This is a genomic window from Bradyrhizobium genosp. SA-4 str. CB756, from assembly GCF_000473125.1.
In the GTDB taxonomy this organism is placed as follows: Bacteria; Pseudomonadota; Alphaproteobacteria; order Rhizobiales; family Xanthobacteraceae; genus Bradyrhizobium; species Bradyrhizobium arachidis.
In genome coordinates this window covers 398,317-508,097 of record NZ_KI421499.1, presented here as the reverse complement: position 1 = coordinate 508,097, position 109,781 = coordinate 398,317, and the positions used below count along the sequence as shown (strand labels likewise).

112 protein-coding genes, 1 other RNA gene, 2 pseudogenes and 1 riboswitch (2 of these 116 only partly in view) are annotated in these 109,781 nt (G+C 65.5%); of the genes and pseudogenes, 55 read left to right on the top strand and 60 right to left on the bottom strand.

The window, feature by feature from the left end:
• The 16 genes from lpxC to rsmH all read right to left on the bottom strand — a co-directional run.
• Window positions 1-325, bottom strand: partial view of a UDP-3-O-acyl-N-acetylglucosamine deacetylase gene (gene lpxC / locus BRAGE_RS0102465; protein ID WP_027560622.1) — the beginning only. The gene continues 638 nt to the left of window position 1, outside the view; 325 of the gene's 963 nt are visible here — the first part of the coding sequence; the start codon lies at window positions 323-325; its stop codon lies beyond the left edge, outside the window.
• 364 nt (window positions 326-689) lie between these two features.
• A complete protein-coding gene (ftsZ, locus tag BRAGE_RS0102460) occupies window positions 690-2,480 on the bottom strand; it encodes a cell division protein FtsZ (protein ID WP_027560623.1) in 1,791 nt (596 codons plus the stop codon).
• Window positions 2,481-2,567: 87 nt separating this feature from the next.
• Window positions 2,568-3,890, bottom strand: a complete 1,323-nt coding sequence (gene ftsA / locus BRAGE_RS0102455; RefSeq protein WP_027560624.1) for a cell division protein FtsA — start codon at window positions 3,888-3,890, stop codon at window positions 2,568-2,570.
• A complete protein-coding gene (locus BRAGE_RS0102450; protein ID WP_027560625.1) occupies window positions 3,887-4,915 on the bottom strand; it encodes a cell division protein FtsQ/DivIB in 1,029 nt (342 codons plus the stop codon). The genes ftsA and BRAGE_RS0102450 overlap by 4 nt, the downstream gene beginning before the upstream one ends.
• Window positions 4,916-5,263: 348 nt before the next feature.
• Window positions 5,264-6,250 carry a D-alanine--D-alanine ligase family protein gene (locus BRAGE_RS0102445; RefSeq protein ID WP_027560626.1) on the bottom strand — a complete coding sequence of 329 codons (987 nt, stop codon included), beginning with the start codon at window positions 6,248-6,250 and terminating at the stop codon, window positions 5,264-5,266.
• Between the two features lie 125 nt (window positions 6,251-6,375).
• On the bottom strand, window positions 6,376-7,293 hold the full coding sequence (gene murB / locus BRAGE_RS0102440; RefSeq protein ID WP_027560627.1) for a UDP-N-acetylmuramate dehydrogenase: 918 nt from the start codon (window positions 7,291-7,293) through the stop codon (window positions 6,376-6,378).
• Between the two features lie 263 nt (window positions 7,294-7,556).
• Window positions 7,557-8,960, bottom strand: coding sequence for a UDP-N-acetylmuramate--L-alanine ligase (murC, locus tag BRAGE_RS0102435; protein WP_027560628.1), 1,404 nt, complete (start codon window positions 8,958-8,960; stop codon window positions 7,557-7,559).
• 150 nt (window positions 8,961-9,110) lie between these two features.
• Complete coding sequence (gene murG, locus BRAGE_RS0102430; protein WP_027560629.1) at window positions 9,111-10,211, bottom strand: undecaprenyldiphospho-muramoylpentapeptide beta-N-acetylglucosaminyltransferase; 1,101 nt, start codon at window positions 10,209-10,211, stop codon at window positions 9,111-9,113.
• Window positions 10,212-10,394: 183 nt separating this feature from the next.
• A complete protein-coding gene (gene ftsW, locus BRAGE_RS0102425; protein WP_027560630.1) occupies window positions 10,395-11,546 on the bottom strand; it encodes a putative lipid II flippase FtsW in 1,152 nt (383 codons plus the stop codon).
• 166 nt (window positions 11,547-11,712) lie between these two features.
• Window positions 11,713-13,110: a UDP-N-acetylmuramoyl-L-alanine--D-glutamate ligase gene (gene murD / locus BRAGE_RS0102420; RefSeq protein WP_027560631.1), complete on the bottom strand. Its 1,398-nt coding sequence runs from the start codon at window positions 13,108-13,110 to the stop codon at window positions 11,713-11,715.
• A gap of 10 nt (window positions 13,111-13,120) precedes the next feature.
• Window positions 13,121-14,224, bottom strand: coding sequence for a phospho-N-acetylmuramoyl-pentapeptide-transferase (gene mraY, locus BRAGE_RS0102415; protein ID WP_027560632.1), 1,104 nt, complete (start codon window positions 14,222-14,224; stop codon window positions 13,121-13,123).
• A gap of 171 nt (window positions 14,225-14,395) precedes the next feature.
• Window positions 14,396-15,775 carry a UDP-N-acetylmuramoyl-tripeptide--D-alanyl-D-alanine ligase gene (locus BRAGE_RS0102410; RefSeq protein ID WP_027560633.1) on the bottom strand — a complete coding sequence of 460 codons (1,380 nt, stop codon included), beginning with the start codon at window positions 15,773-15,775 and terminating at the stop codon, window positions 14,396-14,398.
• Complete coding sequence (locus tag BRAGE_RS0102405; protein ID WP_027560634.1) at window positions 15,772-17,226, bottom strand: UDP-N-acetylmuramoyl-L-alanyl-D-glutamate--2,6-diaminopimelate ligase; 1,455 nt, start codon at window positions 17,224-17,226, stop codon at window positions 15,772-15,774. Before BRAGE_RS0102405 ends, BRAGE_RS0102410 begins: the two co-directional genes overlap by 4 nt.
• Before the next feature lie 83 nt (window positions 17,227-17,309).
• Window positions 17,310-19,061 (bottom strand): peptidoglycan D,D-transpeptidase FtsI family protein, encoded by a 1,752-nt coding sequence (locus BRAGE_RS0102400; RefSeq protein ID WP_027560635.1) that lies wholly within the window; start codon window positions 19,059-19,061, stop codon window positions 17,310-17,312.
• Window positions 19,058-19,450 carry a cell division protein FtsL gene (ftsL, locus tag BRAGE_RS0102395; protein ID WP_027560636.1) on the bottom strand — a complete coding sequence of 131 codons (393 nt, stop codon included), beginning with the start codon at window positions 19,448-19,450 and terminating at the stop codon, window positions 19,058-19,060. Before ftsL ends, BRAGE_RS0102400 begins: the two co-directional genes overlap by 4 nt.
• A gap of 3 nt (window positions 19,451-19,453) precedes the next feature.
• Entirely contained in the window at window positions 19,454-20,443 is a 990-nt protein-coding gene (gene rsmH / locus BRAGE_RS0102390) for a 16S rRNA (cytosine(1402)-N(4))-methyltransferase RsmH (protein WP_027560637.1), read from the bottom strand.
• Window positions 20,444-20,891: 448 nt separating this feature from the next.
• Here rsmH and BRAGE_RS0102385 point away from each other — a divergent pair, with 448 nt between their 5' ends.
• The gene (locus BRAGE_RS0102385; protein ID WP_181411701.1) at window positions 20,892-21,752 is read left to right on the top strand and encodes an N-acetylmuramoyl-L-alanine amidase; all 861 of its coding nucleotides are present in this window, start codon (window positions 20,892-20,894) and stop codon (window positions 21,750-21,752) included.
• A 129-nt stretch (window positions 21,753-21,881) separates the two neighbouring features.
• Complete coding sequence (locus BRAGE_RS0102380; protein ID WP_027560639.1) at window positions 21,882-22,904, top strand: D-cysteine desulfhydrase family protein; 1,023 nt, start codon at window positions 21,882-21,884, stop codon at window positions 22,902-22,904.
• On the opposite strand, the gene BRAGE_RS0102375 is transcribed toward BRAGE_RS0102380, so the two are convergent.
• Window positions 22,901-24,136: an RNA polymerase sigma factor gene (locus BRAGE_RS0102375; protein WP_108914477.1), complete on the bottom strand. Its 1,236-nt coding sequence runs from the start codon at window positions 24,134-24,136 to the stop codon at window positions 22,901-22,903. The genes BRAGE_RS0102380 and BRAGE_RS0102375 overlap by 4 nt on opposite strands.
• Window positions 24,133-24,486, bottom strand: a complete 354-nt coding sequence (locus BRAGE_RS0102370; protein ID WP_027560641.1) for a YciI family protein — start codon at window positions 24,484-24,486, stop codon at window positions 24,133-24,135. The genes BRAGE_RS0102375 and BRAGE_RS0102370 overlap by 4 nt, the downstream gene beginning before the upstream one ends.
• Window positions 24,487-24,634: 148 nt before the next feature.
• Between BRAGE_RS0102370 and rnpB the strand changes: the two genes are divergently transcribed.
• Window positions 24,635-25,065, top strand: an RNA gene (gene rnpB, locus BRAGE_RS52070) — RNase P RNA component class A.
• Between the two features lie 185 nt (window positions 25,066-25,250).
• Here rnpB and BRAGE_RS0102365 read toward each other — a convergent pair.
• Window positions 25,251-25,964, bottom strand: coding sequence for an alpha/beta fold hydrolase (locus BRAGE_RS0102365; protein WP_027560642.1), 714 nt, complete (start codon window positions 25,962-25,964; stop codon window positions 25,251-25,253).
• Window positions 25,965-26,037: 73 nt separating this feature from the next.
• Window positions 26,038-26,499 carry a DUF983 domain-containing protein gene (locus BRAGE_RS0102360; protein WP_084334503.1) on the bottom strand — a complete coding sequence of 154 codons (462 nt, stop codon included), beginning with the start codon at window positions 26,497-26,499 and terminating at the stop codon, window positions 26,038-26,040.
• Between the two features lie 49 nt (window positions 26,500-26,548).
• Between BRAGE_RS0102360 and BRAGE_RS0102355 the strand changes: the two genes are divergently transcribed.
• The gene (locus BRAGE_RS0102355) at window positions 26,549-27,919 is read left to right on the top strand and encodes a PLP-dependent aminotransferase family protein (protein ID WP_027560644.1); all 1,371 of its coding nucleotides are present in this window, start codon (window positions 26,549-26,551) and stop codon (window positions 27,917-27,919) included.
• 4 nt (window positions 27,920-27,923) lie between these two features.
• Here the strand turns inward: BRAGE_RS0102355 and BRAGE_RS0102350 are convergent, their stop codons facing one another.
• Entirely contained in the window at window positions 27,924-28,187 is a 264-nt protein-coding gene (locus BRAGE_RS0102350; protein ID WP_035730890.1) for a hypothetical protein, read from the bottom strand.
• 227 nt (window positions 28,188-28,414) lie between these two features.
• On the opposite strand from BRAGE_RS0102350, the gene BRAGE_RS0102345 reads away from it, so the two are divergent.
• The gene (locus BRAGE_RS0102345) at window positions 28,415-29,158 is read left to right on the top strand and encodes a sulfite exporter TauE/SafE family protein (protein WP_027560646.1); all 744 of its coding nucleotides are present in this window, start codon (window positions 28,415-28,417) and stop codon (window positions 29,156-29,158) included.
• A gap of 80 nt (window positions 29,159-29,238) precedes the next feature.
• Here BRAGE_RS0102345 and BRAGE_RS0102340 read toward each other — a convergent pair whose 3' ends face one another.
• From BRAGE_RS0102340 to BRAGE_RS0102325, 4 genes are all read right to left on the bottom strand, one after another.
• On the bottom strand, window positions 29,239-30,645 hold the full coding sequence (locus BRAGE_RS0102340; protein WP_027560647.1) for an MATE family efflux transporter: 1,407 nt from the start codon (window positions 30,643-30,645) through the stop codon (window positions 29,239-29,241).
• A 64-nt stretch (window positions 30,646-30,709) separates the two neighbouring features.
• Window positions 30,710-32,509, bottom strand: a complete 1,800-nt coding sequence (locus BRAGE_RS0102335; RefSeq protein ID WP_027560648.1) for an ABC transporter ATP-binding protein — start codon at window positions 32,507-32,509, stop codon at window positions 30,710-30,712.
• A 506-nt stretch (window positions 32,510-33,015) separates the two neighbouring features.
• Window positions 33,016-34,599, bottom strand: a complete 1,584-nt coding sequence (locus tag BRAGE_RS0102330; RefSeq protein ID WP_027560649.1) for a DHA2 family efflux MFS transporter permease subunit — start codon at window positions 34,597-34,599, stop codon at window positions 33,016-33,018.
• Between the two features lie 28 nt (window positions 34,600-34,627).
• Window positions 34,628-35,938, bottom strand: coding sequence for an HlyD family secretion protein (locus BRAGE_RS0102325; RefSeq protein ID WP_027560650.1), 1,311 nt, complete (start codon window positions 35,936-35,938; stop codon window positions 34,628-34,630).
• 196 nt (window positions 35,939-36,134) lie between these two features.
• Between BRAGE_RS0102325 and BRAGE_RS0102320 the strand changes: the two genes are divergently transcribed.
• Window positions 36,135-36,770, top strand: a complete 636-nt coding sequence (locus BRAGE_RS0102320; protein ID WP_027560651.1) for a TetR/AcrR family transcriptional regulator — start codon at window positions 36,135-36,137, stop codon at window positions 36,768-36,770.
• A 53-nt stretch (window positions 36,771-36,823) separates the two neighbouring features.
• Complete coding sequence (locus tag BRAGE_RS0102315) at window positions 36,824-37,162, top strand: DUF6665 family protein (protein ID WP_027560652.1); 339 nt, start codon at window positions 36,824-36,826, stop codon at window positions 37,160-37,162.
• An 18-nt stretch (window positions 37,163-37,180) separates the two neighbouring features.
• On the opposite strand, the gene BRAGE_RS0102310 is transcribed toward BRAGE_RS0102315, so the two are convergent.
• From BRAGE_RS0102310 to BRAGE_RS0102290, 4 genes are all read right to left on the bottom strand, one after another.
• Window positions 37,181-37,762 (bottom strand): histidine phosphatase family protein, encoded by a 582-nt coding sequence (locus tag BRAGE_RS0102310; RefSeq protein ID WP_027560653.1) that lies wholly within the window; start codon window positions 37,760-37,762, stop codon window positions 37,181-37,183.
• An 8-nt stretch (window positions 37,763-37,770) separates the two neighbouring features.
• Complete coding sequence (locus BRAGE_RS0102305; protein ID WP_027560654.1) at window positions 37,771-38,976, bottom strand: extensin family protein; 1,206 nt, start codon at window positions 38,974-38,976, stop codon at window positions 37,771-37,773.
• Between the two features lie 346 nt (window positions 38,977-39,322).
• On the bottom strand, window positions 39,323-39,655 hold the full coding sequence (locus tag BRAGE_RS0102295; protein ID WP_027560655.1) for a hypothetical protein: 333 nt from the start codon (window positions 39,653-39,655) through the stop codon (window positions 39,323-39,325).
• A 271-nt stretch (window positions 39,656-39,926) separates the two neighbouring features.
• A complete protein-coding gene (locus BRAGE_RS0102290; protein ID WP_027560656.1) occupies window positions 39,927-40,793 on the bottom strand; it encodes a DUF2147 domain-containing protein in 867 nt (288 codons plus the stop codon).
• Between the two features lie 194 nt (window positions 40,794-40,987).
• Between BRAGE_RS0102290 and BRAGE_RS0102285 the strand changes: the two genes are divergently transcribed.
• Both BRAGE_RS0102285 and BRAGE_RS57855 read left to right on the top strand, forming a co-directional pair.
• The gene (locus tag BRAGE_RS0102285; RefSeq protein ID WP_027560657.1) at window positions 40,988-41,767 is read left to right on the top strand and encodes a DUF2147 domain-containing protein; all 780 of its coding nucleotides are present in this window, start codon (window positions 40,988-40,990) and stop codon (window positions 41,765-41,767) included.
• Between the two features lie 37 nt (window positions 41,768-41,804).
• Window positions 41,805-42,599 (top strand): annotated as a pseudogene (locus BRAGE_RS57855) (FecR family protein); the annotation flags it as partial.
• A gap of 340 nt (window positions 42,600-42,939) precedes the next feature.
• Here the strand turns inward: BRAGE_RS57855 and BRAGE_RS57850 are convergent.
• From BRAGE_RS57850 to asd, 3 genes are all read right to left on the bottom strand, one after another.
• Window positions 42,940-43,542, bottom strand: a complete 603-nt coding sequence (locus tag BRAGE_RS57850; protein ID WP_416207761.1) for a DUF3071 domain-containing protein — start codon at window positions 43,540-43,542, stop codon at window positions 42,940-42,942.
• A gap of 254 nt (window positions 43,543-43,796) precedes the next feature.
• A complete protein-coding gene (locus BRAGE_RS0102275) occupies window positions 43,797-44,366 on the bottom strand; it encodes an NUDIX hydrolase (RefSeq protein WP_027560659.1) in 570 nt (189 codons plus the stop codon).
• Between the two features lie 68 nt (window positions 44,367-44,434).
• Entirely contained in the window at window positions 44,435-45,298 is an 864-nt protein-coding gene (gene asd, locus BRAGE_RS0102270; protein ID WP_027560660.1) for an archaetidylserine decarboxylase, read from the bottom strand.
• A gap of 35 nt (window positions 45,299-45,333) precedes the next feature.
• Here asd and BRAGE_RS0102265 point away from each other — a divergent pair, with 35 nt between their 5' ends.
• A complete protein-coding gene (locus BRAGE_RS0102265) occupies window positions 45,334-46,998 on the top strand; it encodes an aminotransferase class III-fold pyridoxal phosphate-dependent enzyme (protein ID WP_027560661.1) in 1,665 nt (554 codons plus the stop codon).
• Window positions 46,999-47,335: 337 nt separating this feature from the next.
• On the opposite strand, the gene BRAGE_RS0102260 is transcribed toward BRAGE_RS0102265, so the two are convergent.
• The 3 genes from BRAGE_RS0102260 to BRAGE_RS0102250 all read right to left on the bottom strand — a co-directional run bounded on the left by BRAGE_RS0102260 (window position 47,336) and on the right by BRAGE_RS0102250 (window position 49,925).
• Window positions 47,336-47,995, bottom strand: a complete 660-nt coding sequence (locus BRAGE_RS0102260; RefSeq protein WP_027560662.1) for a hypothetical protein — start codon at window positions 47,993-47,995, stop codon at window positions 47,336-47,338.
• Window positions 47,996-48,149: 154 nt separating this feature from the next.
• Window positions 48,150-48,839 (bottom strand): class I SAM-dependent methyltransferase, encoded by a 690-nt coding sequence (locus BRAGE_RS0102255; protein WP_027560663.1) that lies wholly within the window; start codon window positions 48,837-48,839, stop codon window positions 48,150-48,152.
• Window positions 48,840-48,872: 33 nt separating this feature from the next.
• Window positions 48,873-49,925, bottom strand: coding sequence for a glycosyltransferase family 4 protein (locus BRAGE_RS0102250; RefSeq protein ID WP_027560664.1), 1,053 nt, complete (start codon window positions 49,923-49,925; stop codon window positions 48,873-48,875).
• Between the two features lie 271 nt (window positions 49,926-50,196).
• Between BRAGE_RS0102250 and BRAGE_RS0102245 the strand changes: the two genes are divergently transcribed.
• The 4 genes from BRAGE_RS0102245 to BRAGE_RS0102230 all read left to right on the top strand — a co-directional run bounded on the left by BRAGE_RS0102245 (window position 50,197) and on the right by BRAGE_RS0102230 (window position 52,813).
• Entirely contained in the window at window positions 50,197-50,913 is a 717-nt protein-coding gene (locus BRAGE_RS0102245) for a L,D-transpeptidase (RefSeq protein WP_027560665.1), read from the top strand.
• A gap of 110 nt (window positions 50,914-51,023) precedes the next feature.
• Window positions 51,024-51,446 carry a c-type cytochrome gene (locus BRAGE_RS0102240; RefSeq protein WP_035730888.1) on the top strand — a complete coding sequence of 141 codons (423 nt, stop codon included), beginning with the start codon at window positions 51,024-51,026 and terminating at the stop codon, window positions 51,444-51,446.
• Window positions 51,447-51,538: 92 nt separating this feature from the next.
• Window positions 51,539-52,267 (top strand): dienelactone hydrolase family protein, encoded by a 729-nt coding sequence (locus BRAGE_RS47635; RefSeq protein ID WP_027560667.1) that lies wholly within the window; start codon window positions 51,539-51,541, stop codon window positions 52,265-52,267.
• Window positions 52,268-52,291: 24 nt separating this feature from the next.
• Window positions 52,292-52,813, top strand: a complete 522-nt coding sequence (locus BRAGE_RS0102230) for a GNAT family N-acetyltransferase (RefSeq protein WP_027560668.1) — start codon at window positions 52,292-52,294, stop codon at window positions 52,811-52,813.
• A 35-nt stretch (window positions 52,814-52,848) separates the two neighbouring features.
• Here the strand turns inward: BRAGE_RS0102230 and BRAGE_RS0102225 are convergent, their stop codons facing one another.
• Both BRAGE_RS0102225 and BRAGE_RS0102220 read right to left on the bottom strand, forming a co-directional pair.
• The gene (locus BRAGE_RS0102225; RefSeq protein WP_027560669.1) at window positions 52,849-53,103 is read right to left on the bottom strand and encodes a hypothetical protein; all 255 of its coding nucleotides are present in this window, start codon (window positions 53,101-53,103) and stop codon (window positions 52,849-52,851) included.
• Complete coding sequence (locus BRAGE_RS0102220; protein ID WP_027560670.1) at window positions 53,096-53,875, bottom strand: DUF899 domain-containing protein; 780 nt, start codon at window positions 53,873-53,875, stop codon at window positions 53,096-53,098. Before BRAGE_RS0102220 ends, BRAGE_RS0102225 begins: the two co-directional genes overlap by 8 nt.
• Before the next feature lie 138 nt (window positions 53,876-54,013).
• Between BRAGE_RS0102220 and BRAGE_RS0102215 the strand changes: the two genes are divergently transcribed.
• Both BRAGE_RS0102215 and BRAGE_RS0102210 read left to right on the top strand, forming a co-directional pair.
• Entirely contained in the window at window positions 54,014-55,234 is a 1,221-nt protein-coding gene (locus BRAGE_RS0102215) for a hypothetical protein (protein WP_027560671.1), read from the top strand.
• Window positions 55,235-55,263: 29 nt separating this feature from the next.
• The gene (locus BRAGE_RS0102210) at window positions 55,264-55,908 is read left to right on the top strand and encodes a Vgb family protein (RefSeq protein WP_027560672.1); all 645 of its coding nucleotides are present in this window, start codon (window positions 55,264-55,266) and stop codon (window positions 55,906-55,908) included.
• Here the strand turns inward: BRAGE_RS0102210 and BRAGE_RS0102205 are convergent.
• Window positions 55,905-56,780 carry a LysR family transcriptional regulator gene (locus BRAGE_RS0102205; protein WP_027560673.1) on the bottom strand — a complete coding sequence of 292 codons (876 nt, stop codon included), beginning with the start codon at window positions 56,778-56,780 and terminating at the stop codon, window positions 55,905-55,907. The two genes, BRAGE_RS0102210 and BRAGE_RS0102205, sit on opposite strands and share 4 nt — an antisense overlap.
• 116 nt (window positions 56,781-56,896) lie before the next feature.
• On the opposite strand from BRAGE_RS0102205, the gene BRAGE_RS0102200 reads away from it, so the two are divergent.
• Both BRAGE_RS0102200 and BRAGE_RS0102195 read left to right on the top strand, forming a co-directional pair.
• A complete protein-coding gene (locus BRAGE_RS0102200) occupies window positions 56,897-57,511 on the top strand; it encodes a DUF1989 domain-containing protein (protein WP_051377663.1) in 615 nt (204 codons plus the stop codon).
• A 28-nt stretch (window positions 57,512-57,539) separates the two neighbouring features.
• Window positions 57,540-58,475 (top strand): LysR family transcriptional regulator, encoded by a 936-nt coding sequence (locus BRAGE_RS0102195; protein ID WP_027560675.1) that lies wholly within the window; start codon window positions 57,540-57,542, stop codon window positions 58,473-58,475.
• Here BRAGE_RS0102195 and BRAGE_RS0102190 read toward each other — a convergent pair.
• Window positions 58,453-59,340: a polysaccharide deacetylase family protein gene (locus tag BRAGE_RS0102190; protein ID WP_027560676.1), complete on the bottom strand. Its 888-nt coding sequence runs from the start codon at window positions 59,338-59,340 to the stop codon at window positions 58,453-58,455. The two genes, BRAGE_RS0102195 and BRAGE_RS0102190, sit on opposite strands and share 23 nt — an antisense overlap.
• A 21-nt stretch (window positions 59,341-59,361) precedes the next feature.
• The gene (locus tag BRAGE_RS0102185) at window positions 59,362-60,033 is read right to left on the bottom strand and encodes an FMN-dependent NADH-azoreductase (protein WP_027560677.1); all 672 of its coding nucleotides are present in this window, start codon (window positions 60,031-60,033) and stop codon (window positions 59,362-59,364) included.
• Window positions 60,034-60,298: 265 nt separating this feature from the next.
• Here BRAGE_RS0102185 and BRAGE_RS47630 point away from each other — a divergent pair, with 265 nt between their 5' ends.
• The 7 genes from BRAGE_RS47630 (at window position 60,299) to BRAGE_RS0102150 (ending at window position 69,263) form a co-directional block, all read left to right on the top strand.
• Window positions 60,299-61,765 carry a purine-cytosine permease family protein gene (locus BRAGE_RS47630; RefSeq protein WP_051377662.1) on the top strand — a complete coding sequence of 489 codons (1,467 nt, stop codon included), beginning with the start codon at window positions 60,299-60,301 and terminating at the stop codon, window positions 61,763-61,765.
• A 130-nt stretch (window positions 61,766-61,895) separates the two neighbouring features.
• Window positions 61,896-63,464: a DUF4403 family protein gene (locus BRAGE_RS0102175; RefSeq protein WP_027560678.1), complete on the top strand. Its 1,569-nt coding sequence runs from the start codon at window positions 61,896-61,898 to the stop codon at window positions 63,462-63,464.
• A gap of 98 nt (window positions 63,465-63,562) precedes the next feature.
• Window positions 63,563-64,672, top strand: coding sequence for an ABC transporter ATP-binding protein (locus BRAGE_RS0102170; RefSeq protein ID WP_027560679.1), 1,110 nt, complete (start codon window positions 63,563-63,565; stop codon window positions 64,670-64,672).
• 47 nt (window positions 64,673-64,719) lie between these two features.
• Window positions 64,720-65,778 (top strand): ABC transporter substrate-binding protein, encoded by a 1,059-nt coding sequence (locus BRAGE_RS0102165; protein ID WP_027560680.1) that lies wholly within the window; start codon window positions 64,720-64,722, stop codon window positions 65,776-65,778.
• A 22-nt stretch (window positions 65,779-65,800) separates the two neighbouring features.
• Window positions 65,801-67,063 carry an ABC transporter permease gene (locus BRAGE_RS0102160; protein ID WP_027560681.1) on the top strand — a complete coding sequence of 421 codons (1,263 nt, stop codon included), beginning with the start codon at window positions 65,801-65,803 and terminating at the stop codon, window positions 67,061-67,063.
• The gene (locus tag BRAGE_RS0102155) at window positions 67,060-67,887 is read left to right on the top strand and encodes an ABC transporter permease (RefSeq protein ID WP_027560682.1); all 828 of its coding nucleotides are present in this window, start codon (window positions 67,060-67,062) and stop codon (window positions 67,885-67,887) included. The genes BRAGE_RS0102160 and BRAGE_RS0102155 overlap by 4 nt, the downstream gene beginning before the upstream one ends.
• 164 nt (window positions 67,888-68,051) lie before the next feature.
• On the top strand, window positions 68,052-69,263 hold the full coding sequence (locus tag BRAGE_RS0102150) for an ABC transporter substrate-binding protein (RefSeq protein ID WP_027560683.1): 1,212 nt from the start codon (window positions 68,052-68,054) through the stop codon (window positions 69,261-69,263).
• Between the two features lie 227 nt (window positions 69,264-69,490).
• Here the strand turns inward: BRAGE_RS0102150 and BRAGE_RS0102140 are convergent, their stop codons facing one another.
• Together BRAGE_RS0102140 and BRAGE_RS0102135 are read right to left on the bottom strand one after the other, a co-directional pair.
• Window positions 69,491-70,024 (bottom strand): PRC-barrel domain-containing protein, encoded by a 534-nt coding sequence (locus BRAGE_RS0102140; RefSeq protein ID WP_027560684.1) that lies wholly within the window; start codon window positions 70,022-70,024, stop codon window positions 69,491-69,493.
• A gap of 225 nt (window positions 70,025-70,249) precedes the next feature.
• Window positions 70,250-70,816, bottom strand: a complete 567-nt coding sequence (locus BRAGE_RS0102135) for a hypothetical protein (protein WP_027560685.1) — start codon at window positions 70,814-70,816, stop codon at window positions 70,250-70,252.
• Between the two features lie 180 nt (window positions 70,817-70,996).
• On the opposite strand from BRAGE_RS0102135, the gene BRAGE_RS0102130 reads away from it, so the two are divergent.
• Window positions 70,997-71,752: a response regulator gene (locus BRAGE_RS0102130; RefSeq protein WP_027560686.1), complete on the top strand. Its 756-nt coding sequence runs from the start codon at window positions 70,997-70,999 to the stop codon at window positions 71,750-71,752.
• 14 nt (window positions 71,753-71,766) lie between these two features.
• Window positions 71,767-73,230 carry an ATP-binding protein gene (locus BRAGE_RS47625; RefSeq protein ID WP_084334509.1) on the top strand — a complete coding sequence of 488 codons (1,464 nt, stop codon included), beginning with the start codon at window positions 71,767-71,769 and terminating at the stop codon, window positions 73,228-73,230.
• Here BRAGE_RS47625 and BRAGE_RS52350 read toward each other — a convergent pair.
• Window positions 73,164-73,373 (bottom strand): hypothetical protein, encoded by a 210-nt coding sequence (locus tag BRAGE_RS52350; protein WP_084334516.1) that lies wholly within the window; start codon window positions 73,371-73,373, stop codon window positions 73,164-73,166. The two genes, BRAGE_RS47625 and BRAGE_RS52350, sit on opposite strands and share 67 nt — an antisense overlap.
• 240 nt (window positions 73,374-73,613) lie before the next feature.
• Between BRAGE_RS52350 and BRAGE_RS0102115 the strand changes: the two genes are divergently transcribed.
• From BRAGE_RS0102115 to BRAGE_RS0102080, 8 genes are all read left to right on the top strand, one after another.
• Window positions 73,614-74,159 carry a lytic transglycosylase domain-containing protein gene (locus tag BRAGE_RS0102115; RefSeq protein ID WP_027560687.1) on the top strand — a complete coding sequence of 182 codons (546 nt, stop codon included), beginning with the start codon at window positions 73,614-73,616 and terminating at the stop codon, window positions 74,157-74,159.
• Between the two features lie 142 nt (window positions 74,160-74,301).
• A riboswitch (TPP riboswitch) is annotated at window positions 74,302-74,446 on the top strand.
• Entirely contained in the window at window positions 74,434-75,459 is a 1,026-nt protein-coding gene (locus BRAGE_RS0102110; protein ID WP_027560688.1) for an FAD-dependent oxidoreductase, read from the top strand. It overlaps the preceding riboswitch by 13 nt.
• Window positions 75,450-75,647, top strand: a complete 198-nt coding sequence (gene thiS / locus BRAGE_RS0102105; protein WP_027560689.1) for a sulfur carrier protein ThiS — start codon at window positions 75,450-75,452, stop codon at window positions 75,645-75,647. Before BRAGE_RS0102110 ends, thiS begins: the two co-directional genes overlap by 10 nt.
• A 169-nt stretch (window positions 75,648-75,816) precedes the next feature.
• Window positions 75,817-76,599 carry a thiazole synthase gene (locus tag BRAGE_RS0102100; protein ID WP_027560690.1) on the top strand — a complete coding sequence of 261 codons (783 nt, stop codon included), beginning with the start codon at window positions 75,817-75,819 and terminating at the stop codon, window positions 76,597-76,599.
• The gene (locus BRAGE_RS0102095; protein ID WP_027560691.1) at window positions 76,586-77,194 is read left to right on the top strand and encodes a thiamine phosphate synthase; all 609 of its coding nucleotides are present in this window, start codon (window positions 76,586-76,588) and stop codon (window positions 77,192-77,194) included. The genes BRAGE_RS0102100 and BRAGE_RS0102095 overlap by 14 nt, the downstream gene beginning before the upstream one ends.
• 179 nt (window positions 77,195-77,373) lie before the next feature.
• Window positions 77,374-79,272: a phosphomethylpyrimidine synthase ThiC gene (gene thiC, locus BRAGE_RS0102090; protein ID WP_027560692.1), complete on the top strand. Its 1,899-nt coding sequence runs from the start codon at window positions 77,374-77,376 to the stop codon at window positions 79,270-79,272.
• A gap of 312 nt (window positions 79,273-79,584) precedes the next feature.
• Window positions 79,585-80,529 carry a hypothetical protein gene (locus BRAGE_RS0102085; RefSeq protein ID WP_027560693.1) on the top strand — a complete coding sequence of 315 codons (945 nt, stop codon included), beginning with the start codon at window positions 79,585-79,587 and terminating at the stop codon, window positions 80,527-80,529.
• A gap of 75 nt (window positions 80,530-80,604) precedes the next feature.
• A complete protein-coding gene (locus BRAGE_RS0102080) occupies window positions 80,605-81,105 on the top strand; it encodes a mismatch-specific DNA-glycosylase (protein WP_035730884.1) in 501 nt (166 codons plus the stop codon).
• A 303-nt stretch (window positions 81,106-81,408) separates the two neighbouring features.
• On the opposite strand, the gene BRAGE_RS0102075 is transcribed toward BRAGE_RS0102080, so the two are convergent.
• Window positions 81,409-82,137 carry an SDR family oxidoreductase gene (locus BRAGE_RS0102075; RefSeq protein WP_027560695.1) on the bottom strand — a complete coding sequence of 243 codons (729 nt, stop codon included), beginning with the start codon at window positions 82,135-82,137 and terminating at the stop codon, window positions 81,409-81,411.
• Window positions 82,138-82,272: 135 nt separating this feature from the next.
• Window positions 82,273-82,710 carry a VOC family protein gene (locus BRAGE_RS0102070; RefSeq protein WP_027560696.1) on the bottom strand — a complete coding sequence of 146 codons (438 nt, stop codon included), beginning with the start codon at window positions 82,708-82,710 and terminating at the stop codon, window positions 82,273-82,275.
• 272 nt (window positions 82,711-82,982) lie between these two features.
• Here BRAGE_RS0102070 and BRAGE_RS0102065 point away from each other — a divergent pair, with 272 nt between their 5' ends.
• Entirely contained in the window at window positions 82,983-83,633 is a 651-nt protein-coding gene (locus BRAGE_RS0102065; protein ID WP_027560697.1) for a glutathione S-transferase family protein, read from the top strand.
• 199 nt (window positions 83,634-83,832) lie between these two features.
• Window positions 83,833-84,528 carry a glutathione S-transferase family protein gene (locus BRAGE_RS0102060; RefSeq protein WP_027560698.1) on the top strand — a complete coding sequence of 232 codons (696 nt, stop codon included), beginning with the start codon at window positions 83,833-83,835 and terminating at the stop codon, window positions 84,526-84,528.
• Between the two features lie 129 nt (window positions 84,529-84,657).
• Here BRAGE_RS0102060 and BRAGE_RS0102055 read toward each other — a convergent pair whose 3' ends face one another.
• Window positions 84,658-85,092: a hypothetical protein gene (locus BRAGE_RS0102055; protein ID WP_027560699.1), complete on the bottom strand. Its 435-nt coding sequence runs from the start codon at window positions 85,090-85,092 to the stop codon at window positions 84,658-84,660.
• 470 nt (window positions 85,093-85,562) lie between these two features.
• Between BRAGE_RS0102055 and BRAGE_RS0102050 the strand changes: the two genes are divergently transcribed.
• The 4 genes from BRAGE_RS0102050 to BRAGE_RS0102035 all read left to right on the top strand — a co-directional run bounded on the left by BRAGE_RS0102050 (window position 85,563) and on the right by BRAGE_RS0102035 (window position 87,586).
• Window positions 85,563-85,946 (top strand): RidA family protein, encoded by a 384-nt coding sequence (locus BRAGE_RS0102050; RefSeq protein WP_027560700.1) that lies wholly within the window; start codon window positions 85,563-85,565, stop codon window positions 85,944-85,946.
• 156 nt (window positions 85,947-86,102) lie between these two features.
• Window positions 86,103-86,363 carry a hypothetical protein gene (locus BRAGE_RS0102045; RefSeq protein WP_027560701.1) on the top strand — a complete coding sequence of 87 codons (261 nt, stop codon included), beginning with the start codon at window positions 86,103-86,105 and terminating at the stop codon, window positions 86,361-86,363.
• Between the two features lie 241 nt (window positions 86,364-86,604).
• Window positions 86,605-86,856 carry a hypothetical protein gene (locus BRAGE_RS0102040; protein ID WP_027560702.1) on the top strand — a complete coding sequence of 84 codons (252 nt, stop codon included), beginning with the start codon at window positions 86,605-86,607 and terminating at the stop codon, window positions 86,854-86,856.
• 94 nt (window positions 86,857-86,950) lie between these two features.
• Window positions 86,951-87,586 carry a hypothetical protein gene (locus BRAGE_RS0102035; protein ID WP_027560703.1) on the top strand — a complete coding sequence of 212 codons (636 nt, stop codon included), beginning with the start codon at window positions 86,951-86,953 and terminating at the stop codon, window positions 87,584-87,586.
• Between the two features lie 132 nt (window positions 87,587-87,718).
• On the opposite strand, the gene BRAGE_RS0102030 is transcribed toward BRAGE_RS0102035, so the two are convergent.
• Window positions 87,719-88,204: a molecular chaperone DnaJ gene (locus BRAGE_RS0102030; protein WP_027560704.1), complete on the bottom strand. Its 486-nt coding sequence runs from the start codon at window positions 88,202-88,204 to the stop codon at window positions 87,719-87,721.
• Window positions 88,205-88,315: 111 nt separating this feature from the next.
• Between BRAGE_RS0102030 and BRAGE_RS0102025 the strand changes: the two genes are divergently transcribed.
• Together BRAGE_RS0102025 and BRAGE_RS0102020 are read left to right on the top strand one after the other, a co-directional pair.
• Window positions 88,316-89,083 carry an SDR family NAD(P)-dependent oxidoreductase gene (locus tag BRAGE_RS0102025; protein WP_027560705.1) on the top strand — a complete coding sequence of 256 codons (768 nt, stop codon included), beginning with the start codon at window positions 88,316-88,318 and terminating at the stop codon, window positions 89,081-89,083.
• Between the two features lie 330 nt (window positions 89,084-89,413).
• Window positions 89,414-89,659: a helix-turn-helix domain-containing protein gene (locus BRAGE_RS0102020; RefSeq protein ID WP_027560706.1), complete on the top strand. Its 246-nt coding sequence runs from the start codon at window positions 89,414-89,416 to the stop codon at window positions 89,657-89,659.
• Here the strand turns inward: BRAGE_RS0102020 and BRAGE_RS47620 are convergent.
• Window positions 89,656-89,901: a hypothetical protein gene (locus BRAGE_RS47620; RefSeq protein ID WP_027560707.1), complete on the bottom strand. Its 246-nt coding sequence runs from the start codon at window positions 89,899-89,901 to the stop codon at window positions 89,656-89,658. The two genes, BRAGE_RS0102020 and BRAGE_RS47620, sit on opposite strands and share 4 nt — an antisense overlap.
• 158 nt (window positions 89,902-90,059) lie before the next feature.
• Here BRAGE_RS47620 and BRAGE_RS0102010 point away from each other — a divergent pair, with 158 nt between their 5' ends.
• Entirely contained in the window at window positions 90,060-90,572 is a 513-nt protein-coding gene (locus BRAGE_RS0102010) for a collagen-like protein (protein WP_027560708.1), read from the top strand.
• A 15-nt stretch (window positions 90,573-90,587) separates the two neighbouring features.
• Here BRAGE_RS0102010 and BRAGE_RS0102005 read toward each other — a convergent pair whose 3' ends face one another.
• Window positions 90,588-90,803 (bottom strand): hypothetical protein, encoded by a 216-nt coding sequence (locus tag BRAGE_RS0102005; protein ID WP_027560709.1) that lies wholly within the window; start codon window positions 90,801-90,803, stop codon window positions 90,588-90,590.
• Window positions 90,804-90,887: 84 nt separating this feature from the next.
• Window positions 90,888-91,154, bottom strand: a complete 267-nt coding sequence (locus BRAGE_RS0102000) for a DUF2277 domain-containing protein (protein WP_027560710.1) — start codon at window positions 91,152-91,154, stop codon at window positions 90,888-90,890.
• Between the two features lie 125 nt (window positions 91,155-91,279).
• On the opposite strand from BRAGE_RS0102000, the gene BRAGE_RS0101995 reads away from it, so the two are divergent.
• From BRAGE_RS0101995 to BRAGE_RS0101980, 4 genes are all read left to right on the top strand, one after another.
• Window positions 91,280-92,341 (top strand): alpha/beta fold hydrolase, encoded by a 1,062-nt coding sequence (locus tag BRAGE_RS0101995; protein ID WP_027560711.1) that lies wholly within the window; start codon window positions 91,280-91,282, stop codon window positions 92,339-92,341.
• A gap of 18 nt (window positions 92,342-92,359) precedes the next feature.
• Entirely contained in the window at window positions 92,360-92,701 is a 342-nt protein-coding gene (locus BRAGE_RS0101990) for an MmcQ/YjbR family DNA-binding protein (RefSeq protein WP_027560712.1), read from the top strand.
• A 127-nt stretch (window positions 92,702-92,828) separates the two neighbouring features.
• Window positions 92,829-93,173 (top strand): hypothetical protein, encoded by a 345-nt coding sequence (locus tag BRAGE_RS0101985; protein ID WP_027560713.1) that lies wholly within the window; start codon window positions 92,829-92,831, stop codon window positions 93,171-93,173.
• Between the two features lie 76 nt (window positions 93,174-93,249).
• On the top strand, window positions 93,250-93,852 hold the full coding sequence (locus BRAGE_RS0101980; protein ID WP_027560714.1) for a pyridoxamine 5'-phosphate oxidase family protein: 603 nt from the start codon (window positions 93,250-93,252) through the stop codon (window positions 93,850-93,852).
• A 177-nt stretch (window positions 93,853-94,029) separates the two neighbouring features.
• On the opposite strand, the gene bfr is transcribed toward BRAGE_RS0101980, so the two are convergent.
• The 3 genes from bfr to BRAGE_RS0101965 form a co-directional block, all read right to left on the bottom strand.
• Complete coding sequence (gene bfr, locus BRAGE_RS0101975) at window positions 94,030-94,518, bottom strand: bacterioferritin (protein WP_011089420.1); 489 nt, start codon at window positions 94,516-94,518, stop codon at window positions 94,030-94,032.
• Window positions 94,519-94,651: 133 nt separating this feature from the next.
• On the bottom strand, window positions 94,652-94,924 hold the full coding sequence (locus BRAGE_RS0101970; protein ID WP_027560715.1) for a (2Fe-2S)-binding protein: 273 nt from the start codon (window positions 94,922-94,924) through the stop codon (window positions 94,652-94,654).
• 150 nt (window positions 94,925-95,074) lie between these two features.
• On the bottom strand, window positions 95,075-95,383 hold the full coding sequence (locus tag BRAGE_RS0101965) for a hypothetical protein (protein ID WP_027560716.1): 309 nt from the start codon (window positions 95,381-95,383) through the stop codon (window positions 95,075-95,077).
• A 128-nt stretch (window positions 95,384-95,511) separates the two neighbouring features.
• On the opposite strand from BRAGE_RS0101965, the gene BRAGE_RS0101960 reads away from it, so the two are divergent.
• Together BRAGE_RS0101960 and BRAGE_RS0101950 are read left to right on the top strand one after the other, a co-directional pair.
• The gene (locus BRAGE_RS0101960) at window positions 95,512-95,835 is read left to right on the top strand and encodes a hypothetical protein (protein WP_027560717.1); all 324 of its coding nucleotides are present in this window, start codon (window positions 95,512-95,514) and stop codon (window positions 95,833-95,835) included.
• Between the two features lie 222 nt (window positions 95,836-96,057).
• Window positions 96,058-96,342: a hypothetical protein gene (locus tag BRAGE_RS0101950; RefSeq protein WP_027560718.1), complete on the top strand. Its 285-nt coding sequence runs from the start codon at window positions 96,058-96,060 to the stop codon at window positions 96,340-96,342.
• 81 nt (window positions 96,343-96,423) lie between these two features.
• Here BRAGE_RS0101950 and BRAGE_RS0101945 read toward each other — a convergent pair whose 3' ends face one another.
• Window positions 96,424-97,650, bottom strand: a complete 1,227-nt coding sequence (locus BRAGE_RS0101945) for a lytic murein transglycosylase (RefSeq protein WP_027560719.1) — start codon at window positions 97,648-97,650, stop codon at window positions 96,424-96,426.
• Window positions 97,651-97,657: 7 nt separating this feature from the next.
• Window positions 97,658-99,307 (bottom strand): energy-dependent translational throttle protein EttA, encoded by a 1,650-nt coding sequence (gene ettA / locus BRAGE_RS0101940; protein WP_027560720.1) that lies wholly within the window; start codon window positions 99,305-99,307, stop codon window positions 97,658-97,660.
• Window positions 99,308-99,542: 235 nt separating this feature from the next.
• Here ettA and BRAGE_RS0101935 point away from each other — a divergent pair, with 235 nt between their 5' ends.
• Window positions 99,543-99,758: a hypothetical protein gene (locus BRAGE_RS0101935; RefSeq protein ID WP_027560721.1), complete on the top strand. Its 216-nt coding sequence runs from the start codon at window positions 99,543-99,545 to the stop codon at window positions 99,756-99,758.
• Between the two features lie 132 nt (window positions 99,759-99,890).
• Window positions 99,891-100,853 (top strand): D-2-hydroxyacid dehydrogenase family protein, encoded by a 963-nt coding sequence (locus tag BRAGE_RS0101930; RefSeq protein ID WP_027560722.1) that lies wholly within the window; start codon window positions 99,891-99,893, stop codon window positions 100,851-100,853.
• A gap of 58 nt (window positions 100,854-100,911) precedes the next feature.
• Here the strand turns inward: BRAGE_RS0101930 and BRAGE_RS47615 are convergent.
• Window positions 100,912-102,104 (bottom strand): annotated as a pseudogene (locus BRAGE_RS47615) (L,D-transpeptidase family protein).
• Between the two features lie 367 nt (window positions 102,105-102,471).
• Between BRAGE_RS47615 and BRAGE_RS0101915 the strand changes: the two are divergent.
• On the top strand, window positions 102,472-103,248 hold the full coding sequence (locus BRAGE_RS0101915; RefSeq protein WP_027560724.1) for a hypothetical protein: 777 nt from the start codon (window positions 102,472-102,474) through the stop codon (window positions 103,246-103,248).
• Between the two features lie 163 nt (window positions 103,249-103,411).
• On the opposite strand, the gene sseA is transcribed toward BRAGE_RS0101915, so the two are convergent.
• The 3 genes from sseA to BRAGE_RS0101900 all read right to left on the bottom strand — a co-directional run bounded on the left by sseA (window position 103,412) and on the right by BRAGE_RS0101900 (window position 106,116).
• Entirely contained in the window at window positions 103,412-104,263 is an 852-nt protein-coding gene (sseA, locus tag BRAGE_RS0101910) for a 3-mercaptopyruvate sulfurtransferase (protein WP_027560725.1), read from the bottom strand.
• Window positions 104,264-104,398: 135 nt separating this feature from the next.
• Entirely contained in the window at window positions 104,399-104,812 is a 414-nt protein-coding gene (locus tag BRAGE_RS0101905; protein ID WP_027560726.1) for a rhodanese-like domain-containing protein, read from the bottom strand.
• A gap of 128 nt (window positions 104,813-104,940) precedes the next feature.
• Window positions 104,941-106,116, bottom strand: coding sequence for a vWA domain-containing protein (locus tag BRAGE_RS0101900; RefSeq protein WP_027560727.1), 1,176 nt, complete (start codon window positions 106,114-106,116; stop codon window positions 104,941-104,943).
• Between the two features lie 123 nt (window positions 106,117-106,239).
• Between BRAGE_RS0101900 and BRAGE_RS0101895 the strand changes: the two genes are divergently transcribed.
• On the top strand, window positions 106,240-106,485 hold the full coding sequence (locus BRAGE_RS0101895; RefSeq protein ID WP_027560728.1) for a GlsB/YeaQ/YmgE family stress response membrane protein: 246 nt from the start codon (window positions 106,240-106,242) through the stop codon (window positions 106,483-106,485).
• Between the two features lie 105 nt (window positions 106,486-106,590).
• On the top strand, window positions 106,591-107,433 hold the full coding sequence (locus tag BRAGE_RS0101890) for an AAA family ATPase (protein WP_027560729.1): 843 nt from the start codon (window positions 106,591-106,593) through the stop codon (window positions 107,431-107,433).
• 997 nt (window positions 107,434-108,430) lie between these two features.
• On the opposite strand, the gene BRAGE_RS0101885 is transcribed toward BRAGE_RS0101890, so the two are convergent.
• A protein-coding gene (locus BRAGE_RS0101885) for a GMC family oxidoreductase (protein ID WP_027560730.1) crosses the window boundary here: on the bottom strand, window positions 108,431-109,781 show its 3' portion. It continues 296 nt past the right edge of the window; 1,351 of the gene's 1,647 nt are visible here — the last part of the coding sequence; the start codon falls outside the window, past its right edge; it ends in the stop codon at window positions 108,431-108,433.

Here is a 109,781-nt window from a genome sequence, read left to right as displayed (position 1 = left end):
CGTCCATGATCGGCACTTCCGGTCCGTCGATCTCGATGGTGGCGTTGTCGACGCCCATGCCCCGCAGCGCAGCAAGCACATGCTCGGCGGTGGACACCAAAGGACCGCTGCGGTCGCCGAGGACGGTGGCGAAATCGGTTGCGATCACCTGCTCGGCGGTCGCCTGAACTTCGCGGTCACTTCCCTCAAGGCCGGTACGGACAAAAATAAAACCCGCGTCGACAGGCGCAGGCCCGAGCGTGAGAGTCACGGGAAGACCGGAGTGAACGCCTACGCCTGCCACGGTGGCTTGCGCGCGAAGCGTTGTTTGCCGGCTAAATTTCATCAGGAATCCGCCCCACTACGACCCACTGCGACTTATACTAGACCCACTTGGCCGGCCAGTGCCGACGGTTGCGAATCTCCGTATCCCCAAGTCACGGCAAACCATAGTTGCTGCCTCAAACAGCGCCAACTCACGCTTTTTTACCGATTGTTACCCCAAACCTGCCGTATTCGCGCCAAGGCTTAACCAAATTGCGCCGGAGTTTCGAGCCGATATCGGCAGTTTTACTGAACCACCGAATACGTAATTAATGATTTAAAATCAGTTGTTTGGCTGCGCAATCCGGGCATGCACGGGAGAAAAGGAAAGGTCCCGGCAAGCTTGCTGCCGGGACCTTTTTTCGTCTGCCCTATTGTAACAATCCTCAGGTCGCCTGCCGCCGCAGGAAGGCCGGGATATCAAGATGGTCGTCACCCTGTGGCGCCGGCGCAACAGGCGCCGGGCGGCCATGCATGTCCAGACCCTGCGGCGCGGGACGGCGCGCATACTCCGATACCGGCTCGCTGGCCGCGATCTGCTGCGCCACGCTCTTCTGCGAACGGCGATCGGGCAGCGGCGGCATCGCGGGACCGGCGGTGCGGGCGGCGACCGGCGGCTCGCTCTCCTCGTCGCGGCGGCCGAGGCCGACATTGGCGAGTCGCTGGAGCAGCGACAGGCGGCTCTTCTGCGGGGTCTCCTCCTCGACCTCGCCGCGGGCCTGGCGAAGCTCGGCCTGGGCCGGCATCGGCAGTTCCTCGAGGCGCGGCATCCGCGGCGCACGGACCGGCGGGCGCTCGGCCTGCGGCGGGATGAAGTTTTCCGGCGTCATCGGCTCCTGCATCGCCATCGGGGCCTGCTCAGGCTCCGGGAACAGGGTCGGCTTCTGCGCGATCGGGCGCACTGTGACGTCACCATAGGTCTGCGGCGCCTGCGGCACATCGGAGACGGCGGCGGCGATGGCGGCGAGCGCGGCGCGCTCGACATTCGCACGCGGCGCGGCCGGGGCGGCCGCAACCGGAGCGGCGGCCGGGATCTGCGCTTCCAGCTTCTGGGCGCGTTCGGCCAGGCGCTGGTTGTCGGCGCGGAGCCGCGCGGTGAGGTCGGCGAGACGGCTCTCGGCAGCGGCGGCCGGAGCGGCAGGAGCCTGCTGCACCTGCGGCGCGGCGTTCGCGACGGGAGCGGAGGTCGCCTGGCTGTTGCGGGCGATCGCGGCTTGCTCGATGCCGGTGGCGACGACCGAGACGCGGATCAGGCCGTCGAGCGCTTCGTCGAAGGTGGCGCCGACGATGATGTTGGCGTCCTGGTCGACTTCCTCGCGGATGCGGGTCGCGGCTTCGTCCACCTCGAACAGCGTGAGGTCCTTGCCGCCGGTGATGGAGATCAGGAGGCCCTTGGCGCCCTTCATCGATGAGTCGTCGATCAGCGGGTTGGCGATCGCGGCTTCCGCGGCGGTCAGCGCGCGCTTGTCGCCGGACGCTTCGCCCGTGCCCATCATCGCCTTGCCCATTTCCCTCATCACCGCCCTCACGTCGGCGAAGTCGAGGTTGATCAGGCCTTCCTTGACCATCAGGTCGGTGATGCAGGCAACGCCGGAGTAGAGCACCTGGTCGGCCATCGCGAAGGCGTCGGCGAAGGTGGTCTTCTCGTTGGCGACCCGGAACAGGTTCTGGTTCGGGATGATCAGGAGCGTGTCGACGACCTTGTGCAGCTCGTTGATGCCGGCTTCGGCGGTGCGCATGCGGCGGCCGCCTTCGAAGTGGAACGGCTTGGTCACGACGCCGACGGTGAGGATGCCCATGTCGCGCGCGGTCTTGGCGATCACCGGAGCAGCACCCGTGCCAGTGCCGCCGCCCATGCCGGCGGTGACGAACACCATGTTGGCGCCCGAGAGATGGTCGCGCAGCTCGTCGATCACCTCTTCCGCCGCCGCGGCGCCGACGTTCGGCTGCGAACCTGCGCCGAGGCCTTGGGTGACCGCAGTGCCCATCTGCACGATGCGCTGCGCCTTCGACATCGTCAGCGCCTGCGCGTCGGTGTTGGCGACCACGAAGTCGACGCCCTGCAGGCCCGCCGTGATCATGTTGTTGACGGCGTTGCCACCGGCGCCACCGACGCCGAACACGGTGATCCGGGGCTTCAGTTCGTGAATATCAGGAACATTGATGCTGATGGTCATGGTTGCCTCTCGATCACGCGCGCGTGGGTTCGCCCCGGCCGGTGGCCGCGGGAGTTGGTGAAAATCGGGAATTGCGGAAATGAGTCATCAAAAGCCCTCGCGTAGCCATCGTCCGACCTTTCCGAAATAACCGCCGGTCCCTGTCTTGACCTGCTGCCGCGTATGCCGCGGTTCGACATGTTCGAGGTGAACATATTGAGGGTAGACGAGAAGTCCGGCCGGCACCGCGAACGCGGCGTTCTTCGCCTCGTTGGGCAGCCGGCCGAAACCGAGCGGACGACCGACCCGCACGGGCCGGCCGAGAATCTGGGTGCCGAGTTCGACAAGACCGGTGAGCTGCGAGGCGCCGCCCGAGAGCACGACGCGACCGTTGGGCTCTGAGGCGAAGGGCGAATCCTTCAGCTTGTCCCGAACCATTTCGAAGACTTCCTCGGCACGGTGCTTGACGATGTTGGCGATGGTGGCGCGGGAGACGATCTGCGGCAGATCCTGCTCGTCACCGGCTGTCGGTACAGACATCAGCTCACGCGAGTCCGATCCGCCGGTGATGACGGTCCCGTATAACGTCTTGATTCGCTCGGCATCGGCAATGGTCGCGGAGAGTCCGCGCGCGAGATCCATCGTGATGTGTTGCCCGCCGACCGCAAAACCGGCCGCATGCACGAAACGTCCGCCGGAATAGACCGCGATGGTGGTGGTGCCCGCGCCCATCTCGACCACGGCGGCGCCGAGATCGGCCTCGTCGTCGGTCAGCACGGAAAGACCGGCCACATAGGAGCTCGCCGCCATGGCTTCGACGTTGATGTGGCAGCGCTCCACCGCCAGCATCAGGTTCCGCGCCACGGTGGCGTCGCAGGTGACGACGTTCATGTCGACGCCGAACTGATGCGCGACCATGCCGCGGGGATCACGGATGCCCTTGACGCCGTCGAGCGTGTAGCCGACCGGCAGCGCGTGCAGCACGGTGCGGCCTTCGCCGGTGGCGTGGCGCATGCCGGTGGAGGTGACGCGGCTGACATCGGCCGGCGTCACGGCGCCGCCGCGGATGTCGGCGGCGGCTTCGACCAGCTGGCCGGAGAGCCGGCCGCCGGAGACCGACAGCAGCACGGAGTCCACCCGCACCTTGGCCATTTTCTCGGCGAGCCCGACGGCCTGGCGCACCGCCTGCTCGCATTCGCCGAGATCGATCACCGCGCCGGCCTTCATGCCGCGCGACTGGATCTGGCTGTAGCCGATCAGCTCCACCGCATGGGTGCGGCCGCGCAGCGCGTCGCTCGGCGGCGACGGCTTCAGCCGCGCGATCATGCAGGCGATCTTGCTGGTGCCGATGTCGAGGCAGGCGACGAGGCCGCCGCGTTTGTGCGGCATCGGGCGCGTCTTCGGCGTCTGGTTGCGATCAAGACCGGTCATGCGGCGTCCCCGGCCTTTTTCTTCTTCTTGTCCTTGAACTGCTCCTCGCGCGCCTTGGCGGCGTCGTCGGACAGCTGCACTACCAGGCGATCGGGCAGGCGCATGTCGACGGCGACGATGTCGCGGGAGAACAGCCTGTCCTCCTTGTCGAGCCGGGACAGCATCGCCAGCGCGTTGCCGACGTCCTGCTCGGGCAGGCGGATGTCGAGGCCGTCCTTGAGCCTCAAATTCCAGCGCCGCTCGCCGACATAGATCGCGGCCTTGGTCACCGAATTGATCTGCGGATAGCGCGCCAGCAGCGCCAGGAAATCGCGCGCCTGGGTGTCGGCGCCCTTGCCGACCACGAGCGGCAGCGCCAGGAAGCGGCGCGAGACATAGGGTTCGAGCACGGCGCCGTCGTCGGCGATCACGGAGAGCCGGCCGGCCTCCTGCCACAGCGCGAACGCCTGGCGCTCGGTGATGTCGATCATCAGCCGGCCCGGATAGAGCTTCAGCACGGTCGCATCAGCGATCCAGGGATTGGCCTTGAGCTTGTCGCGCACCGCGTCGGCATCGAGGAACAGCAGCGAGGAACGGCCGCTGACGCCGCCGATCGCGAGGATCTCGTCCTGGGTGAGCTGCTTGCGGCCGTTGATCGCGACCGAGGTGATGCGGAAGCCGGCGGAATTGGCCAGCGCGTTGCGGGCATCGCTGACCGCGGTGATGAAATCCTGGAGATGGCCGCCCTTGACGATGCCGAAGCCGCAGCTTCCGAGCAACAGCACCACGGTCATGGTGAGCCCGACCCGGCGCGGCAGATAGCGCTCGACCAGCGCGACCACACGCGGCGGGGGCTCGCGCTCGACGACCGGCTTGGACTTGGCCTTGGTCCTGATCTTGTCCTGGGCGGCAGCGCGAGCTTCGGCCCGCTTGTCCTGCACCCACTCGCGCAGAAGCACGACCGCTCCGATAGCGGCCGCCTTCAGGTCAGCTTGGGGCCTCAGCGATCTGAAAAGCGACCGGGTGAGGCTTCCTGCACCATCCATTGCACGAGCTCGTCAACAGTTAGCCCGCGACATCGCGCGGGTCCTGGCGAACATGACGTCTCGGACTTGCCGGGCCGGGTGCTGGTCTTCAGCAGAAGAAACCTCTCCCGTTCAAAGCGTTCGCTGGAGGTGACATCACCAGGACAGCTCACGCGCCGGCAGCCAAAACGCCATATGCGCCGCCAGCGTTAACCTTCGGATGTCCTGGTAAACAAAAGGTAAACTTCGTTAACGCGGGATGCTTTTTGCCCCACGATATCTGGCATTTATGCCGCGATGTCCGGCATTTTACCGGATTTGGACCCCAAACCGGGCCATTTCGGCCGTTCGGCCGTTAACCAGTCCTAATTATTTTCGCGCACCCCGCTCCGCGAGCTCGACCAGGCCGCGCAGGAAGTCGACGAACGCGATGCCTTCGGCTTTCAGCGCCTTGGGGTAGAGCGAGGACTTGGTCAGCCCGGGCAGCGTGTTGGTTTCGAGATAGACGAGGCCCCTCTCCGAGACGATGAAGTCCGAGCGGGAGTAGCCGGTGCAGGACATCGCCCGGTGCGCCAGCATCGCCTGCTCCTTCAGCGCGGCGGTGATCTCGGGCGCGAATCGGCCGGGACAGATCTCCTGGGTCGACTTCAAAAGATATTTTGCCGCGTAGTCGAAATTGCCCTCGCCCGGAATGATCTCGATCGGCGGCAGCGAGATGATCGACCCATCGGGGCGCTCCAGCACGCCGCACGTCGCCTCGACGCCGGCGATGTAGGGCTCGATCACATATTCTTCGTGCTTGGCGGCGTTGCGGACGGCGACGAGGTCCTGTTTGGCGTTGACGAAGATCAGGCCGTAGCTCGAGCCATCTCGGGCGGGTTTTGCGATCAGCCGACCATATTCGGCGAAGGCTTCGTCGATGGTCTCGAGCGCAATGTTGGCCGGCGGCGTCACGCCGCCGAGCGCGGCGAAGTGCTTGGCCGCGATCTTGTCGAAGGCGAGATGCGAGGAGGCCGAGCCCGAGCCGGTGAACGGCACGCCGCGCGCCTCGCACATCACCTGCAATTCGCCGTTCTCCGCGCGCCCGCCATGCAGGCCGAGCACCAGCACGCGGCCTTCGGCCTTGGCCTGGTCGAGCGCCTGCGCCAGCGGGATGCCCCGCGTGCCGGGCTTGAACTCGTCCTCGAACGGACGGGCATGTTCGAGCAGCTGCTTGGACTGCACCACATGCACCTTGTCCTCGACGTCCCACCACCAGAGATCGGCCTCGGGCAGCGCCTGATGCAGCGCCTGGGCCGAGGCGACCGAAACCAGACGCTCGCGGTTGGAGCCGCCGAAGAGGATGGTGATGCGCATGTTCTCAGTTACCTATCTGCTTCGTCATTCCGGGATGCGCCGCAAGGCGCAGGCCCGGAATCCATAACCACGATCGTGAGTATGGATTCCGGGCTCTCGCTTCGCGAGCCCCGGAATGACGATGATCATGAAACCCCGATCCGCTTGATTTCCCAGTGTAGCTCAATTCCGGAATTCACCTTCACGCGTTCGCGCACGGTCTCGCCCAGCGTCTCGATGTCGTGCGCGGTGGCATCGCCGGTGTTGATCAGGAAATTGCAGTGCATCTCCGAGACTTGCGCGCCGCCGACGCGCAAGCCGCGGCAGCCGGCGGCGTCCACCAGCTTCCAGGCGGAATGGCCCGGCGGGTTCTTGAAGGTCGACCCACCAGTCTTCTCGCGGATCGGCTGCGCGGTCTCGCGGTGGGTCTGCACCTCCGCCATCCGCGCGCGGATCGCTTCGGCATCTTTGATCTCGCCGCGGAAGCGCGCGGAGGTGAAGATGATGGAGGGATCGACACCGCTGTTGCGGTAGACGAACTTCATCTCGGCGTTGGAGAAGGTGTGCTTGGTGCCGTCGCGCCCGACGCCGCGCGCCTCGATCAGCACGTCCTTGGTCTCGCCGCCATTGGCGCTCGCGTTCATGCGCAGCGCACCGCCGATCGTGCCGGGAATACCGAAGTAGAATTCGAGTCCGCCGATATTGGCGCTTGCTGCAACTTCCGCCACGCGCTTGTCGAGCGCGGCAGCGCCCGCGGTGACGATGTCGCCATCCGCAGTCGCCTCGCCAAAGGCACGCGGCGCGAGACGGATCACCACGCCGGCAATGCCGCCGTCGCGCACGATCAGGTTGGAGCCGACGCCGACGACATAGACGGGAATGTCGGACGGAAGATGCGCGAGGAAGTAAGCGAGATCGTCCTCGTCGGCGGGCGTGAACAGCACCTGCGCCGGACCGCCGACGCGAAACCAGGTCAGCTCGGCGAGCGACTGGTTGGCGAGCAGCCGACCGCGCAGGTCCGGCATCGCGGCTTTGAGCGAGGGGGTGATGTCGGGAAAGCTCATGGCGTGCTGACCGACGTGCGAGCTGCGATGAGACTGCGTCGGGCAACATTGTCCGTCAGCGCCCGCGACCTACCCCTCTCCCCAACGGGGGGAGGGAGCCCGACCAGCGTGCTCACCTCCCCTGGCGCCGCAGCTGCCCTCTGAGCCTTTGTGAGAGTCAGGGAGGCATCGGCGGATGGGTTCCCTCCCCCCTTGCGGGGGAGGGTTAGGGAGAGGGGTGGCCACACGGGCGGTGATCGATGATGGCTCGACATCCGCGCGCCCTACTCCAGCGCCTTCAACTGGTCCGGCAATGCATAGGCCCATTGCGTGATGTTGCCCGCGCCAAGGCACACGACGAGATCGCCGGACTTCGCGAGGCCCTTGACGATACCCGCGAGCTCCGGCGCTCCCGGCAGCGGCACCACCTCGCGATGCCCATGCGCACGCAGGCCCGCGACGAAATGATCGCGATCGACGCCTTCGATCGGCGCTTCGCCCGCGGCATAGACGTCGGCAACCACCACGGCGTCCGCATCATTGAAGCAGGTGCAGAATTCCTCGAACAACGATTGCAGGCGGGTGTAGCGATGCGGCTGCACCACGGCGATGACCTTGCCGTTGCTGGATTCCCGCGCCGCCTTCAGCACCGCTGCGATCTCGACCGGATGATGCCCGTAATCGTCGATCACGGTGACGCCATTCCACTCGCCGGTCTTGGTGAAGCGGCGCTTGACGCCGCCGAAGCCGGCGATCGCCTTGCGGATCTCCTCGTCCGACACGCCGAGCTCGCGTGCGACGGCAATGGCAGCGGTCGCATTTGAAGCATTGTGGCGGCCGGGCATCGGCAGCATGAGATCGGCTATCTCATGCACCGCCCCTGTCTTGCGATCACGAAACGCGACCTTGAACTTGGAGCCACCGCCCATCGGGGTCAGGTCGAGCAGCCGCGCATCGGCCTGCGGATTCTCGCCGTAAGTAATGATGCGGCGATCCTCGATCTTGCCGACGAGAGTCTGCACCACGGGATGATCGATGCACATCACGGCAAAGCCGTAGAACGGCAGGTTCTCGACGAAGTTTCGGAACGCGTCCTGCACGGCGTCGAAAGTTTTGAAGTGATCGAGATGCTCGGGGTCGACATTGGTGACGATGGCGACATCAGTCGGCAGCTTCAAGAACGTGCCGTCGCTCTCGTCGGCTTCCACCACCATCCAGTCGCCGGCGCCAAGCCGGGCGTTGGAGCCATACGCATTGATGATGCCGCCATTGATCACGGTGGGATCGAGCCCGCCGGCATCGAGCAGGGTTGCGACCATCGTGGTCGTCGTGGTCTTGCCGTGGGTGCCGGCAATCGCGACGCAGCTCTTCAGCCGCATCAGCTCGGCCAGCATCTCGGCGCGGCGCACCACCGGAATCCGCCGCTCGCGCGCCGCCATCAGTTCCGGATTGTCGCGCTTGATCGCGGTGGAGACCACGACGACCTCGGCACCATCGACATTCTCGGCCTTATGGCCGACCGAGACCTTCGCGCCCTTCTTGCGCAGACGGTCGAGATTGTAATTGTCGGCGGCGTCAGAGCCCTGCACGGTATAGCCGAGATTGACCAGCACCTCGGCGATGCCGCTCATGCCGATCCCGCCGATCCCGACGAAGTGGATGGGTCCGATCTCGCGCGGCAGTCTCATATGGTTTCCTTGGGGTCATCGTCCGCGAAGGCGGGCGATCCAGTATTCCGCGACGCCTGAGATTCAAATCAGCTGCGTCGTATACTGGATGCCCCGCTTTCGCGGGGCATGACAAGGGGCTTTTTTGGCCATTCCGGGGCGGAACGGGCGTCAGATTCCAGCGACTTTGACCACCAGATCGGCGAGCCGCTCGGCAGCATCGAGCCGGCCTGCCCCTTTCGCCGCGGCGGCCATGGCGGCAAGACGCGCGGGCTCGGCGGCGAAGGCGGAGATCTCGGACGCGAGACGGTCGGAGGTGAACTCGGTCTGCGGGATGCGGAGCGCGCCATCGACCTTGGCCAGCACGCCGGCATTGGCGAACTGGTCCTGGTCGATCGAGCCCGGCAGCGGTACGAGAATCGAGGGCCGGCCGATCGCGGCGAGCTCGGCCACCGTGCCGGCGCCGGAACGCGACACCACCAGATGGTTGGAGGCGAGCCGCGCCGGCAGATCGGTGAAGAACGGCGCAAGCTCCGCCTTGATCTTGAGCTTGTCGTAGACCGCGCGCACGCGGCTCATGTCCTCGTCGCGGACCTGCTGGGTTAGGATCAGCCGGCTCCACAACGACGATTCCAGCCGCTCGATCGCGCCGGGCACGATGTCGGCCATGATGCGTGCGCCCTGGCTGCCGCCGACGACGAGCAGCCGCAGCGGGCCGTTTGGCTCAGGCGCGACATACGGCACGGCGGCTGCGGCGAGGATCGCCGGCCGCATCGGCGTGCCGACCGTCGTGGTCTTGCCCGCCAGGGCCGGATCGCGATCGAGCACGCCGGGCAGCGACGTCGCGATGGCTTGGACGCGGCTCGACAGAAACCGGTTGGCGCGGCCGAGCACGGCGTTGGCGTCGTGGATGATGCCGGGCACGCCTGCGAGCTTTGCAGCGACCAACGGCGGCAGTGTCGGATAGCCGCCGAAACCGACGACGGCGACCGGCTTCAGGCGCTTGATCAGGCGATACGCAGACAGCGTGCCGGTGGCGAGGGTGAGGCCGGCATAAGCGAGCTGAAACGGATTGCGGCCGCGCGCGGTCTCGCTGGCCACGACGTCGATCATGTCCTTGCTGAACAGCCCGCTATAGCGCAGCGCGCGCTCGTCGGTGACGAGGCGGACGCGAAAGCCGCGCCGGATCAACTCGACGCCGAGCGCCTCGGCCGGAAACAGATGGCCGCCGGTGCCGCCCGCGGCGAGAAGAATCAGGGGGGAGGTGTCCATGGCAAATAGTCTTACAAGGACTTTTTCGTCATTGCGAGCCGGCTACACGGTGCGCGTGCCCCGGGCGCAGCGCAGCGCGCCGCATCTTGCGGCGTGGTGCGCTGCTGAACCGGGGCCCATGGCTGCCACATTTCTGGGTCCCGGCTCTGCGCTCCGCTGCGCTGGTCCGGGACACGAGACCTGTCACGCGTAGCTGCGCATCGCCTCGGCGCGGCCGCTGGCCTCGACCTCGGTGCGCGGGCGCAGCCGCGTCAACGCGAGCATCATGCCGACGCCATAGGCTAGCGACACGATCGAGGAACCGCCATACGAGATGAACGGCAGCGTCATGCCCTTGGCGGGGATGAGCTGCAGGTTCACCGACATGTTGATCGCCGCCTGCACGCCGAACAGGATCGCAAGGCCAGACGCCGCGAAGCGCGAGAACATGTCCTCATTGGCATAGGCGCGCGACAGCGTGCGGATGACGACGAAGGCGAACAGCGCCAGCATCGCAAGGCACAGGATGATGCCGAACTCTTCGGCGGCGACCGCGAACACGAAGTCGGTGTGGCTGTCCGGCAGGCTGCGCTTGGCAATGCCCTCGCCCGGCCCGAGGCCGAACCAGCCGCCGTTGTAGAAGGCTTCCATGGCGGTATCGACCTGGAAGGTGTCGCCGGAGGCCGGGTTCATGAAGCGCTTGATGCGCCCTGCCACGTGCGGAACGAACAGATAGGCACTGAACAAGCCGGCGGCGGCGGCACCGGCGAGGCCGAACACCCAGATCATGCGCATGCCCGCGATGAAGAACAGCGAGCCCCACACCATCAGGATCAGCATGGTTTGGCCGAAATCCGGCTCCATCACCAAGAGCGACACCAACATCAGCAGCAGCACCAGCGCCATCGAGGTCGCCGGCATCTCCGGCCGCTTGGTCGATTCCGCGAACAGCCAGGCGGCGATGACGACGAAGGACGGCTTGGCGATCTCGGAGGCCTGAATGTTGACGCCGAGCAGCGTGATCCAGCGCCGCGAGCCCTTGACCTCCGGGCCGATCGCCAGCGTCAGCACGATCAGGATGATGCTGGCCGCGAAGATGATCAGCGCACTGCGGCGGATCGACCGCGGCGACAGGAAGGACACCCCGAGCAGCACCAGGCAGGACGGGAGCAGGAACATCACATGGCGGCTGAAGAAATGGAACGGATCGAGCCCGATGCGGGTCGCAACCGGCGGGCTCGCCGCCAGCGACAGGATCACGCCGGTGAGCATCAAGGCCAGGATGGCGCCCATCAGCGGCTTGTCGACGGTCCACCACCACTCGGAGAAGGGGGTGCGTTCTTCACGGGAGAGCATGGGCGGCCGCTTTCGGACAGAGGTCCGCCCATTGGTCGCCGAGGTTGGTTACCGGGGGGTTAAGGAAACGCGGATGATTGGAATTGTAGGATGGGTAGAGCGAAGCGAAACCCATCAATTCCGCTGGAGCGATGGGTTTCGCTTCGCTCTACCCATCCTACGCGCCTCACACCACCGGCTTCACACCCGGCAGCGCCTGCACGAGCTCGCGGAACTTGGTGCCGCGGATCTCGAAGTTGCGGTACTGGTCGAAGGAGGCGCAAGCCGGCGACAGCAGCACGACTGCATCGTTAAGGCCCGATGCCTCCGCATCGCGCGCGGCGTGCTCGACGGCAACGTCAAGGGTCTGGCTGATCTCGTGCGCGACCGAGCCGAGCGTGCCGGAAAACTCCTGCGCGGCCTCGCCGATCAGATAGGCTTTTCGGATGCGCGGGAAATAGCCGGTCAAGCTGGTGATGCCGCCCGCCTTCGGCTTTCCGCCCGCGATCCAGAAGATATCGGCGAAGGACGACAGCGCATGCGCGGTGGCGTCAGCGTTGGTGCCCTTGGAATCGTTGACGAACAGCACATTGCCGCGGCGGCCGACCTGCTCCATGCGATGCGCAAGGCCCGGAAAGCTGCGCAGGCCCTTTTGCAGCACATCGAGGCTGATGCCCATTGCGAGCGCAGCAGCGGCCGCGCAAGCCGCGTTCTGCGCGTTGTGCTGGCCGCGCAGCGATCCGATGCCACCGAGCTTTGCGACTTCGCTGCGCGCGCCACCCGCGGTGCGCACGATGGTGCCGTGCTCGACATGGATGCCGCTCGCGAGCGGATTCCTGACGGAGATGCGCACGACGTTCTTGCCGGCACGGTCGAGCCGGTCGGCGATGTCGCGGCAATAGCCGTCGTCGACGCCGACGATCGACGTGCCACCGGACTGCACGCCCGCAACGAGACGCTCTTTCACCGCAGCGTAGTGCTCGATCGTGCCATGACGGTCGATATGATCCTCGCTGACATTCAGCAGAATGCCGACGGAGGGATCGAGCGAGGGCGTGAGGTCGATCTGGTAGGACGACATCTCGATGACGTGGACGCGGCCCATGCGCGGCGGTTCCAGCGACAGGATCGCGGTGCCGATGTTGCCGCCCATCTGGGTGTCGTAGCCCGCGACCTTGGTCAGATGCGCGATCAGCGCCGTCGTGGTCGACTTGCCGTTGGTGCCGGTGATGGCGACGAACGGCGCGTTCGGCGCATGGCGGCGGCGCTCGCGGCAGAACAGCTCGATGTCGCCGATCACCTCGCAGCCTGCCTCTCGCGCCTTCAGCACGCTCCAGTGCGGCACCGGATGGGTGAGCGGCACGCCGGGCGCGAGCACCAGCGCTGCGAAATTGGCCCAGGACACGTTGCGTAAGTCCGCGGTGATGAAGCCAGCCTGCGCCGCCTTGGCGACGTTCTCGGCATTGTCGTCGGCGGCGATCACCTCGGCGCCGCCCGCTTTCAGCGCATGGCAGGAGGCGAGCCCCGAGCCGCCGAGGCCGAACACCGCGACCGTCTTGCCGGCGAAGGATGTGGCGGGGATCATCGCGGTTCCATCACCGCAGCTTCAGCGTCGAGAGACCGGCGAGCGCCAGCATCACCGAGATGATCCAGAACCGGATCACGATCTGCGGCTCGGTCCAGCCGAGCTGCTCGAAATGGTGATGGATCGGCGCCATCCGGAAGATGCGCTTTCCGGTGAGCTTGAACGAGACCACCTGGACGATGACGGAGACCGCCTCCAGCACGAACAGGCCGCCGATCACCGCGAGCACGATCTCGTGCTTCACCGCGACCGCGATCGCGCCCAGCATGCCGCCGAGCGCGAGCGAGCCGGTGTCGCCCATGAAGATCGAAGCTGGTGGGGCATTGAACCAGAGGAAACCGAGACCGGCCCCTAACAGTGCACCGCACAGCACCGCGAGCTCGCCGGTGCCCGCGACATATTTGATCTGGAGATAGTCGGCGAACACGGCGTTGCCGGCGAGATAGGCGATCATCGCGAAGCTCGCGGTCGCGATCATCACGGGCACAATGGCGAGGCCGTCGAGGCCGTCGGTGAGGTTCACCGCATTGCCGGCGCCGACGATGACGAAGGCGCCGAACACGACGAAGAACCAGCCGAAATGCAGCACGGTGTCCTTCAGGAACGGAATCGTCAGCGCGGTCGAGGCGGGATCGCGGTTCAGCCGCACCAAGGCATAGCAGGCGACCAGCGCGATCGCCGCCTCGATCAGCAGGCGCAGCTTGCCGCCGAACCCGGTCGTGGTCTGCTTGGTCACCTTGAGGTAGTCGTCATAGAAGCCGACGAAGCCGAAGCCGAGCGTCACCGCCAGCACGATCCAGACATAGGGGTTGAGCGGATTGGCCCACAGCACGGTGCCGACCGTGAGGCCGGACAGGATCATCAGCCCGCCCATGGTGGGCGTGCCCTTCTTGCTGAGATGCGATTGCGGGCCGTCGGTGCGGATCGGCTGGCCCTTGCCCTGGCGGATGCGCAAATGATCGATGATCCACGGCCCGAACAGGAACACGAACAGCGCGCCGGTGACGATGGCGCCGCCGGTGCGGAAGGTGATGTAACGGAAGACGTTCAGGACGGTGCGCACCGCACCGAAACTCGGAAATGTGTTGGAGAGCTCGATCAGCCAGTAAAACATTCAGACGGTCCTATGGGGCCTTGCGCACGCGGTCTTGACCTTGTTCTCGGCCCTTCACCTCGACTCACCGTGCCTCACGCGTATTCGCTGGTCTTCATGGGTCGGGCGACCTCTGGGAAAACGATCCGCGCCGCAAAAGGTGGGATTCGGGAACAGCGCCTTCCAAGCAGTTTACGCCTTTGCCTGCAAGGCGGCCACTAGGCCCGGCACAAACTTGTTGACCCAGAACATCTTCTTGCTGCCCTTGACAACCACGACATCGCCTGCCTTCAGCAGGTTCGCGACCTCGGCCGGCTTCAGCGTGGCGGGATCGTCGTGCCAGCCCAGGTTTTTTCCTGCCGGCAGCAGCTCGTAGAGGTGGCGCATCAAGGGGCCGACGCAATAGACGCCGTCGATGCCTTCGAGATGCTCGGCAAGGCCGGTGTGATAGCAAGGCGCGTCATCGCCGAGCTCGAGCATGTCGCCGAGCACCGCAATGCGGCGGCCGCCGGTCATGCTGCGCGCCTGCAGGCTTTGCAGCGCAGCAGCGACGCTGGCCGGATTGCCGTTGAAGCTGTCGTCGATCACGGTGACGCCGCCGACCACCTGCTCGACGCCGCGGCCGGTCATGATGCCGACCCGGTCGAGCTTGATCGCAAGCGTCGCCGCATCGAGGTTTGCGGCGCGGATCGCAGCGAGCGCGGCGAGCGCATTGTGCACGCGGTGCGGCGCGCCCGGCGTCAGGCTGAAGGCGATCTCCTTCTTGCCGATCATGGCGACGATCTGCCAGCTCTCGCCATGCGGCGCGTGCGCGACCTCGTGCACCTCGGCATGCTCGCCGAAGCGCACCACCTTGCCCTTCCATTCGGACGCCTTGAGGCCGGCAGGCAGCACCAGCACGCCGTCCTCGGGCAGGCCGAGCGCGATCGACACCTTCTCGCGGCGGATGGCTTCGAGCGAGCCGAGCTTCTCCAGATGCACCGGCTGGACGTTGACGACGAGCGCGACGGTCGGCCGCGTCAGCTCGCTGAGCCGCGCGATCTCGCCGGTCTGGTTCATGCCCATCTCGACGACCCAGAGGCTGGCATCTGGCCGCGCGTTGCACAGCGTCAGCGGCACGCCCCAGAAATTGTTGAAGCTCGCCGGGCTCGCATAGGCATTCGGATAAGCTGCCAGAAATTCCTTGGTGCTGGTCTTGCCGGCGCTGCCAGTGAGGCCGATCACTGGGCCGTGGAAGCGCGCGCGGGCGGCGCGCGCGAGGCCCCAGAGGCCGTCGATCAGCGTGTCCTTCACGACGATCTGCGGAATGCGGATGCCCGCGATCTCGTGCGGCACGATCATCGCCACCGCGCCGGAAGCTTCCGCCTTGTCGGCGAACTCCCAGCCGTCGCGCCCGCTGGCGAAGGCCGAGACGAAGCCGCCGCTCGGCGTGCCGCTCAGCGCGACGAACAGGCTGCCCGGCTTCACCAGGCGGCTGTCCTGCGTGACGAAGCCGATCGGCGTGTCCGGAAATGATCCGGCAGCGCCCAGCGCGCGCGCGACCTCGGCCACCGTCCAGATTGGCGCGCTCATGCTGTCCTCGACGTCAATGCGGCGGCGACCGCCTCGTGATCACTGAAGGGCAGCACCTCGCCGCCGACGATCTGTCCGGTCTCGTGGCCCTTGCCGGCGATCAGCAGCGCATCGCCATCCTGCAGCTCCTCGATCGCGGCGCGGATCGCAGCGGCGCGGTCGCCGATCTCGCGGGCGCCCTTGGCAGCGGCGAGGATCTCGGCACGAATGGCTTCAGGCTTCTCGCTGCGCGGATTGTCGTCGGTGATGATGACCCCGTCGGCGTTCTCGGCCGCAATCTCGCCCATGATCGGCCGCTTGCCGGCGTCGCGATCGCCGCCGGCGCCGAACACCACGATCAACTTGCGTTTCGCATAGGGCCGCAGCGCCTGCAGCGCCTTCGCCAGCGCATCGGGCTTGTGGGCATAGTCGACGAAGATCGGCGCGCCATTGCGCTCGCCGACGCGCTCGAGCCGGCCCTTGGCGCCTTCGAGATGTTCGAGGCTCGCGAGCACATTGGACGCGTCGCTGCCGGTGCCTATGGCGAGACCGGCCGACACCAGTGCGTTCTCGATCTGGAATTCGCCGACCAGCGGCAGCCGGACCGCGTAGCGCTTGCCGCGATGCTCGAGCGCGAGCGTCTGTGAGAAACCCTCGACCTTCGCATCCACGAGACGAATGCCCTCACCACCGTCGCCGTTACGGCCGACCGCCATCACGCGCAGGCCGCGCGACTTCGCAGCATCGATCACCTCGGCCGAGCAATCATGATCCGCGGAGATCACCGCTGCGCCGTCAGGCTGAACCAGCTCGCGGAACAGGCGGAGTTTTGCGGCAAGATAGTGCGCGACGGTCGGATGGTAATCCATGTGGTCGCGCGAGAGATTGGTGAAGCCGCCGGCGGCGACGCGCACGCCGTCGAGGCGATACTGGTCGAGCCCGTGCGAGGAAGCCTCGAAGGCAAGATGCGTCACGCCCTCGCGCGCGATCTCGTCCAACTGCCGGTGAAGCGCGATCGGATCCGGCGTCGTCAGCGAGCCATAGACGGTGCGCTTCGGCGAGACAAGACCGATGGTTCCAATGCTGGCGGAGGCATGACCCAGCCGCTCCCAGATCTGGCGCGTGAAGGCGGCGACCGAAGTCTTGCCGCTGGTGCCGGTCACCGCGGCAATGGTCGCGGGCTGTGCAGGGAAGAATCTTGCCGCGGCCAGCGCCAGTGCGCGGCGCGGATTGGCGACCGCAATGAACGGCACCTTGCTGCCATCGGGTGCATGTTCCCCGACCACCGCCACCGCGCCCGCGGCAATCGCGGCATCGATGAAGCGCGCGCCGTCGGTCTTGCTGCCCGCGAGTGCAAAGAAGAGATCGCCGGGCCTGACCACGCGGCTGTCCAGCGCAACGCCGGTCACATCCAGCGCCGCGACGGCGGGCTCGATTGCGGCGTCATTGCCTAGAAGTTCACGCAGCTTCATGGTCGTCCAGTCGACATGCCGCGCCGGAGAGCCGAATCGTCAGGAAAAGCCGAATCAGCACCGGCGATGGCCACCCCAGTTGATTACTGGGTTGTCCTGGATGCTGCAAGAATAAGGCGGTCGGACGGCGGCAGGTCGAACCGCGGCTCGACGCCCAGAAGCGGGGCGATCCGCTCGATCACCTTGCCGCCGGTCGGCACCGCGTTCCAGCCCGAGGTGATGAAACCCTTCGTTTCAGGGATCGCCTGCGGCTCGTCCAGCATGATCAGGATCTGATATTTCGGATCGTCGCAGGGCATGATCGCGGTGAAGGAGTTCAGCACCCGCTTCTTGGCATAGCGGCCGTTGATGACCTTTTCGGACGTGCCGGTCTTGCCGCCGACATAGTAGCCCTTGACGTCGGCGGTCTTGGCGGTGCCGATTTCGGCGTTGAGCCGCATCAGGAACCGCATCTTGTCGCTGGTCTCCGGCTTGATGACGCGCTTGGCCATCGCCGCCGCTTCCTCTTCGGTGCGCTTCATGAAGGTCGGCGGAATCAAGTAGCCGCCGTTCACCAGCGCATTGATGCCCATCACCGCCTGCAGCGGCGCCACCGAGATGCCCTGGCCGAACGCGATGGTCACCGTGTTCAATTCACCCCAGCGCCGCGGCACTAGCGGCGCCGCGCTCTCCGGCAGCTCGGTGCGCAGCCGCGTCAACTGGCCCATCTTGGCGAGGAACGCCCTGTGCGCCTCGACGCCCTGGCCGAGCGCGATCCGCGCCGCTCCGATGTTGGACGAGTAGGTGAACACTTCCTTGGTGTTGATGAAACGGCCGAGCGGATGGCTGTCGTGGATGGTGAACTTGCCGTAGTGCAGATTGCCGCGCGCATCCCACGACGAGTTCAGATTGATCTTTCCGGAATCGAGCGCCATCGCCAGCGTGAACGCCTTGAAGGTCGAGCCCATCTCGTAGACGCCCGTGGTCAGGCGGTTGATACGGTCGGGGTCGTGCGCTTCCTTCGGGTTGTTGGGATCGAAATCCGGCAGCGAGACCATGGCCACGAGCTCGCCGGTCTTGACGTTGGAGACGATGCCGGACGCCGCCTTGGCGTGGTACTTCTCCTTGGCCTTCAACAGCTCGTCGCGCAGCGCGTGCTCGACGCGCAGATCGATCGAGAGCTCGATCGGCTTCTGCAGCCGATCGGTGGCAAAGCCGGCGCGGTGGAGATCGGCGAGGCCCTGGTTGTCGAGCCACTTCTCCATGCCGGCGATGCCCTGGTTGTCGATGTTGACGAGACCAATGAGGTGGGCGACCTCGTTGCCGGTCGGATAGACGCGCTTGTTCTCGCGCAGGAAGCCGATGCCGGGAATGCCGAGCTTGTGGATGTCCTGCTGCTGCTTCGCCGTGACCTCGCGCTTGAGCCAGACGAAGCCCTTTCGTCCCGACAGGCGCTCGCGCACCTCGGCGTCGTCGAGGTCGGGCACGGTGGCGGTCAGAAGCTCGATCGCCTCGTCCTTGTCGATGATGCGGCGCGGCTCGCCGAACAGGCTCGCGGCCTTGACGTCGGTCGCGAGGATCGCGCCGTTGCGGTCGACGATGTCGGGGCGTGCGGTCGCGACCACCTCCTGTGCGGCGGCCCGGCGCGCGCTGTGGGCGTCGGCGCCGATCGCGAACATCACGAGCCGGCCGCCGATCAGGAGATAGACCGAGGTAAAGGCGAGCATCGCAAGGCCGACGCGCGCGCGCGCTTTCGCGGCACGGTCGACATTGCGCCCGTAGAGCAGGCTGCGGATCAACCGCTGCCGCCAAGGCTCGGTCTTTTGCATTGGTTTTGCGGGCGTCGCCGGGCTCATTGCTTGTCCTCGCGGCGAGGCACGGAGCCCGTCACGGTATCGGGGTCGCTCGCGGCTTCGATGGTGTTGAGCATGGCGCCGATCGGATCCGGCTCGCCCGGCCTGAACATCCGCGGCGGACGCTCCGGCAGGTTCTTCAGGGAGTCATATTGCGTACCGTTGACGGGTTTGAGCGGCAGATGCCGCTCGGCGAGGCCCTGCAGGCGCAAGGGCGCATCGAGCTTGGCCCATTCGGAGCGGAGCGCTGCGATCGCGTCGCGCTGCTCGCGGATCTCAGCATGCAGCCGCAACACCCTCTCGGTGCGCGCCGTGGAGTCCATCTTGATCCGGTAGACATAGGCCGCCGCGAAGATCAGCGCGCCGATGACGAGGAGGTGGATGATGCGCATGCGCTAGCCGCCCCTCATCACGTCGGAGAGCTTTGGCCAGGACGACGGCTCGCTGTCGTGATGTGCCGGCGCCGAAGTGCGCTCGGCGGCGCGCAGCTTTGCCGAACGCGCGCGCGGATTATTCGCGACTTCTTCCTCGCCGGCGACCACGGGACGCCGCGTCAGCAGCTGGAAGCTCGGCGCGGTTTGCGCCACCTCCGGCAGATGCCGCGAGCCGCCGCCGGTCTTCGAACGTTCGGCGAGGAAATTCTTGACGATGCGGTCTTCGAGCGAATGGAACGAGACCACCACGAGTCGGCCGCCGGGCTTGAGAACGTGCTCAGCCGCGGCGAGCGCGGTCTGGAGCTCCTCGAGCTCCTCGTTGACGAAGATGCGCAGCGCCTGGAACGTCCGCGTCGCCGGATGAATGTCGCCGGGTTTTGAGCGCACCACCCTGCCGACGAGATCGGCGAGCGCGCGCGTGGTCGTGAACGGCGTCTCCTGCCTGTCAGCGACGATGGCGCGGGCGACGCGGCGCGAATGCCGCTCCTCGCCGAACAGATAGATGATGTCGGCGAGATCGCTTTCCGAGGCGCGCGCGACGACGTCGGCCGCGGTCGGGCCCGCCTGCCCCATCCGCATGTCGAGCGGTCCGTCGAGGCGGAACGAGAAGCCGCGGCCGGCCTGGTCGAGCTGCATCGACGACACGCCGACATCCATCACGACGCCGTCGACGGCCTCAATGCCGTGTGCCGCGCAGACCTCGGCGAGATTGGAGAAGCGATCTTCAACCAGCGTCAGCCTTCCAGCGAAGCGCTCGACCAGCTCGGCCCCACCCGCAATCGCGGTGCGGTCGCGATCGATCGCGATGAGGCGGGTTCCCGGCACGTCGAGGATCGCGCGGCTGTAGCCGCCGGCGCCGAAGGTGGCATCGACATAGATCCCGCCTGCGCGGGGCGCGAGATGATCGATCGCCTCGCGGCCGAGCACGGGAATGTGAGGAGCGGTGCTCATGCGCAACGCCTGCCGAACAACCATGCCAGATCGGGGGCGAACCAGCCCATCACGCCTCGAATAATTCCGGCTCGCGGCGGTTCCACGACAAAGCCCCAGTCCAACATGGTTACCGAGCCGCGTCGTCCCGGGCTGCAAACCCAGAGTTCCCAGTGGAATTTGTCGGGCAGCCATGGGATTTCGAGCCAAAATACGCTTTGGCCGCCTCCGGACGCGGGTCGGCTCTTCATCCCTCAGTAACGGCCCTCAGCGTTAAGAAAGCGTTGATCGACCCGTTACAAGTCGAAAAGGTGTCTGACGTAAGATAGGGCGACTGGGCGGTGATGCTGCATCCACACACCCAGCCAAAATGCATCCGTTAACCGCGCCATGCGATTGCGCACGGCCGAGGGTAAAGGAATAGTAAAGAGAAGGGCTTGGCCCACTCTCCGTTCGATCTGAGCTGCCCATGCCGTCCGGTTCGTCAACACCGTCTGATTCGAAGCGTCAACGCGTTCTCCCGGTTCCCAAGGCCGCGGCGAACATGCGGACGTTCGAGCCGGATTCCTCGATCGTCTCCGACATCATTCCCTCGCCGAACTATGGCGAGCGCAACAAGACCCGGCAGCCGGACATGATCCTGCTGCACTACACCGGCATGCCCGATGTCGAGGGCGCGCTGGCGCGGCTGTGCACGGCGGGCACCGAGGTGTCGGCGCATTACGTCGTGCTGGAGGACGGCCGCATCGTGCAATGCGTGCCCGAGACGAAGCGCGCCTGGCACGCCGGCGTCTCGTCATGGGCCGGCGAGGACGACGTCAATTCCTGCTCGATCGGCATCGAGATCGTCAATCGTGGCCATGACTGGGGCTATCCGGAGTTTCCGCTGCGCCAGATCGCGGCCGTGATCGCGCTGTGCCGCGGCATCATGCTGCGCCGAAAAGTGCCGTCGCACCGCGTGCTCGGCCATTCCGACGTCGCTCCGGCGCGCAAGAAGGATCCCGGCGAGAAGTTTCCGTGGCATTCGCTGGCCAATTCCGGCGTCGGTCACTGGGTCACGCCCGCTCCGGTCGTGCGCGGCGAGAGCCTGATGCTCGGCACCATCAGCGACGCGGTGCTGAGCATGCAGCAGGCCCTCGCGAAGTACGGCTACGGCGTGCCGTTGACCGGCAAATACGACGCCGCGACGATGGAAGTCATCACCGCGTTCCAGCGCCATTTCCGCCCGGCGCGGCTCGACGGCGTCGCCGATCATTCGACGCTGTCGACATTGCAGGCGCTGCTGGCGAGCCTGCCGGCGGACGGAGCGACCACGCTGGCTTCGAAGTAGCGCGCTTGCGCTCCGTCGCGAGAGGAATTCCTTCCGCAGTTCGCTTGAAAGTGATCGCGCGATCGTCGCTGCAACTCCGATCGCCGGGCTATTGTCCGACGACCGGCTCCGAGCGGGACGAACGACACGATGCAGATTGATCGCAAGCTGCTGATCGACCGCCTCGCCGCTTTTCCGCGCCTGGGCCTCGCCGATCTTCCGACTCCGCTCGAGCCGATGAAGCGGCTGACGGCCCATCTCGGCGGGCCGCGACTGTGGGTCAAACGCGACGATGCGACCGGGCTCGGATTCGGCGGCAACAAGTTGCGCAAGCTCGACTACGTTCTGCACGACGCGGTTTCAAACGGCGCCGATACGATCGTCTCGGGCGGCGTCGTGCAATCGAACAGCCAGCGGCAGGTTGCAGCAGTTGCCGCCAAGCTTGGCCTCCCCTGTCATCTCGCCGTTTATCACGGCCGGCTCGCGCCGCCGACGCCGGAATACGAGACCTCGGGCAACGCCTTTCTCAATCGGCTGTTCGGCGCGCAGCTGCACGACGTGCCGTGGACCGGCGATCGCAATGCCGCCATCCGCGCGCTCGTCGACGATCTCCGGGCGCAGGGACGCAGGCCGTATTTCGTGCCTTACGGCGTTTCGAATGCACTGGGTGCGGTCGCTTACGCCACGACGATCTGCGAAATCGAGCAGCAGGCGGCGCTGTCGGGCATCAAGCCGGCCGCAATCGTGCATTGCACCGGAAGCGCCGGTACGCAGGCTGGTCTTGTCGTCGGTGCGGCCGCAGCCATGCCCGACACGCGAATAGTCGGAATCGATATCGATGCCGAGCCCGCGCGGGTCCGCTCCGATGTGGTGGCTCTTGCGCGGCTGGCGGCGGATCTGCTCGGTACAGGCTTCGACGACGCCATGGTCGAAGTGGTCGCCGGCCATGCCGGACCAGCCTATGGCGTGCCGCACGAGGCCACGATCGAAGCCATCCGGCTGGCAGGACAATCCGAGGCGCTCGTGCTTGACCCCGTCTATTCGGGCAAGGGGCTCGCGGGCCTGATCGCGATGATCCGCCAAGGGCGTTGGCGCAACGACGAGGATGTCATTTTCCTTCACACCGGCGGCGCGCCCGCCCTGTTCGCCTACCAAAGCGCGCTTGGCATCTAATCCATCTCGCTGACCCTTCGCGCATAGAGCCGCCGCAGCGGCTCGAGCTGCGTCGCCTCCGTCGCGGCACGATAGGCCTCGCGCGCCTCGTCCTTCCGCTCCAGCCGACGCAGCAGATCCGCGCGCACCGCGGGCAGCAGCTCATAGCCGTTGAGCCCGCCGCGCGCGGTGATCGCGTCGACGAGATCGAGCGCGCGTGCCGGGCCGTCGACCATCGACACCGCCGCGGCATGGTTGAGCTCGATCACCGGCGACGGGCTTATGCGCAGCAGCACCTCGTAGAGCCCGGCGATCTGCGGCCAGTCGGTCTCCTCAAAACTCGGTGCGCGCGCATGCAGCGCGGCGATCGCTGCCTGCACAGCATAGGCCTGCGGGCGGCCGGGCAGGCGCAACGCGTCATCGACCAGGCGCAGGCCCTCCTCGATCTGCGCGCGGTCCCACAGCGAACGATCCTGCTCCTCGAGTAGCACGATGTCGCCGGCCGCCGTCTCGCGCCCGGCGCGGCGCGCATCGTGCAGCAGCATCAAGGCGAGCAGGCCCTTGACGCCGGCGCGCTCCGGCATCAGCCGGTCGAGCAGGCGGCCGAGCCGGATGGCTTCGACCACGAGATCGGGCCGCATCAGATCCGCGCCCGAGGTCGCGACATAGCCTTCGGTGAAGACCAGATAGATCACGGTGAGCACGCCATCGAGCCGCGGCACCAGGGTGTCGCGTTCGGGCACCTCATAGGGAATGCCAGCGAGCCTGATCTTCTGCTTGGCGCGGACGAGGCGCTGCGCCATCGCCTCCTCGCTGACGAGGAAGGCGCGCGCGACCTGCGCGGTCGAGAGCCCGCAGACGGTGCGCAGCGTCAGCGCGACCTGGACCTCGGGCGCGAACGCGGGATGGCAGCAGGTGAAGATCAGCCGCAGCATGTCGTCGTCGAGCATCGCCGGCGGCTCGTCGTCGCCTTGCGCGTTCAGCTCGAGCTCGTGCACCAGCGCCTGCTGCTTGCCGCGGAAGACGGCCCGGCGGCGGACGCGGTCGATCGCCTTGTTGCGCGCGACGTTCACCAGCCAGGCGCGTGGATTGTCCGGAATCTCGCACGCGCTCCAGCGCTCCAGCGCGACCGCAAAGGCGTCCTGGAGCGCGTCCTCGGCGAGATCGAAATCGCCGACGAGGCGGATCAGCGTGGCCAGCGCCCGCCCCGCCTCGTCGCGGAAGATCGTCTCGATGTCGCGAGAGGAGATCACTTGTTGTAGATCATGACCGGCCTGATCTCGATCGACCCGTCCCGCGCGTTGGGAATGCCCGCGGCAAGCGTGATCGCGGCGTCGAGATCCTTGGCTTCGACCAGATAATAGCCGCCGAGCTGCTCGCGCGTTTCCGCAAACGGGCCGTCGGTCGTGAGAGTCTTGCCCTCGCGCACGCGCACGGTCGTCGCCGTGGTCGTCGGCTGAAGGCCGTCGCCGGCCTTGAAATGGCCGCTCTGGACGATGGACTGCGTGTAGGTGCCGTACTCCGCCGAGATCTTCTGGCGGGCCTCGGGGCTCATCTTGCTCAGTTCCGCTTCGCTCCGGTAGATCAGCATCAGATATTGCATTGCTTAACTCCTGTTGTCGTGGGGATCACCGACATCCAGTCGAACGGGGCCGGCGCCAAACGACATCTTCAGGATAAATTATTTGGCCACGGCGCGCGCGGCGATATCGGCTTGACGGAACCGTCACAAATGCCCCATGCGTTACCAGTCAGTCGGCCGGACGGCCGCTCCGGCAGGTGCCGAAAGGCCGCCGGGGAGGAAAGTCCGGGCTCCCTTGACATGCGGTGCCGGATAACGTCCGGCGGGGGCAACCCCAGGGAAAGTGCCACAGAGAACGAACCGCCCGCCTTCGCCCCTTCGGGGCTTCGGCGAGGTAAGGGTGAAAAGGTGCGGTAAGAGCGCACCGCGGATCCGGCAACGGAGCCGGCATGGCAAACCCCACCGGGAGCAAAACCGAATAGGGACGGCGTAGCGGGCCGTTCGCGAAAGCGATAACGCCGCGGGGCGATGTCAGGCCCGCCGTCCGGGTAGGTTGCTCGAGGCCATGTGCAAACATGGTCCCAGAGGAATGGCCGTCACGTATCGTTTGCGCAAGCAGGCGGTGCCCTACAGAACCCGGCTTACAGGCCGGCTGATATCTTGCAACGAGGGGTTCGATGCTGACGCATCGGACCCCTCACCATTTTGGGTAGTGCACGCAGCCGTTCAAACGGTGTCATTCCGGGGCTCGCGAAGCGAGAGCCCGGAATCCATCGCGCGGCAGAGAATGCGGAGGAATGGATTCCGGGTTCGTGCTGCGCACGCCCCGGAATGACGGCTGCGAGTCAGGCCACGATCTCGTTCAAGACACCCATCAGTGCCTCCGGCGCCGTGACATTCGGCGCGTGGCTGGCGTCGAGCTCGAAATAGCGCCAGCCATCCTCGCTCTTCGCGCGCTTCGCGAATTGCCCGAACACATCGCCCGGCGGGATGCGTTTGCAGTAGATGTAGCTGCGCGGCATCGACGGCTCGCCACGCTCCAACTTCAGCTTCGTCTCGAAGCATTTGATCGACATGTCGACGCGGCGGTCATCGAGCCAGCGGAGATCGGCTTGCGGCGTATCCGCCGGCGGCGGGTTTGGCGGGACACGGTAGCCATCACCTGCGGCCGCCGCCTTGCGCATCGGCTCGCGGCCGGCGTCGTGCAGGTCGAACAGCGACTGACCGTCGCGCGGTACGAAGGCGTCGAGATAGATCAGCTGCGATACATATCCGCGCGCACGATCGGCGACACCGGTTGCGACCATGCCGCCATAGCTGTGCCCCAGCAGCACGACATCGCGAAAGTCCTCGAACTTGATGACGTTCAGAATGTCCTGGATATGCGTCTCGAGATCGATCGCGGGACTGGCGAGATGTTCACGCTCGCCGAGCCCGGTATAGGTCGGCGCCACCAGGCGGTGACCGGCCTGTGCCATCAGCGGATGCATCTTCTTCCAGGACCATCCGCCGGACCATGCGCCATGACAGAGCAGAAAAATCTTCGAGCGTCCGGCCATCTGCATTTCCATCGTTAGTGTCGGTACGATGGAGTGTAGTGGTGGGTCGCACCAAGTAAAATTCACGACCGCTTCAGGCGGCGCGCCGGTCCTTCACAAGTACCGGAGCGAACTCGGTGGCTTCGCGCCGCAGCTTGGCCGCCTCGAAGCCGTGCATCCCGAGCTGCCATTGCAGGCCGACGATGGCGCCCTTGGTCGGCTGCAAGAGCGCGAGCGAGGCGAACAGCGTCACGGGCAGCCACACCGCCAGTTGCAGCCAGACCGGCGGCGCATAGGCGGTCTCGATCGCAAGGATCGCCGGCACCACGAGATGGCCGACCACGACCATCACGAGATAGGCGGGGAAATCGTCGGCGCGCTGGTGGAACAGCTCCTCACCGCAATGATCGCAGCTATCGGCGACCTTCAGGAAGCGTCCGAACATATGTCCTTCGCCGCAGTTCGGGCACTTGCCGCGAAAACCGCGCCACATCGCCTTCGCCAGAGAAACTGAACCGGTCGTCATGACGACACCTCTTCCGTTTTGCTGATCCATACAATACTATCTTGCATCCATACATTCAAAGGATATGGGCCTAAATTGCATGGATTGGACCCCTACAATCTCGGAGCTGAGCGGGCCGCGCTACCAGCGCATCGTCGAGGCCATGGAAGCCGACATCGCCGCCGGCCGTCTCGTGCGCGGCCAGCAACTGCCGACGCAGCGCGCGCTGGCCAAAGCGCTCGGCATCGATCTCACCACGGTGACGCGCGCCTATACCGAGGCGCGGCGCCGCGGCATCATGGAAGCGCGCGTCGGACAAGGCTCGTTCGTGTCGGAGACCAGCGCGCGCCGCGCGGTCGACCTGCCGCATCCTGTCGCGATCGACCTCTCGATGAACGTGCCGCCGCATCCGCTGGAGGCACAGCTCGACGAGCGCATCATTGCGGGAATGGAAGCTCTCCGCGCGCAATCGGGCCTGACCGCGTTCCTGAACTACCAGCCGCCCGGCGGCAGCGCGCATGAGCGCGAGGTCGCTGCACGCTGGATGCGCGCACGCGTGCCGCACGCCCATGCCGACAGGCTGGTGATCTTTCCCGGCGCGCAGACCATCCTGTTCAACCTGCTGGCTCATCTGGCGCGGCCCGGCGATGTCGTGCTCACCGAGGCCCTCACCTTCCCCGGCATCAAAGCGGCCGCGGCTCGGCTTGGCGTCAAGCTCGTCAGTGTCGCCATGGATGACGGCGGCATCCTACCCGATGCGCTGGCAAGGGCTTGCCGCACGCACAGCCCGAAGGCCGCCTATCTCATCCCGACACTGCACAATCCGACCACCGCGACGCTTGCCCCCGAGCGCCGTGACGCCATCGCCAAGATCATCCGCGATGCCGATACGATTCTGATCGAGGATGACGCCTACGGCCTGCTCGACCGCTCGGCATCGCCGATCGCAAACCTCATTCCCGAGCGGACGTATCTCGCAACCACGCTGTCAAAATGCATCGCGCCGGCGCTCCGCGTCGCTTATCTCGTGACGCCCGACAGCGACGCGCAGCTTCAGATGCGCAGCTCTTTGCAGGCGACCGTGCAGATGCCGGCGCCGCTGATGGTCGCGCTGGTGACGCACTGGATCGAAGCCGGCATTGCCGACCGGATCATCACCGCGATCCGCAACGAAGCCATCGGACGCCAGCAGCTGGCGCAGCGGGCGCTGAAAGGTTTCCAATTCCTGGCCAAGCCCGCCGCCCATCATCTGTGGCTGCGGCTCCCGGACGGCCGCCCCGACATCGCGGCGCATCTGTTGCGCAACGGACTTGCGGTGGTCGCCGGCGATGCCTTCACCGTGGACGGTATGCCGCCGCATGCCGCGCGCGTCTCGCTGGGCGCGGCGCGCAACAGGGTGGAATTGACCGAGGCGTTGCGCATCCTGGTCGGCGCGCTGCACAAGCCCGCCGACACTAGGCAGATCGTCTAGGCGTTCATTGCTGATGGTGACGGCGATGACGCGGATGCACCACCGGCGCAACGGCTGACGGATAAGCCGCATAGGCATTGCTCGGCATTCCCTGCTGGCCAAGTGCCGCGCGTGCTGCGGGCGTGAGCTGGCCGCCATTGAGCACATCGCGGTCGGGATGTGCGGCCTGATAGGCCGCGGGCTCTGAAAACTGTGCCTGCGCCAAAGTCGGCATCAAGGCCATCGCCGACAGCAGCGCGGCCGAGACGGCCATCTTCGTGCCGGTCATGATCATGCTCCATCATCTAAACGGGGAACACGCCGATCGAAGCGCACCTAGCGTCGGGAGGCCCCAATTGAAGTACGACGATCATGTAGGCCGGTCTTTCGCGAGCGCCCGCGGTCGCGGATCACGCTTGCGTGCGGTTTTGAAATTGACCGCCCCGGCTGCGGCTGTGCTATGCGGGCAGTGGCGATCAACAATCCGGCATCGCCCATTGCAACAAGGACAATCCGTTGGAAACGCTCACCTACGTGCTGCTGCTGTTCGGCGCGCTGGCCGGAGGCTTCGTCTCGGGGCTGGCCGGATTCGGCACGGCGCTGATGGCGCTCGGCATCTGGCTCTACGTGCTGCCGCCCTCGCTCGCGGTGCCCCTGGTGCTGATCTGCTCGGTGATCGCGCAGACCTCGACGCTGCCGTCGATGTGGAAGAGTTTTGACCTGTCGCTGGTCTGGCCATTCCTGATCGGAGGATTGATCGGCGTGCCGCTCGGCACCATGATGGTCGCCTCCGCCGATCCCAAAGTGTTTAAGCTGAGCGTCGGCGTGCTGATCCTGATCTTTTCATCGGCGCTCTACCTGAACAAGAGACCGCTCGCCGTCAAATTCGGCGGCCGCATCGCCGACGGCGCGATCGGATTTGCCGGCGGCATTTTGGGCGGCCTCGCCGGACTGTCCGGGCCGCTGCCGATCCTGTGGGCCAATATCCGCGGCTGGAACAGGCATGAGCGGCGCGGCATCTTCCAGCTCTTCAATTTCACCGTGCTCGCAGCCGCGCTGGTGTTGCAGACCGCCTCGGGTCTCGTTGCATTCAAGGTGGTCTGGCTCGCAGCCGTCGCCTTTCCGGGCACGCTGATCGGCGCATGGGCCGGCGCCCGCGTCTATCACGCACTGAACGACAAGCACTTTGGCGACGTCGTGCTCGGCCTGCTGTTCCTGTCGGGCCTGACGCTCGTCTGGAACAGCATTGGCGCAATTTAGCTTGCGGCCTTGTTCGCGGCGAGCGCCATGCTCACGGCGCCGCAAATGAGCCGGAGCCGTGGGCAGGTCACAAGCCGCCGCTAAGCGGGCTCACGCACGGGAGGCGCGACCGGTCGAGCCTCCGCCTGCCCGGACGCCGCCTCCTTCAGCGGCAGGGCAAGGCGCTTCGTAAACTCGCGGCGCAACAGCCACACGTTCAAGGCCGCCTGCAGCGTGGTCGTCACGATCGACAAATACCAGACGTGCTCCATCCGGAAGCCCGGCCATGTCGAGAGCCAGATCGACGGCAGCGAATAGGTGAGGACCCGTATTGCCGAGGTCCACAGCACCGGCTTGGTGTTGCCCAGCCCCTGAAACATGCTGGAGCAGGTGAAGATCAGCGCCTGCGCCACCATGTTGAGCGAGATGATGCGCACAAACAGCGAGGCAACCGCCATCGTCTCCGGGTCGTTCGAGAAACCGGTCAGCAACAGACCCGGCGCGGCCTGCGCGAGAATCAGGAAGACGATCGTCACGGCAGTCGCGACCAGCGCCGCCTTGACGAAGGTCTCGCGCACGCGCGCACCATTGCCGGCACCGAAATTCTGGCCGGCGATCGGCCCTGCGGCGAGGGCAACGGCGAGCGCCGGCATCTGGATCAGGCCGAGGACACGCGTCCCGATGCCAAATCCTGCCTGCGCCGCCGGGCCGAAAATGCTGAGCACATAATAACCCACGCCCATGATGATGAAGACCATCACGAACTCGCCGCCGGCCGGCAGGCCGACATTGAGGATCCGCTTCCAGTGCCGAAGCTGCGGCCGCCACTGCGCCGGATCGAAGACGACATAGCGCTCGACCTTGCGGAAATGGACCAGCAGCATCAGGACGCCGATGGCGACCGCGATCGAACTCGCCAGCCCGGCGCCGGCGACGCCGAGCGCGTGGCCGGTGCCCCAGCCCGAGATCAGAACCGGCGCCAGTGCGATGTTGATCGCGACCGCGACGGCCCGCACCAGCATCGCGGGGCGCACGATGCCGGTGGCGCGCATCGCGGAGGCCAGCACCTGCATGGCGAATTCCAGCGCGAGCGCCGGCATGAACCACAACAGGTATGTGGTCCCCGCCTCGATCGTGGCCTGGTCCGCGGCGACCGAACGCATGTAGAGGCGCGACAGCGCCGCGCCCATGACCAGGGTCAATAGGCCGAACAGCATCGACATCGCGATCGCCTGGTTGAAGATCAGATTGGCATCGTGCCGATCCTTGCGTCCCACGGCATGCGCGACCAGCGCCACCGTGCCGACGCCGAGCACCTGCAACAGCGCGTTGACGAGAAAGCCGGCATTGCCGGCCGCGGCGACGCCCGCCACCGCGGCTTCGCCGAGACCCGAGACGAAGTACAGATCGACCAGCTGGCAGATCATGATCGTGACCATGCCGAGCATGATCGGCGGCGCCATGGCCAGGATATGTCTCACGATGGAGCCGTGCGTCAGGTCTTTCATGTCATTCCATCCTCTGGCGGCGTGGCTGGCGATCGTCCGTCAGCCACGCGCCATTGCACTTCCTTCACTCCGCTGCCGCGACGTGCCCGAGCTCCACCACCTGGCGCTCGAACAGGCCGCGATAGATGCCGCCCGGCTTGCCCGCGAGCATGGCATGGGTGCCTTGCTCGACGATCTCGCCGCGGTCGAACACCAGGATCCGATCGAGACTTCTCACCGTCGACAGCCGGTGCGCGATCACGATCGAGGTGCGGCCTTTCATCAGCCGCTCCATCGCCTGCTGGATCAGCGCCTCCGATTCCGAATCGAGGCTCGAGGTCGCCTCGTCCAGGATCAGCACCGGCGCATCCGCCAGGAAGGCGCGCGCCAGCGCCACGCGCTGCCGCTCGCCGCCCGACAGTTTCACGCCGCGCTCGCCCACCAGCGTGCCGTAGCCCTTGGGCAGGCGCAGGATGAAGTCGTGCGCATTGGCGAGCCGCGCCGCCTGCTCGATCGCCTCCAGGCTGGCGCCGGGCCGGCCATAGGCGATGTTCTCGGCGAGCGAGCGGTGGAACAGGATCGGCTCCTGCTGCACGATCGCGATCTGGCTGCGCAGCGATTGCTGCGTCGCCAGCGCGATGTCCTGCCCGTCGATCAGCACACGACCACCGGAGACGTCATAGAGCCGCTGCACCAGCTTGACGAAGGTCGTCTTGCCGGAACCGGAGCGGCCGACCAGGCCGACGCGCTCGCCGGCGCGGATCGTGACCGACAGTCCGTCGTATAGCGGCGCGCGATGGCCGCCATAGAGGAACGTGACGTCATCGAACACGATCTCGCCGCCCTCGATCGCGATCGGCCGGGCGCCCGCGGCATCGACGATCCCGATCGGCTCGTCATGGATCGCCACGAGTTCGTCCATGTCGTTCACGGCACGCTGGAGGTTGTTGATGTGCATGCCGACGTCGCGCAGATAGGCGTGGATGACGTAATAGCTCGTCAGCACATAGGTGACGTCGCCGGGCGAGGCGTGCCCGTACATCCACAGCAGCACCGAGCCGCCGATCACCGACGCCCGCAGGCACAGCAGCAGCGCAAGCTGCGCCATGGCGGTGTAGTTGTAGCGGAACCAGGTCCGCCGCACCCGAACGCGCCAGCGGCTGATGACGCGGGCGAGCCGCGTATCCTCGCGTAGCTCCGCGCCGAAGGATTTCACCACGGCGTTGCAGGTCAACGCATCCGCCAGCGTGCCGCCGACCTTGGTGTCCCAGGCGTTGGAGACGCGCGCGGCCGGCGCGATGTACCGCGTCGAGAACACCACGGTGATGGTGACGTAGAACAGCGCGCCCACCGCGATCACCGCGCCGAGCGAGGCCCAGTGCAGGCCGATCAGGACCATGGAGCCGATCAGCACCAGCAAAGACGGCGCCAACGCCATCAGGATGGTGTCGTTGAGCAGGTCGAGCGCCCACATGCCGCGCGTGATCTTGCGCACGGTGGAGCCGGCGAAGGAGTTGGCGTGCCAATCGGTCGAGAAACGCTGCACGCGCATGAACGCGTCCTGCGCCACCTCCGTCATGGTCTTCAGCGTGAACGGCACGATGGCCTGGAGGCCGATCAGCCGGAGCACCACGGAGACTGCACCGAGCGCCACGATGGCGCCGAATGCGACCAGCGCGGCGTGGCGCGCATCGAGGTCGGCTGAACCGCGCGTCAACGCATCGACCAGTTGTCCGGAGAAGACCGGCATGAACAGGTCGGCGACGGTCGCGCCCAACAGGCCGCCGGCGACGATCAGCGTGCGCCCCGGCTGCTTCAGCCAGTGGCGGAACACGAAGGGCAACACCACGCGTATCGCCGCGGGCTTCTTTGACAAAGCGGTCATGGCATCATCCGGCTGCGTTTGGCGCAGGCCGGCTCCATCGATGGACGCAAGCCGGCCACGCGGGCCGAGACGGCGTCACTGAGAACTGATTTTGACTTGGGAAGAGGAGCGATCGGGACGATGTGCCCAATCGAAGCCGGCGGAAAGGGCCTCTAACAGGCCGCGTACATACCGAGCCAGGCGATCATCGAGCGCGGGCGTACGATCTGCGACTGCGACGAAATCATGCAAATCCCTCCCGGTTCGATTGAATGAGGTGCGCTTTATAGATGTGTCGTTTCCGGTTTGCAACGGGGCCCGTGCGAGATCACGGATGAGTGTTGCAATTTGGTGCGGGGTGCGTTGGTGCGCGACACTTTGCGCAGTGCCCTCGCCTGAACCTCCGCTGTCATCCCCCGCGAAGGCGGGGGACCCAGTACGCCGCGGCTTCTCCGTACCCCACCGCCGCTGGTGGAATACTGGGTCGCCCGGTCAAGCCGGGCGACGACACCGACTATGTGGCGCACTCAATGCGCGTCGCCACCGCCGGCCAGCGAGGCCGGCTTGTTCAGCAGCGTCACCAGCACGCTGAGGCCGAGATAGAACAGCGTCAGCATGAAGAAGGCATCGCCAAAGCTCATCACCACGGCCTGGCGGTGCACGATCTGGCTGAGCTGCTTCATCGCCATCAGCGTGGAATCGCCGAGCCCCTGGAATTTCTGCTGGAGCATGGTCAGCGTCTCGGTCGCGGTGGCGTTACCCCAGTGCACGCGTTCCTGCAGGCGCGTGATGTGCAGATCAGTGCGGTCGTTGAGCACGGTGTTGATGACGGCGAGCCCGACCGCGCCGCCGAGATTGCGCATCAGGTTGAACAGGCCGCTGGCGTTCTTGACCCGGTCGGGCGCCAGCGTGCCGAGCGCGATGTTGTTGGTCGGCACCATCGCGAACATCATGCCGATGCCGCGCAGGATCTGCGGCACCAGCAGCTCGTAGAAATCGTAGTCGCGGGTGATCCAGGTCATCTGGTAGGAGCCGATCGCGAAAACGACGAGACCGAACGCAATCATGTAGCGCATGTCGAACTTGACCATGAGCCGGCCGACCAGCGGCGCGACCAGGAACATGGTGATGCCGGAGACGAACATGGTCTCGCCGATCATCAGCGCGCTGTAGCCGCGCACCTCGGCGAGATAGCGCGGATAGATGTAGGTCAGGCCGTAGAGGCCGATGCCGATGCAGAACTGGAGCACACAGCCGATCGCGAAATTGCGGTTGGAGAAGGTGCGCAAATTGACGATCGGCTCGGCCGCGGTGAACACGCGCCAGAAGAACGCGATCGCGGAGATCGCGCAGATCCAGGCGCAGATCGCCACTGAGGTGTCCTGCATCCATTCATATTGCGGGCCTTCCTCCAGCACATATTCGAGCGTGCCGAGGAAGCCGGCCATGAACAACAGGCCCCACCAGTCGAAGCGGTCGAGCAGCTCGAAATGCGGCTCGTCGAAATCGACCAGCGCCAGCACGCCCAGCGTGATGGCGATGCCGGGAACGACATTGATGAAGAACAGCCAGTTCCAGGACATCAGGTCGGTGATGTAGCCGCCGACCGTCGGGCCGATCGTGGGAGCCAGCGTCGCAACAAGCCCGATGATCGGGCCGACGATATGGAATTTCGTGCGCGGGAACACCGTGTAGGCCGAGGCGAAAACGGTCGGGATCATGCCGGCGCCGAGGAATCCCTGCAGCGCGCGCCAGAGGATCATCTCCTCGATGGTGGTGGCGAAGCCACAGAGCAGGCTCGAGAAGGTGAAGCCAGCCGCCGAGATCGCGAACAACAGCCGCGTGCCGAACGCGCGCGACAGAAATCCGGACAGCGGGATCGCGATGACTTCGGCGATCAGATAGGCGGTCTGGACCCAGGAGACTTCGCTAGAGCTCGCCGACAGGCCGGCCTGGATTTCACTCAAAGACGCCGAGACGATCTGGATGTCCAGGATCGACATGAACATCCCGAACACCATGATGATGAACGCGAACAGCCGCTTCGGCGCGATGCGCTCTTCGGCGGGGTTCGCCATCATGGCGGAGGAAGCGGTGGTGGCGTTGGCCATGGTGTGACCTCGCAGCGCTCAGGCGCGGCTACTGCGGATGGATCGCGGTGGGATCGTCGAGATCGACCTCGCTGTCGGCGTCGGCCGCGCCCTTGTTGGTGTCGACGGTCGCATAGACCGACATGCCGGCGCGCAGCAGGTTCTGCCTCGCGACCGATTTCGGCACGCGGATGCGGACCGGCACGCGCTGCACGATCTTGGTGAAGTTGCCGGTGGCGTTGTCGGGCGGCAGCAGCGTGAACACGGAGCCTGCGCCCGCGGCGATGCTGTCGACCACGCCGGAGAACTTGCGCATGCCGTAGGCATCGACCTTGATCGTCACCGGCTGGCCGGCGCGGATGCGCTTGAGCTGCGTTTCCTTGAAATTGGCGTCGATATAGACGTCGTCGAGCGGCACGATGTTGCCAAGACGCTGGCCGACCGCGACGAAATCGCCGGCGTTGACGAGACGGTTGGAGAACGTGCCGTCGACCGGCGCGCGCACCGCGGTGAAGGCGAGATCGCGCTGGGCTTTCGCCAGCGTGGTCTTGAGCTCGGCGAGCTGCGCCTGCGCTTCGGCCTGCTGCGCCTTGGTGACGTCGACATTGCTGACCGCGACGTCGTAGGCGGCCTGCGCGGCCTTCACCGCGGCGGCGCCCTGGTCGCGTCCGGCTTCCGAGCTTTCGAAGGTGGCGCGCGAGGCAAAGCCCTTGCTGCTCAGCGCCTGCTGGCGCTCATAGTCGAGATCGGCGCGCTTGAGGCCGGCTTCGGCCGAGACCAGCTGCGCCTTGGCCTGCACGACCTGGCTTTCGAGCGCCGCGATCTGGCGGCCGATGCGATCGATGGTGGCCTGCTGGGTCGCGATCCTGGTCGCGGCGGCGTCGACCGCGATCTTGTAGTCGCCATCGTCGATGCGGAAGACGATGTCGCCGGCTTTCACGGGCGTGTTGTCGCCGGCGAGGACCGAGGAGATGTGGCCGGCAACGCGCGCGCCCAGCATGGTGTTGTTGGCGCGGACATAGGCGTCGTCGGTCGAAACGTAGAAGCGGCCGACCAGCGTGTAATAGCCGGCATAGCTTGCGGCCGCGAGCGCCAGCACGAGGCCGACGCCCATCAGCACGAATTTGCGCTTGCCGGATTTCGGCGCATCGGCGGCAGCAGGTGCAGCCGGCTTGTCGGTCACGGGCTTCTCCGGCGCCTCACTGGTGCGGCGCTTGGTTTCCTCGGCCACATGAGAGCGCAACTGCTCGGCAAGGGCGGCGGGGTTTTCGGTCGCAGCCTCGCTGCCCGCCCGCTCCGGCGTCGTCTCCACCGTGTCCTGGCGAAGCACGCGCGCAGCCTGGTCTCTCGATACGGCCATGACGGCCTCCCCATAAAAAAGCACGACCAGGGATGGCCGTCCTGCGGACGGCTCCCTCTCGTGCATTCCAAATATCATTGACCGAACCGTTCGGTCAATATACATCTTATTCCCGGGTCGACCGTATCGGCCCGAATCCTTTATTCGGGTTCATGGCCCTGGACCCGATCCAAAAACCTGCCGAGACCCTGAACCAATGGTTGTAGTCGGCCGCGAACATCTCCGCGTCGTCCAAGAGGAGGACAGCACCAAGCGCCGCCAGATCCTGGACGGGGCCCGCAAGGTGTTCATGGATCTCGGTTTTGACGGCGCCAGCATGGGCGAGATCGCGCGCGCCGCGCAGGTCTCGAAGGGCACGCTCTACGTCTACTTCGCCGACAAATGCGCGCTGTTCGAAGCCATCCTCGAGCAGGAGGCGCTCCAGCACGGCCAGGTCGTGTTCAATTTCGATCCCGCGCGCGATGCCGAGACCACGCTGAAGGATTTTGGACGGGCCTACATCCACCTGCTCTGCCGGCCCGGCGGCGGATCGGCGATCCGCACCGTGATGGCGATCGCCGAGCGCATGCCCGATGTCGGCCGCCGCTATTATGCGCGGGTGCTGGACAAGACCATCAACCGCCTCTCCGATTATCTGAAGGCCCACGTCGCCTCCGGCAATCTCAGGATCGACGATTGCGACCTCGCGGCCTCGCAATTCATGGAACTGTGCAAGGCCTCGCTCTTTCTTCCCTTCATCTTCCAGGCCGCGCCCGCGCCGTCGGAAGCGCGCATGACCGAGGTCGTCGACAGCGCGACGCGGATGTTTCTGGCGGCGTATCAGGCGAAATAGCGGCAAGCGCGCCGCGTTGCGCGCGCCGGTAGCGCGGCATTATATTGAGTGCCATGTCCCGTGATCTTCGCCCGCCTGTCGATATCCTCCATTACGAGATCGTCCAGGAACAGGCCTCAGCGCTTGGACGGATGGGCCGTACGCTCGAACAGGCGCTGACGCGCTTGCGCGAATTCGACGCTGCTCATGCGCTCTCGGAGACGACGCCCTCGCAACTGGCAAGGCGCAAGCTGGTGGCGGAAGCCGGTCACGCGCTCTGGATGTTCGTGGTGCAACGCGAGGCGACGGGCCTGCGCGACAGCCGCCACATCATGCGCACCTACAACGTCCCCGCCGAGGTGCAGCGCTGCATGGGGCTGGCCCCCGCCCCGTCAAAGCCGAGCGCGAAATGAGTTGTTAGGTCGGCGGAGCTACGCCGCGACCTCCTCCATCCGGCGCCAGCCATGCACGACCTGCCGCCCGTCGCGCGCGAACGCGAACAAATTGCCGCCGCCGGCCGGCTGATCGTGGACGCGGTCGATGGGATAGCCTGCAGTGTGGCAGAACAGCAGCGTGCCGACGCCGCCATGGCCGACGAAAAGAATATCGCCCGGACGATTGCGCGCCAGCACGGCTTCGGCCTCGCGCACGATGCGCGCCTGCGCATCGATCGCGCGCTCCCAGCCGCGGACGCTGAGATGCGGCTCCGCGAAGAACCGGTCGGCGACCTGTTCGAACTCGGCCGGCTTCAGGAAGCCGGTCGCCGAGCGGTCGTTCTCGTGCATGGCCTCGCGGATCTCGATCATAATGCCGAGCCTGATAGCGATGATCTCAGCGGTCTCGATCGCCTTGCGCTCGCCGCTGGAGACGATTTGCGTGGTGTGGGCGAGCCAGCTTGCCTGCGCGAGCGCTTCGGTGCGCGCACGTCCGGTCGGGCTCAGGCCCCATTGCGGCACCGGAACGTCGGGATCGATTTGCACCTGGGGATGGGTGAGATAGCGGACGATGGACATTCCGGGCCTTAATCGTCGGCGTACTCGTCTTCTTCCTGCTTGCGCGTCGTGCTCTTGCGCGCGCCGAGTGAGCCGGTCACGTAGGGATCGCGCGAGCTCGCATAGGGACTGCGCCGCTGTGCGCGCGAGGCAACCTCGTCGCCGGACACGGCGGCCGGCTGGCAGATCAGGCGGCGGCTGGCGCGACGCATCAGATCCACGTGGATGTGATCGTAGTGATAGACGTTCGATCCGGGCGCCAGCACCGTGGTGAAATGCGCGCATGCGCCCGACTGCACGTCGCGCAGGAAGCCCTGCTCTTCCGGCATGCCGCGCCAGCCGTCCTTGACGGTGATGCGGCGGCCGTCCGCGAGCACGAAGGCCGAGATGTCGAGCGCGTTGCCGAAGGCGTGCTCGGAGATGTGGGCATGCGGATTGCCGTTCATGCCGCGGCAGGAATAGGCGGAGATCTGCTTGATCTCGACCACGCGGGCGCCGAACCAGCGCGTCGCCGACGGCTGCACTGTGTCGGCGAGCCAGCGGTCGAGCTCGGACACGATCGGACAGGCGAGCGTCGCGGTCGGCTTCACCGCGACCGGACCGACCGCGGTCACGGGATTGCCCTGCGCGGGACCAAGGCGCGGCAACGGCTGCTGCGCCGGCGGCTGCGAATATGGCGCCGGCCGGGTCGGATAGCTCGGGGCATTCATGTAGCGCGCCGCGCCCGCGGCATCGGTGCCCTCGGGGGGCAGATCGATCTCGTCTTCCTGCGGCGCCACGCCGGGCGCATTCAGCGACATCGGGCCGGATGAGGCGCCATAGCCGGACGGCTGGCGCACCGCGCTCTCGGGATAGTTCGGGCGCTGCGGATAGGACGATGCCGGATAGGCCTGGCCTTGCGGATAATTCGATTGCGGCTGTCTCACCGGCCAGCGCGGCTGGTTGCCGATGCTGCCGGGCGGGCGCAGCGCCTCGTCGGCAAAACCATAGGTGCCGGAGGCTTCGCCGATGGCCGCGACCTTGAGCGGAAACTCGGCGCCGCACATGCCGGGGCCGGAGATCGGGTCGATGCGGACGAGGTCTGGCCCCTCTTTCACCGCGCCCGATTTCAGGCACGCGGCCTCGGCCTCGGCCCGCCACGGTTCACGTTCGGCCTGGAAAAAACCGCGTCCGCAACCCGCAAGCGAAACAAGGACGATGGAGCCGACGAGATACAAACGAACTCCGCGCGTCATGCACGCACGTTCGGTGAATTTACTTAAAGACTCTTCAACGTGTCGGCTTCAGCGTTCTTTAATCATGCCGGTCTGCGTGCGCGTAGAATGCGCGACAGCAGGGCTGACTTTTTAGGAAGGAGACTTTCTGTTAACCATACTGTCAGCGCGCAAAGAGGCGCGCATGGAGACATCTCATGACGTTCGCCGGGAGACTGAGTATAGTCACCGCGTACCTCGCCATGGCCTTTGTCGGCGCCATCGTGCTCGGCATGATCTAGAAGACGACATCTAGAGACGACACCGACCGCATCACCGGCTCACCCGCCTGCGCTGGATCATCCAGCCGCCGGACATTTTGCTACGATCAGAAGTTCGAGCATTCCGATCCCGTGACGCCGCCGATCTTGAAATCGCGGCACATCATCCCGGGATTGTCAGGGTCGGGATAGCGATCATCTTTCTCGCGGCGGGTATGACTGAAGCGCCAGCCCCGCGCGCGCATGCAGCGCTTGTACTGCGCGGATGTCGCCACCCCGTTCTGCGGCGCGCCGACCTGCGCATCGCAAGACGCGCTGTCGACATGCAGCGCATCGTCGCCGCGTTTCTGCTTCAGCATGTTGTCCCAGATGTCGGTGTCGGCGTGAGCCGAGATCGCGCTGCCAAGCAGCAGCGCGGCGATCAGGCCGAGACGTTTCATGTTGGCTCTCCTTGCATGCGTCGTCAGCCATCGGTCGCATGCAAGCGCGAGGCGGGTTCGGAGCCGAGGGATTACAAATTGGACAGGGGTGCGTTGCTTTCTCTCCGCCAGCCCGGAATCGTAGGGTGGGCAAAGGCGCACTTGCGCCGTGCCCACGATCTTTTGCCGGACGCGAGAGGCGGTGGGCACGCTTCGCTTTGCCCACCCTACGATACTGTCGTCGCGGGGAGAGATCCCTCTCCTGCCTCGCTTCGCGAGGAGAGAAAAAGATCTACGACCTCGCACTCCACTGCCGCGACGTCGTGATCAGCTGCTCGCGCGGTTCCTCGACTCTCGTCCAATCGTTTCCGGAGCACCAGAAGCGGCCGAGCGCGCAGGCTTCGACGTGGAGCCTGCCGGAGGCCTTCAGCGTCATCGTCGCATAATAGGTGTTGCCGGTGGAGCGGCTGTAGATGCTGCCCGTCCAGAGGTCGTGCGATTTCGGCTTCATGTTGACGAGCACACTCTCGCCGCGGGTGGACGCGTCGGTGAGTGCGAAGCCGCACAGCGCCGGGCCGCAGCGTTCGATGCGGACGGTGCCATTGGCGCCCGTGCTCTCCCATTCGCCGAGCGGCAGATAGGCCGGATCATCGTCGCTGCGCTTCGCGCTCGGTTTGGCCGGCATGATCTCGGGGTCCGCGGCCGGCGCCTCCATCCGCGGCGGGTCAAGCGTAATCGTCTTCGGCGGATCCAGGCGTGACAGCTCAACCCGCGGCGGATCGGGGCTCAGCGCTTCAGTTTTTGGGGCCGGCGGCGGCGCGACGGGTTGTGATGTCGTTGCGGCAAGGACGGGGGCGGGCGGAGCCGGTGGAGGCGCGAGGACCGTCGGTTGCACTGGCCTCGTCGGAGCAACCGGAGTGACCGGCTGCGGTGCCTGGACCACCGGTGCGGGCGGCGGGGCCGGTGCCGTGCTGACATCGTCCGTCCTCCGCAAGCTGTGGCTGGACATCGAAACACAGGACGTGGACCGGCAATTGCGCGGCGCCTCGACATGGAACCGATGGCCGCCGACCGAAAACGAGTAGGAACCGGCCTGCGCCGCGGGCGCCATCGCCATCAATGCGATCAACGTCCCGACCGAAGTCACAAGCCGCGTCATCGGTGCTCTCCTCTGTTTCCCCGAGACGTTACGCAGATGACGGGTGGCCGAATGTGCGCTGCCTCACCCAGTGGCGCACCGGCGTTGTGACGTTCATCACGGAAGGCGGGACGGGCGCGGCGTAGGGTCGAACCACGCTTCATCCACCAGCGACACCAGTCCATACCGGGACCGCGCCATTTTCGGAGGTTGTCATGAACAAGCTCACCATCGCCGCCGCCGCGCTTTTCCTCGCCTCGACCGCCGCGGCGCATGCCGGCAACTCGATCTCGTTCCAGATCGACGGCCAGCACATCCGCATCGAGACGCCGCGCAACTGCGCTTCGCTCGATTGCGTGACTATTGTCGCCCCTGGCCTGTCGAATAAGCCGATCAGGCTGAACAACATCAACCTCAACGGCCTCGGCGGCTCCAAGGACGATGATGTCGACACCACGCCGGCTCCGGCCACGACCACGCAGCCCGCGCCGGCTCCGGTGCAGCGGCAGCCCGTGCAGCAGGCGCCGGTCCAGGCGACCGCGCCGGCCGCGCCTGCCGCACCCGCTCCGGCCACGACGGTCGCCGCCGCGCCGGCCGCCGGCTACGACAACAATACGCAGCCCGCGCCCGTTGCGGCTCCCGTTCCTGTCGCTGCGCCCGCGCCCGTTGCTGCGGCTCCGGCGCCGGTGGCCGCCGCGCCCGTGGCGGCACCGAACTCGCCGATCGGCGTTTGGGCGACCGAAGAGAACAAGGGCAATGTCCGTGTCGAGCAGTGCGGTCCCAATCTGTGCGGTTACGCCCAGAAGACCAACGAGCGCATCCTGATCAACATGAAGCCCGATGGCGCGAAGTGGAGCGGCCGCATCCACGATCCCGACTCCGGCCGCAACTACGACTCCACGATCGCGATGAAGGGCCCGAACGCGATGCGCGTGCAGGGCTGCGCCTTCGGCGGCATGTTCTGCGGCGGCCAGACCTGGAAGCGCGTGAGCTGACGCGCGAAGCGCGTCATCCCTATTGCGCAATTGCGCAATGGGGGCGATGCGAAGCATCGAACCCGGGATCTCGAGCGACGAACTCTCACCACAACTCCTAGATTCCGGGTTCGCGACTTCGTCGCGCCCCGGAATGACGAGCAAGAACAGACCGCCCTCCGCCGACACCGCCCCGCACCGTTCGAACGTTCGCCCCTCCCTCGCGACTCATGTTCATCCGCCATTCAGCTCCCTGCGGCTGATATCGGCCGATCTCGCCTCGCGTTCTCACCGGGACCTCCTCGTGACTTCATTGGTGGCTTGGCGCCGCTTCGTGTTCGCGCTCGTGCTGGCCTTGCCGCTGGCCGGCGTGCGCGTGGCTTGTGCATCCGATGCAATTGAAATCGCGCAGGCGCAGCCGGCACCTGCCGCCTCCCCGACGCCATCGGCATCGCCAACACCATCGGCTTCGCCGACGCCGGCGGCAGACGCGCAGACCACCGCCGTCGAGCCGATCGGCAACGTCGCGACCGTGACGGGGATCGCGACCGTGATCCGCGACAGGAATTCCTATCCGCTGCGCGTGCGCGACGACATCTATCTCAACGACGTCGTGCAGACCTCGTCGAACTCCTCGCTCGGCATCACCTTCAACGACGCGACCACGTTCAACCTCTCCGCCAGCGCCAAGATCACCATCGACAATTACGTCTATGAGGACGGCGGCAAGCAGAACTCGGCGATCTTCGACATCGGCAAGGGCACGGTCGCGTTCGTCGCCGCGGCGGTGGCGAAGACCGGCGACATGAAGATCACGACGCCGACCGCGACGCTCGGCATCCGCGGCACTACCGGCGTCGTCGACGTGCCGGAAGGCGCTGCGGCGAACAAAGCAAACAACGTCAACATCAAACTTTATCCCGACGCCGACGGCCGCGTCGGCCACATCGACGTCGACGACCGCAGCAGCGGCACGCGGCTCGGCGCGCTGACGCGGGCCGCGAGCGGCTTTGCGATCCGGCCTGGCGCAGCCACCGCCGGCGTCATGCGCTTCGCCGCGGTGCCGATCACGATTCCGGCGCAGCAGATCGCGCGCGACCGCGGCTTCGTCAGCCAGGTGCATCTGGCGCAGAGCACGGGCCGGCAGATCGTCACCGAGCAGCGCGACTTCCGCCGCGCCAATCCGGCCGCGATCAGCCGCATTCCGCGTCCCACCCAGCCGCCGCAGCAGCAGCAATTGCGCCCCACGACAGCGCCGGGTCAGCAACCGCAGCGGCCGAACGGCCAGCCCGGCCAGAACAACCGTCCCGGTCAACAGCAACAGCCGGGCACGCCGGGCCGCCAAGGTGCGCAGCCGCCGCAGCGGCAGGGACAAGGACAACAAGGACAAGGCGGCGCCGTGCAGCCGGGTGGCCAACGCGCAGGTCAAGGGCAGCAGCAACAGGGCCAGCAGCAACGGGGTCAACAACAGCCCGGTCAGCAGCAAGGTGCCGGACGTCCGACAGGTGCACCGCGCGCGGGGCAAAGCGGTCAGCAAGGCACGCAGCCAGGCGGCACGCCGCAAACCCAGCCGCCGCGCGGTGGACAGAATCCGGCGCAACCCGGAGCCGTGACACCGCCTCAGCCGGGCGGCACCGCTCCACAAGCACCGGCTCCGCAAACGCCGCGCACCGGCCTGCAACCCGGGCAGCCGCCAGCGCTGCAACAGCCGGGCATGCAGCGCCAAGGCGGATTCGGGCAGCGCCTCCCCAGCGCGCAACGCCCCGCAGCCCCGCGCAAACCGGCGTCGGCTCCAAAGGAGAAGGAGCGGCGGTGAAGTGTGGCGTGCATCAGTGCGCTCGGTGCACTCCCTCGCCCCGCTATTACGGGGAGAGGGTTGGGGTGAGGGGCTGCTTCCGCGAACTCGATTTCAATCGTAAGCGCAGCACTCAACTCAATCGTACGAGTCGGATGGACTTCCATTCTTGCAACGGTGTGCCCAGCCCCTCACCCGGATCGCTTGCGCGATCCGACCTCTCCCCGCTGAAGAGCGGGGAGAGGTAAAGAGCCCTCATGCCTCGCCGCGAAGCCAGGCCCGCACCTTCTGCAACAGGCCATGCCGCAGTTCGTCGACGGAGGCGGCCTCAGCCGGTGTCAGCGTCTGCAAGGCGGCATCGATGTCGTCGGCCGCCAGCGTTGGCGCCGGCTCGGGCGCAGGCGCGGGCACCGGCCCAGCGGCCGCAAGCGCGATCGGGCCGACTTGCGTCAGGAACGCGCGCTCATATTCACGCGACAGGCGGGCGAGCGCGTCGTCGAGTGTCAGCCAGTCCACCGCCTTGATGTCGTTCATCAGCTTGCGGACGGGACCGCCATCGGCTTCCATCCGCCAGAAATGCACGACCTTGGAGCGCCCGCCCGACTGGTAGACCAGCGTGCCCAGAAATTCGTGCATGGCCACGTCATGGCCGGTCTCTTCGAGCACCTCGCGATGCGCGGCTTCCTTCGGCGTCTCGCCGTCGTCGAGCTTGCCCTTGGGCAGGACCCATTCGTTGCGCTTGCGCTGGCGCACGACCGCGATCAGCGGCGTCGAACCACGCCGCAGCACAATACCACCCGCCGCCATCACCGGCGCTCGCGCCATCACCCAATCCGTCGTCGTCAGAACCGTCCCCGGGGACGATATAGGCGAAGGTCAGGGCAGATTGAAGGCTACTTTCTTTTCAACAGCGCTTGACCTGCGCGAATGCGCGTGCCCTCGGCGATACCGTCGCAGAAGGTAAAATCGCCGGGCGCCAGGATGATGATGGTCGAGCCGTGCTCGAACCAGCCGAGCTCCTCGCCCTTGGTCACGTTGACGTCGCAGGGGAAATTGACCGGGCCGCGGGTCTGCGCGTTCAGCACCATGTCGAGGAAGTGCAACCGAATGCTTGCGACCAGGATCGCAGCAACCGGCACGAGCGTCACCGCCTCGCCGGTCGAAAGATGCGTGCGGATCACCGCGCGCTCGTTCTTGCAGAACAGCCGCTCCACGCGCTTGAGCGCGATCGGATTGACGTTCCAGACGTCGCCATGGATCAGCGTGACCCGCTCGATATGGGCGTCATAGGGCGCATGGAAGCGGTGATACATGCTCGAGGTCAACCGCAGCGTGACGAAGCTTCCGTTGCGGTGCTGATCGACCAGCGCGGAGTCGCCGACGAGGTCCAGCAACGAATACGGCGCGCCCTTGACCTGGAACAGTTCGGTATCGGCGATCCGGCCATGGGCGCCGACGATGCCGTCGGACGGGCTGGCGACGACCGCCGGATCGAGATCAAAGGGCCGCAGGCCAGGCTTGAGCTCCCGGGTGAAGCAGTCGTGCAGACTCCTGAAATGGGTCTTGCGCGCCTCCGACAGATCGAGGTCGGAGAACAGCTTCCACAGCGCGATCGAGAAGTCCCGTACCAGCGGATTCTCGATCTTGGAGAACCAACCCATGAACCGGGTCAGGGCCGCGCGGGGGATGCGGTTGGTCAACAGGAAGTTGAGGTCTTCCTGCTGGGTGAAAGAGGCAATGAGGGCTTTGACTGTCATGAATCTGTCAGCTCGCAGGGTTAGCGCTTGTTGTCATGGAAACGACACTCCCGATTCTCTCGATGTCCGTGGCCGCCGCAGCGTCTGCTGCCGCCGTCCTCCCGAAGATCAAGGCGCGGGTCGAACTGTCCCGCGCCAAGCACCGCTCGCTCGCCGGACACTCCAAGATGTCGCGGCGGGTGGCCAAGCTGCTGCCGTTCTACGAGTTCGAGGGTGACAAGTATTTCGGCTGCGACGGCGCGCCTGACAACGTGGTGAAGCAGCGCAAGGACGCCTTCTTCCGTCTCGCAGCTCTCTACGCCGATCGCTACCCCAAGGGCCGCGCGATGACGAAGCAAGCGGCCGAGACGATCTCCGACCTCAACTTCACCGAAAGCTACCGCGTGCCGTTCCAGTTCTCGCGACTCGTCCGCGAGCATCTGGGCACCTCGACCTTCATGGAGTCCTCGAGCGGCGTCACCGTCACCGATGTCGACGGCAACACTTCCTACGACCTCACGGGCTCCTACGGCGTCAACATCTTCGGCAACGACTTCTATAAGGAGTGCATCGAGGGCTCCGAGAAGCGCGCGCATGCGCTCGGTCCCGTGCTCGGTCCCTACCACCCCGTCATCCTCGAGAACGTGCAGCGGCTCAGCCATATCTCGGGCCTCGACGAAGTCTCGTTCCACATGTCCGGCACCGAAGCCGTGATGCAGGCCGTGCGCCTTGCGCGCTACCACACCAAGCGCACGCATCTGGTCCGTTTCGCCGGCGCTTATCACGGCTGGTGGGGCGACGTGCAGCCCGGTGTCGGCAATCCGATTCCCGCGCACGAGACCTACACGCTTTCCGAGATGTCCGAGAAGACGCTGCACGTGCTGCGCACGCGCAAGGACATCGCCTGCGTGCTGGTCAACCCGCTGCAGGGCCTGCATCCGAACAGCAACGCGCCCGGCGATTCCTCGCTGGTCGACAGTTCCCGCGGCGGCAATTTCGATCGCGCCGCCTACACCGAATGGCTGAAGAAGCTGCGCGAGGTCTGCGACCAGCGCGGCATCGTGCTGATCTTCGACGAGGTCTTCGTTGGCTTCCGTCTCGCCGCCGGCGGCGCCCAGGAATATTTCGGCGTCAAGGCCGACATGGTGACCTACGGCAAGAGCCTCGCCGGCGGCCTGCCGGTCGGCGTGGTCTGCGGCAAGAAGGAATTGATGCGCCGCTTCCGCGACGACCGGCCCGCCGACATCTGCTTTGCGCGCGGCACCTTCAACTCGCATCCCTACGTCATGACGGCGATGGACGAGTTCTTGAGCCGCCTCGCCAGCCCGAACTTCCGCGCCATCTATGACGGGCTGGATGCGACCTGGAACGGCCGCGTCGCGAGGCTCAACCAGATGATGACCGACGCCAAGCTGCCGGTACAGTTCGCCAACTTCTCGTCGATCTGGACGGTGAAATACACCACCCCATCCCGCTACAACTGGATGCTGCAATACTATCTGCGCGCCGAAGGGCTGGCGCTGAGCTGGGTCGGCACCGGCCGGCTGATCTTCAGCCTGAACTACACCGACGCCGACTTCGCTGAGGTCGCCGAGCGCTTCGTCCGCGCCGCCGAGAAGATGAAGGCCGACGGCTTCTGGTGGCACGACGGCGTGCTCACCAACAAGAACATCAAGCGGCAGATCTTGAAAGAGATGCTGGCCAAGCGCTTCGGGCGCTGAGGCTTCGCTACGCGCACACCGCATACCTGCCGCCCCGAACACCGCTCTCTCTTCCCTCTCTCCCCGCTTGCGGGGAGAGAGTTGGGGTGAGGGGGACTCCCCGCGCGCGCGGTGAGAGTTGGTGGACGCCCAGCTAGCAGAGCCCCCGCGGAGAGCCCCCCTCACCCGGCTTTGCGCTACGCGCAAAAACGACCTCTCCCCGCAAGCGGGGCGAGGTGAAGAGAGCGCGCTCCTCGCCAGAGTCACTTTGAAAGCATCCCCAAGACGTGGATGCCCGGCACGAGGCCGGGCATGACGCAACCATCAGACATCGGAGTGTTTTGTGTGAGCTGCGCGCTCAGGCGTGCTGCTCTTCGAGCGCGGGCTCGGCGATGAGGCCCAGCGTGTGCTCGGGGTTGAGGTGCAGACCCGGGTCCATCAGCTCGCCGCGCATCAGCGCCAGCGGAGCAGAGCGATAGAGCATCAGATCGTGGAAGGGGTCGGTCAGGATCTTGGTCATCCAGACGAGGCCGGTCTCGACGTCGCGGATGAAGAACAGGTGCACGGTGCGGAACAGGAGGCCGCCGCCGCCGATGAAGAGCCAGATCTTGGCCGTCTGCCGCATGAAGTCGGTCACGCTGGCCCAGGGGGTGAACAGGCCGAACAGCGTCGGATCGACGAACAGCACCAGCGGCGAGAGCGCCCAGATCGCCATCAGCACCACCTTGCGCTGAAGGTTGTAGCCGACCTTGATCTCTTCCTTGTACTCGTGCGTCGCCTGGTTGATGTGGTCGTAATCGTGCGGCTCGAAGAAGAAGTGACCGGCCTGGCGCGAGGTCATCGAGACCAGCCAGCCGACCAGGGCGGAGATCACGGGGTCGACGAACAGCCAGACATAGGCGAAGAGAAAGCTCAGCGCGCTGACGAAGTGCAGGCTCTGATTGATGCGGCTGTGGTGATAGTAGCGATGGTCGTCCCAGCGCTGGATCCGCAGCTGCTCGAGATAGTTCTTGATCATGCTCTCCCCCAAAATGCTTCGGGTTCAGGATTTACAGGGATTCGATGTAGGCCGTGTGACATCATCATTTTGTCATATGACGATGTGCAGCGACGCGATGACGCACGCGAACACGTGAGCGGCGGAGCGAGCCGCCGCTCGTACGCAGCCCTGCTCAGGCTGCCTTGGCGACGTCGACCTTGCGGAAGCGCACCAGCGAGAAGTGGCCGAGCGGCGGAATCAGACGGCGCTCGGCGAGCTCGATGCCATTGGCACCGGAGAGCCACTTCGCGTAACGCGACCAGGCGAACTCGGCGGTGCGGAAGCCGAGCGGACGCACCACGGGCTGGAGCTTCTGCTCGATGAAGCGGCGCATGCCGGTGTCGGCGCTGACGCGGGTCAGGATGATCAGCTCGCCGCCCGGACGCAGCACGCGGGCGAATTCGTCGAGCGCCTTCTCCGGATTCGGCACGGCGGTGACGACATACTGCGCCATCACGACGTCGAAGGAATTGTCGGGGAATTCGAGCTTCTCGGCGTCCATCACCGCGAGGCCCTCGACATTCTTGAGGTTGCCTTCGCTGACGCGGCGGCGCGCCTTGTCGAGCATCGCGTCCGAAATGTCGGTGCCGAAGATGCGCAGATGCGGAGCGTACAGCGGCAGCGAGATGCCGGTGCCGACACCGACCTCGAGCACACGACCGCCGATCTTGTTGGTGGCTGCGATCGCGGCCTGACGGCCCTTGGCAAACACACCGCCGAACACGAGATCGTAGACGGGCGCCCAGCGGTCATAAGCCTGCTCGACCGAGCCACGGGTGAGGTCAAGCTGCTGGGTGCCGTCAAGGTTCATGATCTTAGCCATCGATGAGGTTCTCGCTGTGGGTCAAAGCTATGGTCAACCGCGCACCGGCCGCCGCGCCATGACGGGCGAGGCGCGCAGGACGCGGCTGGGCTGAAGTGAGGTGAGATTGCCGACGAACTGGCGCGCGCTGTTCTCCCAGGATCGCTCGAGCGCGAAGTTGCGGCAGGTCTCGCGCGACATGGTGAGCGCGCGCAGGCACGCAGTACGCAGGTCATGGTCGATCGCGCCGATCGGATGATCAGCGATGACGTCCTTCGGGCCCGTCACCGGAAACGCAGCAACCGGCGTGCCGCAGGCGAGTGCCTCGAGCTGCACCACGCCGAACGTGTCGGTCAGGCTCGGGAAGACGAAGACGTCGGCGGCTGCGAGATGCGCGGTGAGATCCGCGCCCTTCTTCTCGCCGAGGAACACGGCATCGGGATATTTTTTCTCCAGCGCCGCCTTCTGCGGGCCGTCGCCAACGACGACCTTGGTGCCGGGCAGGTCAAGCGAGAGGAAGGCGTCGAGGTTCTTCTCCACCGCGACGCGGCCCATGGTCATGAAGATCGGGCGCGGCAGATCGAGCTTGGCGGGACTGTCGGGATGGAACAGCTCGGTATTGACGCCGCGTCCCCAGAAGCCCAGCCGCTTGAAGCCGCGCTCGGACAGCTCCTGCCGCAGCGAGGGCGTCGCCACCATGGTCATGGCGGCGGCATCGTGGAAGTGGCGCAGCACGGCATAGCCGACGGCATCAGGGATGCCGGTCCGCACCGAGACGTATTCGGGAAAACGCGTCGTATAGGAGGTCGTGAACGCAAGGCGGTTGCGGCGGCAATAGGCGCGCGCAGCCCAGCCGATCGGGCCTTCAGTGGCAATGTGCAGCGCGTCGGGCGCCGCCTTCTCGATCCGCCGCGCGATCTCCTTTCCGCTCGGCAGCGCGATGCGCAGGCCCGGATAGGTCGGCAGCGGCCAGGACCGGAAGCCGTCCGGGGTAAGGAAGTCGATCTCGACGTCGAGCGCCTTGGCCGCGTTGGCCAGCGAGGTCAGGGTGCGGACCACACCGTTGACCTGCGGATGCCAGGCGTCAGTCGCGATTAATACCCGCATGGGGAAATCCCGAGAGGTTGATGATTCTCGGCTTAGGACCATCAACCAAGGATATTTCAGGCGTGTGACGTCACATAAATGTCGGCCCGCTGTTTTGTTGGTTAACAGCCGCGCCCGGCCACGAAACTGTCATGAAACAATCCTTGCCGCGACGAAACCGTTTTCGGTTTTCCGCGCAAACGTCCCGAAACTTCTTTCCGTTAGGGATTTAGGCAACGGAGCACCGAAACGGTGCCGCGGTGGCATCACACCGAGCAAACAGGGGCGATCAATGTTCAATCTGGACACGTTCAAGACGTATTCGCGCGCCGTTGCTTTTGGCGCAGTCGCGATCTCCGCAATCGCATTTGCCGGCCCGGCCAAAGCCGCGCCCGTGCAGCTCTTCCCGTTCTTCCAGCCGCTGCCGCCGATGGCGGCGCCGCAGCCGCTGCAGCCCTATCAGCCCTACCAGGCGCCGACCTATCAGACCGCGCCGTCCGAGGATCAGGACGCGGTCGAGATGCCGGCACGCTTCCGCCGCCAGACCGTCTCCTACGCGACGCGTGAAGCGCCGGGCACCATCATCATCGATACGCCGAACACTTATCTCTATTACGTGCTCGGTAACGGCCAGGCGCTGCGTTACGGCATCGGCGTCGGCCGCGACGGCTTCACCTGGTCCGGCATCCAGTCGGTGAGCAAGAAGGCCGAGTGGCCGGATTGGACTCCGCCGCCGGAGATGATCGCCCGCCAGCCCTATCTGCCGCGCCACATGGCCGGCGGCCCCGGCAATCCGCTTGGCGCCCGCGCCATGTATCTCGGCGGCACCATCTACCGCATCCACGGCACCAACGCGCCCGAGACCATCGGCAAGCACGTCTCCTCCGGCTGCATCCGCATGACCAACCAAGACGTCACCGACCTCTATTCCCGCGTCAACGTCGGCACCAAGGTGATCGTGTTGCCGATGTCGGAGCGCCGCGCCGATCTCGGCGCCGCGACGCGCTAACGCGACAGGACATTGTGACGCAAACGGCCCCGGAACCCACCGGGGCCGTTTTCGTTTGCCCTCGACATTCCGGCGCGCCTGCTGCGGCGCGTTTCGCCATGGAGGTGCATATGCAACCACACCTGCAAGCCTTGCCCGGCACCTGGCTGCGCGGACTCGCCTGTGCCGGAGCGCTGGGGTTGCTCTTGTCCGCGCCTTCCTCGCGCGCGCAACAGCCGGCAGGCGGCGACGCAGCCCAGCAGGCCTTCAACAATTCCTGCCGGACCTGCCACTCCGTGAAGGAAGGCGACAACCGCCTCGGTCCCAATCTCAACAAGATCGTCGGACGAAAGGCCGGATCGCTGCCGGACTACAACTACTCTCCGTCGATGAAGGACGCTGGCTTCGTCTGGGATCAGGACAAGCTCACCCGCTTCATGGTCAAGCCGGACGAGGTCGTGTCCGGCAACAAGATGCAGCCCTATGGCGGTGTGTCAGCGGAGGAAGCGGCGAAGGTGGTTGCTTATCTGCAAGCGGCGCCAAGCGCGCAATAGCAGGCTGATCGGCAGCCAACCGCTCCACGGCGACAACCGACAATTGCGCCTCCGTGGCCCTCGTGGTCTTCTGAACCGGCGAGGGACGCCGAATGAGCACAACCATTCTCGAATATCAGGACAGCGCCGCCCGGCTCCGAGGCCTTCTGGTCGCGGATGACTCCGCCGCCTTCAGACGGCCCGGCATCGTCCTGTTTCCGGACGCGCGCGGCATCGGCACCCAGGCCATCGCCCGGGCCGAGCGCCTGGCCGCCCTTGGCTTCGCCGTGCTCGTGGCCGACCTCTACGGCGCCGGCAAAACGGCGCCCGACGTGCCGCAGGCGATCGAGCTCATGAACGCGCTCCGCGCCGACACCGCGCGCTGGCGCGAGCGGGCACAGGCAGCGCATCTGGCGCTGGCCGGGCACGCCGCGGTCGATGCCACCAAGCTCGCCGCGATCGGTTATTGCTTCGGCGGCACCACCGCACTCGAGCTGGCGCGTGCCGGCGCCAATCTTCTGGCAGTCGTGAGCTTCCATGGTGGGCTCACCAGCGAACGACCGGACGATGCCGTCAACATCAAGGCCAGGGTGCTGGTGTGTCATGGCGCTGCCGACGCGCTGGTGTCGCTGGCGCAGCTCGCGAGTTTCCAGGACGTCATGAGCAGGAGCAGCGTCGACTGGCAGGTCCTTGTCCAGGGCGGCGCGCCGCATGGCTTCACCAATCCGGAGCTCATCGAGGCCGGGCTTCCGAACCATGGCTATCACGAAGCCGCCGATCGCCGCTCCTGGGCTGCGATGCTCGGCCTGTTCGGGGAAGCCTTCGGAGTGGAGCTGCGCTAGCCAAACCCAGGGAATCCATTAGTCATGCCGCACGTCCCCACCACCGTCGCGATCAGGCTGCTCACGGCTTCCGACGCAGCTCCTTACCGCACCATCAGGCTGGAAGCCCTCGCCGCGCATCCCGAGGCCTTTGCCAGCGCGTTCGCGCGCGAGCAGGACAAGCCGCTTGCCTGGTTCGAGGAGCGTCTCACGACGTCGGATGTCTTCGGCGCCTTTATCGCGGAGGAGCTTGTCGGCGTCGCCGGCTTCTGGCGGCAAGAAGGCGCGAAGACCGAGCACAAGGCCGTTCTCTGGGGCATGTATGTACGCCCCGATGCGCGAAAATCCGGCGTGGGGCGTCGCCTCGTCGACGCGCTCGCGGCACATGCCGCAGAGCGGGTCGAACAGCTCCAGCTTGCCGTCGTCAGCGAGAATGCGGCGGCTATCCGGCTCTACACTGGCGCCGGGTTCGTTGAGTACGGCCGCGAGGTGAAAGCCCTCAAGCTGGACGGCCGATACTTCGATGAGATCCTGATGGCCTTGTTCTTTGACCGAAGCGGCAAGTGAAAAAGGCCATCCGGTTCTCACCGGATGGCGCCCGGTCACTCCGCGATCAGCCTCAGCCACGCCGCCGAATGAAACGCGCTCATCAAGAGATACATCGGCACCATCCCGCCGAGCAGAGACCCCTGCCCGGCGGCGCACAGCATGTCTGCCGGGCCGCCGAGCACCGCCGTCAGCACGGCCATGATCGCGAAGGTTGGTGTCGCCGCCAAGGCCAGCCATCTGGCGAGGTGGCGCAGGGCCACGATGCCATTGCGGCCGGCGCCGGCGGTTGCGCTGACGGGACTAGTCACGGCCTTCCGCGGCCTCCTCGCGAAACGCCTTCTCGCCGGCGTCCGAGATCTCGACCCATTTCTTGTCGGGTGCAGCGCCCTCGGTGTAGCTGTCGTGCCAGTTCCACCATTTGTAGGTCGGCGTCTGCGGATAGCCTTTTGGCGAGTCTTCCCAGACCTCCTGCCGGCCGAGCGGCGTGATGTCGAGATAGTTCCAGGTGCCGCCCATCTGCTCGTCGCCGCGGCTCTTGACGAAATAGGTGCGGAAGATGCGGTTGCCGTCGCGGAAGAACACGTTGGTGCCGTGCCACTCGTCGACGCCGAAATCCTTGTCGAAGCTGTCGGTGACGGTGACCCAGGGCATGGTCCAGCCCATCCGCTTCTTCAACCTGGCGATGTCGGCCTGCGGCGCGCGCGAGGCGAACACCAGCGTGGTGTCGCGGGCATTGAGATGCGAGACATGGGCGACCTGGTCGGCGACCATCGAGCAGCCGCGGCAGGCATGATCGGGCCAGCCGAACACGCCAGGCTCGAAGAAGGCGCGGTAGACGATCAGCTGCCGCCGCCCCTGGAACAGATCAGTCAGACTGACCTTGCCGCCGGGCCCCTCGAACGCATAGGTTTTGGTCACTTCCATCCACGGCATGCGCCGGCGCTCGGCGGCCAGGGCGTCGCGGGCACGGGTATGCGCCTTTTCCTTCACGAGCAGTTGCTGACGGGCTGCCTCCCAGTCCTGAGGCGACACCACCGGCGGTGTCTGCATGGCGGTCTGTTTGTCTGCTGAAGTCATCATGGTTCTCCAAAGCTCTTCCCTGAACGACCATTCCGCGTCTCACGGAACCGATCGCCCCTCGCCGCACATCGTCGGCCGTCAACGATTTCTGGCACCTCGCGGTTGCGCGGTGGGAGTAACAAGTGTGGCGGGATTTGAATGGAATCGCTGATCACGGCCGCGGCGCGCGCGTTGGAGGCCGGCGATCCGCTCGGCGCGCTGAACCGCGTTGCGCTGCGCAATGATGCACCCTCGCTGGCGCTGCGCGGCATCGCGATGGCGCAGCTCGGCGATCTCGCCAAGGCGAAGACGCTGCTGCGCAGCGCCGCGCGTGCCTTCGGTCCGCGCGAGGCGGTGGCGCGGGCAAGATGCGTCGTGGCCGAGGCCGAGATCGCGCTGGTCTCGCGCGACCTGAGCTGGCCGGTGAAGGCGCTCGCGGCCGCGCGCGCAACGCTCCAACAGCACGGCGATCTCGCCAACGCCGCGCATGCGGGCCACATCGAAGCGCGGCGCCTGCTCCTGGTCGGACGCGTCGACGAGGCCGAGCGGACGCTGGCCGGGCTTGGCACTCCCCCGCTCCCGCCTGCGTCTCTGGCCATCCGCGAGCTCGTCGCTGCCGGCATCGCAATCAGGCGGCTCAGAACCAGAGACGCGCGCGCGGCGCTCGGCCGTGCGGCGCGCGCAGCGCGGCTGGCGAATATCCCGGCGCTCGTGGCCGAGGTCGGCAGCGCGAACCTCATCCTCGACACGCCGGCCGCACGGCTGATCGCGGGCGGCAACGAACATCCGTTGTTGCTCGGAGAGGTCGAACGGCTGGCGACCTCGACGGCACTGGTCGTGGACACCTTCCATCACGTCGTGCGCCGGCAAGGCGTTGCCGTATCGCTCGGAACGCGCCCGGTGCTGTTCGCGCTCGCGCGTCTCCTGGCCCAGGCGTGGCCCGCGGATGTCTCGCGAGAGATGCTGATCGCGGGGGCGTTCCGCGCGAAGCACGCCGATGAATCGCATCGCGCGCGATTGCGCGTCGAGGTCGGGCGGCTCCGCACCAAGCTGAAGCCGCTCGCCGAGATCAGCGCGACGAAGCAGGGTTTTGTGCTGGCGCCGCGCAAGACGCGCGACATTCTCGTGCTGGCGCGGCCCGTCGAGGAGAAGCACGCCGCCGTCCTCGCCTTTCTCGCCGACGGCGAGCCGTGGTCGAGCTCGGCACTCGCGCTGGCGCTCGGAACCAGCGCGCGCACCGTGCAGCGGGCGCTCGACGAGCTGGCGCGCTCGAACAAGGTGCAGTCGTTCGGACACGGACGGGCACGACGCTGGATGACGCCGCCCGTCCCGGGATTCCCGACAGGCTTGTTACTCCCCACGCCGCTGCTGAAGACGTAAGATTGCGGCACATCACAGGGACCATGCACATGAAACGTTCAGCCGCCGAGATCGTCAGGGAGTACGGGCCGTTTGCGGGTGTCGAGGCCGTGCATGGCGTCACCTATGACGGCACCCATGTCTGGTTCGCATCGGGCGACAAGTTGAGCGCGATCGATCCCGCCAGCGGCAAGGTCGCGCGCTCGATCGATGTCGCCGCGCATGCCGGAACGGCGTTCGACGGCCGCCATCTGTTTCAGATCGCCGAGGATCGCATCCAGAAGATCGATGCCGCGACCGGCAAGGTGCTCAGCACGATCCCCGCGCCCGGCGGCGGCGGCGATTCAGGGCTTGCCTGGGCGGAGGGCTCGCTCTGGGTCGGACAATATCGCGAACGAAAAATCCATCAGGTCGATCCGGACACCGGAAAGATCCTCCGCACCATCGAGAGCAAGCGTTTCGTCACCGGCGTCACTTGGGTCGACGGCGAGCTCTGGCACGGCACCTGGGAAGGCGAGGACAGCGACATCAGGCGGATCGATCCCGAGACAGGCAAGGTGCTGGAGCAGCTCGACCTACCCTCTGGGACGATGGTCTCTGGCCTCGAGTCCGACGGCGCAGATCGCTTCTTCTGCGGTGGTGGGGAGCGCGGCAATGTGAGGGCGGTCCGCCGCCCCAGGCGCTCGTCCCGCTAGCCGCGCAACGCCTCGCGCAGCAAGCCGGCGAAATCGCGGGCGATCTGCGACGGCTCCTCGTGCGTCGGGAACAGGATTGCTATCTGGTAGGAAATCGCCGGCTGCAGCGGACGCAGGACGAGGTCCGCCGTGAACGAACGGCTCACGACGGGATCGACGATACCGACGCCGCGGCCCGCCGCAACCAGCTCGCAAGCCGTGGAGAAGAATTCCGTCTCCGCAACCACATTCCAGCGTGCCCCGAAGCTGGAGAAGGCGGACGCAAGCTGCTGATACACGGGATCGCCGCGAAACAGCGTCACGAACGGCACCCCGTCGAGATCGCGCGGCGTCAATTGCTTTCGCCTGGCCAGCGGATGTCCCTTCGGCAGCATGCACATGCATTCGTATGAAAACACCTCCATGTGGGAGGTCGGGTAATCGAGCGGCAGCTCCGCCACCGCGAGATCGAACTGCTGCGTCGACATCAGCTCGCGAACGGAGGCCGAGTTGCGGGTGATGATCTTGGCCTGGAGCTGCGGCCGCTTCGCGGAGAATTTGGAGACCAGGCGCGGCAGCAGGCTGATCGACAGGCTGGGATAGGCCGCGATCGCAAGGTGCCCGCGGCTGCCGGACCGGATCTCGCCGGCAATGCGCGCGGCGTTCTCCACCGCGTCGAGGGCGCGCGCCGCCTCGACATAGAACAGCTTGGCCTCAGGCGTCGGCTGCAGCCGCCCGCCGCGGCGCACGAACAGCGTGAGCCCGGTCGCATGTTCGAGATTGGCGATCATGGTGCTGATCCCCGGCTGCGACATGCCCAGCAATTCGGCCGCCCGGGTCATGGTGCCGTGAAGCATCAAGGCGCGAAAGCATTCCAGCTGGCGTAGCCGCATCGCGAGGCTCCGGAAGAGGTTATAGGGAAATCATATATCGGATGTAAGTAATATTATTGGAATTGCATCTCGTCCAATGGTCCCTTCTCGCCACAGAGCGCCTTGAGGAGACTGGCATGAACGAGACTGCAAGGATCGGCCGCAAGCACCCACGACGGATTCCGGCGCGGCAGGGCATCGCGGCGGAAATGGTGGCCGGCCAGACCGCGACCATCCTGAACACCCATGGCAAGCAGGTTGTCGATACCTGGGCGTTCAACGCGGCCGACATGAGCGAGGCCATGTCGATGGAGCACAGCCGCACCGCGATGTTGAAGATCGCCCCGCAAGTCGGCGATACGTTCGTGACCAATCGCCGCCGCGCGATCCTGACGCTGGTCGCTGACACCACGCCCGGCGTCCACGACACGCTGATCGCTGCTTGCGATACCTATCGCTACCGCGACCTGGGTGCAGGCGCCGATCACGCCAACTGCACGAACAATCTCCACGCCGCGCTGGCCGCGATCGGGCGCAAGGCAGCGGAAGTGCCCTCGCCGCTCAATCTCTTCATGAACGTCCCGGTCGGCGCGGATGGCACCCTCGAGTTCCAGCCGCCGACCAGCGAGGCCGGCCAGTATGTGAGCTTCCGTGCCGAGATGGATCTGGTCATCGTCTTCTCCGCCTGCCCCCAGGACGTGACGTCGGTCAACGGCATGGAGCCGACCGACGCGCATTTCCTGATCGATTGATCGCACCAGGCCGCCCGGGAGAAACCCCATGCGCAAATTACCGCCCCTCAATGCGATCCGGGCGTTCGAAGCCGCCGCCCGTCATCAGAGCTTTACGGCTGCCGCGGCCGAGCTGTGCGTGTCGGTCACGGCTGTGAGCCATCAGGTCCGGCAACTGGAAGCGCTCTTGAAGCGGAAATTGTTCGACCGCCGCGGACGAACCGTTGCGTTGACATCCGAAGGGCGGGCGATCTTTCCGTTGCTGCGGGACGGCTTCGATCAGCTCGCGAATGCCTTTGCCGGCATCCAGCCCCGCGCCGGATCGCAGGAGATCACCCTCTCCACGACACGCGCCTTCGCGGAACGATGGCTCGTTCCGCGGCTGGAGCAGTTCAGCGCGCGGTGTCCGGCCATCATCGTGCATATCGACGCCACGGAAGACATCGTGACCCCGGGCACGCGCGGCGTTGATCTCGCCATCCGCTACGGGCGGTCGGACACTGCGGAGCCAGCTGCCGTTTTGTTCGAGGATAGCTATATCGCGGTCGCCGCCAGCGGAATCTGTCCGCACAACGTCGCCTCGCCCCGCATCGACGACTTCGCAACGCGGTCGCTGCTGGCCTTTCGCTGGAAGAACCCGGCGCTGGAGTTTCCCGCATGGTCGGGCTGGCTCGCCGTCGCGCCGCGCGGCCGGCGCGCCAATTTTGCCATGTCCTGGTTCAGCGAAGAGACGCTGGCATTGCATGCGGCGGAGCGCGGGCTCGGACCGCTGCTTTGCAGCGACGCACTGGTGGACGATCAACTCCGTCAGGGGACCATGCGCCAGATCGAAGGACCCGCCCTGCCGGGCTTTGCCTTCAGGCTGTTGGAAGGCGCTTCGGTCGGCCGGCGCAAAGCGGTGGCCACCTTCACCGACTGGCTGCGCGCGGAAGCGGCAAGCTTCCGCGCGCGATCGTGGGCGCTCAGGGAACCACAGGCTGCGTGAAGTAGGGCAGCCTCTCGACACGAACCTGGTAGGTCCCGGCGTTCACCAGCGCGTCGACATGGGCCGCGATCTGCTCGAGCGTGGCGAACCAGACCTTGCGGTTGGCGAGGACATCCTCGAGCCAACGCTCGACCAACCGCCAGCGTGCGAGCCTCCCGGTGAGGAAGGGGTGCCAGATTCCCATCCAGAATCCCCCCGCCTCGTACTGTGCCTCGAATTCCTCGAACGAAGCCGCAAGCCCCGCGCTCGGCGATTGCACCGGCATCATGTAGCCGATCTCGGCATAATGGGCGAAAGGCGGCCAGTCGTCCGCACCCCAATGCGGCGGCATCTCGTAGAGCTTTCCCTTCTGCGTTTGCATCAGATACGGAATGTCGTCGGCCATCAGCGATGAATCATAGCTGAAGCCGTGCTCGATCAGCAGTTCGAGCGTCGCTTGCGTCGCATTGTAGAGCGGCGCGCGGTAGCCGCGCGGCTTGCGCCCCGTCATCGCGACGTGGGTGCGGAGCGCTCGTTCGAAGCGCTCGCGTTGCAGATCCGGCCCGATCTCGGCCGGGTCCTCGTGAATGTAACCGTGGTGGCCGATCTCGTGCCCATCCTTCAGGATCGCCTCGACGGCGGCGGGATAATTTTCCATCGTCCAGGCCGGCATGAAGAACGATTGCTTCAGGCCAAGCCGCCGATACGTCTCGAGAATGCGCGGCACGGCGACCGTCGGACCGTATCGCCCCATCGTGATCGGATAGAGCCGGTTGTAACTGTCCTGGGGCCGCGCGACGTGGATGAGACTGTCCGCGTCGACGTCCAGGGTGATCGCGCAGGCGCACCGGGCACCGTTCGGCCAGGGAATGGGATTGGCTATCATGCTCGCTCTGCCGCTCTCGCTTCACTCGGCCGCAAGCCTATCATCCTGACCGACCCCGAGACACTGATCGACCAGCACGGGGATGGCGGCAAGCGCATCGGCAAGCGACTGCCGGTGGCGCTCGTCATCGAACTCCTGGTAGTCGACGGCAATGACATGGCTCTCCTTCACGCCGAGATAGTGGGCACAGGTGAAGATGTGGGTCTCCAGGTGATTCATCCGCTCGCGCACCCCGCCGGGCCCGAAGCCGAATTCGCCGCGGGAGCTGAGCACCACAAGGGTCTTGCCACTCATGACGGGCTCGAGTGGAAAATCGCCGCGCGCAAGATCGAAGCTGAATGTCTGGCCGATCCGGATCACCTTGTCGAACCATGATTTCAAGCCCGCGGGCATGCCGTAATTGTACATCGGTGTGCCGATCACGATGACATCGGCGCGATCGAGCTCGTCGATCAGTTCGTCCGACAGGCGAAGCTCCTCGTCCTGATCCGGCCGGCGCGCTTCGGGCGGCGTGAAAGCGGCGACGACCCAGGCTTCCGTCACCAGGGGCGGCGGATTGCGGCCGACGTCCCGCGCCAGGACCAGTGTTTCGGGCTCGCGCTCGAGCCAATGTTCGACAAAAGCCTTGGACAGGCGGCGGCTGATCGAGCGCTCGCCGCGCACGCTGGCATCGATGTGCAGGATTGTCGTCATCACGGACCTCCGATTGTGCTGCATCCGGCGGCAGCATTGCCGATCGCACGCCAGAGGACGATTGACGATATCGGCAGCGGGCTTGAGAAAAACTCAAGATCAAAGCGGTGGCCTCGCCGCACGCAGGCCGAGCTGCTTGCCGTGCACTGCCGATGCATGATGCTGCACTTCGGCTCATCCAGGCTTGAGTATTTCTCATTAACGCGCGGGATCGCTTGTTGCTCAGATGCCTCCTCGCCCAAGCAAGCACAACAATGGAGGAAACATGTCGACCGAGCCTCAATCCGCCCTGCCCGAACACCAGATCGGCTTCGATGCTCACGGCATCGAGCCGGTCCCTGCTGCGCACCGCACGTCCACGGCAACGGACCAGTTCTGGATCTGGGCCGGCGCCAACATCGCGCCCATCAACTGGGTGCTCGGCGCTCTCGGTATCCAGCTCGGCCTCAGCCTGCTGCAAACGCTTGCCGTGGTCGTGGTCGGAAACCTGCTCGGCGCCACCCTGTTCGGCATCTTCTGCTTGATGGGGCATCGTACCGGCGTCCCGCAGATGGTGCTCGGCAGGCTGGCCTTCGGCCGCCGCGGCGCCGGTCTGCCGGCGCTCGCGCAGGTCCTCATGCCGATGGGATGGGTCGCGACCAACACGTGGATCGTGCTCGACCTCGCGGTCGCCGCCCTGGAACGGATGGGCGTAAACGGCTCGACCGAGCTGAAATATCTGATCGCCGCCGCCGTCATGGTGCTGCAGGTCGGCATCGCTGCCTGGGGCTTCAATGCGATCCGGCAGTTCGAGCGCTACACCATGCCGGTGATCCTGGCGATCATGGCCTTGATGACCGTGCTTGCGTTCTGGCGCGTGGATATCGTCTGGCACGGCTCAGGAACCACGGATGCGAAGACCTTCGCGGCGATGACGCAGCTCATGACTGCCATCGGCATCGGCTGGGGCATTTCGTGGCTGGTCTATGCCTCGGACTACACCCGCTTCGCCAGGCCGCAACTCAGTGCAGGCAAGGTGTTTGGCGCGACGTTTCTCGGCATGTTCGTTCCCACCGTGTGGCTCGCCTTGCTCGGGGCAACGATCGCGTCCGGCGGAGCAGGTTCCGACCCGGCCCAGCTTGTCGTGGCGACATTCGGTGCCATGGCGCTGCCCGTGCTGCTTCTGCTGCTGCACGGGCCGATCGCGACCAACATCGTCGTGATCTACTCGGCGGCGCTGTCGAGCCTCGCGCTCGATATCCGCTGGCCGCGCTGGACCATCTCCGTGATCTCGGGCGTGATCGCGTCGCTGATCCTCTGCCTGTTCCTGCAGTCGGGCGACTTCGCGCACACCTTCGACAGCTTCATGGTCGCGCTGGTGGTCTGGATCAGCCCTTGGGCAGGGGTCACTCTCGTGGACTTCTTCGTGATCCGCGGCGGGCGCGTCGATCTCGGCGAACTCTACGCCTCACCCGAAACGAGCCGATACGGCAACGTCAACTGGGCCGGCATGCTCTCGTTCGCAATCGGACTCATCGCGGCCTGGCTCTTCCAGATGGGGACGATCGCCGCGATGCAGGGGCCGCTCGCGCTGTGGGCTGGCGGCGTCGATCTTTCGTGGCTGACCGGCATGGTGGCGGCCGGCGCGAGCTATGCAGTGCTTTATCCGCTGTGCGGGCGGGCCATCGAAAACCTCGGCGCAGGGTCAAAGCTCGGCTCGCTCTCGGGCGAAGCCAAATCCACCTCGGTGTGATGGGCGGAACATGTGTTAACGGCACGGTCGCGGCCGTTAACACATTCGCCCCAATTCCGACCCATCGGTGCGCTCTAGCGCCCTCCTCGCCCGCCCTGTAAAATCCCCGCCGGGGCGGCTTGGGGGATTGATGCGTCTGACGTTGAATCTGAAGACTATCCTGATCGCCGTGGCGGTGCTCGCGGCGTCGTTCTTCATCAGCCTGAAGGCGATGGACTTCCTGTCGCCGCGCGCGACCAATCCGGCGCCGCCGGTCGCGCAGCTGCCGCCGCTGTCGCCGGTCGCGAAGAGCTCGATCGTGGTCGCGCCGGTCGCGATCGCGCTGTCGGCGATCCGCGAGCAGGCCGAGCGAGCCGCGCCGCGCAATTTCGCCGGCAAGGCCGACAACCCGATCTCGCAGATCCTGGAGAATGCCGACATCGGCTGGTCCGCCGTGCGCGGCCCGATGGCGGCCACCGGCGACAAGGACGTGCTGACGATCTCGACGCCGCTCAGCGGCAAGCTGAACGTCACGGGCTCGCTGTCGTCCAAGGCCACCGGCGCACTCGGCGACGCGCTCGGCAGCGTGCTCGGCGGTGACGCGGCGAAACGGATCGGCGCGGTCAACATCAAGAACCTGAACGCCAGCGCCGAGATCAAGGGCAACGTGGTCGTCACCTCGCGCCCGAAGCTCGCCGCGGCCTGGCACCTCGAGCCCAATCTCGGCGCCCAGGTCAATCTCGGCGACACCAACCTCAACGTCGCCGGCGCCAAGGTCAACGTTCCCGCCCAGGTCAAGCCGCTGATCGACAAGAATGTCGGCGAGCAGATCAACGCCGTCTCCGAGCGCATCCGCAACGATCCGTCGCTGCGGGAGAATGCGAAGCTGCAATGGGCCAAGGCCTGCCGCTCGATCCCGTTGCAAGGCTCAGGCAGCTCGGCCGCGCTGCCGCCGTTGTGGCTGGAAATGAAGCCGACCCGTGCCATCGCGGCGCAGCCGCGCGTCGATGCGCAGAACGTGACACTGCTGCTCGGCCTCGAGCTCGAGACGCGCGTCACCTCGGCGCCGTCCAAGCCGGACTGCCCGTTCCCCGAGAAGATCTCGATCGTGCCGCCGACCGGCACCGGCGTGAACATCGGCGTGCCGATCGACGTGCCCTTCACCGAGATCAACAAGCTGATCGCGGCCCAGATGGTCGGCCACACCTATCCGGAGGACGGCTCCGGCCCAGTGGACGTCACCATCAAAAGCGTCAACGTGATCCCGTCAGGCGAGCGCCTGCTGATCTCGCTGCTGGTTCGCGCCAAGGAAAAGAAGAGCTGGTTCGGCCTCGGCGCCGAGGCGACCGTGCACATCTGGGGCCGGCCGATGCTCGACCAGGCCCAGCAGACGCTACGGCTCGCCGACATCCAGCTCGCGGTCGAATCCGAGGCGGCCTTCGGCCTCTTGGGCGCCGCGGCGCGCGCGGTGGTGCCGCAGATGCAGCAGGCGCTGGTCCAGAAGGCGACGCTCGATCTGAAGCCGATCGCCGCCAACGCCCGCGAGAAGATCGCAGCCGCGATCGGCGACTACCAGAAGAGCGAGGACGGCCTCAAGGTCGACGCCAAGATCGACAGCCTGACGCTTGCCGACATCGCCTTCGATTCCAAGACGCTGCGCGTCGTCGCGGAGGCCGGCGGCTCGCTCAACGTGTACGTGACCAAGCTGTCGGGGATGTAGCGCACCGGCCCCACACGCCTCCTCGTCGCTTGCGCCGCTGGCATTCTCGCCGGAGGATGCTAGTCTCGCGGCACTGTAGGGGACAACGCGAGGACAACATGGAAGCCGGCATGGTCACACCCGCGCCGGCACTGGTGCGGTTTTCCGGCATTCAGAAGACCTATGATGGCGAGCACCTCGTGGTGAAGAACCTCGATCTCGACATCAAGAAGGGCGAGTTCCTCACCCTGCTCGGTCCGTCGGGCTCGGGCAAGACGACCACGCTGATGATGCTGGCCGGCTTCGAGGTTCCGACCCAGGGCGAGATCTACCTCGCGGACCGGCCGATCAAGAATGTGCCGCCCCACAAGCGCGACATCGGCATGGTGTTCCAGAACTATGCCCTGTTTCCGCATCTGACGATCGCGGAGAATATCGCCTTCCCGCTCTCCGTTCGCAAAACCGGCAAGGCCGAAGCGCAGGAACGCGTCGGCGCGGCGTTGCGCATGATCAAGATGGAAACCATGGCGCAGCGGCGGCCCGGGCAGCTGTCCGGCGGTCAGCAGCAGCGCGTCGCGCTGGCCCGCGCGCTGGTCTTCAATCCGCAGCTCGTGCTGATGGACGAGCCGCTCGGCGCCCTGGACAAGCGCCTGCGCGAGCAGATGCAGCTCGAGATCAAGCAACTGCACGAGACGATGGGCATCACAATCGTCTACGTCACCCACGACCAGAGCGAAGCGCTCACCATGTCGGACCGCATCGCCGTGTTCAACGACGGCATCGTGCAGCAGATCGACAGGCCCGGCGCGCTGTATGAGCGTCCGGTGAACAGTTTTGTCGCCCACTTCATCGGCGAGAACAATGTGCTCGCCGGCACCGTCGAGACGATCGACAAGACCTATTGCCGGGTTGCGCTGGCCGGTGGCGGCGTCGTGACCGCGCGCGCGGCAAACGTCTCAGGTGCGGGCGCATCGACGTCCCTGTCGGTGCGGCCGGAGCGGATCGCTATCGTCGCGGATGGCGCCTCCAGCGACGGACCGAACCGACTGCCGGCCAGGGTGCAGAGCACGATCTATCTCGGCGACCACGCGCTGGCCGTGCTCGATGTCTCGGGGAACGCCGAGTTCATGGTCAAGTTTCAGCCGGGTGCGCATGACAGCCTGACACCCGGCGAAAACGTCTTCGTGACCTTCCGCCCGGAGGACTGCCTCGCCCTCGATCCCGTTTGATCCAGCGATCACCTCAACGCAACGCACATGAAGAAGGAACAAGGACCATGCTGAAGCGCAAGATTGGCAAGATTGCTCTGGGGTTCGCCGCGGCGTTCGGCGCCAGCGCTGCGCTGGCGACGGTCGCGCAGGCGCGTGACCTCACCGTAGTGTCGTGGGGCGGCGCGTATCAGGATGCGCAGAAGAAAGTCTATTTCGAGCCCTTCAAGAAGGCTGCCGGCATTGCCATGAACGACGAGTCCTGGGACGGCGGCGTCGGCGTGTTACGCGCCAAGGTGCAGGGTGGCGCAGCCACCTGGGACGTCGTCCAGGTCGAGAGCGACGAGCTCGCGGTCGGCTGCGAGGAAGGCCTGTTCGAGAAGATGGACTATTCAAAGATAGGCGGCGAGGCCGCCTATATCCCGCCGTCGGTCAACGCTTGCGGCGTCGGCGCCATCCTCTACGATTTCGTACTCGGCTACGACAAGGACAAGCTGAAGGACGCCCCGAGCGGCTGGGCAGACTTCTTCGACACCAAGAAGATCCCGGGCAAGCGCGCTTTGCGTCAGGGCCCCAAGACCACGCTTGAGATCGCGCTGATGGCCGACGGCGTCGCACCGAAGGACGTCTACAAGGTGCTGGCGACCGACGAAGGCGTCGAGCGCGCCTTCAAGAAGCTCGACACCATCAAGAGCGACATCGTCTGGTGGAAGGCCGGCGCGCAGCCGCCGCAACTGCTCGCTTCCGGCGAGGTGGTGATGACCTCGGTCTACAATGGCCGCATCGACACCGCGAACAAGAACGAGAAGAAGAACTTCGGCATGGTGTGGGACGGCGCGCTCTTCACCCTCGATAGCTGGGTCATCCTGAAGGGCAGCCCGAACAAGGACGCCGCCTACAAGTTCCTGGATTTTGCCGGCAAGGCGGAGAACCAGTCGAAGCTGTCGGAGAACATCGCCTATGGCACCTCGAACAAGGACGCCGCCGGACGGCTTGCGCCCGCCGTCCTGAAGGACCTGCCGACGGCGCCTGACAACATCAAGAACGCGGTCGAGATCAACGTGGGCTTCTGGCTCGAGAACATCGACCGCCTGACCGAGCGCTTCAACAAATGGGCCGCGAAATAGCGCACCCTGCAGGGCTCAACCAATGACGGACGCGCTCCTGACCGGCGCCAATGCGTCGACCGAGGTGTCGCTCAAGCGCCGATTGAGGCGTGCGGAGCGGACACGTCAGGTCAAGGCATTGGCGCTGGTAGCGCCGCTTCTCGTCTTCCTGCTCTTCACTTTCGCCGGACCTATCATCGGAATGCTGTGGCGCGCGGTCGATGACCGGGAGGTGCGCCAGGTTCTGCCGCAAACCATCGCGGCTCTCGCCAACTGGGACGGCAAGGACCTGCCGGACGAAAAGACCTATGTGGCGCTGGCAAGCGACATCCTGGCGGCGCGCGCCTCCGGCACCATTGCGATCGCGGCCAAGCGGCTCAACTACGCACTGAACGGCTTTCGCACCATCCTGACCAGCACGGCGCGCAATCTGAAGGCGATGCCGGAAACAGGCACGGCGAAGGAAACGCTGGTCAAGATCAATCCGGCCTGGCGCGAACGCACGACATGGACGACGATCAAGGACGCCGGCGGCCCCGTCACCGGCTTCTACTTGCTCGCAGCGCTCGACCTGACGCGGAACGCGGACGGCGCGATCGTCGCCGCCCCGCCGGATCAGGCCATCTATCGCGAGATTTTCGCCCGCACCTTCCTCATCAGCCTCGGCGTCACCGCGCTCTGCCTGCTCCTCGGCTTTCCGGTCGCCTACCTCTTGGCGACGTTGCCGCCGGGCCGGTCGAACCTGCTGATGATCTTCGTGCTGCTGCCGTTCTGGACCTCGCTGCTGGTCCGAACCTGCGCCTGGATCGTGCTGCTGCAAAGCAAGGGTGTCGTGAACGACAGCCTGCACTGGCTCGGCATCATCGACGAGCCGCTCCGCCTGATCTACAACCGCTTCGGCGTCTGCGTGGCGATGACCCACGTGCTGCTGCCGTTCATGATCCTGCCGCTCTACAGCAGCATGAAGGCGATATCGCCAGCCTACATGCGGGCCGCCGCCTCTCTCGGCGCGGCGCCCCTCACCGCCTTCCTGCGAATCTATTTGCCGCAGACCCTGCCCGGCATCGGCGCGGGCAGCCTGCTCGTCTTCATCCTGGCGCTCGGCTACTACATCACGCCGGCCCTCGTCGGCGGCGCTGCCGATCAGATGATCAGTTACTTCATCGCGCTCTACACGACCGAGACGGCCAATTGGGGCCTCGCGTCGGCGCTGGGCGCGGTGCTGCTGCTGGCCACGCTTCTGCTCGCGCTCGTCTACGGCAAGCTGGTGCAGGGCCAGCAGGTCACGGGAGGCATGAAGAATTGAGCGACAATCCCTCACTCCGCACGCCCAGCCAGCGCATCGCATGGACCGCGACCGTCGCCATCTCCACGCTGGTCTTCATCTTCCTGATCGCTCCAATCTTGGCGATCATGCCGCTGTCCTTCAGCTCGGGCTCGTACCTCACTTATCCGCTGCCGGGCCTCTCCTTGCGCTGGTACGACGACTTCATCAATTCACCGCGCTGGATGAATTCGCTGAAGAACAGCATGATCATCGGCATCGCCTCGACGCTGCTGTCGATGTTGCTCGGCACGCTGGCCGCGCTGGGGCTCGCGCAGTGGAAGAGCCGGTTCAAGCCGCTGGTGCTGGCCTTCGTGCTGTCGCCGGTCGTCGTGCCCGGCGTCATCACCGCGGTCGGCCTGTACTTCTTCTTCGCGCCGATCGGACTGACCGGCAGCTATCTCGGCTTGATCCTGGCCCACACCGCGCTGGCGACGCCTTTTGTGGTGATCACGGTCGGCGCGACGCTGCAGAGTTTCGATACCAACCTCGCACGTGCCGCCGCCTCGCTCGGCGCCTCGCCGCTTCAGGCGTTCCAACGCGTGATCCTGCCATTGATCCTGCCGGGGCTCGCGTCGGGCGCGCTGTTCGCCTTCGCGACCAGTTTTGATGAAGTGGTGATCGTCCTGTTCATGGCAGGTCCCGAACAGCGCACCCTGCCGCGCGAAATGTTCAGTGGCATCCGCGAGAACATCAGCCCGACCATTACGGCCGCGGCGGTGATCCTGACGACAGTCTCGATCATCCTCCTCGCCACCCTGGAAGGCCTGCGCCGTCGCAACGAGCGGCTCAAGGGCAGCGCCTGATAACTTCTCCCTCTCCCCGCAAGCGGGGAGAGGCGAATGGAACACCGGCCGCCCCTTCTGATTTTGCATTCCGCTACGGCGCGCACCGCTTAGCTGCCGCGACCGTTTGTCGCTACAACGGTCCCGCAACAAAACCCAAACAACAACGCTGAGGGAGAAACACCATGCAAAAACTCATCGCCGCCGTGGCGGCCGGTCTCGCGCTTGCCGCCACGTCTGGCGCGGCGCAGGCGCAGATTTCCGACGATGTGGTCAAGATCGGCGTGCTTACGGACATGTCGAGCCTCTATGCCGACGCAACCGGCAAGGGCTCGCTCGCCGCGGTCGAGATGGCGGTTGCCGATTACGGCGCCAAGGTCGCCGGCAAGCCCGTGCAAGTCGTCGCCGCCGATCACCAGAACAAGCCCGATGTCGGCGTCAACGTCGCCCGCAACTGGTATGACAACGAGAAGGTCGATGCGATCTTCGACGTGCCGACCTCTTCGGTGGCGCTGCCGATCTCGGCGCTGACGCGCGAGAAGAACAAGATCAACATCAATTCCGGCGGCGGCTCCTCCGACATCACCGGCACCGCCTGCTCGCCCAACACCGTGCATTGGACCTACGACACCTACGCGCTGTCGAACGTCGCCGGCAAGGCGATGGTGAAGCGCGGCGAGGACACCTGGTTCTTCGTCACCGCCGACTATGCCTTCGGCATGGCGCTCGAGCGTGACGCGGCCAATGTCGTCAAGGAAAGCGGCGGCAAGGTGCTCGGCGACGTCCGCCATCCGCTCAACTCCTCGGACTTCTCCTCCTTCCTGCTCCAGGCCCAGGCCTCCAAGGCCAAGGTGGTCGCGCTCGCCAACGCCGGCGGCGACACCACCAATGCGCTGAAGCAGGCGGCCGAGTTCGGCCTGACCCAGGGCGGTCAGAAGATGATCGCGCTGCTCCAGGAGATCACCGACACGCATTCGCTCGGCATCAAGGCGACGCAGGGCCTGATCGTCACCGATGCCTTCTACTGGGACATGAACGAGGAGACGCGGGCCTTCTCGAAACGCTTCAACGAGAAGGTCGGGCACATGCCGACCATGATCCAGGCCGGCCTCTATTCGGCGACCATGCACTATCTGAAGGCGATCGACGCCATCAAGACCGACGAGGCGCCGAAGGTGATGGAGCAGATGCGCAAGACGCCGGTGAACGACTTCTTCGCCAAGAACGGCAAGATCCGCATCGACGGCCGCATGGTCCACGACATGTATCTGTTCGAGGTCAAGAAGCCCGAAGAATCCAAGGGCGAGTGGGACCTCTACAAGCTGATCGCCACCGTGCCCGGCGACGAAGCCTTCCGTCCGCTCGACAAGGGCGGCTGCCCGCTGGTGACGCACTGAGCGATGCACTCGGCCGCGCTGTCAATTCCTCATCCTGAGGAGCTTGCGAAGCAAGCGTCTCGAAGGATGAAGGCCCCGCCGGTGGCCTCGCCCTTCGAGACGCGCGCCAAGAGCGCGCTGCTCAGGGTGAGGGTCGACATTGCGTCATGATGAATGAAAGAAAAAGACACGACAGCGCGCCCGGAGAAAACCGGGCGCGCTTCGTTTAGGCCGTCACGCGAGGCGCATTACTCCGAGTACTTGAACTCGGGCATGTTCTTGAGCTCGTCCTTGCTGGCGTTGAACACGGCGTGGTCGGGATACCACTTCGACGTAGATGACGTGGATGAAGTGGCCGGCGCCGTGGTCGTGGTGGTCTTCTCGGTGCCCGTCGCAGCGCCAGTGGTCGTGGTCGTCGCCGGACGGGTGGTCGTGGTCGAAGCAACGGCCTCGTTGACGAACTTCAGCTTCTCGTAGGGCACGGCGACCAGATGCTCGCCCATGCCGAGGAAGCCGCCGACACCGATCACGGCGATCTTGATGGCGCCGCTCTTGTCCATCAGGAGATCGTTGATCGAGCCGATGTTCTCGTTGGCGTCGTTATAGACCTTCAGGCCCGACATCTTCGAGGCACGCCATTCACCCGACGCAGTCGTCGTCGTGGTCGTGGCGGTTGCCGCAGGGGCCGCCTTGTCGGTGGTGGTGGTCGGCGATTGCGCGAACGCAACCGTCGCAAGAAGTGCCGTGCCAGCGAGGCCGGCGGCGATCGATTTCATCAGCATGTTGTCCTCTCCTTCAACAAGAAAACTTGTGCGGAGAAAACAGCGCTGCACACTCGCAGTTCCTTACACGCGGCAATTTCGTCACGCGATGTGCACGCGAAAACGACGAGAATTGTTCCTGCGTCACCCAGGAACATTTTGCGGCGCACGGTTCCCCGCCGACGATCATGCGCCCTGGGTGAAGCACGACCGCGGCGAGGAACGCGCCGACCTGCGTCGCTCAGGTCAGCTCTTGTAGTCGATCAGAAGCGCCGAGAAATCCGAATTGCTGGATGAGCTGCCATTGGCGCCATAGGACGATGTCGACGATTGCGACTGCTGGAGCGCCTGGAGGAATTGCTGGAGGATCTCCGCCGTCGTGGAGTCGGTCGACGTGCTGCTGGTCGAATCCGTCGTCGTCGACGAATCCGAAGAGCCGTCGTCCGACGGCGGCGGACCGGGCGGCGGTCCGCCCGCGCCATCGGCGCCGCCGGGTCCCTTGGCGAAGGCGGACTGAAACACGCCCTTGAGCTCTTCGGCCTGGTCCGAGGTCAGCGTGCCGTTCGACACCTCGCTCGAGATGAGGTTGTCGATCTTCGACTGCATCTCGTCCTTGGAGGGACGCGTGCCGCTCGACTGGTCGCTCGACCGGCTCTGCTGGAGCGCCGTGTCGATGTCGGTCAGCGCCGTCGAGAGCGCGGACTGGTCCGACGAGGAGATGGTGCCGGCGGACACTTCCGATTGCAATTCCTGCTGCAGCCGCTGCAGCGGCGACTGGTAATTACCGGCGGAGGCCGCCGAAATCGAGCTCATGATGGCTCCGTGGGTTTTGCGGGGTTTCGTACGCGACTGCGCCACGGTATGGTTAACGGACTTAACGAGACCTTGCCGCAGCGCTACCCGGTCGTGTCCTGGTGTTGCGGCAGGAGCCTCAGAAATGATCTGAAACAAAAATCTTCGCCTTTTGGCCCGAATCTTGGACAAACAAAGCGCATGGCTATTCCCAATCCCAACATCCTGGTCGTCGAGGACGACCGCGAAACCCGGACGTTGATTGCGAAGTACCTGCGCAACAACGCCTGCAACGTCACCGCCGTGAGCGATGGCCGCGAGATGTCGCGCGCCATGGCCGATCACCGCGTCGACCTCATCATCCTCGACGTCATGCTGCCCGGCGAGGACGGCCTCAGCCTCTGCCGCAAGGTGCGCTCGGAGACGCAGACGCCGATCATCATGCTGACCGCGCGCGGCGAGGACGTCGATCGCATCGTCGGCCTCGAGATGGGCGCGGACGATTATCTGCCCAAGCCCTTCAACCCGCGCGAGCTGCTTGCCCGCATCAACGCGGTGCTGCGCCGCCAGGCCGCGGCGCAGGCGGCAAGCTCGATCGAAGGCGCGAGCACGCTCGCCTTCGAAGGCTGGCGCATCGATCTGCGCCTGCGCGAGCTGCGCAATCCGGAAGGCGCGCGCGTCGCGGTGACCAGCGCCGAGTTCGATCTGCTCCGCACCTTCTGCGAACGGCCCGGCCGCGTGCTGTCGCGCGACAGCCTGCTCGACCTCACGCAGGGCCGCAACACCGGCTCGTTCGAGCGTTCGATCGACGTGCTGGTCAGCCGCATCCGCCGCAAGATCGAGCCTAACCCGGCCGATCCCACCATCATCAAGACGGTGCGCTCCGGCGGCTATCTGTTCACGCCAAGGACTGAACCAGCAAATACTGAAGCGGTTGCGGCGCCCCTGAGCAATTGAGAGGGACGCCGACGATGAAGCCGTTCGGGTTCTTCCACCTCAGGGGCATCGGCGGGCAGATCGCCGCGCTGGTGCTGGCTTCCACCGTCGCGCTGCATCTCGTCGTCACCACCGCCTTCCTGATGAGCCGGCCGGACCGGCAGGATGCCCCGCCGGACGGCGCGCATCAGCTGACCGACGCCGCGCTGCTGCTCGGTGCGGCCGAGCCCGGCGAACGGCCGCGCCTCCTCGCCGATCTCACGCGTGCCTTCCCCAAGCTCGGCCTCGACACGCTCGCGCCCGGCACGGCAGGCGTCGTCGAGGAGAGCGAAAGCCAGCACCTGCGCGGCCTGCGCCGTCACCTCGGCCGCGGCTACAAGGTGGTGCAGCTTGCCTCCGAGGGACCCGCGCACCGCATCGGCGTCGAATTGCCCGACGGCAGCATGATCGCCGGCCGTGTCGATGGCGGCGGCCCGCGGCCGTGGTTCTGGGGCTCGCCGTGGCTGATGACGCTGATGACGACCTTCATCTGCGTCACCGTGCTCGGCCTGTGGGCCGCGCGCGCGCTCGCGGCGCCGCTGTCGTCCTTCGCCAAGGCCGCCGAGAATTTCAGCCTGGACGGCGCCGCCGAGCCGCTGCCCGAGCGCGGGCCGGAGGAGATCCGCTCGGTGGCGCGCGCGCTCAACCGCATGCACGAGCGGATCGCACGGCTGATGTCGGATCGCACGCGGATGCTGGCCGCGATCAGCCACGATCTGCGCACGCCGATCACGCGGCTGCGGCTGCGCGCCGAATTCATCGAGGACGAGACCAACCGCAAGCGCATGCTGATCGATCTCGACCAGATGCGCTCGATGCTGGAGTCCGTGCTCTCGCTGCTGCGCAACGACCGCAAGGTCGAGGCAGTGACGCTGGTCGACATCGCCAGCACGCTCCAGCTCATCGCCGACCAGTTCGGCGACATGGGCCATGTCGTGCATTATGACGGCCCGGCGTCCGCGACCGCCGCCGCGCGGCCCGACGATTTGCATCGCGGCGTCACCAACCTCGTCGAGAACGCGGTGCGCTTCGGCGCCGAGGTCACGATCCGCCTCGACGCATCCTCCACCACGCTCGTCATCGACGTCGAGGACGACGGCCCCGGCATTTCGGACGCGCGCAAGCAGGAGATGCTGGAGCCGTTCGTGCGCGGCGACGACGCCCGCACCATGGACGATTCCACCGGCTTCGGCCTCGGCCTGTCGATCGCGCGCGCGATCGCGATCGCCCATGGCGGCGAGCTCTCGCTGCACGACCGCGAGCCGCACGGCCTGATCGTGCGGATGCAATTGCCGATCTGGCAGGCAGGCACAGCGTCCAGCGGACTAGGGCAATTCCTTCACCTCTCCCCAGCGGGGAGTGGTGAAGACAAAGCGATCCGCAGCGATGCGCCTCAGGCCGCGAGCGGCGGATGCTCGACGGCTGTCTCGTCGAAGATCGCCACCGCCTCGAAGCGATAGCCGCAGGCGCGGCAATTCCAGAGATAGGAGACGCGCCCCTCGCCGGGCTCGATCCAGTCCGGCTGGGAAATTGGCGTGCCGCACTGGGCACAGGGGTTCTGTCTAGGAACGTCGCCGATATGTGCCTTGTTTGATTTTGTCATGGCACCCTCCCACTTCGCAGGCGTCTTCATACTCGCTTTCGCCGGCCGATGCGAATAGACAGGCGTGCTGTCGCTGGCCGGGGGTCGTTCGCCCCAGGCGTCACCTAGACCAGCTTTGCGTCATCACGGCGGCTCGGCGCCGCAAAATCGGCGGCGGCGGCGTTTGGTCACATCATCGCCGCGTTCCGCGCGACTATCCGCAGCGGGTGCAGGTCACTTGCTAGACCCAAGGAATATTCGATGAAGATTTTACGCATTGCCGCGCTGCTCGCGGCCGGACTGATCGTACCGCAGGCCGCATTGGCGGGCGAAGCCGACTATGCCGAGATGGTCGCGATGCATGCGCGCGCCAATGGCGTGCCGGAGGCGCTGGTGCACCGTGTCATCATGCGCGAGAGCCGCTACCAGCCCGGCCTCGTCGGCCGCGGCGGCACCATCGGCCTGATGCAGATCAAGCTCGCGACTGCTCGCGGGCTCGGCTACACCGGCGATGCTGCCGGCCTGCGCGATCCCAACACCAATCTCACCTACGCGGTGAAATACCTCGCCGGCGCCTATCACGCCGCCAATGGCGACCACGCGCGAGCTGTGCGTTATTTCGCGGGCGGCTATTACTACGCTGCAAAGCGGCAGCGGCAGGAGATGGTGCAGCAAGCCAGCAACGAGACGAGCCCCCAGGTTTGGCTCGAGCCCAACGGCAATCCGCAGCCGATGTTCGGCACCGCGCCGCACAGGAAGCTGGCGCAAGGCGTCCGCAACGCGCGGGCGCAGGTTCCACGCGATTGATCGTCATTCCGGGGCGGTCCGCAGGACCGAACCCGGAATCTCGAGATTCCCCGGTGCGCAATAGGTTCGGCTCTTCGAGCTGCCCCGGAATGACTGGTCTGTGGCTAACGCGTTGACACCAGCTCCCACTGGCATACATTAGAGCCGTTCCGAGGGGTGCTCCGAGGAGGAGCTGAGATACCGCTAAATGGGCAAGCCTGCACTTCAGCAAGCCGGCCCAGGACCGCGGTGACCCTTTGAACCTGATCCGGGTCATGCCGGCGAAGGGACAGGGATGTTGCAGACGACCAAGCGACCGGATTCACCGGTATCCATTATCGGCGCAGGCATTGCCGGAGCCTGGCAGGCGCTGCTGTTCGCGCAGGCCGGCCACGCCGTGACTCTACACGAGCGCGGTGACGCGGCGATGACCGAATCCACCAGCCACTGGGCCGGCGGCATGCTGGCGCCCTGGTGCGAGGCCGAGGTCGCCGAACCCATCATCTCCAGGCTCGGCCAGCGCTCCCTCGACATCTGGCGGCGCGAGCTGCCTGATACCCCCTTCAACGGCTCCCTCGTCGTCGCCCATCCGCGCGAGCGCAACGATTTCGAGCGCTTTGCCCGAATGACCGAGGGCCATCGCCGGCTCGACGCCGCCGCTCTCGCCGAGCTCGAGCCGTCGCTGGAAGGCCGCTTCCGCGATGCGCTGTTCTTCCCGGCCGAGGGCCATGTCGAGCCGCGCCGCGTGCTGCCAAAGCTGCACGCGCGCATCAAGGCTGCCGGCGGCACCATCAAGTTCGACAGCGACGTTTCCGCCAAAGACCTCGCAAATCTTGATCCTAAAGGCATCGTGATCGACTGCCGCGGCCTTGCCGCGCGCGAGGAACAACCCGGCTTGCGCGGCGTCAAGGGCGAGATGATCCTGATCGAGACCGACGAGGTGCAGCTCTCGCGCCCCGTGCGGCTGATCCATCCGCGCTGGCCGCTCTACGTGATCCCGCGCGAGGACAATCTGTTCATGCTGGGCGCGACCTCGATCGAGGCCGAGGACACCGGCGTCAGCGTGCGCTCCGCACTTGAGCTTTTGGGCGCCGCCTATGCCGTGCATCCCGCGTTCGGCGAAGCGCGCATCGTCGAATTCGGCTCGGGGCTTCGCCCCGCCTTTCCCGACAATCTCCCCCGCATCGGCATTCGCGGCGAAGCGATCAGCGTCAACGGGCTTTACCGCCACGGCTTCCTGATCGCGCCGGCGCTCGCCGAGCTGACGCTCGCTTACGTCGAGCGCGGCCAGATCGACAATGAGGTGATGCAATGCGCGTGATCGTGAACGGCGAGCAGCGCGAGGTGAACGCGGCCAGCGTCGATGCGCTGCTCTGCGAGCTCGACTACGAGGGCACGCATTTCGCGATCGCGCTGAACTACGACGTCGTGCCGAAGAGCCGCTGGGCCGAGACCAGCCTGAAGGCCGGCGACGAGATCGAAATCATCACGCCGCGGCAGGGAGGGTGAGGATGATGGCACGCTCCATCCACTTGTCGTCCCCGCGAAGGCGGGGACCCATAACCCCAGGGAGCGGTTATGGCGCTCGGTCTCTCCCCGCGTGCCCCAAGAGAAATCACGCGGTATGGGTCCCCGCCTTCGCGGGGACGACAGTTGAACTTGAGGAGACACCTCGCACATGGTGACCTTCTACGGCAAATCCTTCGCCTCGCGCCTCCTCATCGGCAGCGCGCTCTATCCCTCGCCCGCGATCATGCAGGCGGCGATCCGCGCCTCCGGCTCGAACATCGTCACGGTGTCGCTGCGCCGCGAATCCGCCGGCGGCAAGACCGGGGACGCGTTCTGGAAGCTGATCCGCGAGCTCGACGTAACCGTGCTGCCGAACACCGCCGGCTGCCGCAGCGTGCGCGAGGCGGTGACCACCGCCAAGCTCGCCCGCGAGCTGTTCGGCACCAGCTGGATCAAGCTGGAGGTCATCGCCGACAACGACACGCTGCAGCCCGACGTCGTCGGCCTCGTTGAAGCCGCGACCATCCTGATCAAGGACGGCTTTGAGGTGTTCCCCTATTGCACCGAGGATCTCTCGGTCGCCAACCGCCTGGTCGATGCCGGCTGCAAGGTGGTGATGCCGTGGGCCGCCCCGATCGGCAGCGCCAAGGGCATCACCAACCGCGATGCATTAAAACTGCTGCGCGAGCGGCTGCCCGACATCACGCTGGTCGTCGACGCCGGCTTAGGGGCGCCCTCGCATGCGGCCGCAGCGCTCGAGCTCGGCTACGACGCCGTGCTGCTCAACACCGCAATCGCAAAAGCTGCCGATCCCGTCGCGATGGCGAACGCCTTCCGCCTCGGCTGTGATGCCGGCCGCACCGCTTTTGAAGCCGGGCTGATGAACGCCCGCGACTTCGCCTCCCCCTCCACCCCTGTCGTTGGGACCCCGTTCTGGCATGCCGTATCCTGATCGCTTCTATCCCGTCGTCGACAGCCTCAAATGGGTCGAGCGGCTGACAAAACTCGGCGTCGGCACCATCCAGCTGCGCGCGAAAGAGCTGAACGATGCCGAGGCGCTCCAGATCGTCACCGACGCGCTGGCGATCACGAACGGCACGCAAACCAAGCTGGTCGTGAACGACTACTGGCGCGCGGCGATCGTCGCCGGCGCAAAATACCTGCATCTCGGCCAGGAGGATCTTGCCGACGCCGACCTCAAGGCGATCCGCGAAGCGGGCCTGTCGCTCGGAATCTCCACGCACGACGACGCTGAGCTTGCGACCGCGCTCAAGGCCGAGCCCGATTACGTCGCGCTCGGTCCGATCTTCTTCACCACGCTCAAATCGATGCGCTTCGAGCCGCAGGGCATTCCAAAGATCACGGAATGGAAGAAGCGCATCGGCAACATCCCGCTGGTCGCGATCGGCGGCATCAAGTTCGAGCACGCCGCGGAGATCTTTGCCGCCGGCGCGGATTCCATCGCCGTGGTGTCCGACGTCACCCAGAACGCCGACCCGGACGCGCGTGTGCGGCAATGGCTCGGCCAGTCGAAGGAGGCGGCGTGATGCGCACGCTCTCTCCACACCCTCAACTGTCATCGCCCGGCTTGACCGGGCGATCCAGTACGCCGCGGCCTCTCGGCTCTAGCCGCACCGCCTCGGAGTACTGGATCCCCGCCTTCGCGGGGATGACAGCAGTATTTGTCGCTCGCGCAGCGATGCCAACGAACTAAAAGGAGGATCCCATGAACATCCGCTCCAACCCCGACAAGACCGTCCCCGCCGTCACCACCGGCCCCCTTCCCTCCTCGCGAAAAATCTTCGCCTCGCCGGATGCCGCGCCGGACATCCGCGTGCCCTTGCGCGAGATCATCCTCTCCGAGGGCGCGGGCGAGCCGAACCTGCCGGTCTACGACACCTCGGGCCCCTACACCGATCCGTCCGTCACCATCGACGTCAATGCCGGCCTTGCGCGCAATCGCAAGCAATGGGTGCTGGAGCGCGGCGGCGTCGAGGAATATGAGGGCCGGCAGATCAAGCCGGAGGACAATGGCAGCGTCTCCACCGACAAGGCCGCGCGCGCCTTCTCGGCCTATCACAAGCCGCTGCGCGGCCTCGACGGCCACAAGATCACGCAGCTCGAATTCGCCCGCGCCGGCATCGTCACCAAGGAGATGATCTACGTCGCGGCGCGCGAAAACCTCGGTCGCAAGCAGCAGCTCGAGCGCGCGGAGGCGGCGCTTGCCGACGGCGAAAGCTTCGGCGCCGCGGTGCCCGCCTTCATCACGCCGGAGTTCGTGCGCGACGAGATCGCGCGCGGCCGTGCCATTATCCCCTCCAACATCAACCACAGCGAACTCGAGCCGATGATCATCGGCCGCAACTTCCTGACCAAGATCAACGCCAATATCGGCAACTCGGCGGTGACGTCGTCGGTCGAGGAAGAGGTCGAGAAGATGGTGTGGGCGATCCGCTGGGGCGCCGACACCGTGATGGACCTCTCGACCGGCCGCAACATCCACACCACGCGCGAATGGATTTTGCGCAACTCGCCGGTGCCGATCGGCACCGTGCCGATCTACCAGGCGCTGGAGAAGTGCAACGGCGATCCCGTCGCGCTGACCTGGGAGCTCTACAAGGACACGCTGATCGAGCAGTGCGAGCAGGGCGTCGACTACTTCACCATCCACGCCGGCGTACGTCTGCAATACATCCACCTCACCGCCAACCGCGTCACCGGCATCGTCAGCCGTGGCGGCTCGATCATGGCGAAGTGGTGTCTCGCGCATCACAAGGAGAGCTTCCTCTACACGCATTTCGACGAGATCTGCGACCTCATGCGCAAGTATGACGTCTCGTTCTCGCTCGGCGACGGCCTGCGTCCGGGCTCGATCGCGGATGCCAACGACCGCGCGCAGTTCGCGGAGCTCGAGACGCTCGGCGAGCTCACGAAGATCGCGTGGGACAAGGGCTGCCAGGTCATGATCGAGGGCCCCGGCCACGTGCCGATGCACAAGATCAAGATCAACATGGACAAGCAGCTCAAGGAATGCGGCGAGGCGCCGTTCTACACGCTTGGACCGCTGACCACCGACATCGCGCCGGGCTATGACCACATCACGTCGGGCATCGGAGCAGCCATGATCGGCTGGTTCGGCTGCGCCATGCTCTGCTACGTCACGCCGAAGGAGCATCTCGGCCTGCCCGATCGCAACGACGTCAAGACCGGCGTCATCACCTACAAGATCGCGGCCCACGCTAGCGATCTCGCCAAGGGCCATCCCGCCGCGCAACTGCGCGACGACGCCCTCTCCCGCGCGAGGTTCGAATTCCGCTGGACCGACCAGTTCAACCTCGGCCTCGATCCGGACACGGCAAAGAGCTTCCACGACGAGACCCTGCCGAAGGAAGCCCACAAGGTCGCCCATTTCTGCTCGATGTGCGGCCCAAAATTCTGCTCGATGAAGATCACGCAGGACGTGCGGGACTATGCGGCGACGCTGAACGATCCGAACAGCGTGGGCATGTCGATGGCCGGCACCGCCGAAGACGGAATGGCGAAGATGAGCGCGAAGTTCAAGGAGATGGGCTCAAGCGTTTATCTCGATGCGGAGAAGGTGAAGGAGAGTAATCGGGTGTTGTGAGGGGCTCAGCCCGAGCATCTTTTGAACAGTTGCAAGGCCGGGCTCAGCCCGGCCTTTCGCTTGAGACCAGCCGGATTTCTTCTTGCAGCGACCTATATTCAATGAAGCCAGAGGGCTTGCCGCTACCGCACTTCACAATCTAAGATAGCTATGTCGCGCGAACGTGTCTCCGGGTAGCTTACCGGATGGCATCCACGGGCATAATAGTACGAATTCTACGATCTTTTCATATTGGCCGAAACGAGCGGACAACAGTACACCGCAAGTGCCCTGGCAAATCTGGCACGAAAGTCATTTGCAGGAACATGCTCCATGGCTGGACCGAAACAAAGCGGGCTTTCGACTACGACACTCTACTTGATAGCGACTGTTGTGTTTCTAGTCGGCTGTGCACTCACATTCTTCACCGGCACAGAACATCCCGAGGGTTGGACTGCACTGCAGGTTGCCTTGCTTCACGTTGCGAAGGAAATCGGCTTCGCCCTCATAGTTGCCGCCGTTGTTTGGATGGTATTTGAGCAACTCGCGGCCAGGCACGAGCAGGCAATCTGGAACGCCCGTATCGAGTCGATCTCCGAGAATGTATTTTACGGCGTCTTGCGTCGACAAATACCAGCGGGCGTGCTGCACGTAGCCAATCGACTAGCTTTGACACAAAGCCTTTTGCGTAAGAATTTCCGTTACGATATCAGGTTACTTGACCCTGAAGAGGGTGGCAGTGCCGAATATCTAGAGCTCCGGGTAAAGGCACGCTACCAATTAAGTAATGTGAGCGACATTGTCGCTAAACATAGCCTGAAAGGACATCTTCCCGAACCAACGAGCAAGGGTCCTCGTGGAAAAGTCAAATTTCATCACGTTGAAGTTCGACTGCGAAAAGGAGCGTCTGACGGAACACCTGCCGAGCTCGTGGACAAAGCGAATGCGTCTCTCAAGCCTGACGGAAATCGTATCGCATTTGATATTGGTGAATTCGCCGTCGAGCCGGAGGACACGCTCTCCTGTGAGCTTGAATATTCGCTAATCAAATCCTCCGAAGACACTGACTTAATCCGGACACATCTTCCAGCCGAAGCGCTGACCGTTTCGATAAAGGATGAAACTAAGAAGCAGTTTCTAATCCAAGCCCTCTCGATACACGATAGGGACGTCATTTCAGCGAAGAACGACGTCGAGCAAGGCTCGTATGAGTATCAAATTAATGATTACCTCTTACCTCACCAAGGGATGTTGCTGTGGTGGAAACCACGAAAATAGAGCAAGCATGAAAGCCGATGTCCTCGCGTGACATTTGCGTTTTGCTTCTTGAAAGACAGCGACCTGCTCAACACTATGAGCCCCCGCCTCCCCGACCAGCTCCGCGAAAACCTCCGCCTCGTCTTCGTCGGCACCGCCGCCTCGACGCGCTCGGCCGAACTCGGGCACTACTACGCGCATCCCGGCAACCGCTTCTGGCGCGCGATCCATGAGGCCGGGATCACGCCGCGGCGGTATCAGCCGGGCGAGTTCGCATTGCTGATCGAGCTCGGGATCGGCTTCACCGATCTCTCCAAGTCGGGCGCCGGGATGGATCACCAGATCGCGGCGGAGACGATCGACGTGCCGGGGTTCAGGAAGAAGATGGAAAAGTACCGGCCGCGGACGGTTGCGTTCACGAGCAAGAAGGCGGCGAGCTTGTTCTATGGCAGGCCGTCAGCTGCGATTGCGCTGGGGCGGCAGGTGCGCGATGCAAGCCTGCCGGAGATTTTTGTGCTGCCGTCGCCGTCCGGCGCGGCGTCCGGGCATTGGACGCTGGAGCCGTGGCGCGAGCTTGCGAAGTGGATTGCCGAATAGCGTAGATTGACGATGGCGCCTCACACTCAGTCGTCGTCCCTGCGAAAGCAGGGACCCATAACCACAGGGAGACGTTTGGCGAAGACTCGTCGTTCGGTACTTCTACCGGCAGCAAGCCGATCGATCACGCGGTATGGGTCCCGGCGCCCGTGCGCAATTGCGCACTAGGCCGGGACGACACCGGGGGTTTGGCGCGCAGCTTCGTAGGGTGGGCAAAGGCGCGTCAGCGCCGTGCCCACGTCGACAGCACGTGGGCACGGCGCGCGAAGAGCGCGCCTTTGCCCACCCTACGAAGCTGCGCGCCTAGAGATCGAAATTGGTCGGCATCATCACCACGTCGCGGATGGTCATGCCGCGCGGCCGTGTCAGCATGAACATCACCACTTCGGCGACTTCGCTGGCCTCCAGCAGGCTGCCGGAGTCCCTGGCATCCTTCAGCTTCTCGGGCGGCCAGTCCGCGAGCAGCGAGGTGACGACCGGGCCGGGCGAGATCGAGCCGACGCGGATGCCGTGCTTGAACACCTGGCGCCGCACCGTCTGGACGAAGCAGTTGATCGCCCATTTGGACGACGCATAGACCGGCTCCCATGGCGTCGGAAAATGCGCCGCCAGCGAGCTCGTGACGATGATGTCGCCGGTCCGGCGCGCAATCATGTGCGGCAGCACGTCGTGCACGTTCTTCATCACGACGTTGACATTCAGATTCAGCATCCGGTCGATCGCCGTGGTGTCGGCATCGACGAGGTCGCCCCCGACATAGCTGCCCGCATTCGCATGCAGGATGTCGAGCTGGCCCGCGTTCTCCAGAACGCGCGGCAGCAACGTGGCGCAGTCCCTGGGATCAAGCAGGTCGACGACCAGCGGGATCACGGCATCGCCGTGCTTGCGATTGAGCGTCGTCAGCGCGGCCTCGTCGCGGTCGACCATCACGACGCGCGCGCCCGCGGCCAGCATCGCCTCGGCACTCGCAAGACCAATGCCCGACGCAGCGCCGGTCACGGCCGCAACCTTGCCTTCCAATACTCTTGCCATGAGATCACCATTCAGCTGAGGTCGGCAGTATAGCGACCTCAGGTGAATTGGCGATGTGGATCGCCGGCGTCGACAGCACGTGGGCACGGCGCGCGAGGGGCGCGCCTTTGCCCACCCTACGGCACCGGGGCTCCCTCACCCCGCATACGCCTTGTCCAGGTCCGCGATCACGATCTTCCGCATCTTCATCATGGCCTGCATGACGCGGTTCGCCCTGGTGCGATCGGGGTCGCCGAGGTAGCGGCCGAGCGCTGATGGCACCACCTGCCAGGACAGGCCGAACTTGTCCTTGAGCCAGCCGCATCGCGACTCCTCACCGCCGTCGGCGGTGAGCGCTTCCCAGAAATGATCCACCTCGCCTTGCGTCTCCACGCTGATGAAGAACGACACCGCCTCGTTGAAGCGGTGTTGCGGCCCGCCGTTGAGCGCGTGGAAGCGCTGGCCTTCGAGCTCGAACACCGCCATGAAGTCGCTGACGGTCTCGATCTTGGCGTTGGGGAACACCGATTTGTAGAACGCGACGGCCTCGGGGACGTTGTTGTCGAACCAGAGGAACGGCGTGATGGAGGTCATGGGCGGGGATCCTTTCGGCAAGGGGGGCTTCCCAAGGACGCGGCCGGGAGCGGCGTTCCGACATTGAGATGCGAGATTTTTTCGACCGGCCGCAGTCCGTAGGATGGGTAGAGCGCAGCGAAACCCATCAATCGAGCCAAAACGGCAGATCGGGCGGTTCAATGATCGGTTTCGCTGCGCTCTACCCATGCTACGCGGAAAACCGGATAGCCTGTCGGAAGCCGCCCTGCTCGTTCGTCCTCTGGACCTGACGATCACCCCGGAGACCGCCGATGCCTCCCACCATCACCGCCTTCGAAAACTCGCCCGACCGCGGCCGGGGACAGGCGCGCGACATGCGCGTCCGCTGGGCGCTGGAGGAAGTCGGGCAGCCCTATGACGTCCGCCTGGTTTCGTTCAAGCAGATGAAGGAGCCGGCGCACCTTGCGCGGCATCCGTTCGGGCAGATTCCGACCTATGAGGACGGCGATCTCGCGTTGTTCGAGTCCGGGGCGATCGTGCTCCACATCGCCGAACATCATCCCGGGCTGCTGCCGGACGAGCCGAATGCACGCTCGCGCGCGATCGCATGGATGTTCGCCGCGCTGAACACGCTGGAGCCGCCGATCGTCGAGCTCGGCATGGCGATGCTGTTCGAGCGCGACAAGAGCTGGTACGAGGCGCGCCTGCCCATGCTGCAAGATCGCGTCCGTGTCAGGCTCGGCGAATTGTCCCTCCGCCTCGGCGGGGCCGACTGGCTCGACGGCGCTTTCAGCGCCGGCGACCTCATGATGGTGACGGTGCTGCGTCGGCTGAACACATCGGGGCTGCTGGAGGAATATCCTGACATCGCCGCCTATGTCGCGCGCGGCGAAGCCCGGCCGGCGTTCCGGCGGGCGTTCGAGGCGCAGCTGGCGGTGTTCACCGCGGCATCGGGTTCGTAGGGTGGGTTAGACGCGCGGCTGCGCGAAGCGCGGGCCGTGCGGCGTACCCCACCGCCTCTGTCGCCCCGAAGAGGTGGGTTACGCCAAGGGACTGCGCTTCGCGCAGCCCGGGGCTAACCCACCCTACGAGCTTCGCTCCCCATTGCATCCATCTCGGCGCCCCTGCATGCTGGCCCCGCCATCACAGGGGAGCCGCCGCATGCTGACCCTTTACTCCTACCCGGAACTGTTCGGCGTCGCCGACAACAACGGCTACGGCCTCAAGGTCTACGCCTTCCTCAAGCTCGCGGGCGTGCCGTTCGTGCACGAGCACATCTTCGATGCCTCCGCGGCGCCGCGCGGACAGCTGCCTTACATCGTCGACGACGGCGAGACCATCGGCGACAGCGAGACCATCATCGCGCATGCGATCGCGAAATATCGCCTGACCATCGATGCTGCGCTGTCGGCGGAGCAGCGCCGCACCAACCACCTCGTCACGCGCATGCTCGATGATCTCTACTGGGTGATGTCGTATTCGCGCTGGAAGGACGAGCGCTTCTATCCGGCGTTCCGCGACGGCTTCATCGCGCAGCATCCGCAGATCAATGCGGAAGGGTTCGAGAAGGCCAAGGCCTACAACGCGCAGCGCTATCATTTCCAGGGCATCGGCCGCTATACGCCCGAGCAGGCTTACGCGCGGGGCCTCGCCGATCTGCAGGTGCTGGCCGAGATCGTGCCGGCCACGGGTTTCGTGCACGGCGCGGCCCCGACCAGTGTCGATGCCGGCATCTACGGCTTTGTCGCGAACATCTATTACTTTCCGATCCCGACGCCGCTGAAGGCTTTTGTCGATGCGCACAACAATCTCGTCGCGCATTGCGAGCGGATTCATGCGATGGTCGGAAAATCGTAGGGTACGTTAGTCTCGTAGGGTGGGCAAAGCGAAGCGTGCCCACGACCTGTATCCATCACGAGCGAATGGTGGGCACGGCGCTATGCGCCTTTGCCCACCCTACGGCACCGAGTCAGACGGCACCGTCTCCTACCGCATCGTGATCGCAAGCCCGCTCAGATCCGCATTCGCCATCAGCCCGACCTGCGTGCCGGTCAGCTCCAGCACCGCGCCCTTCTGGTTGGTCAGCACGATGGCGCGGGCGCCGCGACCGACGGCGAGGCCGGCACCGGCAGCGCCATAGACGCCGGCGACGTCGGAGGGGCGGTTGATGTTGGAGACGCGGCCGCGCAGCACGGTTTTCGAGCCGCCGAAGACGAGCCCGTAATCGAGCCCGCCGGTGGAGAGCGGATAGGCGCGGCCGCGGAAGTTGAGGACGCCGGAGCCGCCCGAGCCGCCGATGATCCAGCCCGCCTTGTAGATCGTCAGCACCACGGTGCCGCCGTCGGCCAGCGCGGCGGTCGAGAGGCCGGCGAGAGCGGCGATGGCGACCAGCGCGGCGCGGAAGGTGGATGCGATCTTCATGCAGAATCTCCGGGGGCTATTTTTCAAGGGGGAAAGCGAATCAGACGCGACGAATCTATCCGATCGATCGCGGCGGCAACATGATCGGGGTGGGCGCGGGTTGCGAGGTCCAGCAACACCCCAACTGTCATCGCCCGGCTTGACCGGGCGATCCAGTATTGATCCAGTATTCCGGTGACGTTGGTGATTGAACCGAGAAGCCGCGGCGTACTGGATGCCCCGGTCAAGCCGGGGCATGACGGCGGAGTTGGTGCCCTGCACCGACGCCGCCGCGATCATGCCATTCTGCCAGTGTTTTGCCCGACGCGTCAAGCCGGACTTCTGCCTTTCCGAATCAACTGACAAACCTCGCCGTTTCTACTGTGCATGGGGTTGTTTTCGAGTTTTTGTTCGGCCCCCCTCTCGCAATGCCGATTGCAACTCCCCCGCATCTCGCTACGCTCATGCGCCGACACCACCCGAGGTGACCCATGCCGATCCAGCATTTCGCGCCCCCGCCGCACGTCAAGGCGCCGCCGCTGTCCTTTGCGACGCGCGTCGGCGATCTCCTGTTTGTCTCCGGCATTCCCGGCTTCGATGCCCATGGCGCGCTGCCTGACGGCTTCGATGCGCAGTTCGCCAACGTCGTCGTCAACATCCGCCGCGTGCTCGACGAGGCCGGCGCGACGGTCCGCGATCTCGTCAAGGTCAATGTGCTCCTGACCCGCGCGTCCGATGTCGCCGCGATGAACGCGCTCTATGCAGGCAGCTTCGGCCCGCCGCCCTACCCGGCGCGCACCACCTGCGTGGTGCACGCCCTGCCAGATCCGAAGATGCTGATCGAGATCGAGGCGGTGGCCTCGCTGGCGAAGTGAGCCGCGCCAGACACGTGTGACTTGCGGGACACGCGGCCAGACCAAGTGCGCCGCTGCGTCTGACATGTCCGTGAACGGCCGCTCTCCCCGGCTTGCAAAGGACCTGCCTTTACCGCACGAATTTTCCGCTCACCCTTCCCCACAAGGAGATACTTCATGCGTCGCGTTCTCGCCCTCTGTGCCGTTGCCGGCATCGCCAGTTCCGTGTTCGCCGTGCCGGCGTCGGCGGCGGTCGGCTATTACGTGATCCGCTGGGACAACACCGGCATCTGCCAGGTCTGGAACGAGGACCTGAAGTACAAGCCGTTCCAGATTGGGGTGTCGACCTACAAGGTCGTCAGCAAGCCGCTCCCCACCTTCACTGATGCCTCCAATCTCCAGATCAAGCTGCGCGCCGAGCGCCGCTGCACGCTGTAAGCCTCACGCGACGACTCGCGTTCGGAAGGGCGGATCGCACAAAGCGGTCCGCCCTTTTGCTTTGCCGGCGCCCTCGCTTTTTTTCAGGCGAAATCAGGCGTTTCCCGCGGCCGCGCTTTGAACCTGCTTTGCGGATGGAACTACTCACATCTTGTCCGGGGCGCCTGCCTGAAAGCGTCCCGCGCCACCTCCTCCCGTCATTGTCGGGAGGCGCATCACATCTTTCATTTGAGGAGCTATCATGCGTCGTATTTCCATGCTGTGCGCTGCCGCGGGTCTTGCCGTCACGGCCTTCGTCGCCGCGAGCCCCGCCGAAGCCAGCTATCACCTGATCCGCTGGCAGGACACCGGCTTCTGCCAAATCTGGGACGAGAGCATCCCGACCACGCCGTGGCCAGCCGGCTATCACCGCGCCAGCGAGACCGTGCCGACCTTCGTCGACGCGCTGATGCTGAAGGACCATGCGCTGAAGGCCGGTCACTGCAGCTGGTAAGATCCGATCGGCGGACGACAAGGGCCGGGCAAGGATGCGATGCTAGCATCCTTGCCCGCTCGCGTTTCTATCCTTCGGCCTTCGGAGCAGAACGATGCGCCCGACGACGACAGCAACGGTTCTCACAGCTTCGCTCCTGCTCGCGGCGGCCGCGCAAGCGCAGGCGCCGCAAGCCTTCCGCGTGATCTCGCCGATCTTCAGCCAGCTCGTCAGCTTCGCGATGCCCTCGCAATTCACCGTGGTGTTCGAGAACACCAAGGGCGGCCACTACATCCGCGAAGCCGTGCTCAAGGGCGAGACGCCCGAGCGCTGGACGCAGATGATCACGGTGACAGGCGAGAAGGGCATGACGCTGACGCCGGGTCACTCGCCCGAAGCATTCGCCGCCACGATCGCCGGCGGCTTCAAATCCGCCTGCCCCGACAGCTTTGCGGTGCAGCCGCTCGGCGCCATGACATTCGGCGGCTTCGAGGCTTTCGCTGCGGTGATCGGCTGCGGCCGCATCGACAGCGGCCCGACCCGCCACAGCGAGAGCGCGCTGCTGATCACGCTGAAAGGCACGCGCGACTACTACACCATCCAGTGGGCCGAGCGCGGCCCCGAGACCGACGAGCCGCCGGTCAGGGACGAACGCTGGCAGACGCGCCTGAGCGATCTCGGCCCGATCGCGCTCTGCCCGATCGTGGCGGGGGAAGCCCCGCCCTATCCGAGCTGCGTGAACAAGAGCTGAGGCGGCCGCACGCTCGACTGCCGTAGGGTGGGCAAAGCGCAAGCGTGCCCACCACTTCCATCCACCATCACGAAAGACGTGGGCACGGCGCGATGCGCCTTTGCCCACCCCAGGAGATCTCGCTTGGAGCGCTCACGCGTCCTTGTGCGCGCCGGGATGGATCAGGATGTCGCGCGCGGCGGCGAGGTCGATGAAGGCCTCGGTGCTGCCGCCCTGGTCGGGATGCATGCCCTTGGCGGCGCGGCGATAGGCCTGGTTGATGTCATCGCAGGTGAGCTGCACCGCGAGCGGCAGGCCGAGCATCTTGCGGGCACGATCCTCGCTGGAGAGTTTTTTCGGCGCGGCGTTGCGGCGGCCGAAGCGCGGCGCAGCGAGATCATGGACCACATCGAGGACCACAGCGAGGCGGCGCTGGGCCGCCAGCGTGACGCTGTGATCGTCATTGTCCACGGCCTGGCGCAGCACCGGAAGCGCCTGCTCGGCCGCCTGCCGCAGCATCGGTTCGGTGCTCATCCGCGCGATCTCGGCGACGAGCCGGCCCGCCTCGGCGAAGTCGGCCGACGGTGCCGCGCGCAGGCGTTCGAGAGCGAGTTTCCAGGAGTCCAGCCGTTCCATCATGCGCGCAACGTTTAGCAATGAAGATCAGTATGCCAAGGCCGCCGTTTCCGACCCCTTAATTTCGAGTTAGCCTTTCGTGAAACTTCGAAAAGAAATCGGGAGGAAATTGTCATGGCATTGCTCGCAAACCACATCGCCGTCGTCACGGGCGCCGGCTCCGGCATCGGCCGGGCGATCGCGGCCGGCTACGCCCGCGAGGGCGCGCAGGTGGTTCTGCTCGACGTCAATTCCGACACGGTCGCTGAAGCCGCCCAGGAGATCCGCAAGGCTGGCGGCAAGGCCGAGAGCTTTGCGCTCGACGTGACCCGGCGCGAGGACTGCTTTGCGCTGGCGAAGCAAGTGGCCGACAAGGTCGGACAGGTCTCGATCCTCGTCAACAATGCCGGCATCACCCGCCGCAACGCCTTCACCGCCGAGATTGAGACGGTGGCTAAGGACTGGAACGACATCATCTCGCTCAACCTCAACGGCGTCTTCAACATGACGCAGGCCTTCCTTAGCCCCCTGCGCGCGAGCAAAGGCCGCATCGTCAATATCGGCTCGATCCAGTCCTTCGTGCATCTGCGCACGCCGAGCTCGGCGGCGTACACCACCTCGAAGCATGGCGTGCTCGGCTTCACCAAGGCGCTCGCAGTCGAGCTCGGCAAGGAAGGCGTGCGCGTCAACGCGATCGGGCCCGGCTTCATCGAAACCAACATCAACGCCAATGTACGCGCGACCAATCCGGCGCTGGTGCAGGCCTTCGTCGATCACACCCCGCTCGCGCGCACCGGCAAGCCCGAGGACATCGTCGGCCCCGCGATCTTCCTCGCCTCTGATCTGTCGGCCTACGTCACCGGCACGATCGTGATGGTGGACGGCGGGTATCGTACGGTGTGAGGCGCGACGCTCCATCCACTTGCTCGTGTCATCGCCCGCGCAGGCGGGCGATCCAGTACGCCGCGGCCCCTCGTGGGACGCGTCTCGGAATACTGGATGCCCCGCCTTCGCGGGGCATGACAGTGAACATGTCGCGCGAGATCGTCCCGCATCACTATGCATCTCGTGCCAATCGCGGCCGCATCGCGGCATTCCTGAGGTCATCTGGTGCGATCGGGTTTGGTTAACCTTTCATTAACCAAACCCGCCCACCGTGGTTCTACGGCTTGGGGGTCGTTTGTTCTCGATCCGCTTCCAGCGAAGGAAGCGGGCGTTGATCGGGGTGTGTTGATGACCACTGTTCATGTCGCGGCGCCGCAGGACGCACAATTCCTCGCTCCCAACCAGATCGTTCCGCTGCTGATCGGCGCGACCGTCGACGAGGTCGAGCGCGAGCTCGTGCTTCAGACGCTCGCGCGCTGCGACGGCAATCGCACGCGCGCGGCGCGTGTGCTCGGCCTGTCGGTGCGCACGTTGCGCAACAAGATCAGGATCTATGCGGCGTCCGGCATCGAGGTGCCCGCGTATCACGATTAGTGCGCGCGCGGCCATGCGAGGCGGATCATTCCGCCGCCGAGAACCGCAAGCGCGATGACGGAGACCGCGGCCGCGATCAGCTCGATGGCGCGGAGCACGAAGGCCGTCATGACGGCCCATGACGATTGCGGCTCCTCGGCAAAGGCGATCGGCACGACGTCGGGCACCAGCAGATAGGCAAGGCCGAGCGCCGCCGCAAAGGTCGCGGTGGACAGGCAGAATATCTTCCAGGCTGCGCGCATCGGCTGCTCCTCGCGAGCTTGTCTCCGCGTGCCATTCAATGGCACGGCATCCCATGGCGCCGATTGATGTTGATCAAGCCCGCTGCGAGGCGCGGGCGGAATTGCTGCTGTCGTCAAACGCCGCTAAGTAGCTTGCTTCCGCAGAGGGGAGTAGTGGCGTGGCAGACGAACAGGGCCGGCAAGGACGACAGGGGCCTCAGGGCCGGCAGGGCGAGCCGGGACGGCCGGGACCGCAGGGTCACCCGGGCAAGCGGGGGCCGGACGGCGCGCGCGGCAAGCCGGGGCCTCAGGGCAAGCCTGGCCTGGCCGGAAAGGCCGGACCGCAGGGCAAGCCCGGCCTGCCAGGCAAGGCCGGCGACGCCGGTGCGCGCGGACCGGTCGGACCGCAAGGGCCGGCGGGGCCACAGGGCGAGCGCGGCGAGGCCGGACCGCCCGGCCAGCTGCCGTCGATCGAGCAGGTGCTGCCGTGGCTGGATCAGTTGTTCGACGCCTGGGACGAGCGCCGCCGCCAGCGCGAGCGCGAAGCCGCCGAGCGGGAAGCGCAGGAGGCGGCCGAGCGCGCCGCGCTGGAAGCCGCCGTGCAGGAGACTGACGAGACGCACGGCGAGGACGATGACGACGATGACGACGATCACAAGAAAAAGAAGAAAAAGAAGAAGCACGGCCACTAAGACCGGCGGGCGAATCTAGTCCGTCCGATCCTCACGTCGCGACAGCATGCCCATGCGCTCGAACTGCCAGCGCATGGCCCGGTACCAGAGATAGCCGACCGCCGCGCCGCACAAAGCGAGGATGACGACGTTCGCGCTCGAGAACGAGCCGCTCCACCACATCATCCACGCGGTCCACAGCAGCGTGAAGATGATGGCACCTGCTTTCAGCGGAAGAAGGGGGCGGCTCATGATCGTGCTCCGGGCTGTCAAAACCCCGGCAGACATCGTCGCAGCTTGAGGCGCCTCCGACCGTGAGCCAGATCACGGAACGGCTCAGCCGAAGCGCAGCCGCGAGCGCTCCTTCGCCCTCTCCGCCTCGATCTCGCGGTCGCGCGCCGGCGCATGGGTGTGCAGCGAGGCCAGGAGTTTTCGCGCGGCTTCCGAGACCTCCGCCACCGCGCGCTCGAACACCTCCTCATTGGCCTGCGACGGCTTGTTGAAGCCGGACAATTTGCGCACGAACTGGAGCGCGCTGGCATGGATCTCGTCCTCCGTCGCCGGTGGCTCGAAGTTGAACAGCGTCTTGATGTTGCGGCACATGCAATCTCTCCCGGGGTTTCCATAAGGACGATCGGCGCAGACGAAATCCTACATCGTCAAGCGCAGTTCTGCTAAGTTCCGCAGCAATGCGGCCGCCGATGACGAGCCGCCACGGGGAGAGAAACATGAAGGCGTCTTCGGCCGCGCTGTCGGCTATCCTGCTGTCGATTTCAACGTCGGTCATGGCCGCCGATTATCCGGCGCCGAAGCAGGGCGACTGGATCGCCAGGGATTTCAAGTTCCACACCGGCGAGACGATGCCGGAGCTGAAGCTGCACTACACCACGGTCGGTGAGCCCAGCGGCCAGCCAGTGCTGGTACTGCACGGCTCGGGCGGATCAGCGGCGAGCATGCTGACGCCTGCTTTTGCCGGCGAACTGTTCGGCCCAGGCCAGCCGCTCGACGCCGCCAAATACTACATCATCATTCCCGACGGCATCGGCCACGGCAAATCGTCAAAGCCGTCCGACGGCATGAAGACGGGCTTTCCGAAATACGATTACGACGACATGGTCGAGGCGCAGTATCGCCTCGTGACCGAAGGGCTCGGCGTCAAGCATCTGCGGCTCGTCATCGGCAATTCGATGGGCGGCATGCACACCTGGCTGTGGGGCGAGAAATATCCGAAGGCGATGGATGCGCTGATCCCGATGGCCTCGCAGCCGACCGAGATGGCCTCGCGCAACTGGATGATGCGACGGATCATGCTCGACACCATCCGCAACGATCCCGACTACAACGGCGGCAACTACACCAGCCAGCCGCGCATGATGAAATACGCCATCACCGCCTACGGCATCGCCAGCATCGGCGGCACGCTCGCCTATCAGCAACAGGCGCCGACCGCGGCCAGGGCCGACAAGATCGTCGACGACCGCCTGGCCACGCCGATCACGGCTGATGCCAACGACTTCGTCTACCAGTGGGAAGCCTCGCACGACTACAATGCCGGCGAGAAGCTGGAGGCGATCGAGGCCTCGCTGCTGCTGATCAACTCCGCCGACGACGAGCGCAACCCGCCCGAGACGGGCATTACGGACGCTGCGATGAAGCGGGTCAAGAACGGAAAGCAGTATCTCATTCCCGCGAGCACGGAGACGCGCGGCCACGGCACCACGGGCAGCGCAAAATTCTACAGCGAGCAGATCAAGCAATTGCTGCAAACCGCGCCGCAGCGGACGATGTGAGACGAGCAGCTGGACAGCATGTCGAAGGCTCGCTTTCGCAAGGCTGCACTGGCGCTCCCCGGCGTCATCGAGGGCGCACATCACGGCCATGCCGACTTTCGCGCCGGCAAGCGCGTGTTCGCGACCCTGGGCTACCCCGATGACACATGGGGCATGGTGAAGCTCACGCCGGACCAGCAGGCCGTGCTCGTCGACGCGGAACCGGAGATGTTTCGTCCGGTGCCCGGCGCCTGGGGCAGGAGCGGCAGCACGAATGTGAAACTGGCGAAGATCGATCCGGTGACGCTGCGAAGCGCGCTCGAGATGGCCTGGCGCAATGTCGCGCCGAAATCGCTGCTCGCATCGCTCGAGACGCGATAGCGAAGATCATATCGCAACGCATCATGTGCGCCGCCTCTCGCGCCGCATATTATTTGAGCATGCAATGCGCTGACAGCTCGGGCTTAATCGCGCCAACGATACGAATCGAAACGCGACGGAGGATCGCATGCACAGGCTCACGCTGTGCGTTTGGCTGGCCGCGACGACGAGCACCGCCTTTGCGTTCGACAACGGTCAGTACGATCACGTCCCGCCCGACATCCGCGCCTGGTTCAAGAGCGTGATTGCGCCGAACGGCGTGCCGTGCTGCGACATCTCGGATGGCCATCGCACCGACTACGATGTGCGCGGCGGCGCCTATTGGGTGCCGATCGAAGGACATTGGATGGAGGTGCCCGAGCGCGCCGTCATCCGCGATCGCGGCAATCCGGTTGGACAAGCCGTGGTGTGGTACGTCCATCACCGCGGCGCTATCATCATCAGCTGCTTCGTGCCGGCGGATGCGGTCTAATGCCTCGTGGTATTTCCATTGGCCGGAGGCGGCGCGATCGGCTAGTTTGACGCCAAGCTGATGTGGAGGCACGCCGTTGACCGATCTTTGCGCCGAAGACCTCGCCACCATCTATGCCAAGCCGAGCCCGCGCGTGATCGCGAAGGCGCGTCCCGCGATCGATGCGCATGCGAAAAAGTTCATCGAGATGTCGCCGTTCTGCGTGTTGGCAACGTCGGGCGCTGACGGCAGCGTCGATGCCTCGCCGCGCGGCGGCAGCGTCGGCTTCGTCCACGTCGCCGGGCCCAATCAATTGCTGATGCCCGATCGCTCCGGCAACAACCGGATCGACAGCTTTCGCAACGTCGTCGAAGGCTCGGGTTTCGTGCACCTGTTGTTCTTCGTGCCTGGGATCGACGAGACGCTGCGCGTCGGCGGCCGCGGCACGCTGTCGGCCGATCCGGATCTGCTCGCATCCATGGTGGAATTCGGCAAGCCGCCGCGCGCGGTGCTGAACGTTGCGGTCAGCGAAGTCTACTTCCACTGCGGCAAGGCGCTGATGCGCTCAAAGCTGTGGTCGCCGGAGAAGGTGCAGCGCTCGGTGATGCCGAGCATCGGCGAGGTCATTCACGACCAGACCGGCCTCGGCGAACCGGAGAGCCAGGAGATCGTGGAAGCGCGCTACAAGACGCAGTTGTAGGCGGCCGCCGCAATCACGGTGTCGTCCCGGACAAGCGAAGCGCGATCCGGGACCCATAACCACAGGGAGTGGTTTGGCGAAGACTCGTGGTGACCTGCTCGCGCCACACTACTCCCTGTGGTTATGGGTCCCTGCTTTCGCAGGGACGACATCGGAGTGTGTGGTAGACGCCGGAGCTTAATGCCCCTCGCCCTCGAGCCCGCCGACGTGCTTCTGGGTGTAGAGCTCGAGGCCGATGCGGCCGATCAGGTCGAGCTGAGTCTCGAGGAAGTCGATGTGGTGCTCCTCATCGCTCATCAGCTTCTCGAACAGGTCGCGCGTGACGTAGTCCTTGACGCCGTGGCAGTAGGTCGCCGCTTCCTGGTAGAGCGCGCGGGCGCTCATCTCGGCAGCGAGGTCGCACTCGATGATCTCCTTGACGTTCTGGCCGATGCGCAGGGGATCGAGCACCTGCATATTCGGGAAGCCGTCGAAGAACAGGATGCGCGCGGTGAGCTTGTCGGCGTGCTCCATCTCCTCGATGGACTCCTTGCGCCAGACCTTGGCCATGTCGAGGAGGCCCCAATTGTCGAGGAAGCGGTAGTGCAGCCAGTACTGGTTGATCGCAGTTAGCTCGTGACGCAGCGCCTTGTTGAGATAGTCGATGACTTTTGCGTCGCCCTGCATGGTTCACTCCAGCTCTTGCAGTCCAAATCGGCCCCAAACCGAATTTAGAATGCTTCTAAGTCAGTTTATGGATGAGGGCAACCGGCTACGGGGACGCAGCCGGGGAAAAGCTCAGCCGGGATTGCGGAAGTTTTCAGCAGGCAGCTAAAGCGAACTCGGCGGGCTCGGCCGTCTCGTCATTGGCGGCCACCGTGTGGCTGTGCGGGCAGCCGGAGCAGCAGGACTTGGCGCAGGGGCCGAGGGCTTCATCGATGATGGTCTTGATCGTGCGCGCGCAGCGGCCGCATTCGGCACTGCAACCGAGGCATCCATAGACCTGCTTGGCATGACGCACGGCATCGTCGGACTCGGCGACGGCGGCGCGGATGTCATCATCGCTCAGCACGTTACAGGAACAAACGATCATGGAAGCGGTAGGCCCTTCGGTGATGCGTCATCATCGATATTTAACGGGCCGTCCGGATGCAAAGGGAAAAACCGGTATTTGAAGCTATTCCAAACTAGCCCGGAAACAGCCTAGAACGGCTCTAAAATACGGTATTGCGGTGGATCAAGATCAGTTGCCGCCACCGCCTCCACCACCATCGCCGCCGCCTCCGCAATCCCCGCCACTGCTGCCGCCATCGCTGCTCGAACAGCTGCCGCTGTCGCTCGAGCCTGACGAGCTGTCGCTGGAAAACCAGCTCCCCAGCGAGAAGCCGTCGCTCGATCCCGAATAGGTGTCGCCGCCGCCACTGCCGCCATCCGTGCCGGCCGCTGCGCGCGAACGCCGGCCCCGGTTCTGCAGATGGCTGATCCAGCCGTAACCGATCGCAAAGATGACCCCGGCAGCAATCAAGGCATTGATCATCGCATTACCCATCATCGCCTCCTTGGCGAACCTGCGATCCGTATTTAATTGGTCGCACCCCGCAAAGGTGCCGTTCATCGATCGTTCAAATGGAGTATGGAACTTAGGTCCCAAAGAGTTCCCAGAGTTGAAAGGCCAAGCCTATGAAGAAGTCGCTCCTGGCAGTCGCTGCCGTCGCCACCCTGGCCCTGACGGCCGGAACACCCGCCCATGCGCAGCGCGGCGTTGCCGCGGGCGTGGCGGCGGGGATCATCGGCGGCGCCATTGTGGGGGGCGCGCTGGCGTCTCCGTATTATTACGGACCAGGCCCCGGCTATTATGAACCGGGCTATTACCCGCCCCGCTACTACGCGCCGGGTCCGGGCTATGTCGCCGACGACTATTACGGCGGCGGCTGCGTCTGGCAGAAGCAGCGCTTCTGGGACGGCTACGCCTGGCGCGTCCGCCGCGTCCGAGTCTGCGGCTAAGGCGACTTGAGCTGCGTGTGGCCCGGTTCACAACGGACACGGCGTTCATCTCGGGGCCCGAAAAAGACCGCTTTTTCTCGTCACAGCTCCGTGTGCGTTTACCGTGGATTGACCATTTGCGCGCTTCCTAGCTGCAAGACCAATTCCATCAGAGTGTGCGTGAACCTTTGAAACCCGGGCGCCTCTAACAAGAGGAACCCATCTCCCAGGAGAGCCAAGAGCATGAAGAAGACTTTAGTTGCCGCCCTCACGGTTGCGACGGTTGCCGGTTCGCTGGTGACCGCCACTCCGCCCGCCAAAGCCGGTGACGGCGTCGGCGCCGGCATCGCAGCCGGCCTGATCGGCGGCGCGATCGTCGGCGGCGCCATCGCGTCGAGCCGTCCGGCCTATGGTGGTCCGGTCTACGTCGCCGAGCCCGGCCCGCCGCCCCCGCCCTGCTACTGGCAGCGCCAACGCTATTGGGACGGCTACGGTTGGGTCGTCCGCCCGGTTCGCGTTTGCTACTGATCTGATCGCAAGGCGCTGATGAGCGCCGCGATCGAAGCCCGGCCGAGACCATCGGCCGGGCTTTTTCTTTTGGCCGCCGCGCTATCGCGCCGCCTGGATCGAGCGCAGCACCTCTTCGCTCGGCCAGCAATCGACCTTCAGGCCCGCCGACTTCTGGTAGGCGCCGAGCGCGGCGCGCGTCTGCATGCCGGCCTTGCCGTCGATCTTGTCCTTGTAGAGTCCGATGCGCGTCAGCCCGCGCTGCATCGTCTCGACATCCTTGGTGCGCAGCTGTTTCGAGGCGGCCCATGGCGTTGCGAACGGCAGCGGGCTCGTCATGCGGTCGCTGAGATGGCCGACGAACAGCACGTAGAGGTCGGAGAAATTGTATTCCTTGATGACGAAGTAGTTCTTCGTGGTCAGGAACGACGGACCGTAGATGCCTTCCGGCTGGAGCAGCGACGCCGGCTGCGCCTGCTCGGCAGCGCTGAGCTTCTGCCCGCGCACCGGAACAAAGCCTTCACGCAGCCACTGTCCGATCGGCTTCGTCACCTCCGGCACGCCGGTGATGCAATCGACTTTTGCGGGTGCTTGCACCTCGTAGGCCCAGCGCACGCCACTCTCCCAGCCCTTGTTGACGAGTTGCTGTGCGGCCGAGGCCAGCGCATCCGGGACCGAGTGCCAGATGTCAATGCGGCCGTCGCCGTCGAAGTCGACGCCGTGGTTGTAATATTCGGACGGCAGGAATTGCGTCAGCCCGGTCGCTCCGGCCCAGGACGAGCGCATGTCCTTGCGCGTCACCACGCCCTCGCCCAGGATCTTCAGCGAGAGGATGAACTCGTTGCGGTAGGTGTCCTTGCGACGGCCGACATAGGCCTGCGTCGCCAGCACCCGGACGAGATCGTAAGGCAGCGTGTAGCGGCCGTAATCGGTCTCGCGTCCCCAGATCGCGAGCATCACGGTGGCGGGCACACCTGACTTCTTCTCGATCTCGGTCAGTTGCGGACGATATTTCTGCAGCAGCCGCTGCCCCTCGCCCGCAAGCCGCGCAATCGAAGCTTCCTTGACGTAGTCGGCAGGCACCTGCACGAACTCGGCCTGCGACGGCGCGCCGGTCGCGGGCCGGCCCGGCAGGATCAGATCGGGCAGCTTGTAGTCAGGCTCGAGCCCGCGCGTCTGCTGATCGAACGTCGCGCGCGACACGCCGGCGGCCTGCGCCTCCGGCCAGAGCGAAGTGATGAACTGCGTGAAGGCCGCGTCGGCGGCACGGGCGGGCGACCAGGTGCAGGTGACCGCGATCACCGCAGCGATGAGCGCCCTCCGCATCATGCCGCCATCACCGCGTCAGCTTCTTGTACTTCACGCGATGCGGAATGATGCTGTCCTGGCCGAGCCGGCGCATCTTGTCCTTCTCGTAGTCCTGGAAGTTGCCTTCGAACCATTCGACATGGCTGTCGCCTTCGAAGGCCAGGATGTGGGTCGCGATACGGTCGAGGAACCAGCGATCGTGGCTGATGATGACGGCGCAGCCGGCGAAATCCTCCAGCGCCTCTTCGAGCGCACGCAGCGTGTCGACGTCGAGATCGTTGGTCGGCTCGTCGAGCAGCAGGACGTTGGCGCCGGACTTCAGCATCTTGGCGAGATGGACACGGTTGCGTTCACCGCCGGAGAGCGCGCCGACCTTCTTCTGCTGGTCGGCGCCCTTGAAGTTGAACGACGAGCAATAGCCGCGCGAGTTCACTTCCTTCTTGCCGAGCAGGATCAGCTCGTTGCCGCCGGAGATTTCCTCCCACACGGTCTTCTTGCCGTCGAGCGCATCGCGCGACTGGTCGACATAGCCGAGATGCACGGTCTCGCCGACCGTGATCGTGCCCTTGTCCGGCGTTTCCTGCTTGGTGATCATCTTGAACAGCGTGGTCTTGCCGGCGCCGTTGGCGCCGATCACGCCGACGATGCCGCCGGGCGGCAGCTTGAAGGTGAGATCGTCGATCAGCAGGCGATCGCCATAGCCTTTGCTGAGCGTTTCGAAGTCGACCACGTTGGCGCCGAGCCGCTCGGCGACCGGGATGATGATCTGCGCGGTCTGGGTCTGCTTCTCGCTCGCCTGCTTGAGCAGCTCCTCATAGCGCTGATAGCGCGCCTTCGACTTGGCCTGGCGTGCCTTCGGCGAGGACGCGACCCACTCCTGCTCGCGGGCCAGCGTCTTCTGATGCGCGGCCTCCTCGCGGCCTTCCTGCTCGAGGCGCTTCTGCTTCTGCACCAGCCAGGACGAGTAGTTGCCCTCGTAGGGAATGCCGCGGCCGCGATCGAGCTCGAGTATCCACCCGGTGACGTTGTCGAGGAAGTAGCGGTCGTGGGTCACGATCAGGATCGCGCCGGGATAGTTGCGGAGGTGACCTTCGAGCCAAGACACGGATTCAGCGTCGAGATGGTTGGTCGGCTCGTCGAGCAGCAAAAGCTCGGGCTGGTCGAGCAAAAGGCGGCACAGCGCGACGCGGCGGCGTTCACCGCCGGAGAGTTTCGTGACGTCGGCATCGTCGGGCGGGCAGCGCAGCGCGTCCATGGCCTGGTCGACCTTGCTGTCGAGATCCCACAGGCCCTGGGCCTCGATCTCGTCCTGCAGCTTGGTCATCTCGTCGGCGGTCTCGTCCGAATAGTTGACGGCGAGCTCGTTGTAGCGGTCGAGGATCGCCTTCTGCTTGGCGACGCCCTGCATGACGTTCTCGCGCACCGATAGCGCCGGATCGAGGTGCGGTTCTTGCTCGAGATAGCCGACACGGGCGCCCTCGGCGACCCAGGCCTCGCCGGTATATTCCTTGTCGAGGCCGGCCATGATCTTGAGCAGCGTCGACTTGCCCGAGCCGTTGACGCCGAGCACGCCGATCTTGGCGTCCGGGTAGAAGCTCAGATGGATGTTATCGAGCACCTTCCGGGTCGGGTAGCTCTTGGTCAGGCCCTGCATGAAATAGATGAACTGGCGCGCCATCGGTCCCGTGAAACCTTCAATTTGAGGAGATTTGCTTAGCCGCCGATGTAACGATCCCGCCCCCAAAGGGCAACGTTTTCCCTCCGTTCACCACGGATGAATACGGTCCGGACACCATCCGGACGCAGATCCGGACAATTGAAACCATTTTTTAATAAAGCAGGCCAAAGCTCGGTTTCGCGCGGAAACAGCGCCACCCGCTCAGAATGAGTGGGGAGAACAGCGAGACAGCGTCATGGCCCTGATCGAAACCCATTCTCTTCCTGTTCCGGCAGAAGTCGGGCCCGTCTCCGGCGTCGTGTCGGAGATCAAGGGCTTCTGGAAGCGCTTCCTCGCCACCGCCTTCAACCCCTACCGGCCCGAGCTGCACTATATGCGCGGCCCCGGCCCCGCCTGGCGCGCCAAGCATGGCATCGATGCGCCGATCCGGCTGAAGCCCCGCGACCTCTAAGCGCCTCCCTCCTATGGCATTTTTGAAGACGCAAGCTGCTTGCGCGCGAGGCTGATTGCGCGCAACCATGGCCCGGTTCCGACGATGGCGCCCATCGCCCAGCGCCGTCCCCTCTCGCCATGGATGAAGCTGATGAGCCGGCTGCGCTGCGCAATTCTCGACGACTATTTCAACCTCGCCCTCGACGTCGCCGACTGGCAGAGATTGTCGGATCGCGTCGACGTCACCGTGTTCAGCCATCCCTTTGCTTCGGAGCAGGCCGCGGCCAGCGCGCTCGCGGACTTCGAGATCATCTGCGCGATGCGCGAGCGCACTGCGTTCCCCAAGAGCCTGTTCGACAGCTTGCCGAAGCTGAAGCTGTTGCTCACCTCGGGCATGCGCAATGCTTCGATCGACATGGAGGCCGCGAAAGCGCGCGGTGTCATCATCGGCGGTACGCAATATTCACGCGATCCGACCGCGCCGCTCACCATGGGCCTGATCCTGGAGCTGACCCGCGGCATCGGCCGCGAGAATGCGCGGATGCATGCGGGTGAGCCCTGGCAGACTTTTGCCGGCGTCGAGATCGAGGGGATGACGCTCGGCGTCGTCGGGCTCGGCAAGCTCGGCACCAAGATGGCGGGGATTGCGAAGGCGTTCGGCATGAACGTGATCGCGTGGAGCCCGAACCTGACGCCGGAGAAATGCGCGGCGGCCGGCGTCGGCTACGCCACCAAGGAGGAGCTGTTCGCCAAGGCCGACATCGTCACCATCCATGTGGTGCTGAGCGAGCGCTCGCGCGGCCTCGTCGGCCGTGCCGACCTCGCGCGGATGAAGCCGACGGCCTTCCTGGTCAACACCGCGCGCGGACCCATTGTCGATGAGGCGGCGCTGCTCGAGGCCTTGCAGCAGAAGAAGATCGCGGGCGCCGGCATCGATGTCTTCTCGGTCGAGCCGCTCCCGGTCGACCATCCCTTCCGCAAGCTCGACAATCTCGTGCTGACGCCGCATCTCGGCTACGCGACCGAGGATGGCCTGCGCATTCATTACGGTCAGATGGTCGAGGCGATCGACACCTTCACCAAGGGCGGCGACCTGCCGCGCAAGTTGGCCTGAAACGAAAAGGGCGTGCCGTTTGGCACGCCCTTTCGCGACTTGAACTGGTTCGAAGCGCTTAGCGCACGGTGACCGGCGCGGGCAGCGGCGGCACCACCGTCGGCTGCGTGCCGGGGACCGGGCCCGCCTGGGCAGACACAGGAGCGGGCGCAGGCGCAGCGGACGCAGTCGCCGTTCCCGGCGCCGGACCACCCGGCATCACCACCACGCGAGTGCCGACCTTGACACGGTCGAACAGGTCCGAGACGTCCTCGTTCAGCATGCCGATACATCCCGACGACACGAACTTGCCGATCGTCGAGGGCTGGTTGGTGCCGTGGATGCGGTAGACGGTCGAGCCGAGATACATCGCGCGGGCGCCGAGCGGATTGCCGGGGCCACCGGCCATGAAGCGCGGCAGATAGGGCTGGCGCTCGATCATTTCCGTCGGCGGATGCCAATCCGGCCACTCCGCCTTGCGGGTGATCTTCTGCACGCCGGTCCAGGTGAAGCCGTCGCGGCCGACGCGGACGCCGTAGCGGATCGCGCGGCCGCCGCCGAGCACGTAATAGAGATAGGTGTTGGGCGTATCGACCACGAGTGTGCCGGCCGGCTCCTTGGTCTGGAACGCGACCTCCTGGCGACGCAGGTTCGGCGCCAGTTGCGCTGGCGCAGCATCGGGCTGCTCCTCCGGCGGCAGCGAAGCGACCGTCATCGCCGGCACATCGGCGCCGCCGGCGGCTGGCCAGCCTGAACCGTTCCCGTCGCGGCGGGGCCACCAACGGCCTCCGGCGGACGCAGGCCGTCATTGGCGGGCGCCTGGCCCGGACGGTCGGCATAGATCACCGGCGGCGGGCCGGCGGGGCGGCCGTAGCGGGGATCGTCGGGCGACATTACCGGGCCCTGCGGCGGCGCTGCCGAGTACACCGGGGCGCCGGCCGGGCGGCCATAACGCGGATCATCCGGCGACATCACCGGCCCCTGCGGCGCGGCGGAGTAGACCGGCGGCGCGCCAGCCGGGCGGCCATAGCGCGGATCGTCTGGCGACATGATCGGACCGCCGGGGCCGGGCGGCGGCAGCGAGGCCTGCGGCACCGCGTCGTCGTCTTCGTCCAGCGCGTCGAAATTCGGGGTACGGTCGCCGGGCCGATATTGGGCCGGGGCGCCATAGCTCGGCGCCTGCTGGACCGGATAGCTCTGAGCCTGCGCGCGCGAGGTTCCCGCCGCAGCGACTGTTGCGGCAGCGCATATCGTCAGAAAGTGTTTGATCATCATCGCTCTTGTATAGCCCCCGGGCCCCGTCCGAGCCGTTAACGGCCAGATGACCGAAGATCGCGGCACATTCAAGACATATCAGGGTTATCTGCGCCGGATTTGCCGATTTGTGATCCGCAAGAGCACCGTTGCCCCGTTGCATCACGGGCGGGAAATCGCATCGCGCCGTAAATTGCCGGAGTCTTCCGCCCCGAATTTTAGGGAACGGCGCGGAGGCGTTGCGATATGGTCGAATCAGCCTGATTCGCCATTGCTTTGAGCTCCGATCCCCGCGTGGCGAACGCGGCAATCAGTACCGTCACCGCGTTCAGATGGCTCATGGGCCCCGGCACCGCCGTCGGGGCGGAAATTCGCAACCCGTCCGATGCTTCCCGGCTTTCGCTTCCTGCTTGCCGCGATCCTGCTGTCAACCTCCATCCTGGTGTTCGGCCTAGGCGCCGCCGCGCTGCTGCGGGCGACCCATGAGCAATATGTCAGCAACCCCTCCTGGCGGAACGGTCCGCAGGAGAAGGTGTTCGCGCAAGCCTCTGAGCCTGCCCAGCCGGTGCTCGCAGTCTTGCGGGCCGAGCCGGAGGCGGCGGTCGAGCTGACGCCGTCGCTGCGTGACCAGGTGCCGACCATCGGACTGCCCGAGCAGATGGCCGCGCTGACGAGCGAGACCGACGCGCAGCCACAGGTCGTCGCGCCGCCGGCCGACGCCGCGCCGGCCGAACCGGCCCAAGTGGAGACAAAGAGCGAAACCAAGATCGAGACGCCGGCGGAAACCGCAGCGCCTGCGCCGGCCGACACGCTCACCCCCGCCGACACCACGGCCACGATCGTCGACGCCACGCCTGCCGTTGTCGCGACCGCCAGCGCGCCGGCGCCGGTTGATGCAGCCGTTGATCCCAGCCGAGCGATGGCCGCCGCGGCACTCGACGTTGCGACGACCAGGCTAGCGGCGCTGAACGATCCGGCGGCCGCGAAGGCCGCGCCCGCCAAGGCCAAGTCCGACACCAGCAAGCCGGAGAGCAAGGCGACCAAGCCCAAGGCGAAGAAGCGGCACCGCGAGGTGCGCCGCCCGCCGCCTCAGCAGTTGCGGCAACAGTTCGATCCGTTCGGTCAGCAGACCTTCGCAACGACGACCACGCGCACCCGGTGACGCTTCACCTGCCCCGCTGGCGGCAGGCTAATCGCTCAGAAGAATTCGTCATGCCCGGGCTTGTCCCGGGCATCCACATTCTTTGTATTGCGCGCAAGGCGTGGATGGCCGGGTCGAGCCCGGCCATGACGCCGTGGAAGCAGCAACGCCTCCAATACTTATCTCACGCCGGCCCGGTCGCGATCGGCGGGCCGTTTTCCTGGCCCCATTCCGACCACGAGCCGTCATAGAGCGCGGTGTCTGTGACGCCGAGCCGATAGAGCGCGAGCGTCAGCACGCCGGCGGAGACGCCGGAGCCGCAGCTCGTCACGATCGGCGCATCGAGCTTGACGCCCGCGCTGGCGAAGGCGGCGCGGAGATCCTCGAGCGGCTTCATCGTGCCGGTCGCGGCGTCGAACAGCTGATTGTAAGGCACGTTGCGGGCGCCGGGGATGTGGCCGGAGCGGATGCCCGCCCGCGGCTCGGGCGCGCGGCCCTCGAAGCGATCGGCGGCGCGCGCGTCGATCACCTGCTCGGCGCGGCGTTCGACGTTGGCGACCAGCTGCTGCATGCTGCGCACGCGCTTCGGATCGTAGCTCGCCTTGAACTTCGCCGGCTTCGGCGTCACCTCGCCGCTCTCGACCGGACGCCCTTCAGCGCGCCACTTCTTCAATCCGCCATTGAGGATGCGCACGTTGTTGTGGCCGAACGCCAGGAACATCCACCAGGCGCGGGGCGCTGCGACCCAGCCGCCGGCATCGTAGAGCACGACGGTGTCAGCGTTGGAGATGCCGAGATTGCCGACGTCGCGGCCGAACTGCTCGGCACTCGGATACATGTGCGGCAGCGGGTTGGAATGATCAGAGACAGCATCGACGTCGAAGAACACAGCGCCCGGCAGATGCGCGGCGAGATAGTCGTCCTTCGGCAGCGGCAGCACGCCCGGCAGCTTGAAGCTGGCGTCGAGAATCCTGACGTTGGCGTCGCCCATGTGGGCGGCGAGCCATTCGGTGGAGACGAGGGGATCGGTGGCCATCGGTGCTTCCTTGTGGTCATTCCGGGGCGCCCGGAGGGCGAGCCCGGAATCCATCGTGCGGCTGAGTTGGTGGATGCATGGATTCCGGGCTCGCGCTTCGCGCGCCCCGGAATGACGGATGAGAGAGTGAAGCCCTCACCCCTTCTTCTTCGGCTCCCACGCTTCCGTCGGGCCGCCGGCATCGCGCCAGGCGGCGTAGCCGCCGGCGATGTGGGCGACGGGCTTGAGGCCCATGTCCTGCGCGGTCTTGGCCGCGAGCGCGGAGCGCAGACCCCCGGCGCAATGGAAGACGAACTTCTTGTCCTCCTGGAAGATCGGCTTGGCATACGGGCTCTGCGGATCGATCCAGAATTCGAGCATGCCGCGGGTGCAGGCGAACGCACCGGGGATGCGGCCGTCGCGCTCGATCTCGCGGGGATCGCGGATGTCGACGATGACGACGTCGCCGTTCTTGGAGATCTCGATGGCGTCCCTGGCGTTCAGCGTCTCGATCTCGGAATTGGCCTCGTCGATCAGCGCCTTGATGCCGCGGGTGATGTTTTGGGGCATGTGGTTCTCCCTTCTCGTTCGTCATTCCGGGGCGCGACGAAGTCGCGAGCCCGGAATCCATTTCTCCACCAACTCTGCCGCTCGATGGATTCCGGGTTCGCGCTACTCGCGCCCCGGAATGACAGCAATCAGTGCGTCAATTCCTTCATCGCATTCTCCAGCCCCTCGATCGTGATCGGGTACATGCGGTTGGCGAAGATGCGCTTGATGATGGTGGTCGATTCCGAATAGTCCCAGTGCTTCTGCTGCACCGGGTTCAGCCACACCGTATGCGGATAGGTGCGGATGATGCGGTCGAGCCAGACCGAGCCCGGCTCCTCGTTGACGTGCTCGACCGAGCCGCCCGGCACCATGATCTCGTAAGGCGACATCGAGGCGTCGCCGACGAACACGACCTTGTAGTCGTGCGGATATTTGTGCAGCACGTCCCAGGTCGGCGTACGGTCGGTGAAGCGGCGCTTGTTCTGCTTCCACACGCCTTCATAGAGGCAGTTGTGGAAGTAGAAATACTCCATGTGCTTGAACTCGCTCTTCGCCGCCGAGAACAGCTCCTCGACCTGCTCGATATGCGCGTCCATCGAACCGCCGATGTCGAAGAACACCAGCAGCTTCACCGCATTTCGCCGCTCGGGGCGCATGTGCACGTCGAGATAGCCATGATTGGCGGTCTCGCGAATGGTGGTGTCGAGATCGAGCTCGTCGGGCGCGCCGGTGCGCGCGAACTTGCGCAGGCGCCGTAGCGCCACCTTGATGTTGCGGATGCCGAGCTCGACATTGCCGTCGAGGTCCTTGAACTCGCGCTTGTCCCACACCTTGACGGCGCGGTTGTTGCGGTTCTTCTCCTGGCCGATGCGCACGCCTTCGGGATTGTAGCCGTGGGCACCGAACGGCGAGGTGCCGGCGGTGCCGATCCACTTCGAGCCGCCCTGGTGGCGCCCCTTCTGCTCCTCGAGGCGCTTCTTCAAGGTCTCCATGAGCTTGTCCCAGCCCATGGCCTCGATCTGCTTCTTCTCTTCCTCGGTGAGGTATTTTTCGGCGAGCTTCTTCAGCCACTCCTCGGGGATCTCCGCCTTCTCCATGGCGTCGAGCAGGCTTTCCAGCCCCTTGAACACCGTGCCGAAGACGCGGTCGAACTTGTCGAGGTTGCGCTCGTCCTTCACCAGGGAGGCGCGCGACAAATAGTAGAAGTTCTCGACCGTGTAGTCCGCGAGGTCAGCGTCGAGCGCCTCCATCAGCGTGAGGTATTCGCGCAGCGTCACGGGGACCTGCGCATCGCGCAGAGAAGTGAAGAATTGCAGGAACATGGGTGACAGATTGCCCGTCGGGTGGCTGACGTCAAGGGGCGGAGACCTCCGCTGCGCGCTGGACCGATAGGCTTTTTGCTCTAGAATTGGGGTCCTCAAGGGGTTGTTTTGGGGACGTTTGCAATGGGAATTCTCGCAGCGCTCATCATTGGCGCGATCGCCGGCTGGCTCGCCGGCAAGATTGTCCACGGGGCGGGATTTGGCCTCATCGGCAACATCGTGGTCGGCATCATCGGCGCGCTAGTTGCGAGCTGGGTCCTGCCCCAGCTGCATATCGCGCTCGCCACCGGTACGATCGGCGCCATCGTGGACGCCACCATCGGCGCGGTGATTGTGCTGGTGATCCTTTCGCTGATAAGACGGGTCTGAAAGCCTGACCGAACCAGGAACGGCCGCCATGCGCGGCCGTTCCCATGTCGCGACCGGGACCAGGAAATTGGCAATGTCCCGGCCGACGACCAACAAGGACGCGCAATGAAGTTTACTGGCACCAAGGACTATGTTGCGACCGACGATCTCAAGGTCGCCGTCAATGCCTCGATCGTGCTGGAGCGCCCGCTCCTCATCAAGGGCGAGCCCGGCACCGGCAAGACGGTGCTGGCGGAGGAAGTGGCGAAGGCGCTGAACGCGCCGCTGCTCACCTGGCACATCAAGTCCACCACCAAGGCGCAGCAGGGCCTCTACGAATACGACGCGGTGTCGCGCCTGCGCGACAGCCAGCTCGGCGATGCCCGCGTCTCCGACATCAAGAACTACATCAAGCGCGGCAAGCTGTGGGAGGCGTTCACCGCCGAGCAGCGCCCGGTGCTCTTGATCGACGAGATCGACAAGGCCGACATCGAATTCCCGAACGACTTGCTGCTCGAGCTCGACCGCATGGAATTCCATGTCTACGAGACCGGCGAGACGATCAAGGCCAAGCAGCGCCCGATCATGATGATCACCTCCAACAACGAGAAGGAGCTGCCCGACGCCTTCCTGCGCCGCTGCTTCTTCCACTACATCAAGTTCCCCGACGCCGACACGATGGCCCGCATCGTCGACGTCCACTTCCCCGGCATCAAGAAGCGCCTGGTCGAGGAAGCCCTGCGCATCTTCTTCGAGGTGCGCGAGGTGCCCGGCCTGAAGAAGAAGCCCTCCACGTCCGAGCTTCTGGACTGGCTCAAGCTGCTGCTCAACGAGGACATGAGCGTCGAGCAGCTTCGCGAACGCGACCCGCGCAAGCTGATCCCGCCGCTGCACGGCGCGCTGCTCAAGAACGAGCAGGACGTGCATTTGTTCGAGCGACTGGCGTTTCTGAGCCGAAGGGAAGTGTGAGGGCGCTGCCAGTCCCGTCATCCTGAGGAGCGAGTGATGGGGCGCGAAGCGCCCCATCGGGAGCCTCGAAGGATGAACGGCCGAGATGCAGCCGGGCCGCCGCCCTTCGAGGGCCGCTGAAGAAGCGGCCACCTCAGGGTGACGGTGATGGATTGGCGCACACTCTCTCCACCTCGTCATTGCGAGCGCAGCGAAGCAATCCAGAGTCTTGCCGCAGAGAGATTCTGGATTGCTTCGCTGCGCTCGCAATGACGGAGCAAGGGGCATCGGCATCGCTCTCCGACTCGCATTTTGAATTGCAGGCACAGCTTTGCAGCCTCGCGGCTCATCTCGCCCGAGCTTTGCTTCATTCCATCGCCCAATAGAAAGAGGGCGCAGGGAAGGCCGGGTGCCAGCGGCACCCGCGGTCTGCTGTGCGCATGTAGCGCAAAAGAGACCGCACAACAGCATACAGGTGAAGCCCAACACTCAGCCTCCCCTGCGCAGTGGTCGGACGGCTTATGCCGCGCTCTCCCGGGAGCCGAATTCCTTCTGGCCTCCCTCACTCTTGCGAAAGTCGCCGGCACCGCGCCGGTTGACGCGACCGCCGCATCCGTAAGAGCTTGACCGTAGCAACGACGGCCAGGACCACACGGTTTTGCCGTACGCTTGCAGCGCCGCTCGTCCGCACGAAGCCTCGGGCTCACGGAGAGCAATCCGCCCTGCCCGCGCATCTCGTACACGACGCTGCCGCGTCCACCGCAACCCGGCCCGCGTTTCGAACGACTCGCGAACCGCCCTCTCCCTCGGGCCGGGCTGCCTCGACTTATGCCGTAATTCCGAATTTCGGTAAAGTGGGAATATTTTTGCGGAGAGGGATTGACAGATTGCCTGGTGTTTTGCCCGACGGGCAAACTCAGCCTCGTAGGATGGGTAGAGCGCAGCGAAACCCATCGTGCTTTCCGCGAGCGCCGCACGATGATCGGTTTCGCTTCGCTCTACCCATCCTACGAAGATGTCACGCCACCGCTGCGTCCGGGATGCGTGCGGCTTCCATCGGCGCCTTGCCGCGGATCAGGTCCGAGGCGCGGTCGGCGATCATCATGGTGGAGGCGTTGAGGTTAGCCGAGATCATGCGCGGCATGATGGAGGCGTCGATGACGCGGAGGCCTTCGAGGCCGTGGACGCGGAGCTGGTCGTCGACGACCGCCCACGTGCTGTCGGCCGGACCCATGCGGCAGGTGCAGCCGGGGTGGAAGGTGGTGGTGCCACGCTCGGTGGCGGCGTGCAAAAATTCGTCGTCGGTGTTGACGTTGGGGCCGGGGAAATCCTCGTAGGCGTAATAGGGCGAGAGCGGTGCCGACTTCAAAAGCCGCCGCGCGAGCTTCATGCCGCCGACGATGACGCGGCGGTCGAGCTCGGCGTCGAGATAGTTGGTCTGGATGATCGGCGGCGCGAACGGATCGTTGGAGCGAATGCGGACATAGCCGCGGCTCTCCGGGCGCTGCTGCCAGGAGGCGACCGTCATGCCGGGCTCGTCCTCGAGCTGGCCCTGCACGCCCTCCTTGTAGGACGCCGGCGTGAAGGTGAGTTGCAAGTCGGAGCTCTCCGCGCTCTCGCCGGAATGCCAGAAGCAATAGACCATGGTCGGCGACAGCGACAGCAGGCCGCGCCGCGCGGTCGCCCATTTCAGCGCCTCGATCCACAGCGAGAAGCCGCGGCGAAGCTCGTTGATGGTCTTGATGTCCTTGACGCGCGCCACCGTGCGCGGTGCATAGTGGTCCTGCAGGCCCTCGCCGACCGGCAGAGCATGGCGAACGGCGATGCCGTGGGCCTGCAACAGGTCCGGCGAGCCGACGCCGGAGAGCTGGAGCAGCTGCGGCGAATTATAGGTGCCGCCGGAGAGGATCACTTCCTTGTTGGCGCGCACTTCGACCGGCGTGCCGCCGCGGCCGCCCTTGGTGTAGCGGACGCCGACGGCGCGCTTGCCCTCGAAGATGATCTCGGTGGCATGCGCATGCGTGTGCACATGCACGTTGGGCCGCTTCATCGCGGGCTTGAGGAACGCGGTCGCGCCGGAGACGCGCAGGCCGTTGTTGATGGTGCGCTGGCAGTACGAGACGCCTTCCTGGGTCTTGCCGTTGTAATCGGGGTTGCGGGGAATGCCGAGCGACACCGCGCCTTCCATGAAGGCCTCGCAGAGCGGATCGCGCCAGTCCATCGTGGTGACGATGAGGTTGCCGTCGCGGCCGCGATAGGTGTCCTCGCCCTCACCCACGCGCTTCTCCAATCGCCGGAAGTAGGGCAGCACATCGGCATAGCCCCAGCCGCGATTGCCCATCTGCGCCCAGGTGTCGAAGTCCATGCGC

Bases quoted from the DNA above. Each gene is read 5' to 3' on its own strand.
- thiC (WP_027560692.1), top strand. From the start codon at position 77,374: ATGAACATCCGCTCCAACCCCGACAAGACCGTCCCCGCCGTCACCACC.
- BRAGE_RS0102450 (WP_027560625.1), bottom strand. From the start codon at position 4,915: ATGGATGGTGCAGGAAGCCTCACCCGGTCGCTTTTCAGATCGCTGAGG.
- BRAGE_RS0102215 (WP_027560671.1), top strand. From the start codon at position 54,014: ATGGAATCGCTGATCACGGCCGCGGCGCGCGCGTTGGAGGCCGGCGAT.
- BRAGE_RS0102000 (WP_027560710.1), bottom strand. From the start codon at position 91,154: ATGTGCCGCAACATCAAGACGCTGTTCAACTTCGAGCCACCGGCGACG.
- BRAGE_RS0102355 (WP_027560644.1), top strand. From the start codon at position 26,549: ATGGATTGGACCCCTACAATCTCGGAGCTGAGCGGGCCGCGCTACCAG.
- BRAGE_RS0102165 (WP_027560680.1), top strand. From the start codon at position 64,720: ATGCTGAAGCGCAAGATTGGCAAGATTGCTCTGGGGTTCGCCGCGGCG.
- asd (WP_027560660.1), bottom strand. From the start codon at position 45,298: ATGACAGTCAAAGCCCTCATTGCCTCTTTCACCCAGCAGGAAGACCTC.
- BRAGE_RS0101890 (WP_027560729.1), top strand. From the start codon at position 106,591: ATGAAGTTTACTGGCACCAAGGACTATGTTGCGACCGACGATCTCAAG.
- rsmH (WP_027560637.1), bottom strand. From the start codon at position 20,443: ATGAGCACCGCTCCTCACATTCCCGTGCTCGGCCGCGAGGCGATCGAT.
- ftsZ (WP_027560623.1), bottom strand. From the start codon at position 2,480: ATGACCATCAGCATCAATGTTCCTGATATTCACGAACTGAAGCCCCGG.
- ftsW (WP_027560630.1), bottom strand. From the start codon at position 11,546: ATGCTCTCCCGTGAAGAACGCACCCCCTTCTCCGAGTGGTGGTGGACC.
- BRAGE_RS0101990 (WP_027560712.1), top strand. From the start codon at position 92,360: ATGTCGAAGGCTCGCTTTCGCAAGGCTGCACTGGCGCTCCCCGGCGTC.
- BRAGE_RS0102365 (WP_027560642.1), bottom strand. From the start codon at position 25,964: ATGGCCGGACGCTCGAAGATTTTTCTGCTCTGTCATGGCGCATGGTCC.
- BRAGE_RS0102315 (WP_027560652.1), top strand. From the start codon at position 36,824: ATGTCCCGTGATCTTCGCCCGCCTGTCGATATCCTCCATTACGAGATC.
- BRAGE_RS0102305 (WP_027560654.1), bottom strand. From the start codon at position 38,976: ATGACGCGCGGAGTTCGTTTGTATCTCGTCGGCTCCATCGTCCTTGTT.
- BRAGE_RS0101950 (WP_027560718.1), top strand. From the start codon at position 96,058: ATGAAGAAGACTTTAGTTGCCGCCCTCACGGTTGCGACGGTTGCCGGT.
- ettA (WP_027560720.1), bottom strand. From the start codon at position 99,307: ATGGCGCGCCAGTTCATCTATTTCATGCAGGGCCTGACCAAGAGCTAC.
- thiS (WP_027560689.1), top strand. From the start codon at position 75,450: ATGCGCGTGATCGTGAACGGCGAGCAGCGCGAGGTGAACGCGGCCAGC.
- BRAGE_RS0102025 (WP_027560705.1), top strand. From the start codon at position 88,316: ATGGCATTGCTCGCAAACCACATCGCCGTCGTCACGGGCGCCGGCTCC.
- BRAGE_RS0102130 (WP_027560686.1), top strand. From the start codon at position 70,997: ATGGCTATTCCCAATCCCAACATCCTGGTCGTCGAGGACGACCGCGAA.
- BRAGE_RS0101900 (WP_027560727.1), bottom strand. From the start codon at position 106,116: ATGTTCCTGCAATTCTTCACTTCTCTGCGCGATGCGCAGGTCCCCGTG.
- BRAGE_RS0102295 (WP_027560655.1), bottom strand. From the start codon at position 39,655: ATGAAACGTCTCGGCCTGATCGCCGCGCTGCTGCTTGGCAGCGCGATC.
- BRAGE_RS0101985 (WP_027560713.1), top strand. From the start codon at position 92,829: ATGCACAGGCTCACGCTGTGCGTTTGGCTGGCCGCGACGACGAGCACC.
- BRAGE_RS0102275 (WP_027560659.1), bottom strand. From the start codon at position 44,366: ATGGCGCGAGCGCCGGTGATGGCGGCGGGTGGTATTGTGCTGCGGCGT.
- BRAGE_RS0102250 (WP_027560664.1), bottom strand. From the start codon at position 49,925: ATGCGGGTATTAATCGCGACTGACGCCTGGCATCCGCAGGTCAACGGT.
- BRAGE_RS0102265 (WP_027560661.1), top strand. From the start codon at position 45,334: ATGGAAACGACACTCCCGATTCTCTCGATGTCCGTGGCCGCCGCAGCG.
- BRAGE_RS0101905 (WP_027560726.1), bottom strand. From the start codon at position 104,812: ATGCCCCAAAACATCACCCGCGGCATCAAGGCGCTGATCGACGAGGCC.
- murB (WP_027560627.1), bottom strand. From the start codon at position 7,293: ATGAGCTTTCCCGACATCACCCCCTCGCTCAAAGCCGCGATGCCGGAC.
- BRAGE_RS0102020 (WP_027560706.1), top strand. From the start codon at position 89,414: ATGACCACTGTTCATGTCGCGGCGCCGCAGGACGCACAATTCCTCGCT.
- BRAGE_RS0102340 (WP_027560647.1), bottom strand. From the start codon at position 30,645: ATGAAAGACCTGACGCACGGCTCCATCGTGAGACATATCCTGGCCATG.
- BRAGE_RS0102410 (WP_027560633.1), bottom strand. From the start codon at position 15,775: ATGAGCGCGCCAATCTGGACGGTGGCCGAGGTCGCGCGCGCGCTGGGC.
- BRAGE_RS0101895 (WP_027560728.1), top strand. From the start codon at position 106,240: ATGGGAATTCTCGCAGCGCTCATCATTGGCGCGATCGCCGGCTGGCTC.
- BRAGE_RS0102310 (WP_027560653.1), bottom strand. From the start codon at position 37,762: ATGTCCATCGTCCGCTATCTCACCCATCCCCAGGTGCAAATCGATCCC.
- BRAGE_RS0102070 (WP_027560696.1), bottom strand. From the start codon at position 82,710: ATGACCTCCATCACGCCGTTCCTCTGGTTCGACAACAACGTCCCCGAG.
- BRAGE_RS0102380 (WP_027560639.1), top strand. From the start codon at position 21,882: ATGCAGATTGATCGCAAGCTGCTGATCGACCGCCTCGCCGCTTTTCCG.
- murG (WP_027560629.1), bottom strand. From the start codon at position 10,211: ATGGACACCTCCCCCCTGATTCTTCTCGCCGCGGGCGGCACCGGCGGC.
- bfr (WP_011089420.1), bottom strand. From the start codon at position 94,518: ATGCAGGGCGACGCAAAAGTCATCGACTATCTCAACAAGGCGCTGCGT.
- BRAGE_RS0102195 (WP_027560675.1), top strand. From the start codon at position 57,540: ATGCGCAAATTACCGCCCCTCAATGCGATCCGGGCGTTCGAAGCCGCC.
- BRAGE_RS0102370 (WP_027560641.1), bottom strand. From the start codon at position 24,486: ATGCAATATCTGATGCTGATCTACCGGAGCGAAGCGGAACTGAGCAAG.
- BRAGE_RS0102030 (WP_027560704.1), bottom strand. From the start codon at position 88,204: ATGATGGAACGGCTGGACTCCTGGAAACTCGCTCTCGAACGCCTGCGC.
- BRAGE_RS0102160 (WP_027560681.1), top strand. From the start codon at position 65,801: ATGACGGACGCGCTCCTGACCGGCGCCAATGCGTCGACCGAGGTGTCG.
- murC (WP_027560628.1), bottom strand. From the start codon at position 8,960: ATGAGACTGCCGCGCGAGATCGGACCCATCCACTTCGTCGGGATCGGC.
- BRAGE_RS47620 (WP_027560707.1), bottom strand. From the start codon at position 89,901: ATGCGCGCAGCCTGGAAGATATTCTGCCTGTCCACCGCGACCTTTGCG.
- BRAGE_RS0102330 (WP_027560649.1), bottom strand. From the start codon at position 34,599: ATGGCCAACGCCACCACCGCTTCCTCCGCCATGATGGCGAACCCCGCC.
- BRAGE_RS0102095 (WP_027560691.1), top strand. From the start codon at position 76,586: ATGCCGTATCCTGATCGCTTCTATCCCGTCGTCGACAGCCTCAAATGG.
- BRAGE_RS0101960 (WP_027560717.1), top strand. From the start codon at position 95,512: ATGAAGAAGTCGCTCCTGGCAGTCGCTGCCGTCGCCACCCTGGCCCTG.
- BRAGE_RS0101965 (WP_027560716.1), bottom strand. From the start codon at position 95,383: ATGATGGGTAATGCGATGATCAATGCCTTGATTGCTGCCGGGGTCATC.
- BRAGE_RS0102445 (WP_027560626.1), bottom strand. From the start codon at position 6,250: ATGCGCATCACCATCCTCTTCGGCGGCTCCAACCGCGAGCGTCTGGTT.
- BRAGE_RS0102035 (WP_027560703.1), top strand. From the start codon at position 86,951: ATGCGCCCGACGACGACAGCAACGGTTCTCACAGCTTCGCTCCTGCTC.
- BRAGE_RS0102320 (WP_027560651.1), top strand. From the start codon at position 36,135: ATGGTTGTAGTCGGCCGCGAACATCTCCGCGTCGTCCAAGAGGAGGAC.
- BRAGE_RS0102220 (WP_027560670.1), bottom strand. From the start codon at position 53,875: ATGATGACTTCAGCAGACAAACAGACCGCCATGCAGACACCGCCGGTG.
- BRAGE_RS0102325 (WP_027560650.1), bottom strand. From the start codon at position 35,938: ATGGCCGTATCGAGAGACCAGGCTGCGCGCGTGCTTCGCCAGGACACG.
- BRAGE_RS0102115 (WP_027560687.1), top strand. From the start codon at position 73,614: ATGAAGATTTTACGCATTGCCGCGCTGCTCGCGGCCGGACTGATCGTA.
- BRAGE_RS0102100 (WP_027560690.1), top strand. From the start codon at position 75,817: ATGGTGACCTTCTACGGCAAATCCTTCGCCTCGCGCCTCCTCATCGGC.
- BRAGE_RS0102005 (WP_027560709.1), bottom strand. From the start codon at position 90,803: ATGAGCCGCCCCCTTCTTCCGCTGAAAGCAGGTGCCATCATCTTCACG.
- BRAGE_RS0102055 (WP_027560699.1), bottom strand. From the start codon at position 85,092: ATGAAGATCGCATCCACCTTCCGCGCCGCGCTGGTCGCCATCGCCGCT.
- BRAGE_RS47630 (WP_051377662.1), top strand. From the start codon at position 60,299: ATGTCGACCGAGCCTCAATCCGCCCTGCCCGAACACCAGATCGGCTTC.
- ftsA (WP_027560624.1), bottom strand. From the start codon at position 3,890: ATGACCGGTCTTGATCGCAACCAGACGCCGAAGACGCGCCCGATGCCG.
- BRAGE_RS0101995 (WP_027560711.1), top strand. From the start codon at position 91,280: ATGAAGGCGTCTTCGGCCGCGCTGTCGGCTATCCTGCTGTCGATTTCA.
- BRAGE_RS0102050 (WP_027560700.1), top strand. From the start codon at position 85,563: ATGCCGATCCAGCATTTCGCGCCCCCGCCGCACGTCAAGGCGCCGCCG.
- BRAGE_RS0102060 (WP_027560698.1), top strand. From the start codon at position 83,833: ATGCTGACCCTTTACTCCTACCCGGAACTGTTCGGCGTCGCCGACAAC.
- BRAGE_RS0102040 (WP_027560702.1), top strand. From the start codon at position 86,605: ATGCGTCGTATTTCCATGCTGTGCGCTGCCGCGGGTCTTGCCGTCACG.
- BRAGE_RS0102080 (WP_035730884.1), top strand. From the start codon at position 80,605: ATGAGCCCCCGCCTCCCCGACCAGCTCCGCGAAAACCTCCGCCTCGTC.
- mraY (WP_027560632.1), bottom strand. From the start codon at position 14,224: ATGTTTTACTGGCTGATCGAGCTCTCCAACACATTTCCGAGTTTCGGT.
- BRAGE_RS52350 (WP_084334516.1), bottom strand. From the start codon at position 73,373: ATGACAAAATCAAACAAGGCACATATCGGCGACGTTCCTAGACAGAAC.
- BRAGE_RS0101945 (WP_027560719.1), bottom strand. From the start codon at position 97,650: ATGATGCGGAGGGCGCTCATCGCTGCGGTGATCGCGGTCACCTGCACC.
- murD (WP_027560631.1), bottom strand. From the start codon at position 13,110: ATGATCCCCGCCACATCCTTCGCCGGCAAGACGGTCGCGGTGTTCGGC.
- BRAGE_RS0102135 (WP_027560685.1), bottom strand. From the start codon at position 70,816: ATGAGCTCGATTTCGGCGGCCTCCGCCGGTAATTACCAGTCGCCGCTG.
- BRAGE_RS0102245 (WP_027560665.1), top strand. From the start codon at position 50,197: ATGTTCAATCTGGACACGTTCAAGACGTATTCGCGCGCCGTTGCTTTT.
- BRAGE_RS0102240 (WP_035730888.1), top strand. From the start codon at position 51,024: ATGCAACCACACCTGCAAGCCTTGCCCGGCACCTGGCTGCGCGGACTC.
- BRAGE_RS0102140 (WP_027560684.1), bottom strand. From the start codon at position 70,024: ATGCTGATGAAATCGATCGCCGCCGGCCTCGCTGGCACGGCACTTCTT.
- BRAGE_RS47635 (WP_027560667.1), top strand. From the start codon at position 51,539: ATGAGCACAACCATTCTCGAATATCAGGACAGCGCCGCCCGGCTCCGA.
- sseA (WP_027560725.1), bottom strand. From the start codon at position 104,263: ATGGCCACCGATCCCCTCGTCTCCACCGAATGGCTCGCCGCCCACATG.
- BRAGE_RS0102230 (WP_027560668.1), top strand. From the start codon at position 52,292: ATGCCGCACGTCCCCACCACCGTCGCGATCAGGCTGCTCACGGCTTCC.
- BRAGE_RS0101915 (WP_027560724.1), top strand. From the start codon at position 102,472: ATGCTTCCCGGCTTTCGCTTCCTGCTTGCCGCGATCCTGCTGTCAACC.
- BRAGE_RS0102150 (WP_027560683.1), top strand. From the start codon at position 68,052: ATGCAAAAACTCATCGCCGCCGTGGCGGCCGGTCTCGCGCTTGCCGCC.
- BRAGE_RS0102335 (WP_027560648.1), bottom strand. From the start codon at position 32,509: ATGACCGCTTTGTCAAAGAAGCCCGCGGCGATACGCGTGGTGTTGCCC.
- BRAGE_RS0102075 (WP_027560695.1), bottom strand. From the start codon at position 82,137: ATGGCAAGAGTATTGGAAGGCAAGGTTGCGGCCGTGACCGGCGCTGCG.
- BRAGE_RS0102110 (WP_027560688.1), top strand. From the start codon at position 74,434: ATGTTGCAGACGACCAAGCGACCGGATTCACCGGTATCCATTATCGGC.
- BRAGE_RS0101935 (WP_027560721.1), top strand. From the start codon at position 99,543: ATGGCCCTGATCGAAACCCATTCTCTTCCTGTTCCGGCAGAAGTCGGG.
- BRAGE_RS0102285 (WP_027560657.1), top strand. From the start codon at position 40,988: ATGAACAAGCTCACCATCGCCGCCGCCGCGCTTTTCCTCGCCTCGACC.
- BRAGE_RS0102210 (WP_027560672.1), top strand. From the start codon at position 55,264: ATGAAACGTTCAGCCGCCGAGATCGTCAGGGAGTACGGGCCGTTTGCG.
- BRAGE_RS0102360 (WP_084334503.1), bottom strand. From the start codon at position 26,499: ATGGATCAGCAAAACGGAAGAGGTGTCGTCATGACGACCGGTTCAGTT.
- BRAGE_RS0102085 (WP_027560693.1), top strand. From the start codon at position 79,585: ATGGCTGGACCGAAACAAAGCGGGCTTTCGACTACGACACTCTACTTG.
- BRAGE_RS0102200 (WP_051377663.1), top strand. From the start codon at position 56,897: ATGAACGAGACTGCAAGGATCGGCCGCAAGCACCCACGACGGATTCCG.
- ftsL (WP_027560636.1), bottom strand. From the start codon at position 19,450: ATGCGCATCATCCACCTCCTCGTCATCGGCGCGCTGATCTTCGCGGCG.
- BRAGE_RS0102175 (WP_027560678.1), top strand. From the start codon at position 61,896: ATGCGTCTGACGTTGAATCTGAAGACTATCCTGATCGCCGTGGCGGTG.
- BRAGE_RS0102385 (WP_181411701.1), top strand. From the start codon at position 20,892: ATGCCGTCCGGTTCGTCAACACCGTCTGATTCGAAGCGTCAACGCGTT.
- BRAGE_RS0102400 (WP_027560635.1), bottom strand. From the start codon at position 19,061: ATGAGCCCGGCGACGCCCGCAAAACCAATGCAAAAGACCGAGCCTTGG.
- BRAGE_RS0101970 (WP_027560715.1), bottom strand. From the start codon at position 94,924: ATGATCGTTTGTTCCTGTAACGTGCTGAGCGATGATGACATCCGCGCC.
- BRAGE_RS0102190 (WP_027560676.1), bottom strand. From the start codon at position 59,340: ATGATAGCCAATCCCATTCCCTGGCCGAACGGTGCCCGGTGCGCCTGC.
- BRAGE_RS0102065 (WP_027560697.1), top strand. From the start codon at position 82,983: ATGCCTCCCACCATCACCGCCTTCGAAAACTCGCCCGACCGCGGCCGG.
- BRAGE_RS0102255 (WP_027560663.1), bottom strand. From the start codon at position 48,839: ATGGCTAAGATCATGAACCTTGACGGCACCCAGCAGCTTGACCTCACC.
- BRAGE_RS0102290 (WP_027560656.1), bottom strand. From the start codon at position 40,793: ATGACGCGGCTTGTGACTTCGGTCGGGACGTTGATCGCATTGATGGCG.
- BRAGE_RS0102405 (WP_027560634.1), bottom strand. From the start codon at position 17,226: ATGAAGCTGCGTGAACTTCTAGGCAATGACGCCGCAATCGAGCCCGCC.
- BRAGE_RS0102260 (WP_027560662.1), bottom strand. From the start codon at position 47,995: ATGATCAAGAACTATCTCGAGCAGCTGCGGATCCAGCGCTGGGACGAC.
- BRAGE_RS0102045 (WP_027560701.1), top strand. From the start codon at position 86,103: ATGCGTCGCGTTCTCGCCCTCTGTGCCGTTGCCGGCATCGCCAGTTCC.
- BRAGE_RS0102205 (WP_027560673.1), bottom strand. From the start codon at position 56,780: ATGCGGCTACGCCAGCTGGAATGCTTTCGCGCCTTGATGCTTCACGGC.
- BRAGE_RS0102170 (WP_027560679.1), top strand. From the start codon at position 63,563: ATGGAAGCCGGCATGGTCACACCCGCGCCGGCACTGGTGCGGTTTTCC.
- BRAGE_RS47625 (WP_084334509.1), top strand. From the start codon at position 71,767: ATGAAGCCGTTCGGGTTCTTCCACCTCAGGGGCATCGGCGGGCAGATC.
- BRAGE_RS0102350 (WP_035730890.1), bottom strand. From the start codon at position 28,187: ATGACCGGCACGAAGATGGCCGTCTCGGCCGCGCTGCTGTCGGCGATG.
- BRAGE_RS0102185 (WP_027560677.1), bottom strand. From the start codon at position 60,033: ATGACGACAATCCTGCACATCGATGCCAGCGTGCGCGGCGAGCGCTCG.
- BRAGE_RS0101930 (WP_027560722.1), top strand. From the start codon at position 99,891: ATGAGCCGGCTGCGCTGCGCAATTCTCGACGACTATTTCAACCTCGCC.